The sequence below is a fragment of the Bifidobacterium dentium JCM 1195 = DSM 20436 genome (assembly GCF_001042595.1).
GTDB lineage: Bacteria > Actinomycetota > Actinomycetes > Actinomycetales > Bifidobacteriaceae > Bifidobacterium > Bifidobacterium dentium.
In genome coordinates, this window is record NZ_AP012326.1 from 288,358 (window position 1) to 403,700 (window position 115,343).

General features: G+C 59.5%; 90 protein-coding genes, 2 tRNA genes, 1 other RNA gene and 2 pseudogenes (2 of these 95 only partly in view). 63 read left to right on the forward strand and 32 right to left on the reverse strand.

Annotation, left to right across the window (positions count from 1 at the left end; translation table 11 throughout):
* From dnaX to BBDE_RS01110, 4 genes are all read left to right on the forward strand, one after another.
* On the forward strand, positions 1-692 hold the final stretch of the coding sequence (gene dnaX / locus BBDE_RS01095; protein WP_012901820.1) for a DNA polymerase III subunit gamma/tau. The gene continues 1,864 nt to the left of window position 1, outside the view; only the last 692 of its 2,556 coding nucleotides appear in the window; its start codon lies beyond the left edge, outside the window; its stop codon occupies positions 690-692.
* A gap of 30 nt (positions 693-722) precedes the next feature.
* Positions 723-1,325, forward strand: a complete 603-nt coding sequence (recR, locus tag BBDE_RS01100) for a recombination mediator RecR (protein WP_003837730.1) — start codon at positions 723-725, stop codon at positions 1,323-1,325.
* Between the two features lie 182 nt (positions 1,326-1,507).
* Positions 1,508-2,269, forward strand: coding sequence for an aspartate kinase (locus BBDE_RS01105; RefSeq protein ID WP_003837728.1), 762 nt, complete (start codon positions 1,508-1,510; stop codon positions 2,267-2,269).
* A gap of 44 nt (positions 2,270-2,313) precedes the next feature.
* Complete coding sequence (locus BBDE_RS01110) at positions 2,314-2,877, forward strand: ACT domain-containing protein (protein ID WP_003837726.1); 564 nt, start codon at positions 2,314-2,316, stop codon at positions 2,875-2,877.
* Between the two features lie 417 nt (positions 2,878-3,294).
* Here BBDE_RS01110 and asd read toward each other — a convergent pair whose 3' ends face one another.
* Positions 3,295-4,389: an aspartate-semialdehyde dehydrogenase gene (gene asd, locus BBDE_RS01115; RefSeq protein ID WP_003837724.1), complete on the reverse strand. Its 1,095-nt coding sequence runs from the start codon at positions 4,387-4,389 to the stop codon at positions 3,295-3,297.
* A gap of 303 nt (positions 4,390-4,692) precedes the next feature.
* Here asd and BBDE_RS01120 point away from each other — a divergent pair, with 303 nt between their 5' ends.
* Complete coding sequence (locus BBDE_RS01120; RefSeq protein ID WP_003837717.1) at positions 4,693-5,313, forward strand: DUF5701 family protein; 621 nt, start codon at positions 4,693-4,695, stop codon at positions 5,311-5,313.
* 237 nt (positions 5,314-5,550) lie between these two features.
* On the opposite strand, the gene BBDE_RS01125 is transcribed toward BBDE_RS01120, so the two are convergent.
* Positions 5,551-7,071, reverse strand: a complete 1,521-nt coding sequence (locus tag BBDE_RS01125; protein ID WP_171843641.1) for a metallophosphoesterase family protein — start codon at positions 7,069-7,071, stop codon at positions 5,551-5,553.
* Between the two features lie 184 nt (positions 7,072-7,255).
* Here BBDE_RS01125 and leuA point away from each other — a divergent pair, with 184 nt between their 5' ends.
* On the forward strand, positions 7,256-9,166 hold the full coding sequence (gene leuA / locus BBDE_RS01130; protein WP_003837714.1) for a 2-isopropylmalate synthase: 1,911 nt from the start codon (positions 7,256-7,258) through the stop codon (positions 9,164-9,166).
* Between the two features lie 124 nt (positions 9,167-9,290).
* Here the strand turns inward: leuA and BBDE_RS01135 are convergent, their stop codons facing one another.
* Positions 9,291-10,835: a glycoside hydrolase family 43 protein gene (locus BBDE_RS01135; RefSeq protein ID WP_012901821.1), complete on the reverse strand. Its 1,545-nt coding sequence runs from the start codon at positions 10,833-10,835 to the stop codon at positions 9,291-9,293.
* A 107-nt stretch (positions 10,836-10,942) separates the two neighbouring features.
* On the opposite strand from BBDE_RS01135, the gene BBDE_RS01140 reads away from it, so the two are divergent.
* The 7 genes from BBDE_RS01140 to BBDE_RS01170 all read left to right on the forward strand — a co-directional run bounded on the left by BBDE_RS01140 (position 10,943) and on the right by BBDE_RS01170 (position 20,623).
* Complete coding sequence (locus BBDE_RS01140) at positions 10,943-13,057, forward strand: family 43 glycosylhydrolase (RefSeq protein ID WP_003837710.1); 2,115 nt, start codon at positions 10,943-10,945, stop codon at positions 13,055-13,057.
* Between the two features lie 98 nt (positions 13,058-13,155).
* Complete coding sequence (locus BBDE_RS01145) at positions 13,156-14,229, forward strand: LacI family DNA-binding transcriptional regulator (RefSeq protein WP_003837708.1); 1,074 nt, start codon at positions 13,156-13,158, stop codon at positions 14,227-14,229.
* A 180-nt stretch (positions 14,230-14,409) separates the two neighbouring features.
* Positions 14,410-15,432, forward strand: coding sequence for a glycoside hydrolase family 43 protein (locus BBDE_RS01150; RefSeq protein ID WP_012901822.1), 1,023 nt, complete (start codon positions 14,410-14,412; stop codon positions 15,430-15,432).
* Positions 15,433-15,684: 252 nt separating this feature from the next.
* The gene (locus BBDE_RS01155) at positions 15,685-17,280 is read left to right on the forward strand and encodes an extracellular solute-binding protein (RefSeq protein ID WP_003837704.1); all 1,596 of its coding nucleotides are present in this window, start codon (positions 15,685-15,687) and stop codon (positions 17,278-17,280) included.
* Positions 17,281-17,434: 154 nt separating this feature from the next.
* Entirely contained in the window at positions 17,435-18,418 is a 984-nt protein-coding gene (locus BBDE_RS01160; protein WP_003837702.1) for an ABC transporter permease, read from the forward strand.
* 27 nt (positions 18,419-18,445) lie between these two features.
* Positions 18,446-19,399 (forward strand): carbohydrate ABC transporter permease, encoded by a 954-nt coding sequence (locus tag BBDE_RS01165; RefSeq protein ID WP_003837700.1) that lies wholly within the window; start codon positions 18,446-18,448, stop codon positions 19,397-19,399.
* A gap of 147 nt (positions 19,400-19,546) precedes the next feature.
* The gene (locus tag BBDE_RS01170) at positions 19,547-20,623 is read left to right on the forward strand and encodes a glycoside hydrolase family 43 protein (RefSeq protein WP_003837695.1); all 1,077 of its coding nucleotides are present in this window, start codon (positions 19,547-19,549) and stop codon (positions 20,621-20,623) included.
* A gap of 122 nt (positions 20,624-20,745) precedes the next feature.
* On the opposite strand, the gene BBDE_RS01175 is transcribed toward BBDE_RS01170, so the two are convergent.
* Complete coding sequence (locus tag BBDE_RS01175) at positions 20,746-23,007, reverse strand: transglycosylase domain-containing protein (RefSeq protein ID WP_012901823.1); 2,262 nt, start codon at positions 23,005-23,007, stop codon at positions 20,746-20,748.
* 230 nt (positions 23,008-23,237) lie between these two features.
* Here BBDE_RS01175 and BBDE_RS01180 point away from each other — a divergent pair, with 230 nt between their 5' ends.
* The gene (locus BBDE_RS01180) at positions 23,238-24,380 is read left to right on the forward strand and encodes an inositol-3-phosphate synthase (protein WP_012901824.1); all 1,143 of its coding nucleotides are present in this window, start codon (positions 23,238-23,240) and stop codon (positions 24,378-24,380) included.
* A 380-nt stretch (positions 24,381-24,760) separates the two neighbouring features.
* On the opposite strand, the gene glf is transcribed toward BBDE_RS01180, so the two are convergent.
* Complete coding sequence (gene glf / locus BBDE_RS01185) at positions 24,761-25,939, reverse strand: UDP-galactopyranose mutase (RefSeq protein ID WP_012901825.1); 1,179 nt, start codon at positions 25,937-25,939, stop codon at positions 24,761-24,763.
* Positions 25,940-26,096: 157 nt separating this feature from the next.
* Between glf and ffs the strand changes: the two genes are divergently transcribed.
* The 5 genes from ffs to BBDE_RS01205 all read left to right on the forward strand — a co-directional run bounded on the left by ffs (position 26,097) and on the right by BBDE_RS01205 (position 32,410).
* Positions 26,097-26,187: signal recognition particle sRNA small type (gene ffs / locus BBDE_RS10910), an RNA gene on the forward strand.
* 74 nt (positions 26,188-26,261) lie between these two features.
* The gene (locus BBDE_RS01190) at positions 26,262-27,347 is read left to right on the forward strand and encodes a phosphatase PAP2 family protein (protein WP_228369734.1); all 1,086 of its coding nucleotides are present in this window, start codon (positions 26,262-26,264) and stop codon (positions 27,345-27,347) included.
* A gap of 100 nt (positions 27,348-27,447) precedes the next feature.
* The gene (topA, locus tag BBDE_RS01195; RefSeq protein ID WP_003837688.1) at positions 27,448-30,462 is read left to right on the forward strand and encodes a type I DNA topoisomerase; all 3,015 of its coding nucleotides are present in this window, start codon (positions 27,448-27,450) and stop codon (positions 30,460-30,462) included.
* A 68-nt stretch (positions 30,463-30,530) separates the two neighbouring features.
* Positions 30,531-31,262 (forward strand): dTMP kinase, encoded by a 732-nt coding sequence (gene tmk / locus BBDE_RS01200; RefSeq protein ID WP_033489162.1) that lies wholly within the window; start codon positions 30,531-30,533, stop codon positions 31,260-31,262.
* Entirely contained in the window at positions 31,259-32,410 is a 1,152-nt protein-coding gene (locus BBDE_RS01205; RefSeq protein WP_012901828.1) for a DNA polymerase III subunit delta', read from the forward strand. The genes tmk and BBDE_RS01205 overlap by 4 nt, the downstream gene beginning before the upstream one ends.
* Positions 32,411-32,450: 40 nt before the next feature.
* Here the strand turns inward: BBDE_RS01205 and BBDE_RS01210 are convergent, their stop codons facing one another.
* Both BBDE_RS01210 and BBDE_RS01215 read right to left on the reverse strand, forming a co-directional pair.
* A complete protein-coding gene (locus BBDE_RS01210) occupies positions 32,451-33,464 on the reverse strand; it encodes a LacI family DNA-binding transcriptional regulator (protein WP_012901829.1) in 1,014 nt (337 codons plus the stop codon).
* A gap of 143 nt (positions 33,465-33,607) precedes the next feature.
* Positions 33,608-33,868, reverse strand: coding sequence for an HPr family phosphocarrier protein (locus BBDE_RS01215; RefSeq protein ID WP_003837678.1), 261 nt, complete (start codon positions 33,866-33,868; stop codon positions 33,608-33,610).
* Positions 33,869-34,152: 284 nt separating this feature from the next.
* Between BBDE_RS01215 and ptsP the strand changes: the two genes are divergently transcribed.
* From ptsP to BBDE_RS01235, 4 genes are all read left to right on the forward strand, one after another.
* Positions 34,153-35,805: a phosphoenolpyruvate--protein phosphotransferase gene (gene ptsP, locus BBDE_RS01220; RefSeq protein WP_012901830.1), complete on the forward strand. Its 1,653-nt coding sequence runs from the start codon at positions 34,153-34,155 to the stop codon at positions 35,803-35,805.
* Between the two features lie 268 nt (positions 35,806-36,073).
* The gene (locus BBDE_RS01225; RefSeq protein ID WP_012901831.1) at positions 36,074-36,631 is read left to right on the forward strand and encodes a YbhB/YbcL family Raf kinase inhibitor-like protein; all 558 of its coding nucleotides are present in this window, start codon (positions 36,074-36,076) and stop codon (positions 36,629-36,631) included.
* 122 nt (positions 36,632-36,753) lie between these two features.
* The gene (locus BBDE_RS01230; protein ID WP_003837673.1) at positions 36,754-38,352 is read left to right on the forward strand and encodes a C69 family dipeptidase; all 1,599 of its coding nucleotides are present in this window, start codon (positions 36,754-36,756) and stop codon (positions 38,350-38,352) included.
* A gap of 90 nt (positions 38,353-38,442) precedes the next feature.
* Positions 38,443-39,960, forward strand: a complete 1,518-nt coding sequence (locus BBDE_RS01235; RefSeq protein ID WP_003837671.1) for a formate--tetrahydrofolate ligase — start codon at positions 38,443-38,445, stop codon at positions 39,958-39,960.
* A gap of 160 nt (positions 39,961-40,120) precedes the next feature.
* Here the strand turns inward: BBDE_RS01235 and BBDE_RS01240 are convergent, their stop codons facing one another.
* Entirely contained in the window at positions 40,121-40,468 is a 348-nt protein-coding gene (locus BBDE_RS01240) for a phenylpyruvate tautomerase MIF-related protein (protein ID WP_003837669.1), read from the reverse strand.
* 107 nt (positions 40,469-40,575) lie between these two features.
* On the opposite strand from BBDE_RS01240, the gene BBDE_RS01245 reads away from it, so the two are divergent.
* A complete protein-coding gene (locus BBDE_RS01245; RefSeq protein ID WP_003837666.1) occupies positions 40,576-41,112 on the forward strand; it encodes a GtrA family protein in 537 nt (178 codons plus the stop codon).
* Positions 41,113-41,234: 122 nt separating this feature from the next.
* Here BBDE_RS01245 and BBDE_RS01250 read toward each other — a convergent pair whose 3' ends face one another.
* Complete coding sequence (locus BBDE_RS01250; RefSeq protein WP_012901832.1) at positions 41,235-42,659, reverse strand: MFS transporter; 1,425 nt, start codon at positions 42,657-42,659, stop codon at positions 41,235-41,237.
* A 340-nt stretch (positions 42,660-42,999) separates the two neighbouring features.
* On the opposite strand from BBDE_RS01250, the gene BBDE_RS01255 reads away from it, so the two are divergent.
* The gene (locus tag BBDE_RS01255) at positions 43,000-43,659 is read left to right on the forward strand and encodes a histidine phosphatase family protein (RefSeq protein WP_003837663.1); all 660 of its coding nucleotides are present in this window, start codon (positions 43,000-43,002) and stop codon (positions 43,657-43,659) included.
* Positions 43,660-43,767: 108 nt separating this feature from the next.
* The gene (locus BBDE_RS01260; protein ID WP_003837662.1) at positions 43,768-44,778 is read left to right on the forward strand and encodes a hypothetical protein; all 1,011 of its coding nucleotides are present in this window, start codon (positions 43,768-43,770) and stop codon (positions 44,776-44,778) included.
* 127 nt (positions 44,779-44,905) lie between these two features.
* Here the strand turns inward: BBDE_RS01260 and BBDE_RS01265 are convergent, their stop codons facing one another.
* Positions 44,906-45,907: a DUF805 domain-containing protein gene (locus tag BBDE_RS01265; RefSeq protein ID WP_003837660.1), complete on the reverse strand. Its 1,002-nt coding sequence runs from the start codon at positions 45,905-45,907 to the stop codon at positions 44,906-44,908.
* 197 nt (positions 45,908-46,104) lie between these two features.
* Here BBDE_RS01265 and gltX point away from each other — a divergent pair, with 197 nt between their 5' ends.
* From gltX to BBDE_RS01285, 4 genes are all read left to right on the forward strand, one after another.
* Complete coding sequence (gene gltX / locus BBDE_RS01270; protein WP_003844406.1) at positions 46,105-47,625, forward strand: glutamate--tRNA ligase; 1,521 nt, start codon at positions 46,105-46,107, stop codon at positions 47,623-47,625.
* 162 nt (positions 47,626-47,787) lie between these two features.
* Positions 47,788-47,860: transfer RNA gene (locus tag BBDE_RS01275), tRNA-Glu, on the forward strand.
* Between the two features lie 38 nt (positions 47,861-47,898).
* A tRNA-Gln gene (locus tag BBDE_RS01280) sits at positions 47,899-47,973 on the forward strand.
* A 117-nt stretch (positions 47,974-48,090) separates the two neighbouring features.
* Positions 48,091-49,527 (forward strand): metallophosphoesterase, encoded by a 1,437-nt coding sequence (locus tag BBDE_RS01285; RefSeq protein WP_003837657.1) that lies wholly within the window; start codon positions 48,091-48,093, stop codon positions 49,525-49,527.
* Positions 49,528-49,539: 12 nt separating this feature from the next.
* Here the strand turns inward: BBDE_RS01285 and BBDE_RS01290 are convergent, their stop codons facing one another.
* Complete coding sequence (locus tag BBDE_RS01290; RefSeq protein ID WP_065467421.1) at positions 49,540-50,334, reverse strand: IclR family transcriptional regulator; 795 nt, start codon at positions 50,332-50,334, stop codon at positions 49,540-49,542.
* A gap of 311 nt (positions 50,335-50,645) precedes the next feature.
* Between BBDE_RS01290 and leuC the strand changes: the two genes are divergently transcribed.
* The 4 genes from leuC (at position 50,646) to BBDE_RS01310 (ending at position 54,029) form a co-directional block, all read left to right on the forward strand.
* On the forward strand, positions 50,646-52,049 hold the full coding sequence (gene leuC, locus BBDE_RS01295) for a 3-isopropylmalate dehydratase large subunit (protein WP_003837654.1): 1,404 nt from the start codon (positions 50,646-50,648) through the stop codon (positions 52,047-52,049).
* 37 nt (positions 52,050-52,086) lie between these two features.
* The gene (leuD, locus tag BBDE_RS01300; protein WP_003837653.1) at positions 52,087-52,776 is read left to right on the forward strand and encodes a 3-isopropylmalate dehydratase small subunit; all 690 of its coding nucleotides are present in this window, start codon (positions 52,087-52,089) and stop codon (positions 52,774-52,776) included.
* 220 nt (positions 52,777-52,996) lie between these two features.
* Positions 52,997-53,356 carry a hypothetical protein gene (locus BBDE_RS01305; RefSeq protein WP_003837652.1) on the forward strand — a complete coding sequence of 120 codons (360 nt, stop codon included), beginning with the start codon at positions 52,997-52,999 and terminating at the stop codon, positions 53,354-53,356.
* The gene (locus BBDE_RS01310) at positions 53,346-54,029 is read left to right on the forward strand and encodes an ATP-binding protein (RefSeq protein ID WP_003837650.1); all 684 of its coding nucleotides are present in this window, start codon (positions 53,346-53,348) and stop codon (positions 54,027-54,029) included. Before BBDE_RS01305 ends, BBDE_RS01310 begins: the two co-directional genes overlap by 11 nt.
* Positions 54,030-54,070: 41 nt before the next feature.
* Here the strand turns inward: BBDE_RS01310 and BBDE_RS01315 are convergent, their stop codons facing one another.
* Positions 54,071-55,012: a response regulator gene (locus BBDE_RS01315; protein WP_003837648.1), complete on the reverse strand. Its 942-nt coding sequence runs from the start codon at positions 55,010-55,012 to the stop codon at positions 54,071-54,073.
* A 153-nt stretch (positions 55,013-55,165) separates the two neighbouring features.
* On the opposite strand from BBDE_RS01315, the gene BBDE_RS01320 reads away from it, so the two are divergent.
* From BBDE_RS01320 to BBDE_RS01395, 16 genes are all read left to right on the forward strand, one after another.
* Positions 55,166-56,422, forward strand: coding sequence for a sensor histidine kinase (locus BBDE_RS01320; RefSeq protein ID WP_228369736.1), 1,257 nt, complete (start codon positions 55,166-55,168; stop codon positions 56,420-56,422).
* Positions 56,423-56,550: 128 nt separating this feature from the next.
* A complete protein-coding gene (locus BBDE_RS01325; protein ID WP_003837644.1) occupies positions 56,551-57,678 on the forward strand; it encodes a beta/alpha barrel domain-containing protein in 1,128 nt (375 codons plus the stop codon).
* 127 nt (positions 57,679-57,805) lie between these two features.
* Positions 57,806-59,131 carry a UDP-N-acetylglucosamine 1-carboxyvinyltransferase gene (gene murA / locus BBDE_RS01330; RefSeq protein ID WP_003837642.1) on the forward strand — a complete coding sequence of 442 codons (1,326 nt, stop codon included), beginning with the start codon at positions 57,806-57,808 and terminating at the stop codon, positions 59,129-59,131.
* A gap of 1,144 nt (positions 59,132-60,275) precedes the next feature.
* Positions 60,276-64,055 (forward strand): SpaA isopeptide-forming pilin-related protein, encoded by a 3,780-nt coding sequence (locus tag BBDE_RS01335; RefSeq protein WP_228369737.1) that lies wholly within the window; start codon positions 60,276-60,278, stop codon positions 64,053-64,055.
* Positions 64,056-64,291: 236 nt separating this feature from the next.
* Positions 64,292-65,779, forward strand: a complete 1,488-nt coding sequence (locus BBDE_RS01340) for an isopeptide-forming domain-containing fimbrial protein (RefSeq protein ID WP_003837633.1) — start codon at positions 64,292-64,294, stop codon at positions 65,777-65,779.
* Between the two features lie 79 nt (positions 65,780-65,858).
* A complete protein-coding gene (locus tag BBDE_RS01345; protein ID WP_327020624.1) occupies positions 65,859-66,851 on the forward strand; it encodes a class C sortase in 993 nt (330 codons plus the stop codon).
* Entirely contained in the window at positions 66,848-67,846 is a 999-nt protein-coding gene (locus BBDE_RS01350; protein ID WP_126622051.1) for a Cna B-type domain-containing protein, read from the forward strand. Before BBDE_RS01345 ends, BBDE_RS01350 begins: the two co-directional genes overlap by 4 nt.
* A 497-nt stretch (positions 67,847-68,343) precedes the next feature.
* On the forward strand, positions 68,344-68,910 hold the full coding sequence (locus tag BBDE_RS01355) for an HTH domain-containing protein (protein ID WP_003837628.1): 567 nt from the start codon (positions 68,344-68,346) through the stop codon (positions 68,908-68,910).
* Positions 68,911-69,084: 174 nt separating this feature from the next.
* Positions 69,085-69,966 (forward strand): lysophospholipid acyltransferase family protein, encoded by an 882-nt coding sequence (locus tag BBDE_RS01360; RefSeq protein WP_033489142.1) that lies wholly within the window; start codon positions 69,085-69,087, stop codon positions 69,964-69,966.
* Between the two features lie 113 nt (positions 69,967-70,079).
* A complete protein-coding gene (locus BBDE_RS01365) occupies positions 70,080-71,078 on the forward strand; it encodes an NAD(P)H-dependent glycerol-3-phosphate dehydrogenase (RefSeq protein ID WP_003837625.1) in 999 nt (332 codons plus the stop codon).
* A 67-nt stretch (positions 71,079-71,145) separates the two neighbouring features.
* Complete coding sequence (locus BBDE_RS01370; protein WP_003837624.1) at positions 71,146-72,282, forward strand: D-alanine--D-alanine ligase family protein; 1,137 nt, start codon at positions 71,146-71,148, stop codon at positions 72,280-72,282.
* A gap of 161 nt (positions 72,283-72,443) precedes the next feature.
* Entirely contained in the window at positions 72,444-73,601 is a 1,158-nt protein-coding gene (locus BBDE_RS01375; protein ID WP_012901839.1) for an ABC transporter substrate-binding protein, read from the forward strand.
* A gap of 1 nt (position 73,602) precedes the next feature.
* On the forward strand, positions 73,603-74,517 hold the full coding sequence (locus BBDE_RS01380; RefSeq protein ID WP_003837618.1) for an ABC transporter permease: 915 nt from the start codon (positions 73,603-73,605) through the stop codon (positions 74,515-74,517).
* Positions 74,518-74,573: 56 nt separating this feature from the next.
* A complete protein-coding gene (locus tag BBDE_RS01385; protein WP_126622081.1) occupies positions 74,574-75,410 on the forward strand; it encodes an ABC transporter permease in 837 nt (278 codons plus the stop codon).
* Positions 75,410-76,630, forward strand: coding sequence for an ABC transporter ATP-binding protein (locus BBDE_RS01390; protein WP_003837613.1), 1,221 nt, complete (start codon positions 75,410-75,412; stop codon positions 76,628-76,630). The genes BBDE_RS01385 and BBDE_RS01390 overlap by 1 nt, the downstream gene beginning before the upstream one ends.
* Positions 76,631-76,719: 89 nt before the next feature.
* Positions 76,720-77,853, forward strand: coding sequence for a CPBP family intramembrane glutamic endopeptidase (locus BBDE_RS01395; protein WP_033489139.1), 1,134 nt, complete (start codon positions 76,720-76,722; stop codon positions 77,851-77,853).
* Between the two features lie 39 nt (positions 77,854-77,892).
* Here BBDE_RS01395 and BBDE_RS01400 read toward each other — a convergent pair whose 3' ends face one another.
* A complete protein-coding gene (locus BBDE_RS01400) occupies positions 77,893-78,681 on the reverse strand; it encodes a mechanosensitive ion channel family protein (RefSeq protein ID WP_003842766.1) in 789 nt (262 codons plus the stop codon).
* Between the two features lie 52 nt (positions 78,682-78,733).
* Between BBDE_RS01400 and BBDE_RS01405 the strand changes: the two genes are divergently transcribed.
* A complete protein-coding gene (locus tag BBDE_RS01405) occupies positions 78,734-79,990 on the forward strand; it encodes an Mbeg1-like protein (protein WP_003837607.1) in 1,257 nt (418 codons plus the stop codon).
* On the opposite strand, the gene BBDE_RS01410 is transcribed toward BBDE_RS01405, so the two are convergent.
* On the reverse strand, positions 79,987-80,721 hold the full coding sequence (locus BBDE_RS01410) for a putative ABC transporter permease (protein WP_003837606.1): 735 nt from the start codon (positions 80,719-80,721) through the stop codon (positions 79,987-79,989). The two genes, BBDE_RS01405 and BBDE_RS01410, sit on opposite strands and share 4 nt — an antisense overlap.
* A 272-nt stretch (positions 80,722-80,993) precedes the next feature.
* On the opposite strand from BBDE_RS01410, the gene BBDE_RS01420 reads away from it, so the two are divergent.
* The 3 genes from BBDE_RS01420 to BBDE_RS01430 all read left to right on the forward strand — a co-directional run bounded on the left by BBDE_RS01420 (position 80,994) and on the right by BBDE_RS01430 (position 84,273).
* Entirely contained in the window at positions 80,994-82,199 is a 1,206-nt protein-coding gene (locus tag BBDE_RS01420) for a DUF2974 domain-containing protein (RefSeq protein ID WP_003837604.1), read from the forward strand.
* Between the two features lie 126 nt (positions 82,200-82,325).
* Positions 82,326-82,979, forward strand: a complete 654-nt coding sequence (locus BBDE_RS01425) for a TetR/AcrR family transcriptional regulator (protein WP_012901841.1) — start codon at positions 82,326-82,328, stop codon at positions 82,977-82,979.
* Between the two features lie 103 nt (positions 82,980-83,082).
* Positions 83,083-84,273, forward strand: a complete 1,191-nt coding sequence (locus BBDE_RS01430) for a pyridoxal phosphate-dependent aminotransferase (RefSeq protein ID WP_003837601.1) — start codon at positions 83,083-83,085, stop codon at positions 84,271-84,273.
* Positions 84,274-84,329: 56 nt separating this feature from the next.
* Here BBDE_RS01430 and gnd read toward each other — a convergent pair whose 3' ends face one another.
* The 3 genes from gnd to BBDE_RS01445 form a co-directional block, all read right to left on the reverse strand.
* Positions 84,330-85,223: a phosphogluconate dehydrogenase (NAD(+)-dependent, decarboxylating) gene (gene gnd, locus BBDE_RS01435; protein ID WP_003837598.1), complete on the reverse strand. Its 894-nt coding sequence runs from the start codon at positions 85,221-85,223 to the stop codon at positions 84,330-84,332.
* Between the two features lie 154 nt (positions 85,224-85,377).
* Positions 85,378-86,706 carry a GntP family permease gene (locus BBDE_RS01440; RefSeq protein ID WP_003837597.1) on the reverse strand — a complete coding sequence of 443 codons (1,329 nt, stop codon included), beginning with the start codon at positions 86,704-86,706 and terminating at the stop codon, positions 85,378-85,380.
* A gap of 63 nt (positions 86,707-86,769) precedes the next feature.
* Positions 86,770-87,309, reverse strand: a complete 540-nt coding sequence (locus BBDE_RS01445; protein ID WP_003837595.1) for a gluconokinase — start codon at positions 87,307-87,309, stop codon at positions 86,770-86,772.
* Positions 87,310-87,617: 308 nt separating this feature from the next.
* Between BBDE_RS01445 and BBDE_RS01450 the strand changes: the two genes are divergently transcribed.
* Positions 87,618-88,343 carry a FadR/GntR family transcriptional regulator gene (locus BBDE_RS01450; RefSeq protein ID WP_003837592.1) on the forward strand — a complete coding sequence of 242 codons (726 nt, stop codon included), beginning with the start codon at positions 87,618-87,620 and terminating at the stop codon, positions 88,341-88,343.
* A 33-nt stretch (positions 88,344-88,376) separates the two neighbouring features.
* Here BBDE_RS01450 and BBDE_RS01455 read toward each other — a convergent pair whose 3' ends face one another.
* The 3 genes from BBDE_RS01455 to BBDE_RS01465 form a co-directional block, all read right to left on the reverse strand.
* Positions 88,377-89,819 (reverse strand): esterase/lipase family protein, encoded by a 1,443-nt coding sequence (locus BBDE_RS01455; RefSeq protein ID WP_012901845.1) that lies wholly within the window; start codon positions 89,817-89,819, stop codon positions 88,377-88,379.
* Positions 89,820-89,915: 96 nt separating this feature from the next.
* A complete protein-coding gene (locus BBDE_RS01460; protein WP_228369738.1) occupies positions 89,916-90,677 on the reverse strand; it encodes a DUF4037 domain-containing protein in 762 nt (253 codons plus the stop codon).
* A gap of 170 nt (positions 90,678-90,847) precedes the next feature.
* Positions 90,848-92,140, reverse strand: coding sequence for an MFS transporter (locus BBDE_RS01465; protein WP_003837586.1), 1,293 nt, complete (start codon positions 92,138-92,140; stop codon positions 90,848-90,850).
* Positions 92,141-92,447: 307 nt separating this feature from the next.
* On the opposite strand from BBDE_RS01465, the gene BBDE_RS01470 reads away from it, so the two are divergent.
* From BBDE_RS01470 to rsmD, 4 genes are all read left to right on the forward strand, one after another.
* Positions 92,448-94,394 (forward strand): tetratricopeptide repeat protein, encoded by a 1,947-nt coding sequence (locus tag BBDE_RS01470; protein ID WP_012901846.1) that lies wholly within the window; start codon positions 92,448-92,450, stop codon positions 94,392-94,394.
* 210 nt (positions 94,395-94,604) lie between these two features.
* Entirely contained in the window at positions 94,605-94,799 is a 195-nt protein-coding gene (gene rpmB / locus BBDE_RS01475; RefSeq protein WP_003837580.1) for a 50S ribosomal protein L28, read from the forward strand.
* Positions 94,800-94,923: 124 nt separating this feature from the next.
* The gene (locus BBDE_RS01480) at positions 94,924-97,569 is read left to right on the forward strand and encodes an ATP-dependent DNA helicase RecG (RefSeq protein ID WP_003837579.1); all 2,646 of its coding nucleotides are present in this window, start codon (positions 94,924-94,926) and stop codon (positions 97,567-97,569) included.
* Positions 97,570-97,579: 10 nt separating this feature from the next.
* The gene (gene rsmD / locus BBDE_RS01485; protein WP_003837577.1) at positions 97,580-98,167 is read left to right on the forward strand and encodes a 16S rRNA (guanine(966)-N(2))-methyltransferase RsmD; all 588 of its coding nucleotides are present in this window, start codon (positions 97,580-97,582) and stop codon (positions 98,165-98,167) included.
* Between the two features lie 57 nt (positions 98,168-98,224).
* Here the strand turns inward: rsmD and trmD are convergent, their stop codons facing one another.
* The 5 genes from trmD to rpsP form a co-directional block, all read right to left on the reverse strand.
* Positions 98,225-99,184 (reverse strand): tRNA (guanosine(37)-N1)-methyltransferase TrmD, encoded by a 960-nt coding sequence (trmD, locus tag BBDE_RS01490; RefSeq protein ID WP_012901847.1) that lies wholly within the window; start codon positions 99,182-99,184, stop codon positions 98,225-98,227.
* A 123-nt stretch (positions 99,185-99,307) separates the two neighbouring features.
* Entirely contained in the window at positions 99,308-100,792 is a 1,485-nt protein-coding gene (locus BBDE_RS01495) for an aspartate ammonia-lyase (protein WP_003837575.1), read from the reverse strand.
* Between the two features lie 209 nt (positions 100,793-101,001).
* Complete coding sequence (gene rimM / locus BBDE_RS01500; RefSeq protein WP_003837574.1) at positions 101,002-101,589, reverse strand: ribosome maturation factor RimM; 588 nt, start codon at positions 101,587-101,589, stop codon at positions 101,002-101,004.
* Between the two features lie 21 nt (positions 101,590-101,610).
* Positions 101,611-101,844 carry an RNA-binding protein gene (locus tag BBDE_RS01505; protein ID WP_033489160.1) on the reverse strand — a complete coding sequence of 78 codons (234 nt, stop codon included), beginning with the start codon at positions 101,842-101,844 and terminating at the stop codon, positions 101,611-101,613.
* Positions 101,845-101,846: 2 nt separating this feature from the next.
* Positions 101,847-102,296: a 30S ribosomal protein S16 gene (gene rpsP, locus BBDE_RS01510; protein WP_003842744.1), complete on the reverse strand. Its 450-nt coding sequence runs from the start codon at positions 102,294-102,296 to the stop codon at positions 101,847-101,849.
* Positions 102,297-102,835: 539 nt separating this feature from the next.
* On the opposite strand from rpsP, the gene BBDE_RS01515 reads away from it, so the two are divergent.
* Positions 102,836-103,879: an endonuclease/exonuclease/phosphatase family protein gene (locus BBDE_RS01515; RefSeq protein ID WP_003837569.1), complete on the forward strand. Its 1,044-nt coding sequence runs from the start codon at positions 102,836-102,838 to the stop codon at positions 103,877-103,879.
* Positions 103,880-104,226: 347 nt separating this feature from the next.
* Here BBDE_RS01515 and ffh read toward each other — a convergent pair whose 3' ends face one another.
* Positions 104,227-105,870 carry a signal recognition particle protein gene (gene ffh, locus BBDE_RS01520; protein ID WP_003837567.1) on the reverse strand — a complete coding sequence of 548 codons (1,644 nt, stop codon included), beginning with the start codon at positions 105,868-105,870 and terminating at the stop codon, positions 104,227-104,229.
* Between the two features lie 60 nt (positions 105,871-105,930).
* On the reverse strand, positions 105,931-107,574 hold the full coding sequence (cysS, locus tag BBDE_RS01525) for a cysteine--tRNA ligase (protein WP_003837566.1): 1,644 nt from the start codon (positions 107,572-107,574) through the stop codon (positions 105,931-105,933).
* A gap of 127 nt (positions 107,575-107,701) precedes the next feature.
* Here cysS and BBDE_RS01530 point away from each other — a divergent pair, with 127 nt between their 5' ends.
* The 3 genes and pseudogenes from BBDE_RS01530 to BBDE_RS11670 all read left to right on the forward strand — a co-directional run.
* Positions 107,702-108,430 carry a type 1 glutamine amidotransferase gene (locus BBDE_RS01530; protein WP_003837565.1) on the forward strand — a complete coding sequence of 243 codons (729 nt, stop codon included), beginning with the start codon at positions 107,702-107,704 and terminating at the stop codon, positions 108,428-108,430.
* Between the two features lie 165 nt (positions 108,431-108,595).
* Positions 108,596-109,657: pseudogene (locus BBDE_RS11665) on the forward strand (ABC-F family ATP-binding cassette domain-containing protein); the annotation flags it as partial.
* 126 nt (positions 109,658-109,783) lie between these two features.
* Positions 109,784-110,818: pseudogene (locus BBDE_RS11670) on the forward strand (ATP-binding cassette domain-containing protein); the annotation flags it as partial.
* A 131-nt stretch (positions 110,819-110,949) separates the two neighbouring features.
* On the opposite strand, the gene ilvN reads toward BBDE_RS11670, so the two are convergent.
* The 5 genes from ilvN to BBDE_RS01560 all read right to left on the reverse strand — a co-directional run.
* Positions 110,950-111,504 (reverse strand): acetolactate synthase small subunit, encoded by a 555-nt coding sequence (ilvN, locus tag BBDE_RS01540; protein WP_003837563.1) that lies wholly within the window; start codon positions 111,502-111,504, stop codon positions 110,950-110,952.
* 27 nt (positions 111,505-111,531) lie between these two features.
* Complete coding sequence (locus BBDE_RS01545; protein ID WP_012901850.1) at positions 111,532-113,397, reverse strand: acetolactate synthase large subunit; 1,866 nt, start codon at positions 113,395-113,397, stop codon at positions 111,532-111,534.
* 277 nt (positions 113,398-113,674) lie between these two features.
* Complete coding sequence (gene rnc / locus BBDE_RS01550; RefSeq protein WP_003837561.1) at positions 113,675-114,364, reverse strand: ribonuclease III; 690 nt, start codon at positions 114,362-114,364, stop codon at positions 113,675-113,677.
* Between the two features lie 448 nt (positions 114,365-114,812).
* The gene (rpmF, locus tag BBDE_RS01555; RefSeq protein WP_003837559.1) at positions 114,813-115,007 is read right to left on the reverse strand and encodes a 50S ribosomal protein L32; all 195 of its coding nucleotides are present in this window, start codon (positions 115,005-115,007) and stop codon (positions 114,813-114,815) included.
* A gap of 85 nt (positions 115,008-115,092) precedes the next feature.
* On the reverse strand, positions 115,093-115,343 hold the 3' end of the coding sequence (locus BBDE_RS01560; RefSeq protein ID WP_003837558.1) for a YceD family protein. 370 nt of this gene lie beyond the right edge of the window; 251 of the gene's 621 nt are visible here — the last part of the coding sequence; its start codon lies off the right edge, out of view; its stop codon occupies positions 115,093-115,095.

The window sequence follows — 115,343 nt, forward strand, 5'->3', positions numbered from 1 at the left end:
AAAAAGCCGAGTCTGCCGCGGATCCGACGGACGGGGAGAGCCACCGAGGCGGGTCCGCAACCGCTTCGGCGGAAGCTGATCCGTGGAGTGCTCCGGCGCAGTCCGCCGCACCCGCCGACGATGATCCGTGGGGTGCGCCCATGCAGTCTCCCGTTGCGGTGAACGTCAACGACGTGAAGGCGCCGGAACGGCATCGGAAGCATGTCGCCGTGCCGGATATCAGTGACGACGTGGATCCGTGGGCCGCCTCGGTTCCTACCCCGCAAGGCATGTCCGATTCCATGCGGGCACCCGATCCGATGCAGACGGCCGATTCCGTACAAGCCATGCCGCAGGATGACGATGATCCGTGGAATCAGCCGTTGCCGCAGCCGGTGCAGCAATCGCAATCCCAGCCATCCCAGCAATCTCAAACACCGTCGGCGAGGCAGCATCGCGATCTGCGTCATGAGGCGGCACCGGCTGCCGATGATCCGTGGAGCCAGCGTTTCGCCGCCCCGGAACCGGCAAAGCCGCAAGTTGCCGCGGAAGATGACGAGTACTCGATGAGTGACGAGTCGCTGGGCACTGCGACCGCGCTGGATGTGGACGAATTGAGCCGTATTTTCGAAGTCAATAAAATCGAGGATTTCACGGCGGACGATCTGAAGAATCCGCGTAACATGCAGACGAAGAAGAGCCTCGACGACTAGTCACGCAACCACTGAAAGGTAACAATTTCCATGGCATTGGCCTATGACGGCGCCATCCAGCGCCTCATCGACGCATTCGCGCACCTGCCCGGCATCGGGCCGAAAGGAGCGCAACGTATCGCCTTCTACATGCTTAACGCCTCCGATGAGGAGTCGCAGGGCCTGATTGACGCCATCACCGAAGTCAAGGAGAAGGTGCGATTCTGCGAAATCTGCGGCAATGTGTGCGAGACCAGCCCCTGCCCGGTGTGTGTGGACCCTCGTCGCGATCGTAGCGTGATTTGCGTGGTGGAGGAGCCGAAGGACGTGATGAGCATCGAGCGCACGCGCGAATACCGTGGCCTGTACCATGTGCTCGGCGGGGCGATCAATCCGATGGCGAACGTGCAGCCGAGCGATCTGAACATCGCCAAACTCATCGAGCGGTTGAAGGACAGCGAAGTCAAGGAGGTGATTCTCGCACTCAATCCGAACGTGGAAGGCGAGGCCACCACCAGCTTCCTCGCACAGCTGCTCTCGCAGACCGACATCAAGGTGACGCGTCTGGCCAGCGGCCTGCCGGTGGGCGGCGACCTCGAGTATGCCGACGAAATCACCTTGGGGCGTGCCCTCGCCGGTCGCCGCAATGTCTGACCGTCGCATGCCCTCCAACGAAGGCGCCGACGTTGCGGAATGAAGATGGCAGAGGCCCATTCGTGGAGTCTCGCAATTCCGTATGCTGGGCGTAGAGGGGCTTGACAAATCGGAATTTTTCTATAATCGTGCCGCTTGTCTAGAATCACAAGCAGGCAACACACTGAGAAGATTGGATAGTTGTGGCTCTTATCGTGCAGAAGTATGGCGGCTCCTCCGTGGCCGACCCAGAATCGATCAAGCGCGTGGCCCGACGCATCATCGAAACGAAGAACGCCGGCAATGATGTGGCCGTCGTGGTCTCCGCCATGGGCGACACCACCGATGACCTGATCGATCAGGCGCTCAGCATCGATTCCAACCCGCCGGCACGCGAGATGGACATGCTGATGACCGCAGGTGAGCGTATTTCGATGAGTTTGCTCGCGATGGCGATTCATGCGGCCGGTTCACATGCATACTCCTTCACCGGTTCCCAGGCCGGTTTCATGACCGATGCCCAGTTCGGCACCGCACACATCAAGGCCGTGAAGCCCGATCGTGTGCGCCGCGCACTCGACCTTGGTTCCGTGGCCATCGTGGCCGGTTTCCAAGGCGTGAACGAGGGTGGTGACGCCACCACGCTCGGCCGTGGCGGTTCCGACACCTCCGCGGTGGCGCTGGCGGTGGCGCTGGACGCCGACGTGTGCGAGATCTACACCGATGTCGACGGCGTATTCACCGCCGACCCGCGTATCGTCCCGGCCGCCCGCCGCATTCCGGTCATTGATTACGAGTCGATGCTGGAGATGTCATCCTGTGGATCCAAGGTGCTTGCCTTGCGTTGCGTGGAATACGCGCAGCGCTTCAACATGCCGTTGCATGTGCGCAGCTCCTTCTCACATCGCCGTGGCACGCTGATTGTGCCGGAAGGCGTCGACCCGCGCAACCTGCCGAATATCTGAACACCAGTAAAGCTTCGAAATCACTTGAATCAAAGGTAAGAACAATGAGCGAAAACAACAAGTCCCTGGGCGACCTGTTCCCCGATCTGGGACCGGAAGTGCCGATCATCTCCGGTGTCGCGCATGACAGCACCGAGTCGCTAGCCACTGTGCGTCGTGTACCGAACGAGCCGGGCATGGCCGCCAAGGTGTTCACCATGCTGGCCGAAGCCGGCGTGAACGTCGACATGATCGTGCAGGCCTCCGCCTCCACGGGCACCGCCGACATCTCCTTCACCGTGCCGGGCACCGCCGCGGCCAAGGTGCAGGAAGTGCTGCAGGAGAAGCAGGATGAGCTGGGCTACCAGTCCTTCGACGTCGACGCCAATGTAGGTAAGGTCGCCGTGGTGGGCGTGGGCATGAAAACCCATTCCGGCCTGGCTGCCAAGTTCTTCAACGCGCTGAGCGACGAAGGTGTGAACGTGCTGATGATCTCCACTTCCGAGATCCGCATCGCCGCACTCGTGCCGCTCGGGCAGCTCAACGACGCCGTCAGAGCATTGCATACCGCGTACGGCTTGGATTCCGATCAGGTGGAAGCCGTGGTGTACGGCGGTACCGGCCGCTGAACCGAGTGGCTGTTTTGGCCTCTTTGGTTTCTTTATGAGGTGGGTTTTCGCACACGATTCGCGAAAGCCCACTTTTTTGTAGGTCGTGTTTTCCGAACCCCAATGTGAAAGCCCCCTAACTATTCTGTGGGGTCACTCCAAAGAGATCGATTCGTCCTTAGGGGGTATTGGGCGTGGATGAAGAGCCTCAAATCGTCGTACCGCTTACGCACGATCCCTTCAAACCCCTTGTTCTGCGAATCATGCATTGCACAACGGCTTCACCGATTATGGCGTTCGTTGCGGCTGCACGCCGGATCGCAAGGCCTGTCATGACATCTGAATATGCAACTGGGGTCTCTTTATCGGATGCATCCGATAAAGAGACCCCAGCCAGCATCTCTGACGGTCTTCCGCTAGAGATGCGCAGTCATGGAATCACTTCTTGGTGATGTAGCCCAGCGCTTTGAGCATTTCGGCGCTTTCCAACGCTCCGCCGGCGGCGCCGCGCAAGGTGTTGTGCGCCAGTCCCACGAACTTCCAATCGAAGATGGAATCCTCACGCAGGCGGCCGATGGAGACGCCCATGCCGCCTTCGTAATCCACATCCTTCTTGACCTGCGGGCGATCGTCTTCGGTCAGGTACTGGATGAACTGCTTCGGGGCGTGCGGCAGACCCAGCTCGGCGGCCTTGCTGGTATAGCTCACCAGACGGTCGACGAGCTCCTCCTTGGTCGGATTCTTGCCGAAATTGATGAACACGGTGGCGGTGTGGCCGTTGAGCACGGGCACACGGATGCACTGCGAAGTGATGCGCAGCGGGCCGTCGAACGGTACGATCTCACCCTGCTCGTCATCCACATGGCCGAAGACCTTGAGCGGTTCCTTCTCGGATTTCGCTTCCTCGCCGGAGATGAACGGAATGATGTTGCCCAGCATTTCCGGCCAATCGTTGAATGTCTTGCCTGCGCCGGAGATGGCCTGATAGGTGCTCACGACGACTTCGCGCGGTTCGAATTCCTTCCACGCGGCGAGAGCCGGCGTATAGGCTTGGATCGAACAGTTCGGCTTGACCGCGATGAAGCCGTGCTTGGTGCCGAGGCGCTTGCGCTGGTGGGCGATTACGTCGTAATGCTCGGGGTTGATCTCCGGTACGACCATCGGCACGTCCGGCGTCCAACGGTGGGCGCTGTTGTTGGACACGACCGGGGTCTCGGTCTTCGCGTATTCCTCTTCGATCGCGCGGATCTCGTCCTTCGGCATGTTCACCGCGGAGAATACGAAATCGACGTCCTTGACCACATCCTCGACGTCGGCCACGTTCTTGACGACCATGTTCTTGACGAATTCCGGCATCGGGGTTTCCATCTTCCAGCGACCGCCGATGGCTTCTTCGTAGGTCTTGCCGGCACTGTGCACGGACGCGGCAAGGGTGACCACTTCGAACCACGGATGGTTCTCGAGCAGCGTGACGAAGCGCTGTCCGACCATGCCCGTAGCTCCGAGAATGCCGACCTTAATCTTTTCGGACATAACAACCTCTCGCTTGATGATGGAACGGTTCTGCAATTTCGATTGATGTACGCTTGAGGTCGACCAGCCGGCCCCAAACGACGTCGTGGGCGGCCACACGCGTTGTTTAATCTTACGAAATCGCCGGAACAACACCCTTCCGCCTTCCGTATGCTGGTCCGTCGCCCGGTTTGTCCGATTCTGGAGAATCGGACAACTGCGAAGCGGTTCAAGATGTCTGTGTGTCCGATTCTGGAGAATCGGACAAGTTGAGGCCTGCGTCACGGATATAACCGCTCGTGCGCCTTGCGTACACTGGTAAGCATGTCGAAGGCATCAGAAGAAGCGCAGAAGCAGCTGGATCGTATCGTGGCATTGGGCTACCCAGACGTGGCCGATATGTCGGCAGGGGCGTTCCGTGCACTGGCCCGTCCGCTCATCCGTGCGCTGGAGGATTCCGATCTGGGTTCCGACATTCTGCTGGTTCCTACGCGCGAGCTGGTTTCGCCCGAATCGTTGATCGCTCGTACGTCAATCAACCGTATGGCGGGCTTCACCACCATGCCTCCGCGTGATATCGCCAGCTTCCTGCCGCAGGACGGCTTCGAGCCGCCGGAGGGACCGTTCTACCTAGTGCTTGAACCGCATACCGGCACCTGCTATATCAACCGTGAGCCGGATGTGGCGCGCAAACTTATCGATTCCGATGAACGCCTGCCCCTTACGTTGGAGGAAGGTCTTGCGATCGCCACCCAGCATCCGGAATGGTTGTTGGAAAAGAACGGCTTTAACCTGCTCGGCTCGCGCAGTGCCGACGGCCGCGTGCCCAGCATCTGGATGAGTCAGAACGCTCCGCGACTGGGTGCGGTCTGGCCGAATTCCCGCCACACCTGGTTGGGCAACGCCTACTGTGTGGCCCGTCGAGGCGTGAGCCTGTTCCACTGAGATGATTCCGTTCGCCGCGGGGCACGGAATATGCCGGAGGCGAAATGCTGTACGGGCTGCGGCAGACCGATCGCAAAATCTCCGGCTCTGAACCCGGCCCGGCGGCCAGCCGTCCGGCGGACAAACCGTCGCCCTTTATAAGGCGTCGATGCCAAAGGTGCCAGTCAGGATGAGATTGCAAACATCGCTGCCGGATAGCAATTTAGGGGGTATTTCATATGGGGAAGTAAAGGCTTGCTACCGCCGAAACAGCTTAAGCGTGGCATGAGCCAGCGCGGCAAGTCCCATCGAGCCCACGCCGATCAGGGTGGCAAATACCTGTGGGCGGCGCAACTCGTTGCGGATGCCGATCAGATCGGTCACGCAGTGGTCTTCGAAGAACACGCGGACTTCGTTGCTGGAATAGCGGCCAACCAGATCGCCCCATGTGAGCATGCGGGTCACATAACCTTGCGGATTGCGTTCGTTGAATTCGAACAGGCGAATGCCGCGCAGTCTCGACTTCGGGCCGTAGGATTCGAATCCGCAGGTCGGTGCATATCCCAAGTCGAGGTCATGCACGTGCCCGACGAACGCGTTTTTATGGTCATGCCCGCAGAACAGTGCAAAATAGCCGCCTGCCTCGCGCAGGGCCTGCACTTCGCCGACGTTGTCGTCCGCGCAGCCGATTGCTTCGCCGAGACGTGAACCTGGCCGGCATAGGTCGTGATCCAGCACGTAGCAGTGCCCTGCGAACTTGCGCGCGCCTTCCACGGCGTTAGGCGTGTATGCCGGCACCTCCCTCAGGCAATCGTAGAACTCCTGCGGCGGAATGTGCTGGAACGCGATCGCCGGCACCGCGCGACCGTCGCCGTTGCGCGCCCCGAACTCGCATTGCACGGTGCGCAGCCACTCGATCGCCTCCGGGGAAGGCGTGCCATAACCGTCGGAATCGGCCAGGTCCCAACCTCGCGAGTTCGAGGCGTATTTCGCGTATGAGGCGATTGATTCATGACCGGCATTGTTGGCGTCGTTGGCGGGCTGTTCCGCGTAATCCCCGGAATTGACCATCATCACGCTCATTGCGATGCGCCCCGATCCATCGGAGGCCTCGATCGGCAGCGCGAATGTACCTGGCTCCAACGCCAGCGGGGAAGATCCGGCAACGGGGTTCATGCATCCGGAAAATTCACGGTAGATGTCATCTTGGTCATCGGCGAGCACGCCGCACTGGAAATCGTGGTTGCCGTAGGTCGCCGCGAACGGAATCCGTGCTTCCAGCGCAGGCCCCAGAAAAGCGGCGAAGGTGTCGCGCACTTTCTGCCGGGCCTCTTCGATCAGTGCGTCCATGGTGGCGCTGTTGATGGATTGCGCCCATGATTCCAGCTTTGATTTCGTGCCGTTGCCATTGCGTCTCACGAGTTTCGGCGAGTCGGTGCCTATGCCGTCGATGGTCCAGTTGTCGTCGGTCGGCTGCGTGTTGAGTAGCGCTTTTGACAGCGGGTGACGTTTGATGCCGCGTAGCTTCGCTTCGAATTCGGTCACCGCACGCACATGTGTTCCCGGTTTTTCGTCACGTCGGCGGAGAAACGTGTCGATGTAGGCCGGGTCATATCCGCGGATTTGGTCGCCGGTGAACACGATGAGGTCGGGATGCGCTTCGTGGATGGCGGCTTCGATGAGCCGAATCGTGTCTTTGCGCACGTTCGGGCCATCCTGGATATCGGCCAGTTGCAGCACGCGGAAGCTGCCGTCGCTGTTGAAACGCAGTGTCATGATGCTCACTGTAATGCGGCAAATCTGGATATGGGGTGAAAGTGGATTCAAAAACGCTGTCATATCCCGAAATGACGATGATTTATGGGGCCCGTTGCCGCTAGGATTAGCCGCAGTGCGAAAAAGTTACACGCACGTAACAATTAAGCCGGCAGGGAGCCGGCGACATCAAAGATAAGGAGGAGTGATGGGTCAGGGTCAATCTTCAGTGTTTGATCTCGCGGCGATCGCCGCAGCGTCCAACGGAGGGAACAACGACCCGCTGCTGCCTCCGGCGCGTTTCATTGGAGCTCCGCAAAAGCCCAGCAAGATGCCGTACAACAAGTACGTTGCATACGATAAGCAGGTGCCGTTTGATTTCCCGGAGCGTACGTGGCCGGGCAAGCGACTGCAGCGTGCACCGCGTTGGTGCTCCGTCGATCTTCGTGACGGCAATCAGGCCCTCGTCAACCCGATGGATTCCGAGCGTAAGCTGCGTTTCTGGAATCTGCTCGTGTCGATGGGGTTCAAAGAGATTGAGGTCGGATTCCCGTCGGCTTCCGAAACCGATTATGACTTCATCCGCATGCTCATCGAGCGTGAGCTCATTCCGGACGATGTGACCATCGTCGTGCTCACCCAGGCTCGCGAACACCTGATTCGCAAGACTTATGAATGCCTTAAGGGCGCCAGGCGCGCCGTCGTGCACTTCTACAATTCCGTATCCGTGTTGCAGCGTGAGGTCGTGTTCCGCAAGGACAAGGCCGGCATCAAGAAGCTCGCCACCGATGCGGCCACCCTGTGCAAGGAGCTCGAAGGCGAGGCCGAGGGCATCGACCTGTACTATGAGTACTCGCCGGAATCCTTCACCGGCACCGAGCCGGAATATGCCGTCGAGGTGTGCAATGCGGTGATCGACGTGATCAAGCCGACGCCGGAACATCCGATGATCATCAATCTGCCGGCAACGGTGGAGATGACCACTCCGAACGTATTCGCCGACGAAGTGGAGTACGTGTCCAACAACCTCGTGCCGCGCGATGCCGTGGTGCTCTCCCTGCACCCGCATAACGACGGGGGCATGGGCGTGGCCGCCACCGAACTGGCCGTGCTGGCCGGCGCTGACCGTGTGGAGGGTTGCCTGCTCGGCAACGGTGAGCGCACCGGCAACGTCGATCTGGTCACTTTGGGTCTGAACTTCCTGACCCAGGGCATCGATCCGCAGATCGACTACTCCAACGTGCCGGAAATCCGCAAGACGGTCGAATACTGCAACCAGCTGAAGATTTCCGAGCGTCATCCGTACGCCGGTAATTTCGTGTTCACCGCATTCTCCGGTTCGCATCAGGACGCCATCAAGAAGGGTCTCGAAGCCCGTCAGATGGCGGCCGACCGTGCTGGCGCCGATCTGGACAGCTTCGTGTGGCTCGTGCCGTACCTGCCGATTGATCCGAAGGATATCGGCCGTACCTATGAGGCCATCATTCGTGTGAATTCCCAGTCCGGCAAGGGCGGCATGGCCTACTTGCTCAAGGCCAACCATAACCTTGATCTGCCGAAGCGCCTGCAGGTTGAGTTCGACAAGGTCGTGCAGGCCTATGCCGATGAGACCAAGAAGGAAGTCAAGGACGAGGACATCTGGCGTCTGTTCAAGGACGAGTACCTGCCGGTCGAAGAGTCCGGTGCCACCGCCGCGGGCGTTGTGGTCGGCGACAGCAAGGATGAGTCCCTCGAGCAGTGGGGCCGTCTGAAGCTGCTCAAGGTGTCCGTCTCCTCCGGTGAGGATGGCTCCGATACCGTGCTCAAGGCCAGGATTCTCGACCGTGGCGTGAACGTCGGCGTCGACGAGCCCATTGAGCGCGAGGTGTCCGGCATGGGCAACGGTCCGATCGCCGCGTTCCTCAATGCCGTGAGCAACTTCGGCATCACCGCCTCCATCATGGACTACGTCGAGCACACCATGTCCGTCGGCACCGACGCCATGGCCGCCTCCTACGTGGAGTGCCAGATCGGTGAGGAAGAGGACACGCAGATCGTGTGGGGCGTCGGCATCGACACTTCCATCGTGACCAGCTCGCTGAAGGCCATCATCTCGGCCATCAACCGTTCCGAGCGCTGAGTTCCGACGGTATAGGCCAGGCCGGGCTTAAGGCTCGCAATGCAGGTGGGGGCTTCCGGAAACACTCCGGAAGCCCCCACTGTTCGTTGATCGGCTTTGATTGTGGCCGGTTTGATGCGGGGAATCAGACCTGTGAACCCCATACGCATGTGTTGCCGCCGATTGCGGTGAACGTCATGACCGATTTGAGGTCGGTTTCGCGCGGTAGCTGGGCGAAGTCGCCTTGGTATTCGGTGCCGTCGATGGTGATGGTCATCTGGTTGGAGTCCTTGTTGACGCTCCAGGTGCCGGTTTTGTCGCCGCTCACCTTGCCGCCGCTTTCCAGCTTGATGGTGATGGGTTCGTCGACGCCCTTGTACGGGTACTTGCCGTCTTTCGCGGTGCCGTTGGAGCCTTGGAAGAACGTGGTCGGATCGTGCACCACGAATTCGTATTCACCGGTGAGCTGGCTTTCCTGGTAGCCTTTGGCGTTGGCCTTCACCCCGGTGTATTCGTATGGTGCGGCCACGAGCCAGCCGTCAGCGGTGGTCAGCAGTTCGCGTACGCGTACCTCATGCTCCTCGTTGCGGTTGGAGAAGCGAGTGTGGTATACGACATATGCGGTGCCGTCCTCGTCCACGAACGCAGAGTTGTGCCCCTGCGCCACTTCGATGTTGGCGTTGTCGTTGCCGCTCCATTCCACTGAGCCCATGAGCCTGATTCCGGTCTTGAGGGTCCAGTTGCTGCCGATGGTTTCGGTGGAGACCGCATTGTTGCCGTCTTCGTCCACGTATGGGCCGGTGATGTTCTTCGAGCGGAATTCGCGGATCTGATAGCCGCCCTGTTGTTGCAGCGCGCCGTAGGAGACGAACAGGTACCAGTAGTCGCCCTGCTTCATGATGTAGGAGCCTTCGCCGGAGTTGCCATGGCCTCCTGCGATTTTGATGCCGTAATACTGATCGGTTTCGTCTTTGGCGGTTTCGTAAGTGGTGGTGTAGTCGCGAAGGCCGGTCGATGCGTCGAGTTTCAGTGCCCACAGTCCGCCGAACCAAGAGCCGAACGTCATCCAGAGACTGCCGTCGTCGTCATATTTGACGCTTGGATCGATGGCGTTGATTTCCGTATCTCCGGGGGAGAGGTATCGTGTCGGCACTTCGCTACTGCCGAGTACTTTCGGTACGTCGGTTTTGGCTACGGTGTCGTCTCGGAAACCGGAATAGACGACTGGTCCGACGAGCGTCCAGTCTCCTTCGATCGTGTCGGCGGTGAGCAGCACGATTGCGGATTTGTAGTTGATGCCGTTGACTGACATGTACATGCACCATTTCTTCATGGCCTTGTTGTAGATGACGTCCGGCGCCCACATGTTGCCGGTCAGGTCGGAATTGGCCGGTTGCTTGGGCCATTCCTCCCAGAAATCTCCGAGGATCTTCTTGTAGTCGGTGCTCAGATTGTTGGTGAACGATTCCCAGTTCACCAGATCGTCGCTTTTCAGCCAGGCGCGATGTGAGCCGAAGATATAGTATTTGCCGTCCGCTTCGACGATGGATGGGTCGTGTGACGAGCCTCGTTTGATGTCGGATGTTGTGTTCACGATTGGCTTCTCTCCGGAGCTGGTTCCCGAGCAGCCCGCCGCGGTGCCCAACAGCATCGCTGCGGCAATGATCGCAGCTATGGTTTTGCGGATCATCTGGGATGTTCCCTTCTTGATAGCGGTGACGATGTCAATTTGTACAACGTTGTAATATGCGCTATAGTACATCGTTGTAAATGAATTGTCCACTGAAGGGGTGTCCCATGTCGGCCAACTATGCTCTGCTGTGTTACACGCGTGCAGCCACCAGTCGTGAAGAGGCGAACAACGAGGACATCGCCTATAGCGTGCACCTTGCGCTGCGTTCCCAGATCACTGGCAAATGGGAACCTCTGAACGAAAACTATGGCATCTTCTTCCCCGCCGGCGTACCGATTGCGGCAGCCACTGAGAGCTCGCGCCGCGCGTGCAGAGCCGCCGTACGCTTCGGCACCGAACCATTCGATGGCCCGCGTCCCGCCAGCGACGCCGTAAGATATGACGCGGTGATGCCCGGTGTCGACATCACCCTCAAATCCCTGCGTGACCCGTACCTGTTCCGTCTGCAGGATGGGCGCTTCGCCATCGCAGCCACGCGTACCAATCGCGAAGGAACGCCCGACGGATCGGAAAAGTCGGCGTTTCTGTTGGCCGTCAGCGGCGACCTGACATCCTTCATCCAGCCGGGGCTGGTGCTGTTGCGTACGGAGAACGGCGTCAATCACCCATCCGTCACGTTCGACGAGACCGCCGCACGCTATGTGATCACCTTTACGGGCGATGATGGCCGTTCGTATTCCGCGCAGACGGAGGATATCGTCGCGTCCGCGCGTTCCGGTGAGCCTTTAGACGTTACGGAAAATACGCAGGCGTCGGAACGCCACCATTCCTTCGATTGCGACATTCCGGACGCCGTGCCCGGCAACGTCATCTCGGTTACCGAGGACGAAGCCAAGCACCTGATTGCGCGGTTTGGCCGTGTATACAATGTTGCGGCCACTGTGTCACCGCAACATATCAACGCCCTGAGCGGCGGCGAAGATGCCCGTGGCGCCGTCATGGCATTGACCCGTACTCGTGCCGAACTCGTCTACAGCGACGGTTCCACCGCTACCCGCGCAGTGAACTGGAACCGGGAACAGCTTGAGACCATTGCGAGGGAAGCTTCGGAAGGCAAGCTACGCGCCGGCGAATCCCGTACTGTGGAAGGCAAGATCCGTCAGACCGTCTACCCGGTGCCTTTCGCCGTGGAACGTGCCGACCCGTCAGTATTCGCGTGGAATTTCAATGGCAAGCCAATGTTCATGTTCATCGCTACCGACGACACCGACGGCAATTGCATAGACCCGAATAATGGCGCCACCCACATGCCGCTACGCGTCGCCGACTCCATCGAGGAACTGTCCGACGTGGCGGGCGGACGCGCCAAGGAGATCGATCTGCTCACATGCGGCGACCTGAATTCCGAAGGTCGCGAGATGACCGGTTGCTTCTGGGCGCCGGAATTGCATGTCATCGGCGGCAAGCTGTCCATTCTGTTCATGCCGTGTTTCGACGGACCTTCCGTCAATCCGGACGGTACGCCGAACGACCGTGCAGGTAAGCCGGACATGTGGACGGGAAGTTGCCATATCATGCAGCTCAAACAGCATTCCGATGGCACGGATTTCGACCCACGCGAGCCGGAGAACTGGACTGTTCCGCAGCCGATTCTCGATCCGGATGGCGCAACGCTCAACCCAATCCAGCGCATTTCGCTTGACATGACCGTCATCGTCGATTCCGGGCGTTGGTATTACGCGTGGCAGCAGGTCGGCAGCATCTGGATCGCAAGCTTCGACCCGTCGAATCCGACCAGGCTCACCAGCCGTCCGACGCAGATCATCGTACCGGAATTCGCGTGGGACAACATGATCGCCGAAGGGCCGAACGCCTTCGTGCATGACGGCAAGATCTACCTGATCTACTCGGGATCGCTTGTCGGCATCGACTATACGACCGGTCTGGCGACTGCTCCGGCGGGGCGGTGCATTGACCTGACCGACCCCGCCAATTGGACGAAGCTCGACTATCCGCTGCAGAAGTCCGGTCTGTATAACGGCCAGTGGCAGCTCGGCACCGGTCACGGCATGTGGTCGCATGATGAGGACGGCAATCTCATCTACGTGTTCCATAACGCGGAATATGAGCACGGTCGGTACGGTGGCCGTGACGCCCAAGTGCGTCGGGTGCATTGGTCCGCGGAGGGAATGCCGATCTTGGATATGGATTCTGCGGAAGAGCTTAATCCGGATTATGCTTATGTAACGATGCAAATCAACGTTTCCGACGCTGACTGATTCCATCCGCCACAAGGGGTACATCGTTTGGCGGGCGGAGTGACGAAGCCTGTCGGGGCGGTGGCCGGTTGGCTAGAACATTTGAAAAAGGGGAACGTATGTCGAGGCAGACTGGGTCCAACGGCGAGCATGTCGTAACCATGCGTGAAGTGGCCAAGGCGGCCGGCGTGTCCATCAAGACCGTGTCGAATGTGGTCAACGACTATGAGTTCGTCTCTCAGGCCACTCGCGACAAGGTGAACAAGGCCATCGATGAGCTTGGCTATACCGTCAATGTGTCCGCACGTAATTTGCGTACGGGGCAGACGGGCATCATCGGTCTGGCCATTCCGGATCTGCAGATGCCGTATTTCGCACAGCTTTCGTCATTGGTCATAGAGGAAGCCAAGAAGCTTGGCTTGCGTGTGATCGTGGAGCCTACGCTGTATTCGCGCGAAGGTGAGATCGATGCGTTGCACGGCTCCCAGCAGACCATGATCGACGGTCTGATCTACAGCCCGCTTGAACTCGATCAGGATGACGTCGACCAATTGAAGGTGGATTATCCGCTGGTGCTGATCGGAGAACGCATCTTCACGGATCTGGTCGATCATATCGCCACTGAGAACGTGGAGGGTGCCAAGCGTGCCACTTCCTACCTGTTGCAGACCGGGTGCAGGCGTGTGGCCGTGGTCGGCGTTCATCCGGGGGAGAAGGTCGGCTCCGCCGCACTACGTTACCGAGGTTATCGCGAGGCGTTGGAAGAGGCCGGCGTGGAATTCGATGAGCGGCTCGTGGTCTCGTCCGGTATGTGGCACCGTAGTGACGGCGTGAAGGCCATGAACTCACTGTTCGATTCCGGTGTGATTCCCGACGGCGTTGTTGCGTTGAACGATATGCTTGCCTCCGGCGTGATGCATGCCATTCAGATGCACGATTATCGGATTCCTGAGGATATTTCCGTGATCGGTTTCGATAATTCCGACGATTCCCAGTATCTTTCGCCGGCGTTGACGTCGATTGACCCGGGACTTGAGGCGGTTGCGAGACTTTCCGTCAAGGTGTTGAAGGAACGCATCGACGGACGTGAACCGAACGGCGAACACCCGGGGCGCAAGGTGTTCCGCAAGGTGTCCTCGTCCCTGGTGATGCGCCAGTCCACCAAGCTTCCGCAGGAATCGTTGGTGGTCTGAGCCTTTTTCGGTAAGGGCCGGCCTGTGCATGATCGAATGTCATGTGCGGGCCGGCTTTGTTGTTTGGAAGGAATAGGTGCCGCAACACTCCACGACAACGACGCGATTTTGTACAACGATGTAATAGTGGTATATTCAACGTTGTAAATTACTGGAACAGCGGATTGAAAAGGAATAAACATGGCTGTTTACAACAATCCGATCGTGCTTCAGCGCGCAGATCCCTGGGTGCTTAAGGTTGACGGCGAGTATTACTTCACCGGCTCCGATCCGGAATACAACTGCATCGCCATTCGTCATGCGTCGACCATCAACGACCTGCAGAAGGCGCCGGAGACCGTGGTATGGCGCAAGCATGAATCCGGTCCGGCCAGCATCTACATCTGGGCGCCGGAACTGCATCGCATCAATGGTGCATGGTATATCTATTTCGCTGGTGCGGCAACGGATTTCGAGACCTCGGGACTGCCGACGCATCGTATGTTCGTGCTGGAGAACACCGATGACGACCCCACTTCCGACAACTGGGTCGAGAAGGGGCAGATCGCCACTCCGGTCGACTCCTTCTCCCTTGATGCCACCACCGAAGTGATCGATGGCGTGCAGTATCTGGTATGGGCTCAGAAGGATCCGGCGATCGAGGGCAATTCCAACCTGTATATCGCCAAGATGACCAATCCTTGGACGTTGGAAAGCGAACCGGTGATGCTCACCAAACCGGAATACGACTGGGAGTGCATCGACTTCCTCGTCAACGAAGGTCCGGCCTTCCTGTTCCATGAGAACAAGATCTACATCACCTATTCCGCTTCCGGCACGGGCGTCCCGTACGCCGTGGGCCTGCTGACCGCCGAGCGTGGCTCCGATTTGCTGGACAAGGCCTCCTGGACCAAGAGCCCGGTGCCGGTGTTCAAGACCTGCGCCGAGCACGGCCAGTACGGTCCGGGGCATAACTCCTTCACCAAGTCGGAGGATGGTGCCGATGATCTGATGGTCTACCACTGCCGCAACTACACGGAGATCACCGGGGATCCGCTGTTCGACCCGAACCGTCACGCCCGCGTCGGCGTGGTGAAATGGACCGAGGATGGCCCTGACTTCGGCGTTCCGGAGCCCGACAATCTGTGGACCCCGACCACGACCGACGTGCTGCCCGCCGATGGCGGAGCACTCGCGGGAACTCCTGCGGTGCGCCGATCATAGGACGCCCATAACTGGATGGGGGCATGGGGAAATGGCTTGTCGTCCGGTTGGGGAAATGGCTTGTCGTCCGGTGTGTCATCAATTTGTACAACGATAGAAAAAGCTGTATAATCAAAATTACAACGTTGCAAATGGCATCGCAGCTGAACATGGCGCGCGGACGGGAACGGTGAACAACGAAGTCGGGTCCGCCGCCACATGCAATGTTTGAGGATAAGGAATCTTGGGAGACCAAGAGATAAGGAGAAATCCATGAAGATCAAGAAGAGCACCAAGGCTCTCGCGGCGGCGGCCTCCCTGGCCATGCTGTCCACCGTTGGCCTGTCCGCCTGCGGTGGCTCCGATTCCGGCGAGACCGACTCCAACGGCAAGCCGATCATCCGCGTCGCGCTGATCAAGCGCAGCACCCAGATCGAAGCCAAGGAAATGAAGCTTCAGAAGGATCTCGAGGCCGCCTGCGACTGCACCATCAAGTGGGATGAGATTCTCGACACCCAGTGGTCCCAGCAGGCCTCCACCGTGCTGGCGTCCGGCGACGTCGCCGACATCACCGTGTGGGGCTACAACTCTTCCAACTTCGCCCAGTACGACTACTGGGAGGACCTGAGCGACGATCTCGACCAGATGCCGAACGTTCAGGCGTACTTCAAGGAGGTCCCGAACGCCAAGAAGTTCGGCTCCGACATCGATGGACACGTGTGGCAGGTCCCGTCCGACTACGGCAACGCCTCCGGCGTCAAGTGGTCTTCCGGCCAGAACCTCATGATCAACAAGTCCTGGCTCGAGAAGCTCGGCCTCGAGGTTCCGAAGACCTGGGATGACCTGACCAAGGTCCTCACCGCCTTCAAGAACGACGATCCGAACGGCAACGGCGAAGCCGACGAAATCCCGATGCTGATCAACCAGCTCGGCACCGCCGGATTCAACTGGTGGGATCCGTTCCTGCTGCTCAACGGTACCGGCCTGAACACCCAGATGATCGCCAACGGCAATCAGGGCATCTACATCAAGGACGGCAAGATCGGCAACTTCATGATCACCGACAACTTCCGTCAGGTCATCGAATACTACCACTCCCTGATCGAGCAGGGCCTCATGCCGAAGGACATCCTGACCCGTGACAGCTCCCAGAACAGCGCCGACATCTCCAACGACGGCAAGACCGCAAAGGTCGGCCTGATCTTCGGCTGGAACACCGGCAACTTCGGCGACCTGAAGGACCAGTACGAGTCCATCGAGGTGCCGGCCGCCCCGGGCGTCTCCTATGAGGAGACCACCTGGGAACCGCAGTTCGAAGATATCTACAACGGTGCCTGCGTCAAGGCCGGCCTGGATGACGAACACAAGGCGGCCGCTCTGAAGATCATCAACAAGTGGATTGAGCCGGATACCTCCATGGAGTCCTATTACGGCGATCTCGACAAGTACATCTCCAACGAGGGCGACGGCAAGTACAAGGTCATCGAATTCCAGAAGGATCTGTCCACCTACGGTCTGGCAGACCGTGGCCTGACCTACGTGTCCGATGACATGTCCGTCGAAGGCGACGAGGACAAGGTTCTCGCCGAGAAGGACGGCAAGACCTACGAGACCCAGCAGTCCCATATCGGCGACAAGGACCTCATCCCGGCCTACGTCCGCCTGTCCGCTGAAGACAACACCACTGTGTCCAACAACAACTCCAACATCTTCAACTACGCCATGCCGTTGATCTCCACCTGGATTCAGGATGGCGGCCTGACCGACGCGAAGTGGAACGAGTACGTTGACACCATGAAGCAGCAGGGCGTCGATGAGAACGTCAAGCTCTGGCAGAAGTGGTACGACAAGACCATGGCCGAAGAGTAAGCCAGGTTCCCTACCGACATTCCCACATAACCGAACCAGCCCTCCCTCGCGGTGAGCATCAATCCGCAAACCGGCGGGGGAGGGCCATACATTGTTCACGTTTCGTATCTTCAAACTTCATTTCCGGCGATTGTCCGGACAACCCAAGAGAGGGATGGATATGGCTGTTTCGCAAATCGCAGCATCCGCGTCGAACGCAGACGTCCCGGACAACGACTACATCGCCAAGCACAAGCCCCTGCCGATCCGCATCGGTACTCATCTTCGTCGCTACTGGCAGCTGTGGCTCATGGCCCTGCCGGCAATGGTATTCGTGTTCATCTTCGCCTACATTCCAATGTATGGCATCCAGCTGGCCTTCCGCGAGTTCGTTCCGCGCAAAGGCCTGACCGGCGGCACCTTCGTCGGCCTGAAATATTTCAACAAGTTCTTCCAGTCCCCGCAGTTCGCCAACCTGATGCGCAACACCATCAGCATCAGCCTGTGGACCCTCGTGATGGGTTTCATCTGCCCGATCATCCTGGCCCTGCTCATCAACCAGCTCGGTTCCAAGAAGATCAAGGGCTTCGTGCAGACCATCACCTACATGCCGCACTTCATCTCCACCGTGGTCATCGTCTCGATGATCAGCATCTTCCTGAACCCGACTTCCGGCTTCATCGGCCGCTTCCTCAACGAGGACGGCAAGAGCATCCTGGGTGATCCGAATCTGTTCACTCCGATTTACTGGATCACCGAAGTCTGGCAGCATTGCGGCTGGAATTCCATCATTTACCTGGCCGCACTGGCCGGCGTCGACACCGCTCTGTATGAGGCCGCCAAGATGGATGGCGCGAGTCGTCTGCAGCTCATCCGCTACGTCGACATCCCGGCCATCCTGCCTACCTGCGGCGTGCTGCTCATCCTCAACATGGGCTCCGTACTGAACGTCGGCTTCGAAAAGGTCTTCCTGATGCAGAACTCGCTGAATCTGAGCTCCTCCGAAGTCATCTCGACCTTCGTGTACAAGATGGGCTTCGTCAGTAACCAGTACAGCTATTCGACGGCAATCGGCCTGTTCAACACGTTGATCAACTTCGTGTTCCTCGTCATGGCCAACGCGATTTCCAAGCGCGTGTCCGATACCAGCATCTTCTAACGGTCGGTACAAGGAAAGGACATTCAAATGAGCAATTCCGTTGCACCCGCCATCAAGACGGCGAATAATGAGATTCCGTGGAATCCGAAGGTACGCCAGAAAAAGCAGCCGTCCGATTACGTGGTCGACTTCCTGATCGGCCTGTTGGTGGTGGCGGTCGTCGTGGTGGTCCTGTACCCGCTGTGGTTCATCGTGATCGCCAGCTTCTCCAACTCCGCTCTGGTGTCCCAGGGCGCGGTGACCCTCTACCCCAAGGACATCAACTTCTCCGGCTACACCAAGATTCTCGAGGACTCCCGAATCTGGACCGGCTACAAAAACACCATCATCTACTCCGTGATCGGAACCGCGGTCAACATGCTGGTCACCCTGCCGGTGGCGTTCTCCCTGTCCCGCCGCGAGTTCAAGGCCCGCCGCGTCATCCTGTTCCTGTTCACCTTCACCATGTTCTTCGCCGGTGGTCTGATTCCGAGCTACCTGCTCTTCAAGGACTTGGGCATCCTCAACTCCATGTGGGTGTTCATCCTGCCGGGTGCCGTGAACGTATTCAACGTGATCATTGCACGTTCGTTCTTCGAGACCTCCATCCCGGAGGAACTGCATGACGCGGCCCAGGTGGACGGTCTTGGTTACTTCCGCTACTTCATGAAGATCGTGCTGCCGCTGAGCTCGGCCATCATCGCCGTAATCGCACTGTACTACTTTGTGGGTCACTGGAACGACTTCTTCACCGGCCTTATCTACATCCGCAACCAAGAGAAGCAACCGTTGCAGAACGTGCTGCAGAACATTCTGCTCGCCAACCAGATGACCACTTCCGGTGGCGGTTCGGATGGCCGTTCCATGCTGGAACGCCAGCAGGCCGCGGATCAGATCAAGTACGGCATCATCATCGTGTCCACCCTGCCTCTGCTGGTCGTCTACCCGTTCCTGCAGAAGTATTTCAACAAGGGCGTCATGATCGGAGCCGTCAAGGGCTGATACGCGACACGAGCAGTCCGAAATTGCCGATATGGCACTTCATCTCATTCTCCTCCTTCCGAAAAGGCTGTCGCTCGTAGTGGCGGCGGCCTTTTCGTATGAGGGCAAGACATCGTATGAAACCAATCAAGTAGTAAGGTGACACCTATGACCGAAGCGACCGACGCATACGGCTATCTGCTCGTCCACTTCATCGAGGATCCGGACGGCTACGCCGAGAAGATTTACATGGATGTATCCGATGGCGACAATCCACGTCGATGGTTGCCTATCAACGATGGAAAGCCGGTGTTGACCTCCGCCATCGGTACCACGGGGGTGCGTGACCCGCATATCATCCGCAATCCCGAAACCGGCACATGGTACGTCATCGCCACCGATTTGCGCGTGTTCGGAGGAGACGATGCCGGCTGGTTCGAATGGACGCGCCATGCCAGTACGAATCTGATCATCTGGGAATCCGACGACCTGTTGCATTGGAGCGGACCGCGTATGCTCGACGTATCCCGTAAGCCGGACGGTTCCCACCTCGAGCTTGGCATGGCATGGGCGTGCGAATGCCTGTGGGTGCCGGACTACTATCCGGCGGAACATGAAGGTGGTCGCGGCGCATTCGTGATGTACTGGTCCAGCACCATCTTCAACAATGAAGACACGCGGCATGACGACAAGGACGTCTACTGCACCGTACTGTGGGGAGCTACCACCGACTTCACGCAAGACACCTTCGAATACGGTGGCGTGTTCATCGACAACGACGGGGATGCCATCGACACCACCATGATCCAACGACCGCTGCCTGACGGCGGAATGCGCACGTACCGCATCACCAAGGACAATGCGCACGGCAACGGCATCTGGATGGATTCCACCGATGCGAAACGCTGGTGGGAGCCCGATACTCAGTGGACCTTGGTGCAGGACCGAATCGGCGCCGAATACGTGCCGGATGGCAATCCCGGCGGAGTGGAAGGGCCGGCCGTGTTCGCCAACCACCATAACGACGGCGGTGCCGACGACGAATGGTATCTGTTCGTGGACGTGATTCCGTCAATCGGCTACCAGCCAATGATCAGCCATGATCTTGATAAAGGCTGGGTCAAGCTGGAAAGTCAAGACTATTTCCTGACCGAGCATACGAAGCATGGCGGTGTGGCTTCGCTGACACGTGCCGAATACGAACGTCTGCGCCCATTGGCCGCACTGGCCGACCTGCGGGGCTGAACACAATTTTTACGGATATGGTGAGGGCCGCCCACGTCTTCTTGTGGGCGGCCCTCACCATATCCGGCTGTATGACGGTCACCTCCAATGACGGCGATTACGCGTCATTGGCACTGGTACCGCTATTGTTGCGGCGATTGTGTCGACTGACCTTGGTCGCTCTGCCCCTGGCTGCTCTGGTCAGTGGATGAACCGCTGCCACCGTTGTCGCCGCTGCCGGAGTCCGCATCACCATCACCGCTGCCGCTGCCGGATCCGCTGTCCGGCGTGGTGGTTTCGGTCGGGGACGGCGTGGTCGGCTGCGTGCTTTCCTCAGCCTTCGGCGTGGTCTGCGAGGTGTATGACTTCTGCGCGCCTGTACCCCACGTGCCATCCGATCCGCCGACCTTGCCGCTGTCGGTCGCGGTCGGGAATGTCTCGTTCGGGGTATCGGCCAAGGCCTGCGTCATATATTCGGTGAACAGATGCACTGGGTAGTCGCTGCCGCCGGTCCAGCTACCGAAGGCCGGGATTTCCTGCGGATTGCCGTTCGCATCCGGGTACCACATAGCCACCGTCGTTACCACCGAAGGGGTGTAACCGATGAAACTGGCCGCCCTGGAATCATTCGCCGTGCCGGACTTGCCCGCGATGGTATGACCGGTGGCGCGCGCCTCGGTGGCGGTGCCGCGCTGCACCACGCCGGTGAGCGCCTTGGTTACCAGATTCGCGGAATTGGCTTCGAACACCTGCTCGGCCGTGGTCGGCGCGTTATACAGGTCGGATCCGTCCGGCGTCTTCACGGAGGCCACGATATGCAGCGTCGGCTTGTTGCCCTGATTGGCCAACGTGGCGTATGCGCGCGTCATGTCCTCAACGCTCAGGCCGTTGTTGCCAAGTACGGTGTACGGTTCGGATCCATCCAAAGACGTGTTCTCCACACCCGCCTCACGTGCGGTATCGGCGATTTTCTTGGTGCCCAGTTTGGTCTGCAAATCCATGTACACGGTGTTCGACGACTGTTCGGTAGCCGTATACAGGTTCACGTATCCCAGGTTCGCGTTGCCGTAGTTGCTCACGGTTTCGGTGATGCCGGGGAAGGTGCGGAACGAGTTGCCGTTGAACATCGTGTTCAGGCTTACGCCTTCGTTTATGGCGGCCAATAACGCGAACGGCTTCATGGTGGAACCGACCTCGTAGGTGGCCTGCGTGACGTTGTTGAGCTGCTTGGTCAGGTAATCGTCGCCCGCATACAGCGCGATAATCGACCCGTCCTTCGGGTTGACCGACAGCGCGCCGAACTGCATGCCGTCCGGCACTACGCCCTGCATGCCGTTCTGCGAGGGACTGACCACCGAATACATCAGATCCTGCTTGGATTTGTCGATGGTGGTCACGATCTTATAGCCGCCCGTTTCGAGGTCCTGCTTGCTGAAGGCCTTCGTGCCGATGAGTTCGTTCTGCACCATGGTCAGCAGGTATCCGTTCGCGCCTTCCAACTGATTGCTCTGCTGGTATTCGATGGCTTGCGGGAATTGCGATTCCTTCCGTTGCTTGGCGGTGATGTAGCCGTCTTCCTCCATGATGCTGAGCACGCGCTTGTAGCGCTTCTGGGCCTGTGCCTCGTCCACCGCCGGGTCCCATGCGCTCGGCGCCGGGATGATGCCGGCCAGCGTGGCCGCTTCGGACAGCGTCAGATCCTTGGCGTCCTTGTTGAAGTACGCCTTGGCCGCCGCCTGGATGCCGTATGCGCCACGGCCTAGGTAGATGGTGTTCATGTAGTTGCACAGCACCTGGCTTTTATCTTGCTGTTGCGCGATCTTGATGGCCAGGAACGCTTCTCGGAGCTTGCCGGAATACGATGTGGTCTCGCCCAGATAGTAGCGCTCCGCGTACTGCTGGGTGATGGTTGAGCCGCCCTGCCGGCTACCGGTGGTCAGGTTGTTGTACAGTGCGCGTGCGATGCCCACCAGATCGATGCCCTTGTTGGTGTAGAAGGAACGATCCTCGGAAGATACGATGGCGTTGCCGACGTAGTCCGGCAGCACGGAGCAGTCGATGATCTCACGATTCTGCTCGGCGTAGCTGCCGATTTCGGTGGTGCCGTCGGAATAGTAGACGGTTGTTTTTTCCGCGAGCGCGAACGCCTCCGGCTCCGGAACGCTCGTGGTGACGTACATGTAGGCGAACAGGCCGATGCCTGCCGTGAGGAGCGCCGCGAAAATCCCGAGCACCCATTTGAGTACGAGATGCTTGCGCTTGGTACGATTCTTCTTTGGTCCATTGGCGCGGTGCGAGCCGTGGCTGTTGCGCTGCACGTTGTGCGTGTTGCTGCGAGCGCTACGGGTGCCGTCTGCCTGCGGGGCATGGGAGCGCGAGCTTACGCTTCGAGTCTGTGAAACCATGCCTTCTACCGTAGCCGCCAGTCCTGAAAAACGGGCGAAAAGGGGTGGTGGATTGCATAAGTTAGGTGATTTATCCTCGGTTCTTTTACAAATCGACAGAATTTCGCCGGGTGTCGCAATAGCGCCGATTGTTCAGGGTTTTCTCAGTCGTACAGGTGGATTCTTGCCGATTCGCAGGTATGCTTAAAGGTTGTATACCTGCAACGCATACATATGAGGAGTCGTTTCAGATGAGCATTCGCGTGGCTATCGCCGGTGTGGGCAATTGCGCTTCGTCGCTGGTTCAGGGCGTTGAGTATTACAAGGACACCAAGGACGAGGATAAGATTCCGGGATTGATGCACAACAATTTCGGCGGATACCGTGTGCGCGATATCGAGTTCGTCACCGCATTCGACGTTGACGCGCTGAAGGTCGGCAAGGACCTGTCCGAGGCCATTGAGGCTTCGCAGAACAACACCATCAAGTTCGCCGACGTGCCGAATCTTGACGTCGAGGTGCTTCGTGGCCCGACCGAGGATGGTTTGGGCGAGTATTACCGCCAGATGATTGAGGAGTCGACGGCTGAACCGGTCGATGTGGCTCAGGTGTTGCGTGACAAGAAGGTCGACGTGCTGGTTTCCTATCTGCCGGTCGGCTCAGAGCGGGCTGACAAGGCCTATGCCCAGGCCGCCATGGATGCCGGCTGCGCGTTCGTGAACTGCCTGCCAGTGTTCATCGCCTCCGATCCGGAGTGGGCGCAGAAGTTCCGTGATGCCGGTGTGCCGATTGTCGGCGACGATATCAAGTCTCAGGTCGGCGCCACCATCACCCACCGTGTGCTGGCTCGCCTGTTCGAGGATCGCGGCGTGCGTCTCGATCGCACCTACCAGCTCAATGTCGGCGGCAACATGGACTTCATGAACATGCTGCAGCGTTCCCGTCTGGAGTCCAAGAAGATTTCCAAGACCCGTGCGGTCACTTCCGTGGTGCCTCACGACATGGACCCGCATAATGTGCATATCGGTCCGTCCGACTACGTGGCTTGGCTTGACGACCGCAAGTTCGCCTTCGTGCGTCTCGAGGGCACCACGTTCGGTGATGTTCCGCTGAGCCTTGAATACAAGTTGCAGGTGTGGGATTCCCCGAACTCCGCCGGTATCGTCATCGATGCCGTGCGTGCCGCTAAGATCGCTCTTGACCGTCATCTGGCGGGCCCGATCCTGGCTCCGAGCTCCTATTTCATGAAATCCCCGGCCGTACAGCATGAGGATGGCGAGGCTCGTCGTCTCGTCGAAGAGTTCATCAAGGGCAACGTCGAAGGCACTGAGGAGCAGCTCGATGCCGATGTCGCCGCCGCCAAGGCTGCGGGCAAGGATGTCTGGAAGGCCTGAGCCGCTGCGTGACGCGCATGCGTGATGCGTATGAGTACGTATGGGTAATACGTGTGAGTGGCGCATGTGAGTGATGCGTAAGGGTCGGGCCCGCGGAGTGTACAATCCGTGGGCCCGACCCTTCATTTATCGACGCTCAGCCGCCGTCATCGTCGATAGTTTGGCCAGCTACTCAATCTACCGACACTGACGGCGGCTGAGCGTCGGCGGTTTGGGGAAATATCCAATCTGCCGACGGTGAGGCGTTGTAAGCATCGGTAGATTGGTTCGTTCCTCAGACTACCGACACTGACGGCGACTGAGCGTCGGCGGTTTGGGGAAATACCCAAACTGCCGACGGTGAGCGGGGGCTCAGCGTCGGCAGTCTGAGGAAGGACGGACTACTTCTTGAGGAGGGGTTCGACCTGCTGTTCGTAGGCTGTCAGGGCCGTGTCGATCACATTGTGCATGTCGTAATACTTGTACGTACCCAGACGGCCGCCGAACACGGTCCTCGGCTCGGCCTTCGCGAGCTCCTCATAGCGCGCGTACAGCGCCTTGTCGGATTCCGTGTTGATCGGATAGTACGGCTCGTCGCCACGCTCGGCGAAACGGGAGTACTCCTCCCACACCACGGTCCTGTCCGGATTCTGCCGGTCGGCACGCTCCGGATTGAAGTTCTTGAACTCGATCGCACGCGTGTACGGCACGTCCGCATCCGAGAAGTTCATCACCGGGCAGCCGAAATGGTCGCCCTCGTCGTAGCGGACCTCCTTGAAGTCCACCGTGCGCCACTTGAGCTCGCCGAGCGAATAGTCGAAATAGCGGTCGACCGGACCCGTGTACACCACCGGCACGCCGGCGGCGGCCAGAGCGGCCTTGTTGTACGGCTGGGATTCGTCGAAGAAGTCCGTCTCCAAGGTCACATGGATGCGCGGATCGTCGATCATACGCTCCATCCACGCGGTGTATCCGTCGACCGGCAGACCCTCCCACGTGTCCATGAAATACCGGTTGTCATAGTTGAAACGCACCGGCAGACGGTTGATGATGCCCGCGGGCAGGTCCTTCGGATCGGTCTGCCACTGCTTGCCCGTGTAGTTCTTGATGAACGCCTCGTACAGCGGGCGGCCGATCAGCGAGATGCCCTTGTCGTTGAGGTTCTGCGGGTCGGTACCGGCCAATTCGCCGGCCTGTCCGGCGATCAGGGCCTTGGCCTCGGCCGGCGTGTAGTGCGCGCGGAAGAACTGGTTGACGGTCCCCAGATTGATCGGCAGCGGGTACACCTCGCCGTCGTGGGTCGCGTACACGCGGTGCACGTAGTCAGTGAAGGAGGTGAACCTGTTCACATAATCCCATACGCGCCTGTTGGACGTGTGGAACAGGTGGGCGCCGTACTTGTGGATCTCCGCGCCGGTCTCCTCGTCCATGTAGCTGTACGCGTTGCCGCCGATATGGTCGCGCACGTCGATGATCTCCACCCTCACGCCGAGATGCTCGACGGCCTGCTGGGCCACGGTCAGGCCGAACAGGCCCGCGCCCACGACCACCAGATCCGGATACTGCACCTTCTCAGTCATAAGAACAACCCTCCAAATGGTTTGCAAACACACATCACACGTGTGCGATTCCATGCCCATAGTACCCATGCCTATGCTCTACGCGTATTCCAGCGCACTACGTCAACGGAAAATTCGCATGTATGGCCTCTGGTCCGGGCATGGTGTACACTGATCCTTGCCTCCGCGTGGCGGTATGTCACCCAACTCCCCCAGGGCAGGAATGCAGCAAGGGTAAGTGGCCTCTTCCGGGTACGTGGAGGTTTTTCGTATATGCGGCCCGATATGTCCGGCTACGTACGTTCCGCTTCGAAATGACATGGGTGGCGTATTCTCGATGAGTATGACCGACGAATTCAAGCCCATCATCCGAGATCCGCAGAAGTCCGCGAATATGCTGCAGCAGAACGCCTCTTCCGAAGCGTTGGGATCCACGGGATCGAACACTTCCACTGACCCGGTCGCCGACGTGCTGTCGGCGGACGAAGTGCGTAGGGGGCTCGCCAAAGCCGACCCGTTGACCCGCCATCCCCGTATCTCCAGCATCGTGCAGTGCGTGGCATTCGGACTGATATTGCTGGCCGCTTCCGTCGGTGTGTGGTGGCTGGGCGTATACACGTTGAGCGGCCAGAGCTATGAGGACATGGTCTGGTCGAGATTCCCCCATGTGCTGCCGGCATGGCTTGGCCCGGTGGCACATATCTTCGCGATTTCACTGCTGGTGCAAGGGGTCAGCGTCGCCATGGCGATCATCGCATTGATTGTGCTGATTGTGCGTAAGCGATGGCTGTTGATTATGCAGTTGGCCGTTTTCGGCGGACTGTGCTTTACGGCGGCGAAGGTGCTTAAAAGCGTGCTTCCGCGACCCTATCTGATTAATCTTGATTCGAATCCCGCCAATTCCGCACCTTCCGGCCATACCATCCTTGCCGCCGCAGCCGGTGTGATGCTGGTATGTGCGGTGCCGCGCGTCCTGCGGGCGCTGGCGGCGGCAATCGGCTGGCTCTACGCCGTGCTCGTCGGACTGTCGGTGATCGCCGCCCAATGGCATCGGCCGATCGATGTGATCATGGCATTGCTGATCGTCGGCGGTCTTGCGCTGCTGATGCTCGCCGTGAGTTTCGCCAATGGCATGGATGAGCCCGGCAAACGCACATCCTCGCCGTCGGTACAGATCGTCGGCAGCGTGATGCTGACGTTCGGAACGCTGGGAACCCTGTACGGCGCCTACATCATCTGGCAGATCCAGCCTGGACTTGATCTTAGTGCGGAATGGACGAATGCCGGTGCATGCGCCTCCACTGCGATTCTCACGGCATCGGTCTGCGCATTGGTGTTCGGGCTGGTGCTGGTCATGCGCCAACTGACCGCATCGCCGCTGACGAAGCTCGGTCTGGTCGGCGCTCCGCCGGCCCCACCGAAGCAGTAAGGGCGAGGTGCCTGCCGCTCCTACGGCACACGGGAGTTTGCCAATCCTCTATAGTTCGTGCGTATTATTGCGTTGCAAACGCTAGTAATAAGGAGTGGCAATGGCTACCGGCAGCAAGCTCGTTATTGTGGAGTCTCCCACCAAGGCCAGGAAAATCGGAGGATATCTCGGCTCCGACTATACGGTCATGGCATCGGTGGGCCACATTCGCGACCTTGCGCAGCCCAGCCAGGTGCCGTCCGCCGACAAGGCCAAGTTCGGCAAGTTCGGCGTCGATGTGGAAGACGGCTTCAAGCCGTACTACATCGTGGACGGTGATAAGAAGAAAACCGTCTCCGAACTGAAAAGCGCACTGAAAAAGGCCGATACCCTCTATCTCGCAACCGATGAGGATCGCGAGGGGGAGGCCATCGCATGGCATCTGGTGCAGACGCTCAAGCCGAAGGTGTCGATCAAGCGCATGGTGTTCCACGAGATCACGCCGGAGGCGATCAAGGCATCGCTGAATAACACCCGCGATGTGGACGGCGCCATGGTCGACGCGCAGGAGACTCGCCGTATCCTGGACCGCCTGTACGGCTACGAGCTGTCTCCGGTGCTGTGGCGCAAGGTGGGGCCGGGCCTTTCCGCAGGCCGCGTGCAGTCCGTCGCCACCCGTCTGATCGTCGAGCGTGAGCGTGAGCGCATGGCGTTCGTGCGTGCCCCGTATTGGGACGTGACCGCCACGTTGGAGGCGATGGGCGCCGAAGGTGACAATGTGGCCTTCGATTCGCGCATGGTGTCGCTTGACGGCCGTCGTTTGGCCGGTTCCAAGGATTTCGGTGAGGACGGTCTGCTGACCGCCGCCGGTGCCAAGGATAATGTCGTTCAGCTTGACGAGACGCAGGCCCGTGCGCTTGCGCAGTCGCTGGAATTCGCGACGTTCACCGTCACGTCGATGGAATCGAAGCCGTACCGTCGCCGTCCGCTTCCGCCTTTCACCACGTCGACGTTGCAGCAGACCGCAGGCAATCGCCTGTCGATGAGCTCGCGTCAGACCATGCGTGCGGCGCAGGGATTGTATGAGAACGGCTATATCACGTATATGCGTACCGATTCGGTGACACTGTCGCAGGAGGCCATCGCGGCCGCCCGTTCGGCGGTGAAGTCGCATTTCGGCGACACGTTCCTGTCAGATGCGCCGAAGCAGTATGCCACCAAGACCGCCGGTGCGCAGGAGGCCCACGAATGTATTCGTCCGGCCGGCGCGCAGTTCCGTGATCCGGACGAAGTCGCCAAGAAGGTGCCTGCCGATCAGGCCCGTCTGTATGCGTTGATTTGGCAACGTACGCTTGCCTCGCAGATGGCCGATGCCACCGGTTCCACCGCCACCGTGCGTTTGTCCGCATCGGCTGGAGACCAAGGTGAGGCCGTGTTCCAGGCTTCCGGTACGGTCATCGAGTTCCCGGGCTTTATGAAGGCCACAGGGGAGGGACGTCACGCTTCCTCCGACAGGGCCACCGACAAAACCGCCGAGCAGTCCGTCAAAGCGAACGATGATAACGCTTCCCTGCCGCCGATGAGGCCGGGCGACGAGCTTGCCGCGACGGAAGTCGCCGCCGACGGGCATGAAACCCAGCCTCCGGCGCGATACACCGAAGCCTCGCTCGTCAAGACGCTTGAAGCCAAGGAGATTGGTCGCCCGTCCACATATGCGAGCATCATCTCCACCATCATCGATCGCGGGTACGTGTATGAGCGCGGTCGTGCGCTGATTCCGTCCTGGCTGGCTTTCTCCGTGGTCAAGTTGCTGGAGACGAAGTTTCCGAAGTATGTGGACTACCAGTTCACCGCCGATATGGAGAATGGTCTGGACCAGATTGCCCACGGCATGGAAACCGGCAAGGATTGGCTGACCAGCTTCTACTTCGGTTCCGGAGAAGGCGCGGCGCAGTCTCAGGATGAGGCGCATGCCGGTCTGCAGCAGCAGGTCGCGCAGCTTGGCGAAATCGATGCTCGCGCCATCAATACGATTGAGATCGGCGACGGTCTGCATGTGCGCGTCGGTCGTTACGGCCCGTATTTGGAAGATGTGAACGATTTGGATGGCGAAGGCAATCCGAAGCGCGCGTCGTTGCCGGATACCCTTGCTCCGGATGAGCTGACGGTGGAAGTCGGCCATGATCTGATCGAACATCATTCCGGTGGTCCGCGTGAACTCGGCAAGGATCCGGTTTCCGGCGGGACCGTGGAAGTGCGTAACGGCCGTTTCGGACCGTATGTCGCGCTGATTGTGCCACAGTCGGAAGCTGCCGGAGATGCCGCCGCTGCGCAGGCCAAGCCGCAGCGTGGCTCCAAGAAGGCCGCGGCGGATCGCCCGAAGATGGCATCGCTGTTCAAGACGATGAGCCCTGAATCGTTGACGTTGGAAGATGCGCTGAAACTGCTGAGCCTGCCTCGTGAGGTCGGCACGTACGAGGAGGCGAATGCCGAAACCGGCGAACTGCAGCAGGTCACGGTGATGGCGAACAACGGCCGCTACGGCCCGTACCTGACCAAGACCGGCGCCGACGGCAAATCCGACACGCGTTCGCTCGCCTCGGAGGATGAGATTTTCACGGTTGACCTCGATAAGGCCAAGGAGCTGTTCTCGCAGCCGAAGTACGGTCGTGGTCGCGGCCGTGGAGCCGCCAAGCCGCCACTGCGTGATCTGGGCGTCGATCCGGAGACTCAGAAGCATGTGACCATCAAGGAAGGTTTCTACGGCGCGTATATCACCGATGGCGAAACGAACCGTACGTTGCCGAAGCAGTATGCGGCCGAATCGATAGAGCCGGCCGAAGCGTTCAGGCTGTTGGCCGAGAAGCGTGCGCAGGGGCCATCGAAACGTGGTCGTGGGCGTAAGGCCTCCGCCAAGAAGACGACTGCCAAGAGCACAAAGGCCGGTAAGCCGAACGCAATCGAAAAGGCGCGTGCCGATCGCCGTGCCAAGGTGCGCGAACTGGCCGATCAGGGCTGGGCGAATACGCGTATTGCGAAGGAGATCGGGTCTACGGCCGCCACAGTCAAGGCCGATATCGACTGGCTCACCGCCAATGAGGGATATTTCCGCCCCGAGGTGGTCCCCGCCCGTTGATTCCTGTCGATTTGTGCAGGGTCTAGGACCGGAGCGGACCGGTGGGGAGTCACGGTACAGTGATGGATATGCAGGGCATGTTCATTTCTTTCGAAGGCGTCGACGGCGTAGGCAAGACCACGCAGGTCGAGCGATTGCGTGCGCATATCGAAGCGCAGGGGCGTGAATGCGTGGTTACGCGCGAACCGGGCGGCACCGCGCTCGGTGTGGCCATTCGCGGCATGCTGCTGCATGGAGTCGCCGCTGCCGATGCGGGGGTTCCCGCGAACAAGGCGGATGGGGGACGGCAGCCGGAGCCTGCCGACATCGCCCCCCGTACCGAAGCATTGTTGTTCGCGGCGGACCGGGCGCAGCATGTGGCCGAGGTGATTCGCCCGGCGCTTGAACGCGGCGCGGTGGTGATCACCGACCGTTACCTCGATTCGTCGTTGGCTTATCAGGCGGGCGGGCGTGAACTGACGCTTAAGGAAATCCGGGATCTCAGCCTGTGGGCCACCAATGGGTTACTGCCGGAACGCACATATCTGCTGGACATGGATCCGGCCGCCTCGCATGCACGACTGCGGCACAGCGAGGATCGCATGGAATCCGCCGGCGACGATTTCCAGAATCGTACGCGCAACGCCTTCCTTGAGCTCGCCAGGGCCGAACCGGAACGGTTCCGCGTAATCGATGCCAGCCAATCCATCGAAGAGGTCTGGCAACGGATCGAACACGATTTCGCTGCGATCGACCACCTGCGGCCAACCCTACGGTCGACGGTTTCCACCGGCGAGAATACGGAAGGAATCGCACGATGAGCGTATGGGATTCCATAGTGGGGCAACGTCAGGTGGTGGAGCAGCTCAAGACCGTCTCCTGTGGCGATCCGAAGTCGATCGCGCAATCATGGCTGATCTGCGGGCCTCCCGGATCCGGCCGTTCCAATGTGGCGCGTGCCTTCGCGGCGGCGTTGGAGAGCCCCGACCATGGCCTTGGCGACGAACCGACCAAAGTCACCCAGCAGGTGCTTGCCGGCACGCATCCCGACGTGACCGTACTCGCTACGAATAAGGTGACCATCGGCATCGATCAGGTACGCGACCTGATCACCACCTCCGAGCAGATGCCGAGCACCGCGCCGTGGCGAATCATCATCATCGAAGACGTGGACCGTATGCTCGAACGCACCACGAATGTGTTGCTGAAGGAGATTGAGGAGCCGAGCGAACATGCCATCTGGCTGTTGTGCGCCCCGAGTGCGCAAGATGTGCTGCCGACCATCCGTTCACGCACCCGTATCGTGAATCTTGCCGTGCCGTCGAACCAAGCCGTGGCGAAATTCCTCGAGGAGACTTCGCAGGTCGAGCCGAAAATCGCGGCCCGTGCGGCGCGCCTTGCCGAAGGGCATATCGGCATCGCCCGACTGTACGCCTGCAACGAGCGGATCATGTCGGATCGTGATGAGCTGATCGTCGGCGTGCTCAATCTTGCGAAGGCATCCGATGCGGTGTTGCTGGCCGGCAATCTCATCGACAATGCGAAAGCGCAGGCCGAGGCGGATGTGGAGGTCAAAGCCGCCGCCGCGGAAGCCGATTTCCGTAGAATCAACGGACTTGGTCCGAAGGACCGCATTCCTCCGAAATTGCGCGGCGCCTACAACGCCATCGCCAAAAAAGACGAGCTCAAGCGTCAGGCCACGCGCCTCACGCGTGACGTGCTTGACCGCGCACTCAACTCGGTGGCGAGCATCTACCGTGATGTCGCCGTGTTGCAGAACAACGCCGAGGATGCCGTCGGCCTGATCAATCTTGAGAACCGCTCCTCGATCGCCGAACTGTCGGTGCGTCTGGATCGCGCCGCGGCCGTACGTCGGCTGGAGGATATCGCTACGGCCCGCAGGCGTCTCAACGGCAACGGCAATCCCGCGTTGGTGTTCGAAGCCTTGTTCTGCGCCCTGATTCCGTAAGGTTGATCCGTACGTTCCGGTATGGGAATCGTCGGCGTCCCTAGCGTGCGACCACGGTGGAATCGCGGACGATAAGCTGCGGCGGCAGCGACACATGCGCCGGATGCTCCGGACCGAGCGCGATCAGACGCAACGCCTCCGATACGATCTGCTGGAACGGCGGACGCACCGAAGTGAGCGTCGGCATGGTGGTCGAAGCGATCGGCGAATCGTTATAGCCGACGATCAGCACATCCTGCGGTACACGGAGTCCCAAGGCGTGCAGCGCCACCATCATGCCGAACGCGATGGTGTCATCCGCGCAGACCACGGCCTCCGGCTGCACCAGCGGCTCGGAGAACAGGCGCATTGCGCAGTCGAAACCACGTTGCACGCTGCGCTCGCCGAATCGGTTCCAGTCGGCCTGCGTTTTCAGATGATGCGCGCGCACCTGCGTATGGAACATGGCGAACAATTCCGCCGATTCGAAGGAGATCTCCTTGCCGGCCATGTAGGCCACGGATTCGATGCCCTGATCGGCCAGATGCCCGATGGTCATCTCCATGGCGGCGTCTTCGTCGATGCCGACCATCGATGTATGGAAGGAACGTTGCCGGCCTCCGACCTGTACGATCGGCAGGGTGCCGGCATATTGTTCGAGGATTTCGGTGAGATCGGCCCCGGCCGCGGGCACTACGATGAGTCCGTCCACATGACGTGCGACGAGTGATGCGATGCGTTCGCCCTGTGCCGCTTGATTGGGGCCTATGCCGAGCAACAGCTGTTGCGAGTCCACGTCGATGGTCGGCTCGATTTCGTCAAGCAGCTGCGCGCTGAACGTTTCGGTGGCGCTGGGGATGACCAGGCCGATGGTGTTGGTGATGGTGCTACGCAGTGCGCTTGCCGCATAGTTGACGGAATAGTTGAGCTGTTCGGCGGCTGCGCGCACACGGCGGGCGATGTCGTCGTCCTTGGTGCGTTTGCCCGACAATACGCGGGAAACGGTTGCGATCGACACGTTCGCCAATGCGGCCACGTTCGTAATCGAACGGTTGCTCTCGTTCCTGCCTGCCATGTTTTCCTCCGTCATGCGGTCCTGTTGGCGATTCGCCGCGCGATCCCGGTCGCCATGCGCGAACGACGGGACCTCTCAAGAATAGAACAGCCGCCCGTCGAACATGGCGGGCGGCTGCAAGGAATCGGCGATGATGATCGGGCTCACGCGGCGTTGGCGAGGATGCCGATCAGCTTGTCGGCGCACGCATCGGCGTCGGTGCCTTCGACGTTGATGACCACGGTGTCGCCCTGCTTGATGCCCAGGCCCATGATGGACAGGATGGAGCCTGCCGGGACGGCGTCGCCGCCCTCCTTGGCGATGGTCACGTTGCAGTTGGAGGCGGTGACGGCCTGTGCGAACTGTGCGGCCGGGCGTGCGTGGATGCCGACGGGATCGTTGATGACGAGATTGCGGGTTGCCATAGTGACACTCCTTTGAGTCGTGATAGTGCTTGGTTGCGTTCTTCAATTGTGCAGGAACAACGCGGCAGTATGATGCCGCTCAGCGAAAAGCATACCACTTTTTCACGAAACGCAGAAAACGTTTTCCTTTTTCGTATTAATGAATATTTATGTATACTAACGGCAGGCTGAAAATGATTTACCGGCAATGACGGTGGGGATCATTGCAGTAACCCCCGTACTCCTCGACGGTCGCGCCGTATGCGTTCGTCGGGACAACCAAGGAACCAGGAAAAGGAGTTCTCATGAACATCAAGGGTGTTGGCATCGGTCGTGGCGTTGCGGTCGGACCGGTTATTCGCATGGCCGCTCCGCTGCCTGAACCGTCGGACGCACCGCGTGCCGAAGGCATCGACGCCGAAACTGAAATCATCCGCGTCGAGCGATCATTGGCATTGGTGAACGCCGACCTCAACCGTCGTGCGGAAGAGGCCGCCAATGGTGACGAAGGCGCCCAAAAGGCCGCTCCGATTCTTCAGGCCATCGCCATGTTCGCCTCCGACCCGTCCCTTGCGCAGTCCATCCGGAATCTGATTGGCCAAGGCAAGACTGCCGAGCGGGCCGTGCTTGAAGGTTTCGCGGCCGTGGAAGACATGTTCCGTGCCATCGGCGGCTATCAGGCCGAGCGTGCGGCCGATTTGCATGATGTCGGTCAGCGTGTGATCGCCGACCTGATGGGCGCTCCGGCGCCGGGTCTGCCGGTGAGCGAAACCCCGTTCGTGCTCGTTGCCGAAGACCTGTCCCCGGCTGATACCGCCGCGCTCGACATGAGCAAGACCCTCGCCATCGTGACCTCGCAGGGCGGCCCGACCTCGCATACCGCCATCCTGGCTCGCGCCCGCGGCATTGTGGCCGTGGTCTCCGCCACCGAAGCGACCGAACTGACCGACGGCACCAACGTGATCGTGAATGCAGCCAAAGGCGAAATCACCGTCGAACCGTCCGAGGAGGAAATCACCGCGGCAGAAGCGGCCAAGTCTCGCGCCGCGGCGGCCAAGGAACTGCGTGGCAACCCGGGTGCCACCAAAGACGGCCACCGCATTCCGCTGTTGGCGAATGTGGGCAAACCGTCCGATGCCGCCACCGCATTGGAATATGGTGCCGAGGGCGTGGGCCTATTCCGCACCGAATTCCTGTTCATCGGCAACGCCGAACCGCCAAGCGTCGAAGAGCAGACCAAGGCCTATATCGAGCTGCTCAGCCAGTTCCCGGGCAAGAAAGTCGTGATCCGCATGCTCGACGCCGGCGCCGACAAGCCATTGCCGTTCCTGACTCCGGAAGACGAGCCGAACCCCGCTCTCGGACTGCGAGGCCTGCGCACCTTGAAGGCCCATATGGACGTGCTTGAAGGCCAGCTCAAGGCCCTCGCCGCCGCGGATGCCGCAACCGACGCCGATCTGTGGGTCATGGCCCCGATGGTGGCCGACGAGCATGAGGCCGACTACTTCGTCAGACTCGCCAAGAGCCATGGGCTGAAATTCGTGGGTGCCATGGCCGAAGTGCCATCCATCGCCCTGATGGCCGACAAGGTGGCCAAGGTGGCCGATTTCGTCTCCATCGGCACCAACGACCTGACCCAGTACACGCTGGCCGCCGACCGTACCCTCGGTTCCGTGGCCAACTACCAGACCGCATGGCATCCGGCTGTGCTGCGCGCCATCAAGATGATCTGCGACGCGGGCAATGCCAACGGCATGCCGGTGGGCGTGTGCGGCGAGGCCGCCGCCGATCCGGATCTGGCCGTGGTGCTGGCCGGTTTGGGCGTCAATTCCCTGTCCATGACCCCGGTGGCTCTGGACGATGTGCGCGCCGCGCTCGCCGAGGTCACTCTTGAGGAAGCCAAGGCCAAGGCCGCCGCAGCGCTTAACGGCGACTACTACAATCCGGCCGACCGCTGACGGTAATGGCGGCGGTTATGGGTTTCGGCCGCAAAAGTGCACTTGTTGTTGGGTGACAGGCTGGTCCTCGCAGGTTAGGCCCTCCAACACATGTGTGTAAGGGCCTGACCTGCGATTACCGCGGACTTGCTCGCAGGTCAGGGCTCCAAATCCTCGTCTTTGGGGCCTTTGCCGTTGAGTAACAAACTGGCTCTCGCAGGTCAAGCCCCCGCGCCGCATCAATGATGTGGCGGTATCGTGCGTCACGTGTATGCGCGATACTGGAGACATGAAGATTTCCGCAGATTTTACCGTCATTCCTGACGCGTTTGCCAAGGCGGCGCCGCCTGAGAACTGCATCGACGGCACTCCAATCGTCTCCTTCCCTTTCTACATCGATGAGCTTGACTCGTCGGTGCAGTTCCTGCATTGGGAATTCGTTGATCCGGATTCGATTCCGGTATGCGGCTTCCAATGGAATCACTGGTCACTGGCGAATCTGCCGGTTGATGCGCTGATGTACGACTTCAATGATTCCCATGCGCTGGCGATTCCGGCCGATTTCTCCCGTACCGTTTCCGCGATGATTCCCGAAACCGTGCAAGGCCGCACGTCCGCCGCTTCGCCGCTGCTGACCGGTCGCAGCACCGATCCCGCGGTCACCATGCGTTACAACGGCCCGTACCCACCGGATCGGGATCATGACTACTACCTGCATGTGTGGGGTACGACGGCACCGTTGGCCGGCCTCAATCAGGGCTTCTGGCTGAACGAAATGGAGCGTGCCCTGCGCAATGGCGGCAATCCCATTGATCAAGGCGGCATCTTCCTTACCGGCAAAGCCTGATCGCTGCCCCTCGGCGGCGGAATCCGAACCATGTCGTCTTCCCCGCCGGCGAAACCGGGAGGCGCAGAAGCCTGACATGTTCCCGTAAGGGAGAACAATCATCGAAAGGAATACACAGCAACATGGCGTGCACCACGATTCTGGTCGGCAAGAACGCAAGTTATGACGGTTCGACCATCATCGCCCGCAATGAAGACAGCGCAAACGGCGAATTCTGCCCGAAGCGTTTCATCGTAGTCAAGCCGGAGGAGCAGCCGCGTACATATCGCAGCGTGCTCTCCCATGTGGAAATCGACCTGCCGGAAGAGCCGTTGCAGTACACGGCCGTGCCCAATGCCGATCTGAAGGAAGGCATTTGGGGCGAGGCTGGCGTCAATGAGGCGAACGTGGCCATGAGCGCCACCGAAACCCTCACCACCAATGAGCGTGTGCTTGGCGCGGATCCGTTCGTCGAACTTGCTCCGGCCAAGGGCAGGGAAGGCGAGGACGGCTACGAACCGGAAGTGCCCGGCGGCATCGGCGAAGAGGATTTCCTCACCCTCGTGTTGCCGTACATCAAGACCGCCCGTGAAGGCGTGGAGCGTCTCGGCGCGCTGCTTGAAGAGTTCGGCACCTATGAGATGAACGGTGTTGCCTTTTCCGACGTGGACGAGATCTGGTGGCTGGAGACCGTCGGCGGCCACCATTGGATTGCCAAGCGCGTGCCGGACGAGGCCTACGTGACCATGCCGAACCAGCTTGGCATCGATGAATTCGACCTTGAGGATGCCTTGGGCGATCAGGAGGAGCATATGTGCTCCGCCGATTTAGGCGAGTTCATCGCGCGTAACCATCTGGACCTGTCGGTGGAGAACACCACGCCGTTCAATCCGCGCGACGCTTTCGGTTCCCACTCCGATTCCGACCATGTGTACAACACCCCGCGTGCTTGGTACATGCAGCGCTTCCTCAACCCGTACGACGAGCAGTGGGATGGTCCGGACGCGGACCACAAGCCGACCGCCGACGACATTCCGTGGGCTCGCCAGCCGGAACGCAAGATCACCATCGAAGATGTGAAGTACGTGCTGAGTTCCCATTATCAGGGCACTCCATACGATCCGTACGGCAAGCTCGGCGACCAGCGCACGCGCCACATGTTCCGCCCGATCGGCATCAACCGCCAAAGCCAGCTTGCGGTCATGCAGATTCGTCCGTATCGCCCGCAGGTCAGCCGTGCGATTCAGTGGATGGCCTATGGCTCCAACCCGTTCAACACGTTGGTGCCGTTCTTCCCGAACGTGGATTCCACGCCGAAGTACCTGGAAGACACCACTGTGCGCGTCACCTCTGAGAACTTCTACTGGGAGAACCGCATCATCGCAGCCCTGTGCGACGCGTCCTTCGCCGATACCGCCAACGCGGTGGAGCGCTATCAGGAAAAGACCGGCGCAATGGGCCACCGTATGGTCGCAGCCGCCGATGAGCAGATCGATAGGCTGTGCGAGGATTCCGATTTCGACGCCGAGTTCGATGCAGATGATGAAAGCGCCGACGTGCAGCCGATGGAACCGGATGAGATCATCGAAGCCACCCGCAACGCGGAAGCACGCGAGATTCTTGCCGCAGCCAACCGGACCATGGCCGACCAGCTCAAGGAGGAGACCGACAAGCTGCTCGACTCCGTGCTCTACACGGCGAGCATGAACATGAAGAACGGCTTCCATATGTCCGACTTCTGATTCGCGGTGTTATAGGGAGAGACGCCAACCCCCTCTGTAACGCGCGGCCACTACAATGATCTTCATCTTTAATCCCAGAAAGGAACCCCAGTGACCAACATTGAGGATTTCACCAGCCAGTACGGCCTGGTTCAGAAGATTGATGCGTTCGGGTATCTCGATTATCTGAAGAACAATCCGGATGCCCCGCGCAAGCATGGCAAGGTCGTGCTCGTCACCGCCGACACTCCGCTGAAGGCGTCACGCGGCGAAGGCAAGACCACCACCACGATCGCCCTGATTGACGCCCTGCGTGAGCGTGGCATCGATGCGACCGCCGTGCTGCGTCAGCCAAGTATGGGCATTACCGCGGCCGGTTCCAAGGGCGGCGCATCGGGCGGTGGCAAGGCATCCCTGACCCACCCGGAGTTGATCGACTGGGGTCTGTGCGGCGAGATGGGTGCCATCGAGGCCGCTCAGAACCTGCTGGTCTCCTTTGCGGAGAAAGCGATCGACGAGGGCAAGCTTGATGAGATTCTGGTGCCGCGCGTTTCCGAAGTGCCGTCCCGCTCCCTGCGTCAGATCGCCGTGGATCGTGGTAAGGGCAACGTTGCGGAACGTACGGTGCTCACCCCGACCTGCGAGTTGATGCAGATCGTCGTGCTGTCTCGTTCCATGGACGAAATCGCCGATCGCGTGGCCAGGATGATCGCCGGCACCAAGGACGGCAAGGCCGTCACTTTCGGCGAATTCGTTGACCTGTGGCGCATCACCGGCATTCTGTCCGACGCCGTCAAGCCCGCCAAGACCGAGACCGTAAACGGCGCCCCGGTGTATGTGCATGGCGGCCCGTTCGCGAACGTGTCCATCGGCATTCCGACGCTTGTTTCCGTGGAGATGGCCTGCGCCCTGCACGACGTGGTAATCGTCGAGGCGGGTTATGGTGCTGATGCCGGCGCCCAGAAGTGGCTCGACATTGCATGCCGCGAGTACGGTGCGCAGTGGCCGTCCGCCGCCATCGTCGTGACCCGTGCCTCCACATGGCGTGATGATCCGGCGCTTGCCTGGCGTTATCCGTTCCATGTGCAGCGCTTGGAAGGCCTTGATATTCCGACGTTCCCGCTGATCAACCTGTGGGATGGCGAGGACGATCAGATTCCGGCGTTGAAGGCGACCACCGAAGAGCTGGAATTCCGTGAGCCGATCATCGGCAATCTGTACCGTGACGGCGGCGACGCGCTCGCCCCGCAGCTGGATGCCTTCGTGGATGCCGTGGTGAACGGTTCCATGCCTGCGGAACCGCACAGCCACAAGGGCATGGCTCTCGTGGAGAACGTGCGCTGGGTGGCCGAGAACGCGTATGGAGTTCCGGCTGAGCGCGTGGTTCTGAAGGACAGTTTCGCCGAATCCCTCAACGAGGCCATGAATCTGTGCGCCAGCGCGGGCATGGATCTGGGTGATATGGCACTGGTGGCGGTGAAGTCTCCGGCCACCATGACCGATAACGATTCCGCTCCGGAGGAGGAACGCACCGTGACCTTGAAGAAGGTCGAAGTCCATTCCGGTGCCGGCTTGGTGCATGTGAATCTGACTACGTCCCTGACTACGCCAATGCCGAAGATCGTCTGATTCCACACGATTGCGAGTAATGATCGCACGATGACGGACGCGAGGAGCCGCCGATCCCAAGAGGTCGGCGGCTCCTCGCATGTTATGCTGCGGCGTGTGAGGAAACGGCGGAAAGATTAGCGTTTAGTTGCCGCTCCTTCGGAAGAACGGTGGAATTGCGTCAGAAATTGCCGCCGTTCCAGCCCCAATCGGTGGTGGCGGTGTATCGGATGTAAGTACGGTCGGCCGGAATGCCGAGCTCCTTGCCCAGCGCGGCCATGATCTGTTCGGTCAGCTTTTCCCAAGCGGAACCCGGCACGGAACGGCCGAAAACATTCACCTCCACGTAAGCGGCCGGTTGGGAATCGTCACCGCCGAAATAAATCGGCATATTGTCTTCGAACGGGCACATCAGCCAGCCTTCGGACTTGCCCGGAACGGCGGTGATTGCCTTGCCGTAGGCCGTTTTCAGGGCCTCACGCTGTTCGGGAGTGGTGGAGACGGAAACGTGGGTGTGAATGACTGGCATTGGTCCTCCTTGGTCGGTGAAATGCTCGTGGACAATTCACACCATTCTAAGTCCGGTCTGTGTGCGTGTGTTTAATTGTCTGTGTGAGAAAACTGATTGAACAGCTTATGAAATTCGGTCTTGTAGGTGTGATCGCCTTCGTTATCGACTGGGGCATCCTGAATCTGCTTGTTGGCGTCTTCCATATGCATAACGTGATCGCCGCGACGATTTCGTTCATTATTTCCTTGATTTTCAACTACACCGCCAGCATGAAACTGGTGTTCAAACCGCGCGATGACATGGCCCGATGGATGGAGATTCTGATTTTCGTGGTCGGCGCCGTGATCGGTCTGCTCATGAACGACGCCCTTATTTGGGTTTCCACGTACGGCATGAATCATGATGCGTTCGTTACGCAGCATACCGAATATCTGATTCGCACCAACGTGGGCAAGCTCTTCGCCACCGCAGTGGTGATGGTGTGGAACTTCCTGACCCGTAAGTGGCTGCTTGATGATACGCATACCAACGCCATGAACCGCCTGAAGAAGGCCGAGAACCGCTTGAGCGAAGAGGAGCTGGAGGCCAAGTGGCAGAACAGTTTCTCGCACAAGCTGGGCGTTTGGTCGCTGGAGCACACTCCCAAAGGCTGGCCGAAGTAGGGCGCCGCGCGGTGGCTTCGATATGAAACGGTCCTCCTTCATCAGAGGGAGGACCGTTTGCTTGTCCGGCGGATCATTCGCTTACGAAAGTCTCCGCTTTACACGCCTTTACACGCACACGTTCACACGCTCACGGACGTGAGCATGGGCTGCTCGGTGGAGTCCTTGATCTGCTTGAATCCGAACAGGGCGATCGCCAGCGAAGCCAACGCCAGCACGGTCACGACGAGGAAGCCGCCGTGCGAACCCATACGGTCGATGAACTGACCCGCAATGGCCGAACCCACCGATCCGCCGATCGAATTCATCGCACCCATCCATGCCATGCCTTCGGTAAAGCGGGTGGGCGGCACCAGATGCAACATCAGCTGGTTGCCATTCACCCAGGTCGGGGCCTGACATACGCCGATGAGCAGGTAGATGATCATAATCACCCACAGGTGCTTGGCGAACATGAACGAGCCGATGCCCAGATCCACTACCGCCAGGCAGAAGTAGAAGCGCTTCCACAGTGGGATGGTCCAGTTCTTCGCGCCATATACGAGTGCGCCGATCAGCGAGCTGAACGAGAAGCATGCGAACACGAAGCCCGTGTACTGCTTCATATTCGCTTCCGTGGCGAAAGCCACAATGGAAATGCCCGCAGCCGATTGGAACGCGCCCAGACCGAACCACGTCACGCATACGGCGATCAGGCCCGGACCCCAGATGGACTCCTTGCGGCCCGCCTTCACATCGGCCGCTGCCTGTTCCATGGCAGCTTGCACTTCGGCGGCCGTCTTGCCTTCGGAACGTGCGCGGTCGCGCGCGTACTCCACGGCCGCTTCGGCCTGCAACGCCTTGGAACGTGCGGTCTCGCGCTCTCGGTATTCCTTGCGGGTCATGCCGGCCTCGCGTGCCAGCTGCGTCTGTGACTTCGGTTCGGTGGTCAGCTCCGTCAGGAACATCAGTGCGCCGACCACCACGCACATACCGGTGAACGAGAAGGCGAGCACACCGGAAATCACGGCCAGCGTGGAAGCGAGCGGATTGCCGATCACCCACATGCATTCGTCGAACACACCTGACAGCGACAATGCACGGTTCGTCTTCTCCGAATCGCCTTTGAGCAGCGTGGTCCAACGCTGACGGCTCATCGCACCCCACGGCGGAATCGCGGCCATGAACGGTACGATGCAGAACAGGATCCACGACGGAACGCGGGCGGTGATGCATGACACCAGCGCGGTCGCGGCGACCATCCACACGATGATCGTCGGAATGGAAACCTGACGCTGCCCGAACTTGTCGACCAGCTTGCCGAGCACCGGGCTTGCCACGGCCAATGCGATCGCCTGTACTGCAGTGAGTGCGCCGGCCAGCGAATAGTTACCGTAGTAATGCTGTACGGCAATCGTAATGGTCATGCCGACCATCGGGAACGGCATGCATGCGATTACCGAGCCGACGGAAAAACGGGCGGTATGCGGTATGCGAAGAAGTTCCGCATACCCTCCGAAAAGACGATGGCCAACGCTTGTGACGCCGGCGAAAACCTGATTGGTCATGCTCTGCCGCTCCTTTCTGCTCACGGTTCGCGTTTCCCCGCGGCTTTGCGTCGCTGCGGGCTGATTCGTTCCTCTCATATATCCCACTTCAACTCGGCTTGAACGCAAGTCGGGTCCGGCAGCGTGTCGTCAAGAGGGGTTTCTGGATTATGGTGCCGTGATGATGATGCGGCACAGTCTTTGTTGACCACAGGCAACTCTATGCGTAGGCACCGTCGCAACACGCGGTAGATTAGGGCTAGGAAAACAAACGATCAGGTAAATTTTTTAGTTCCGGCGATATTGTCGTCACAATGATCGACGCAGATGCCGGAGCCGTCCCGGCAGAAAGGTGGCATCCATGCATGCAACAACCATCCACTTCGTGCGTCACGGCAAGGTCGAGAATCCGGAGCATCTGCTCTACGAACGTCTTCCCGGATTCCACCTGTCCGAATTGGGAGTGCGTATGGCGCAGGCTACCGCGCACTACATCGCCATCAGTCCGCAACTGAACACCGTTTCCGCCGTCTACTCGTCGCCACTGGAACGTACGCGTGAGACGGCCGGCGAAATCCTCGAATCCCTGAACGCCGTGCGTGGGCTGCGTGGCGAGAAGCCGCTGGAACTCGTCACCGACGAACGCATCATCGAAGCCGGCAACGAATTCCGCGGCAAGCGCATCGGCCACGGCGAGGGGGCACTGTGGAGGAACGGCAACTACAAACTCGTGCGCAACCTGTGGAAGCCGAGCTGGGGCGAAAGCTACCAGTCCATCGCGCATCGCGTGCAGGATTTCGCATTGGAGAAGGTGTCCGAACATCCTGGTGAGCAGATCGTGGTGGTCAGCCACGAATCGCCGATCTGGAGCTACCGTCACATGCTGGAAACCGGTCATCCGGAACACAATATGCTGCTGCGTCACACCGCGCTCGCCTCGATTACGTCGATCACTTACGATTGCGCCACCCGCAAAGTGATGTCAATCACGTATGTCGACCCCGCCGCCGACGTACAGTGAGTGGCACAATGGAAGAGGGTCTGCAAAGAGGGGCTCGCGGAAGCTTGTTTGAGGCGGGTTTCCATGTGATGATTGGCTTGACGGAAGTCGGTACCGCAAAGGAGCATTATGACTTTTGAGATTGACGATTCATTGGTGGCTCGCGTCTCCGCATTGCCGGTCGTTATGGATGCGGCGAACGTCGGGGTTTCGCTGATTTCACTATGGCCGTTGCAGAATGCCCAGCAACTGGAGAACGACGCCGATTATGCGGAAGGGCTGCAGGTGCGGTTTTCGTTGCTTATGGCCCTTGCCATGCTACGCAACTCCGACAAGGTGAACATAGCCGCCGCCGAAGCCGTATACGACGGCATGGAAGTGATTCCCGGCTGCCCGCTATGGGTGGTCAACGCGCTGCTTGAGGCCAATGACGCCTACGATTGCATGTCCGCGTACTCCGCGACCGGCGACATTCAGCTGGTGTTCAAGGCGGCCGACTACCTGAGCATCGTGTTAGACGACAAAACCAAGACCGCGATGGAGGAGGTGCTGAGCACCGTGGCCGCCGAGGTCGCGAAGAAGGCGCAGGGTTCCGCGTCTGCCGATGGCATGACGGACGGGGGTGATTTCGACGCGGTCGCCGCCGCCGAAGCATGCCTGTCGACGAGCACGAATGCCGATGAGGTCGCCGTCCGGTTCGCTTCGGCGCTGATGATCTGCGACAAGCTGATGAACATCATGTGCGAGGGCTTCGACGATGTGAACGATCAGGCCATTCGTGTGCTGCCGGTACTGCTGTACGTCAACGAGCTGCGCGAGCAGTTTTCCGTTCCGCGCATTTTCATGACGTACCCGCAATTGCTGGAACTGCTTTCCTTGCGCAAGACGGCGCATATGATCGATGATTCCGGCGCGACTGCGTCCATCGGCAACAGCTTGGGTACGCTCGGCGTCACCGCGCAGTTCGTCGGCATGCTGGCCGCTCAGGAATGGGCGTACCACCGCTGCGAGATTCTGTGGGATCCGGAGGAGGCCAAAAGAAAGGCCAAGGAAGAGGACGAGCAGAAAAGCAAGGAAGCGCTCGCTGAAAAGTTCAAGCATGTCAAAGACGATCCGGACAAGCCCCAGATTGATTTGTGAGCCGATAGAGCTGAGTCGGTGCGGCTGAGCAGGCAAAGCGAAGTCCCGGCACTCACATTGCGTGATGTGCCGGGACTTTCGTTGTGTGCTGGCCATGTGCCGGTCATGTGCCGGCTACCGATGGGCCTTACTGCTGGTCGGTGTTGTTGCCGTACGGGTTCTGTCCGGTCTCGGATTGGTCAGACGGTGCGGCCGGCAGCGGAACGTCCGGGATGGACGGGACCGTCGGGGTGAACGGAGTGGCCTGTGCGGTCGGTGCGGCCGAGGACGTCGGTGCGGCAGGAACGTTCATGTCGGGCGTCGGGGCCGCGTAGTTCGCGTACTGGTTCTGCATGGCCGGTGCCGTCGGAGCGTAGCCCGCGGTGGACGGATCATCGAAGCGCACGCCGGCCGGATCGCTGCGTCGTGCCATGAACACGATATAGACGATGCATCCGGCGATCAGCACGAGGCTGCCGATAATCGTCAGGATGGCACCCGTGGCCGCAGTGCTGGTGTCTCCGCTATAAATCGCATTGACCGCGCCGATGCCGGTCATCGTGGTGCCGGCAATCGTCAGGATGTAGCCGACCAGCAAGACGCCGTAGCAGACGGCGACTGACCAGCCCGACTTATTGGTGTCGTGCATTCGACGCACGCTCAGGGCGAGGTTCGGAACGAGCGTCGCCAGAGACCACAGGCCCGTGACGACTCTCGAGATGCGTAGCGTGGCGTAGCTTGCGGAATGTCCGGCAATCGCGCCGAGGAGGCCGAACAGTAGGGAGATGGCGAATACGATGATGATGTTGCACAGCACCCACCACCAGAATTCGCCTCGGGATGCACGGCCCTTGAATACGGCGTACTTCTTCCAGAAGCGAATGAAGGATTCGCCCATGGTGCAGTTATAGGCCGGCTGGTCGAGCGGTGCGGTCAGCGCAAAGAAATTCGAGCCTTGCGGGGCCGGCTGGCCTTGCGGAGCGCCATATTGCGGTGCACCGTATTGTGGGGCTCCTTGCTGGGGTTGCTGGTAGGAGCCGTAGGCATTGCCTTGCTGGCTTTGCCCGGACTGGCCGTACTGATTCTGCTGCGGCATGGACTGTCCATACTGCGGCGGAACCTGTGGGCCATACTGGTTGGGGTCCGTCATTGTTTACCCTTTCTAGATAAATAAACAACTCGGAGCATAGGGTCTAGTTAGCTATGCTACCGGTAGCGTGCTACTGATTTTTCATTGTTCCGCCCATCGTTATGCGGATAAGCGGCCTAAGGGGGCGGATTCCGGTGAAGGGAAAGACGATTTCCGCCCTCATGCACACGTCCGGTTAACGCGGCACAATGGAGCCTATGACTGAAGCTGAAAACACCAAACCGGAACTCCCCGAGAATGTCCGCGTGCGTTTCTGCCCGTCTCCGACCGGCATCCCGCACGTCGGCATGGTCCGTACCGCACTGTTCAACTGGGCCGAAGCCCGCCATACCAAGGGCACGTTCGTGTTCCGTATCGAGGATACGGACGCCCAGCGTGACTCCGAGGAAAGCTATAACCAGATCATCGAAGCCCTGAACTGGCTGGGCATCGACTGGGATGAAGGCATCAACGTGGGTGGTCCAGACGGTCCGTACCGCCAGTCCGAGCGCACCCAGATCTACAAGGATGTGGCGGCCAAGCTGTTCGAAGCCGGCTATGCCTATGAATCCTTCTCCACTCCGGAAGAGATCGAGGCCCGTAACGTGGCCGCCGGTCGTCCGAAGGCCTTTGGCTACGATGGCTACGATCGCAATCTCACCGAAGAGCAGAAGGCGGCCTTCCGCGCAGAAGGCCGTAAGCCGGCTTTGCGCATCCGTATGCCCGATGATGATGTCGCCTTCGACGATCTGATCCGTGGCCGCATCGAATTCAAGGCCGGTTCCGTACCGGATTACGTGATCGTGCGTCCGAACGGTGATCCGCTGTACACGCTGACCAACCCGGTCGACGATGCCATGATGAACATCAACGTAGTGCTGCGCGGTGAGGATCTGCTGAGCTCCACCCCGCGTCAGATCGTGTTGTATCGGTATCTGATCGAGCTGGGCATCGCCAAGGAGATGCCGCTGTTCGGCCACATGCCGTATGTGATGGGTCAGGGCAACAAGAAGCTGTCCAAGCGCGATCCTGAATCCAACCTGTTCCTGCATCGCGACAACGGTTTCATCCGTGAAGGCCTGCTGAACTATCTGGCACTGCTGGGCTGGTCCATCGCTCCGGATCGTGACGTGTTCTCCATGGACGAGATGATCGAGAAGTTCGACGTGCGTGACGTCAAGGCCAATCCGGCCCGTTTCGACATCGACAAGGCCATCTCCATCAACGCCGAGCACATCCGCATGCTCGAACCGCAGGATTTCCTGAACCGTGCCGTACCGTACCTGAACCGTGACGGCGTCGTGTCCGCCGATTCCTGGGATGCGCTGACCGATCGCGAACGTGAGATCCTCTCCGCTTCCGTGGAGCTCGTGCAGCCGCGCGTGCGTCTGCTTGGTGAGGTGGCCGGCATGGTCGGTTCCCTGCTTTCCACCGAAGGCTATATCGAACCGGATGCCGATGCGCGCAAGCAGCTCAAGGATTCCGCGCCGGCTGTGCTTGATGCGGCCATTGCCTCGCTTTCCGCGGTGGCTGATGATGATTGGAAGACCGACATCCTGCATGAGACGCTCAACAAGGCGCTCGTGGAGGATGGCGGCTACAAGCCGCGTCTGGCGTTCGGCCCGGTGCGCGTGGCCATGTCCGGCCGCCGCGTATCCCCGCCGCTGTTCGAGTCCATGGAAATCGTCGGCAAGGAAATCAGCCTCGCCCGTCTTCAGGGTTTGCGCGAGCATCTGTGATGTGATGCCGTTCCCATGCCGCTCCTTCCGATGAAGGGGCGGCATTTTCAAATCGTTGAAAAATGGCGCGACACGCCGTGACTTGCGCTTACCCACTAACTCGCGTATATTAATCACTCGTTGCGGTTCGCGGCCTAGCTGAGAATCACAGCGATAACTCAAGCCCCCGTCGTCTAGCGGTCTAGGACTACGCCCTCTCACGGCGCCAACACCGGTTCAAATCCGGTCGGGGGTACGACGGACAACTTCTTGAAGTTGCCACGCCAGCCAAATTGGGATGTGGTGTAATTGGCAACACAGCTGATTCTGGTTCAGCCATTCTTGGTTCGAGTCCAGGCATCCCAGCCAATGAGCCCTCGCGGAATGCGAGGGTTTTTTGTTTTCTTAACCTATGATGACGTTTGGAATTCGTCGGTGCTGTTTTGTGCGTTCAATTGCGTGCATAATTGCACTACCCTAGGGATTATGACTGAATTGCAGCATGCCGCCAAAGCCGCGTCCACGCGCCCGCGTATCCAACCCGCGGAAGAGGGGGATGGTCGTCCGTTGTCCGTATCGGCACGTCTCGGCCGTCTGCAGTTTCATCAATCCGGCAAGTTTCGCGTGCTGCAGTTCACCGACATTCAGGATGGTCCGAAGGTCAGCAAAGACACCGTCAAACTGATCGAAGCGTCACTTGACGCCACGCGCCCCGATATCGTCATCTTCACCGGCAACCAGATCGCCGGCTATGATGCCGCGTACTCCCAGACCATGCGTAAGCGTCGCTGGAACAAGGCACAGGCCGCCGTGCAGTCCTCTGCCGAACGGTATGAGGAGGCTCTCAGGCAAACGCGTTCGATGGTCCGCTCCACAATCGAACAGCTGGTGCGACCGCTCGCCGATCGTAGCGTTCCCTGGGTGGTGACTTTCGGGAATCATGATTTTCAATGCGGTTTGGATAATGCCGAGGTTGAACGGATCTGCCAGGAATTCCCCGGCTGCCTCAATCCTGCCCCTACTGAGACGAGTGCCGGCGAAAAGGTGGGAATGTTGCCGGAACAGCGCGTGTACGGATGCGAACCGGGCACATTCGCCTTGCCCGTGATGAATGTTGATCGCACATGTAACGTACTGGGATTGGTGCTGGTCGATTCGGGCGATTATGCGCGTTCGGGCGGCTATGGAAGCCCGTCCGTGGCCGCATTGCGTTTTCTTGCCGATGTGCCGCATGCGTTGGTCACGCAATCGCAGGCGATTGCGGCGCCTCGGGAGACGCAGGCTTCGCAGGAGGCGTTGCCGTGCATGGTATTCCAGCATTTTGCGATTCCGCAGTATTATGACCTGCTGAAGCCGGTTGCGGCCAATGCGGCGCGTGCGATCGAAGGCTATCGTAACTTTGCGGGCAACCATTACGTGTTGGACGAGAGCAAGACGCAGCCCGGCAGCTATCTGGGGGAGGGCATCAGCTGCCCCGATGCCGACAGCGGCGAGTATGCGATGCTGTGCGACAACGGTTACTTTGCCATTTCCGCAGGTCATGACCATCGCAATGGTTTCGTCGGCACGGTCGCGATTCCCGGCACTCAGGCCGCTGAACAGACCGCTGGTGAATGCTCGGCCGAAAGCGAGGCGTCTGCAGGAGCTCATGGCCTGATGATGATCGCCTCGCCGACCAGCGGATTCGGCTCATACGGTCCGGTGCCGGAAAAGCGTGCCGCGAGGCTGTTCGAATTCGATATTCGTCATCCGTATGAGCCGCGTACGCAATTGCTTGAATATGGTGAGCTGGTGGGCAAGCCAAGCACGGGCAAGGCCTATGCATACGGTATGACGAGCGAGTCCAGGCCGGATAGCGAAGGTATGGATCTGCTGCATCGCCCGACTTGGTGGAGCAAGCTCCTCTCACGGTTCAGGAAATAATCGCGTTAAGATTCAGCGGCCTGCGGAGGCCTTGATCAGGGCTTCGGTGAGATACTTGCCGGCGGCCATGACCAGCGGCGCATAGCGGCGCCCTGGATTGACGCCCATCCGACCGTTGGGGCCTGAAATGGAGATTGCGGCGATTACCTGTCCGGAAGCGTTGCGAATCGGTGCGGAGATGGAGCATACGCCTTCGTCGCGTTCGTTGACGGACTCGGCCCAGCCGCGCTTACGCACGGCGGACAACTTGGCCGCAGTGAACTTGGCGTGGCGAAGTCCCTGATGCAGGCGCTCGGAATCCTCCCAGGCCAAGAGGATCTGCGCGGCGGAACCGGCTTCCATCGACAGCATGGCGCCGACCGGAATCGAATCGCGCAAACCGGAAGCGCGCTCCACGGCTGCGATGCACACACGCTGATCGCCCTGACGGCGGTAGATTTGGGCGGATTCACCGGTGCGATCCAGTAAGGTCTGCAAAATCGGGCCGGCGGCGGTGAGCAGCCGGTCTTCGCCTGCGGCGGCGGCCAGCTCGGCGAATCGTGATCCCAATACGAAACGGCCATGCTGGTCGCGTAGCACGAAACGATGGCGTTCCAGCGCAATCGCAAGGCGATGGGCGGTCGGACGGGCCAAGCCGGTGGCTGCGACAAGCTGGCCGAGTGTGGCCGGGCCGGACTCGAGTGCGTCGAGAATCTTTACGGTCTTGTCGAGCACGCCCACCCCGGAGTGGATTTCATTGTTTTCCGTAGTGGTCTGATAGGGGTTCTCCGCCGGGGTCGCAGCGTCATCCTGCTGCGATTCGGGCATGGTGATGCGCGTGTTCGAAGAAGTCATAAGACGGATTATGCCATCTCACATATTGAAATGCAAAACGCGCGTGATGTCGTACTGAGGTATTGCGGATCATTTCAATCCGCGGTCGGCAATCGAACAAGTGGAAAATCGTTGCAATGGCAAGGATTACGGGCTAGGCGACAACGGGCCGTCCGGCACGTATCTCATATACCGGCATACTGCGTCTATAACCCAACCCAAAACCCATAGGCTTATAGCACGAACAGCGCGTGAAGGCAATACCCGCGCGGAAAATCATGAGGAAAAATTCGAGGAGGTCCCGTATGGGAACGACATTGGCCGAGAAAGTCTGGGCCGATCATCTGGTGCGCAAAGGTAGCGATGGGGCTCCCGACCTGCTGTACATCGACCTGATGCTCATGCATGAGGTCACCAGTCCGCAGGCGTTCGAGGGCCTGCGTCTGGCTGGTCGCAAGCCGCGTCATATCGATCAGTTGATCGCCACGGAGGACCACAACACCCCCACGGTTGACATCGATCGCCCGAATCCGGACGAAACCTCCGCGCTGCAGCTGAGCACGCTGGAGAAGAACTGCAAGGAGTTCGGTGTTCGCCTGTGTCCGCTCGGCGATGCGGATCAGGGCGTGGTGCATGCGTTCGCTCCGGTACTGGGCCTTACGCAGCCGGGCATGACCATCGTGTGCGGCGATTCGCACACCTCTACGCACGGTGCGTTCGGTGCGATGGCGCTTGGCATCGGCACTTCCGAGGTCGAGCACGTCATGGCCACGCAGACGCTGAGCCTCAAGCCGTTCAAGACCATGGCCATCAATATCGAAGGCGAACTGCCGAAGGGCGTTACGGCCAAAGACATCATTCTTGCGATTATCGCGAAGATCGGCACCGGCGGTGGCCAGGGTCACGTCATCGAGTACCGCGGCGAGGCGATCAGGAAGCTGTCGATGGATGCCCGCATGACGATCTGCAACATGTCGATCGAGGCGGGTGCCCGAGCCGGCATGATTGCGCCGGATGAGGTGACGTTCGAATATCTGAAGGGCCGTCCGCACGCACCGGAAGGTGAGATGTGGGACAAGGCGGTCGAGTATTGGAAGACGCTCAAGACCGATGATGACGCCGTGTTCGATACGGAAGTGACGATCAAGGCCGAGGATCTCGAGCCATATGTGACGTGGGGCACCAACCCGGGTCAGGGCATCAGGATTTCCGGCAACGTGCCGGATCCGGAATCCTTCAACGACGAGACGGAGCGCACCGCCGCCGAACGTGCCATCGAATACATGGGGTTGAAGCCGGGCATGCCGATCAAGGACATTGCCGTCGACACCGTGTTCATCGGTTCCTGCACGAATGGCCGTCTTGAGGATCTGCGTGTGGCCGCCGCCATCATGAAGGGGCATCACAAGGCCGAAAACATTCACCGCGTACTCGTGGTGCCGGCTTCCTCCCGCGTGCGTCTGCAGGCGGAGAAGGAAGGGCTCGACAAGATCTTCAAGGATTTCGGTGCCGAATGGCGTAACGCCGGTTGCTCCATGTGCCTGGGCATGAACCCGGACAAGATGGTGGCCCGCGAGCGTTCCATCTCTACGTCGAACCGTAACTTCGAAGGTCGTCAGGGCAAGGGTTCCCGCACGCATCTGGCGTCGCCAGCCGTGGCCGCCGCCACTGCGATCCGCGGTACCATCTGCTCCCCGGCCGACCTGTAAACCTGCGCGAACCCGCGAATCGTAAGGACTTTCAAATATGGAAAAACTCACCACTCTTACCGGCGTGGCCGTGCCGCTTCGCCGTTCCAATGTCGATACCGACCAGATCATCCCGGCCGTGTTCCTCAAGCGCGTCAAGAAGACCGGTTTCGATGACGCTCTCTTCTATGCATGGCGTCGCGATCCGGAATTCGTGCTCAACCAGCCGGAGTACAAGCAGGGCAAGATTCTGGTCGCAGGCCCCGATTTCGGCATCGGTTCCTCTCGCGAACATGCCGTATGGGCGTTGCATGATTACGGTTTCCGCGTGGTCATCGCCTCTCGTTTCGCTGACATCTTCTATGGCAATACCGCCAAGAACGGTGTGCTTGCCGCGATCATGCCGCAGGAATCCGTTGAGCTGCTGTGGAAGCTGCTCGATGAGGAGCCGGGCCGTGATATGACCGTGAGCCTGGAGGATCGTACCGTGACCTGCGGTGACGTGACGCTGCCGTTCGAAGTGAACGATTACACCCGTTGGCGCCTGATGAACGGCTATGACGATATCGATCTGACGCTGCAGCATGAGGACGACATTCTTGCCTACGAGAAGATGCGTGCCGAAAAGTTCCCGTTCAAGCCGAAGACCCTGCCGGTCAGGCGCGAACCGGAGCAGCCCATCGAATCCGCCCGCGAAGGCGAATACCCTGATTGGCAGGGTCCGTTGGCCGATCGCGGCATTATTTAGCCGCGGTGGCCGGCTGGTAGTGCGGTGCACTGCCGGCAGGGCCCTGCCTGAGCGAGGCGAGAGCCGAGCGAAGGTGATGATGGGTCCGCGCGTAGCGCGGTCCGTGATTGCAGGACGGGTCCGTTGGCCGATCGCGGCATTATTTAGCCGCGGTGGCCGGCTGGTAGTGCGGTGTAGTATATGGGAGACGTACAGTGCATTCGCCAATACGGAAGGCGGCATGATTCTGCTCGGTGTTTCCGAGCGCTCCGATCATTCCCTGCACATCACCGGAGTCGACGATGCCCACAAACTGGTGCAGGATTTCTGGAACACGGTGCATGATTCCTCGACAATCAGTTCGGTGGTGCTGAGCGAGAACGATGTGGTGGTTCGTCATACCGGGCAAGGGGATATCGTGTCCATTGACATTCCCCGTGCATCGAGAGAACGCATTCCTGTGTATGTCGGTCCCAATCCGTTGAAGGGCTCATACCGGCGTAATGGCGATGGTGATTATCTGTGCGACTCGGAAACGGTTCATGCCATGTTGCGAGACAGCGATCTGCGCCCCTTGGACAGGAAGATCGTTGGCGGATGAGGTGATACACGGAGGCATTTCCGATGCCCGCAATCCCATACTGATGAAAATGTTCAACCTTATCGGCATAGGGGAGAAGGCTGGCAGCGGTTTTGATGTTATGCGGGCTGGTTGCGATTTCGCGGGAACCGCATACCCCGAGTTGGAGGTTGGCGAGCATCCGGACAGGGTGACGCTTACGTTGTATCCACGCAAGATTCAGGATTATGGTGCCGTTGAGGGCGGCGGAATCTCAACTCCTTCGGGTTCTGCGGTTTCGGACTTTGCGGTTTCGGGTTCTTCGATTCCTGCGGGTCCAATGGCCATCGCATCCGCAGGCACCGCCACTCCTATCACCGCAACGGGAGCAAATGCGACATATGCCCCGAACGGCCGTCGGATGGCTGAAGTCGGAGAAGATGCCGGGGGCGGTCAGCGATCCTCAATACGGTTCAATCTGGGTGGGGCATCCTTGGTGGCGCAGCCCATGGAGCCACAATCCAACGTGGAGAAAATCACACGGGCATTGACGGCTGGCGGCCCACTGCCTACCTCGCAATTGGCGAAGGTGCTCGGTTTGGGGCTTACCCGTACCCGTGAGATTCTGGGTTCCATGGTGGGTGAAGGCGTCATCGAACCCGTAGGAGTAGGGCGCGGTCGCAAATACCAGATTGTCTCCGACAAGGCCGCATGACCTACGGGTCCGGGCTGAGGCCATGGGTCACAGACCGCGAGTCACAGGTCCGGATCGAGGTCGGCGATGGGAAAACTGGCCCACGGATAGGCGGGCAGGTATTCACCATAGTAGGTGTTGACGGCGTAGGCACTGCCATGCAACATGTCGAATAGATCGCAATGCACGGTCAAGCCATCAATCGGATCCGTCGAAACACTGGTGGTGTTATGAGAGTGGCAAATCAGCTTGCCGGCCTGCGGGTGCACCGTCTGCAATGTGCGCCGCAGCGACTTGACAAGGCCACGAATCCGCAGTGATAACGCGAACGCATGCTTGGGGCGGCCTGCATAACCTGATTGCCGTTCCATGCGAGTGGCGCCTGCATCGCGCGCATCCGTGGAATCGGCATCAACCGGCCATAATGCATCCGCGATCCGTGTGTCGGTAAGCGGCGCGGTTCGCGCATGAATCAGCAAGGCCAACAGATCCTTGGCCTCCTGGGACTCCCACGGAAGCGGTTCATGATGATGAAACGCTTCAAAATCGCCGAATGTGCGAATCATCAGCTGCTCGTGCCTGCCATTCGCGGCGTCGGTCGGAAACTCGCCGCGATACGACGGTTCGCGCCGCAACACATCATCAAGTACAGCTACGCAATCACGAATATCGCCCTCCGTGGCGGGTTTCATGACGAATCCGGTGTTGCTATCGCCCCGCAATCCGAAGGAATAATCGGCATAAGCCGTTGAAAACACGATTTTCGTATGCGGACTGATATCTTTGATCGCCTTCGCCAGCCGTAGTCCGTTCTCGCCCCGCAATCGCAGGTCCAGAAACGCATAGGCGATATTCGCGCAGGAGGCGACCGCCTCGCGCGCAAACGATTCGACTTCCTGGGCGGTGCCGAATCCCCTGACCTGTGCGTCGGGAAACACTGCGTGCAGCAGTCTCGTCATGCTGTTGAGGATCAAAGGTTCGTCGTCCGCCGCAATCACATACATGCTCACACTCTAACCCACAATCGGAAGGTGGTCCGCAAGGCACCCCCGGAAGGCGCTCTCGGAAGATGGAAGGGGAGTCCCCGCATCACATCCGTGCCATCTGACATACTTCATAAACAGGGGGTATCCCCCGAAAGAACTCGGAGCAAAAGCATGAATCATATTCGACGTGCGTTGACGTACTGGTACACATTCGGCTACCCCGAAATCAACAGCCCCCATTACATCCGTAGGCTCGCATGCGACAATCTCGACATGGTGCGTCGATGCTGCATGTTCTGTCAGCTGTTCCTGATGGTCATGTGCATCACCCGCCTGGCACTGGTGGGCTGCGAGTGGATCAATCTATGGCCATTCGTCATTGCCAGCGTCATCGTTACGATCATTCTCGTCATCAATAACCGGCTTGACGACACCAAAAACGTACTGTTCCACTCGTATGCGCAGACGGCGGTGTTTTCGGTGACCCTGGTCGTCCTGGCCGGCTTTTACGACTTCATCGCCGCTCCCGGTTCAATTGCCGTCATGACCTGCATGGCGTTGCTGTGCGTCGGCTCGTTGTTCGACAGCCGCCCAATCGACAATCTCATCGCATATGCCATCGGCCTGGCCGTGCTATACGCGATTGCGCTCGCCGAATCCGGTCCATCGCTTGTCTCGAACCTATTCAACATGGCGGTTTCCGTACTGCTGGGACTGTGCATCTCATGGTACAAATCCCGCAGCCACTTCGGCCAGCTGCTGGCAAACGACAAAGAGCTCAAAGCGTTGCAACATGCCGCACGCGTGCAGATCATGGTCAGTCAAATCAATCCGCATTTCGTCTGCAACGTACTTGCCACCATCCAGGCCATGTGCGACACGGATGTGGACAAAGCCAAAGAGGCGCTCGGCCTGTTCTCCGCATACATGCGCGACAATACGGACGCCGTGGCCCGAACGGAACCGGTCCCGTTCGCAATGGAACTGCAGCATGTCAAACGGTACGTCTCGTTGGAACAGATGCGGTTCGGCGACAAACTCGCCGTGATGTATGACATCGACACCACGGATTTCCGGCTTCCCGCCCTGACCGTGCAGCCGATCATCGAGAACGCGATCAAACATGGCATCGGCAAGAAGGAGAACGGCGGCTTCGTCAGGCTGAGCGCTCGCGAAAGGCAGGGCGTGGTGCGTATTGAAATCGCTGACAATGGCGTCGGCATGGATGAGCGCACGTTGTACGGTCTGACCGGCAGCATCCTGCAGACCGCCGAAAGCGTCGACCGGCCGGAGGGCGATGGCCGCAGCCATGTCGGCCTTACGAACGTGCGTGAACGTTTGCGGCTGATGTCGCATGGCACCCTCGCCGTGTCCAGCCAGCCAGGCAGGGGCACCACGGTCATCATCTCCATTCCCAAAGGAATATGATTTCCGATTTCCTGAATTCCCTGCGACGACGTTTGCGGCGCGAATGAGACCGAGTCTGGCTTGGACCGTCCCGCGCGGTAAGGTGGTTATGTTTTGCCGCGCATTCGAAAGAGCATTCGGGGAGAGATATGAGCCAAGGATTCGCGCCGTTCTATGACGTCAATCGCACGTATGAAGACAATTATCTGCAAGGGCCGTTCGGTGCGTTCGCCAAAGTGCTGCAGGAGGATCGCGGTCCTTCGGCCGCACAGTCTTCCGCACCCGTCCAGACCGCTTCGGGTGAGGATTTCCTCGGCTTCCACGTGAACCTGCCGTTCGGCATCCCCGCCGGGCCGCTGCTCAATGAGAGGTTCACGACCGCCGCCTTCCGCATGGGCTTCGATCTGGCCGTTTACAAGACCGTGCGCTCGCGTGCGTGGGGCTGCAACGCCTTTCCGAACGTGCTCGCCGTGCATCCGAAAAATGCCGACGGATCGCTGATTCCCGGCAGCGCCGAGCTGGATGAGGGTGTGCTGGCCGACACCCGTTACGAGCTGCCGATTTCGATTTCCAACAGTTTCGGCGTTCCTTCACGAGACCCGGATGAATGGCAGCCGGATATGAAGAAGGCGATCGAGGCCGCCGGCAGCGGTCAATTGCTGGTGCCGAGCTTCCAGGGTTCGCGCGTGGACGGCATGGATCAGGATGATTACATTGCCGATCATGTCACCACCGCGCGTCTTGTCTGCGAAACCGGCGCTGGATTGATGGAGATGAACACGAGCTGCCCGAACGAGGGCCACAATCGTTTGCTGTGCCACGATCCGCATTTGGTAGGTCGCATTACGGAGGCCGTGAAAAATGAGATCGGCGACCGTCCGCTCGTCGTCAAACTCGCCTATATTCCGAATGATGCCGACTTGGAGATCATGGTGAAGGAAACCGCTGCACACGGTACCGTGCAGGGTTTCTCCACCATCAACACGATTTCGGCGAAATTGGTCGATGCTCACGGCAATCAGGCATTGCCGGGAGCTGGCCGTGACCGTTCCGGCGTGTGCGGCAATGCCATTCGCGGCGCCGGTCTCGACATGGTGGGCCGTCTGCATGCGATCCGTGAAAAGCTGGGTCTCGATTTCACCATCGTGGGTGTGGGCGGCGTGGTTCGCCCCGAAGACTACCGGGCGTATCGTGAGGCTGGTGCGAATGCCGTGATGAGCGCGACCGGTGCCATGTGGAACGCGAATCTGGCCCGTGACATTGCAAGCAGCATCTGAAAACCGAACAAAACGGGGAGACACTGCGCCGAACGCGTGATTTCACGAGCTTGCTACAGTCCGTATGGCAAACTGAAGGATAGTGTGTTTCAAGTTTGGAGTTCGAGGGAAACGAAAGAGGTAGAACGTGTCTGAAAACAAGGACGACATTCTGCACGTCGTAGGCGGCAAGCCGCTGAACGGCACCATTAAGGTACGCGGCGCGAAGAACTTCGTGAGCAAGGCCATGGTGGCCGCATTGCTCGCTCCTGGCAAATCCGTGTTGAAGAACGTGCCGGAGATTCGTGACGTACATGTGGTGTCCGACCTGCTCCGTCTGCATGGCGTGGATGTGGATGTGGATGGTGCCAAGGGCATTGTGACCATCGACGCCACCAAGGTGCAGCTTGCTGACGTGGCCGATGTGGATACCCTTTCCGGATCCTCCCGCATTCCGATTCTGTTCTCCGGTCCGTTGCTGCACCGCTTGGGTGAAGCGTTCATTCCGGCGCTCGGCGGATGCAACATTGGCGGCCGTCCGATTGATTTCCATCTGGAGACCTTGCGTAAGCTGGGCGCGAACGTGGACAAGGAGCATAAGGACGGTATTCACATCACCGCTCCGGATGGTCTGCATGGTGCGAAGATTCATCTGCCGTACCCGTCTGTGGGCGCGACCGAACAGACGTTGCTCGCCGCCGTGCTTGCCGAAGGCAAGACCGAGCTTTCCGGTGCCGCCACCGAACCGGAAATCATGGATCTGGTGTGCGTGTTGCAGAAGATGGGCGCCATCATTTCAGTGGATGTTGACCGTACCTTCCGCATCGAAGGCGTCAAGGAGCTCAAGGGCTATACGCATACTTCGCTGACTGACCGCATCGAGGCCGCTTCTTGGGCGTCGGCCGCATTGGCCACGCACGGTGATATTTTCGTCAAGGGTGCCACTCAGCCGGAGATGATGACCTTCCTGAACGTGTTCCGTAAGATTGGCGGCGAATTCGATATCACCGACAGGGGCATTCGGTTCTGGCATCCAGGTGGGGATCTGAAGCCGGTCGCCATTGAGACTGACGTGCATCCGGGCTTCATGACCGACTGGCAGCAGCCGCTGGTGGTGGCTCTCACCCAAGCGAAGGGCCTTTCGATCGTGCATGAGACCGTGTATGAGAATCGTTTCGGCTTCACCAAGCCGTTAGTACAGATGGGTGCCACGATTCAGCTGTATCGTGAATGCCTCGGATCTCTGCCGTGCCGTTTCCAGCAGCGCAACTACAAGCATTCCGCGGTGATTTTCGGACCGACTCCGCTGACCGGTCGCGACATCGACGTGCCGGATCTGCGTGGTGGCTTCAGCCATCTGATTGCGGCGCTGACCGCTCAGGGTCCTTCGAATGTGCAGGGTATTTCCCTGATTGACCGTGGCTATGCTGACTTCCGCGGCAAGCTGGAAGCCTTGGGTGCCGATTTCGACTGATTCGCACCTTTTCCGTAGATTCCTCAAAGGCCGGTATTTCTTGGAATACTGGCCTTTTCCATACCTTTTCCGTATATGTTTTCCGCTCCTTTGCTGTTCCGTGCCCATTTTTCTATACCTGCTTTCCTGTTTGGTGGTTCTGTTTGGTGATGCTGATTTGGGCGGATGGTTTTCTTGGTGTGGTTTGTTGGGGTGGGGCTATCGGGAGCTGGCATGTGGATGCGTGCTTGGGGATGATTGCCGTGGATTGCATGAGCATGTTGTTGCGCGCACGATTCTGGTTGTGGTGGTTTCTGGCGGGTTGTGCGCTGTGTGGTCGTTTGATTCGGAGTCTGGCTTGCTTATGATTGTCGGGGAATGGCCGTTTCCGGGGTTTGCGGGTCATGTCGGTCCTGGTGATGGCGAGGCCCGTCGCGCATGATTCGGGAATCGTCCCTTCCTGCCGGGTCGTGCGTGGCGTGGTTCCGCGAATTGCGGTCGAATTGCGGTTAAATAACGGTCGAATCGGTCGAATCGCGGTTAAAATGCGAATAATAACGGTCGAATCGCGGTCGAATTGGTCGAATCGCGGTCGAATTAATCTGGCTGGCGATTCGTGTAATGAGATGGAGCGATTAACCTTGCGGTGGTCTGTCCATTAAGGATCACGTTGGTGTGGACTATTGGCAGAGGTTACCTCTGTGCTTATTAATTTCTAACACGCCGTATTCCCCTTGTGGGCCAATCTGAAAACCTACCCATTCCTGTGTGCGTTTTTCACCCCACATTGGGTGATTCCATGAACCCGCCTACCCCCTCCTGGCTGAGTAGAACCATTGACGACGGGAGAATAATTTCAATTTCATTGAAGATGCCGGTGATTTTCGTTGCGTTCCACGAAAGAGGGTGTTACTCTAGACACTGTCGGATAGTTACATGCGACGGTGATGGCGCCATAAATGAGCATGTAAAAGTTGTTTGTCCATCGAATTCCCGAGTAGGCCATACCCATGTGACGGGGGAATGCGTTTTCATTGCAATTCCAAAGATCCTCCATCTTAGTAGGGGGACTGTGAGGATTACTGAGGGGGCGAATCCGCCTCATGCCTTAACTAGAGTCGAATGGCAGACCAAGATTTAGAAGACTTTAGGTATAGGGGCTTTCATGAGGGGCAATTCAAACATGACCTTACATAGTGCGGCTTGGCGCAGGATGGTAGCCGCCTTCGTCGCCGTCGCCACCCTCCTCGCCATGGTCGTAGTCAGCGGCGTTGCGTCCCACCAGTCCGCTTGGGCCGGTGAACTACAGGGCTTTGATATCGGTAGTAAAGTAACGAGCCTTGAAATCAAGAAGAAGGTCAATGGCTCATGGGTGGACGCGGTAGAAATCACTCCGGATGATGATGTCCGTGTGACGGTGCAGTTTGTCGGTGCTGAAACCCAGTCAATCAAGTCAAATGGGAACAAAGCATATATTAAGGTTGATGGTCCTGCGGATTGTTCCAGCTTCGCCGGTAAGTCGTATGAGCTTACGGATAGTGCGTATTCGGTGAGCCACGGTGGAACTCCTGGAAATTATGAATACGTGAAGCAGGGAGACAACTGGTACATTGTTTTGACCTTCAATGATGCTTACCTGGACTGGGGCGGACAAACGATTCAGGGCAGTGTCTATCTGAATATGAAGGCTGCGCAAGATCAATATCCTTCGGATGGAAAATCTGAGACCATCACAATTGGTGAGAAATCGGGGCAGGTGACGGTCAAGCCGGGCAAAGACCAGCAAGGGGGAGACGGCAAAGGCTCGTACAATCTTCAGAAATCTGCATCCAACCTTCATTATTCGGAAGATAGCAAGACAGCATATTACGACTACACCGTTACGTTGACGGTCAATAAAGATGTGACCGGTCCCATCGAAATGAAGGACACTCTGACCGGCAAAGGCTGGAGCTATGTTGAAGGCAGTTGGAAGGTGTCCGGAGACAACGCTCCCAGCATCAGCCCTACGGTAGGGACTAATGATAGTGGTGCGACCGCTTCCATCATTATCGGTGAGAACGGCAAGACCATCAAAGCCGGAACTTACACCATTACCTACAGTACGTCGACCAGCATTGAATCCAGCAAGTTCAAATCTAAGGACGGCATCTCCAACAAGGTAGAGATCAGCGGATCCGACGCAGGCACGACCATATGGCCTTCCTCTAAAACCCAGACCATTAATAAATCGGGAAATTATGCAGATGGAGAGATCACTTGGACTGTGACCCTGAATAAGGGAGACATCGTTCAATTTTTGGACCAACCAGCTGACTTCACCGATACCATCCCTGACGGTTTGGAACTTGATGGTGATGTGACGGTGACTCAGTACAACGCTGACGGCTCCGTCGTGGGGTCGAGTTCTGCGACCGTGACGGATGGTAAGACCATCTCGTACAGCACGCCGACAGGTCAGTACTACTATGTAATCACCTACAAAACCAAGGTCTCCGATAACGCTTCCATTCCGATCGGCGGAAAGGAATTCACCAATACGGGCAAGACCACCGGCGGGCTCGAAGGCACGTCCGACGGCAAAGTGACCGTACCTAACCATGTAGTGGACAAGCAGAGGGTCTCACAGGATAATCCGACCTCCACTGATGGTAAGACCACCGCCAACGTGCATTGGAAGACGACCATCAATGTCAATGGGTCCTTGGACGGCTACACATATGACGATTATGCCGGAACCTATTGGTCCAACATTTTGAATAAACATGTCAATCCAATGAGTATGTCCGATGCCCAAAGGAACGCCATCGTCGTGAAGGGCGCCGATGGAAAAGCGCTCACTAAGGGAACGGATTACACTGTTTCCGCGAGTGATCATACCGAAAATGGCATTGCCACAGGATTGTTCAAAATCATCTTCAAAGAAGTTACGGGACCGGTGACCATTGAATACGAGACCACGGTCGACGGAAGTATGTTGAATGGGCAAACAGCCAGGAACGTGGCGTATGTTACTGATGGTAAAGGCCATTCGGATACCGATGAAGCGTACACTGAGACGATTCAGGTGATAAACAAGAAGGACCTGATTTGGAAGTTCTCGAATACTCAAAATGACGGCGATGCTTCGGAAAAGAACATCGACCTTGAAGTAGGGCAGGCTCTGCCTTGGACGTTGTGGCTGAACAAGGGCAAGACCCTCACGGGAGACCTGACCGTTGTGGACACGCTGCCCGAGGGAGTCAAATTCGATGAAAGCAGTCTGAAGATCGCGATTGCGTCGGACGGCAACGTCTATGGCAATGTGGGTACATGGGGAACATTGGGCGATTCAAGCAAAGTCACGTACCAGTATGACTCGTCCACTCGCCAATTGACTTTGAGGATTCCCAAAGAAGCATATGTCGTCAACGGACAAAGTCTTATGATTTTCGTTACTTATTCGACGCCGGTCACCGACGCGAGCGGAAAAGGCTTCTCTGATAACGATCGATTGAAGTTCACTAACAAGGCTTCCTTGGAGCAGAATGGTGAAACGGCGGATACTTCATTCACGGAAAATGTAAAGCGCACACCTGTGGCCAAACATGGTTCATATGACCAGATAAACGGTAAATTGAACTACACGATTCCGCTGAATCCAGATGGTGCGACACTGAACGGTGGCTCACCGCTCACGGTGACCGATACCCTTCAGGCCGGCAGCATGCAGTCCAAGGTCAAACTCGATTCGGTCAAGCTTTTCACCGCAGTCACCGTGGATGGCACTATTCAGGCCGGAACTTGGGTGAAGGACCTGCAACTTGCGGATAATGCGTCTGTTGACACATATACGTATGACGAGGCAAACAACAAGTTCGAAACCAAAATCGCCGATTCCACCGCATACGTGTTGGAAACGACCTATTCCGTATCTGGTGCGGATGATGTTGCCGACGATATCCAAGTGACGAACACTGTGAAGTTGTCTGGTAACCAGGAATGGAACAAGAGCGATCAGTCGACAAAAATCGAAGCGGCAACCGGAGGCAGTGTTTCGACCGGCGATCATATTCTGCTGATCAAGCATGATAAGGCTTACTTCGAAAAGAAGCTCTCTGGCGCTAAGTTCACACTTGAGGCTTTACGAGATGGCACTTGGATGAGTCTTGCAATCCTGATCACAAACGATCAAGGACAGGCGCTGTATCCATCTGGCCAAGAGAATGTGGGACTTCGCCAGACTCTGTACCGCTTGACCGAAATCCAGGCCCCCGACGGATACGAGCTCGATTCGACCCCGTATTACTTCTACGTAATCGACGAGGATGCTACATTCGACGTTCCGGAGAGTATTGAAGGAGACCAGTCGTACGAGCCCTCGAATGTTGTGGCGTATAAGTTGCCGAAGAATCAGAACGCCATGTTGACCATCGACCGGTATGACGAAGAAGAGGTCAAGCCGAATCCAGGCCAGATCAAAGTCACTAAGGTCTGGAAAGACAAGGATGGCCAAGAGGTGACGGATCCGGTTGCTTTGAGCAAGATGGTTCCGGTTCAGATTACTCTGACGAAGACCGTGACTGCGGAAGACGGCTCCGTTACGACTGAAACAGTTGGCACCAAGGAACTTTCCTCCGACAACAACTGGGTGTGCGAATGGAACGATTTGTCTGCAGAGGAAAACGTCAAGTATTCCGTGATCGAAACACCGGTGGACGGATATAGGGCAACGTACAAACTGAACGGAGAGGCTTCTGCCGGCACGAACTTCAGTCTTGAACAGGATGGTGACTTGGTCACGGTTACCAACACTCCGGCATCAGCCAGTGTGGAGCTCCCCTCGACCGGCGGAATGGGCGATGCCTGGTTCATTGGCGGTGGCGTGCTGACGGTGTTGGTGGCGAGCTTCGGGCTGGCCGAATCCCTCAAGAACGCCAAGCGTAGCAAGGTTTCCCAGAAGTGAAGCGACTAGTAAGGCTCTGGAAGGGCACTCCATAACCATTCCGGGCCTGAAGGCATGCGGACCTTTGGGCATACTCCAATTCGCACATCACCCAAGGCTTTGCTTGGTCAAGGGCAAAACCCTCCAACCAGGCAAGGCCGAAAACAAACAGATTACAGACTTTTGTGGCTGCTGGGCATCCAGTCCAGTAGCCGTACCGAAGTGAAGAACAATTTCCAATAGATAAGGGATTAATTATGAAGAGGGCAATCAACGCTCTGGTTGCGGTGCTCGCCACCGTTGCCATGGCAGTCGCTGGTTTCATGGGCGCGGGTACTGCGTTCGCAGATGAGGCCAATACCATCACCGGTCCGAAGAATGGCCATACCTATGAGGCCTATCAGATCTTCACTGGTGATCTGGCTGATGGCAAGCTGTCCAACGTCAAGTGGGGCTCCGCTACTGCAAAGAACGGTACCGCTGTCACCGATGCGGAATTGAAGACGGTCACCGATCTGGCTTCCAAGTCCGTGAATGACAATGCGCAGGCGACCGCGAACGCCATCGCCGCGTATCTCAAGTCCGATGCCCAGCCGACCGCGACCATCGATGACACCAACCCCACCGCTCAGGTGCCGTCTGGCTACTACCTGATCAAGGACAAGAACAACACGGTTCCTGACGGACAGGCCGCCACCACCTACATCGTGACCGTGGCCGGTAATGTGACTATCACCCCGAAGTCCGACGTTCCGTCCTTCGAGAAGAAGCTGAAGGATACCAACGACACCACCGGTGAGACCTCCGACTGGCAGGATTCTGCCGACTACGACATCAACGATGCCGTCCCGTTCAAGCTCGAAGGCACCGTGGCTTCCAACTACGCCGACTATGACACTTACTACTTCGCCTTCCATGATGTCGAAGAGAACAGCCTGACCTTCAACAAGGACTCCGTCAAGGTCTATGTCGACGACACTGAGATCACCAGCGGCTATTCGGTTGTGACCGAAGGCCTGACCGACGATTGCACCTTCGAGGTGAAGTTCGCTAACCTGAAGACCATCGATGGCGTTAAGGCCGGTTCCAAGATCCGCGTCGAGTACACCTCCACGTTGAACGAGAACGCCGTCCTTGGTAAGCATGGCAACGTGAACAAGGCCAAGCTCCAGTTCTCCAACAACCCGAACGACTCCCAGAACGGTGAAACCAGCCCGACCGGCGAGACCCCGTGGGACAACGTCATCGTGTTCACCTACAAGACCGTCATCAACAAGGTCGACGACAAGAACCAGCCGCTGAAGGGCGCCGAATTCACCCTGAGCAAGAAGATGAAGGATGGATCCACCAAGACCGTGGCCGTCGTGAAGGACAGCGAAGGCACCACCTTCACCTTCAACGGCCTGGATGACGGCGACTACGTCCTGACCGAAACCAAGACCCCGGCCGGCTACAACTCCATCAAGCCGATCACCTTCACCGTGACCGCCAACCATACGATCACCTGGGAAGGCGAAGATCGTGACACGATCCTGACCAGCCTGAGCGGCAACGCCGCTTCTGGTGAGATCACCTTCACGCCTACGGATGACAAGTCCGAGCTGGACACCAACGTGGTCAACAAGCCGGGTTCCTCCCTGCCGGAGACCGGTGGCATGGGCACCATCGTGCTGTACGCTGCCGGTGCCGTCCTGGTGATCGCGGCCGGCGTGTACTTCGGTCTCAAGAAGAAGAACGCTCGCTGAGCGAACTGGTGTGATGTGATTCATGGAGCGGTCCGAATCGTTCGGGCCGCTCCATGGTCACCGACACGGCGAGGAACGTATGAGTCGGCACAGGGTACGGAAAGCCAAGGCGAGCCTGGGATCGCGGATCATGTCCGCGTTCTTCGCGTTCGTGCTCGTGGCGGGGTTGGTCCTGCTGGCGTATCCGAGTGTCGCGAACTGGTGGAACCAGTTGCACCAGTCACGGGCCGTGGCGACCTACATCGCGCAGAGCAAGGATTATTCCAAACAGCAGCGCAAGGTCATGATCGCCATGGCACGCCAATATAATGCGCAGCTTTCGCAGCGGGCGTTGCTAAGCAAGAGCGAGAACGAGAACGACCGTTGGGTCATGACCGATGCCGAGAAACGGTATTACGAGAGCGTGCTCGACAGCACCGGCACGGGTGTGATGGGCTACGTGACCATCCCCAGCATCAAGGTGCGCCTGCCGATCTACCACGGCACCGACGAGGGCATCCTGCAGATCGCGACCGGCCATATCGCGGGCAGTTCGCTGCCGGTGGGCGGCGAGTCCACGCATGCGGTGGTGTCCGGGCATACCGGACTGCCCAGTGCCAAGCTTTTCACCGGCCTGGACAAGCTGAAGAAGGGCGACACGTTCGCCTTCCATGTGCTCGACCAGACCTACACGTATCAGGTGGACCAGATCAGCGTGGTCCTGCCGAAAGACCTTTCAAAACTGAACATCGAGTCGGGTATGGATTACGCGACCCTGGTGACCTGCACGCCGTACGGCGTGAACACGCACCGTCTGCTGGTGCGCGGGCACCGCATCGCGAACCCGGATGCCGCCGACACGACCGACTATGACGCGCGCATCCGGCTGATGAGCGCGATCATCATCACCACGACGCTGCTCGTGCTCACGGCCATCTTCTCGTGGCTGGCCTGGACGACGAGACGCTACCTCGCGCAGAAGAGGGCGATGCGGCCGATGCCGTTATCGGGGGAGCCATGGGACGACGTGGCCGGCATCGCGGACCCGTTGAACGACAACCAACGCCGACATGCAAAGGAATGGCGAAAATGAACAATCACGATAACGGCCGTGTTCGCGGCCTCTTTCACGCAGTCGCGATGATTGTGGCGTTCGTGTGCGCCGCGGCCTGCGCCCTTGCGGTCGCGCTGGGTGCGGGCGTCGCCGTGGCGCATGCGGACGAGACGGGGCGGGCCGGCGGGACCGGCACCATCGAACTGAAGTACGAATACCAAGGCGAGTCGCTCGAGGGCGACGGGGTGAGCCTGTACCGCGTGGCCGATTGGGACGGCGGCGCGTTCACGCTGCGCGACGAGTACGCCGACGCCGACTTCGGCACCGACGCGCGCGGCTGGGACGGTCTCATGGACGACCTGAAGGATGGCAAGGCCAGTGCCGAACAGTTCCAGGCGGCCGCCAACACGTTAGACGCGTACGTACGCGCCGAGGGCATCGAAGCGACGCAGACCGGCACCATCTACGGGCTGGGCGCCTCCTTCTCCGGCGTGGACAAGGGCCTGTACCTGGTGGTCTACGACCGTTTCGAGGACGCCGTGAAGACGTGCGGCTCCTCCGCGAGCCTGGTGTCCGTGCCGTCCAACGAGAACGGCAAGCTCGTGTCGGACGTGAAGGCGTATTCCAAGAGTTCGTGCGAGGCGACTCCGGAGAGCCCGGAGACCACGCGGGTGGACGTCACCAAGGTATGGAAGGGCGACACGCAGCAGGCGCGTCCCGGGTCCATCCAGGTGCAGCTGATCCGTGACGGCGAGGTGTACGACACCGCGACATTGGCCGCCGGGAACAATTGGAAACATTCGTGGAGCGGCCTGGATGCCTCGCATGACTGGCTCGTCAGGGAGAAGAACGTGCCGGAGGGTTACGTGGTGGCCGTCGAGCGTGACTCGACCGATGTCACGATCACGAACACCGCGACCAAGCAGGCGAGTACCGGCTCGAACGTGATGGTCGTGGCCGGGCTCATGGTCGCTGTGGCGTTGGCGGCGCTGGTGACGCTCGCCATAGTCCGCACACGCCGCAACCGCAACTGATCCGAATGCGCAACTGATCCGAATGCGCAACTGATCCGAATATACGAAAAACTGGTCTGTTTCCAGCGTAATTGGCTGGAAACAGACCAGTTCTTCGTATATATATAAACCAGTATCCGAGGTACATGCGGTTGGTGACCGCAGCACGTGAGGTGACTGCTCGATGTGTGAAGGATGATGCGGACGGGTGTATTACAGGGGGAACATAGTGGGTGTGTTCCTCGTTTGAAAAACGCTTGCATCTCAGGTGAATTTGGGGGTACTTTACAAAATCTTCACAAGCAGATTCCCCGAAATCGGGGGGGGGGGTGCTGTTTTTGGGTATCGCACCCCCGTTTCCCCTATTTCAGGGGTTTCCTTGGATATGAAAGGGTGGAATGGATGATAACGAAGGGTGTTATCGGGGGATAATAGCCGTTCAAAACCACCGGTGAGGTACGGTTTTGATACGCTTCGTGGCGTAGAAATAACCCTAGGCAGTTTTCAAGGGGGTTATTATGGCAGGCAGTCAAGGGCTGTTCACGCTCAAAGAGGCCGCTTACCTGCGGTCTCTTCCGGCTGTGAAAGAGGTGAGTGCCACTCGCATCACCTATTCCGACCGATTCAAGGTCGAATGCGTACGCCGTTACCTCAAGGGGGAATCGGCCCGCAAGATCTTCCGCGATGCTGGGCTCGATCCGTCCCTTATCGGGGCGAAGCGCATCGAACGTTGCATCGCACGCTGGAAGACCACCAAATCCATTGTCGATGAAGCCGCAAGGATCGATGCCAACGCCAGTGGCGAAGACGGCGTCGATACCGCCGCCTCCGGGCAGGTGGGGTGCATCGATGCGAAATCCGTGCTTGATAGCTACGACATCGCCAACGCGGCGTTCGCAGCGATCAGCACCAGCAAATCCGGTCGCGAAATGTTCGACGTGCGCGACTTGATCATCTACCAGCAGGTGCAGCAAATCACCGCCCTGCAAGAGAAGGTGGCCGAGTTGCAGCGTCGCATCGAACATTTGACCGATGTCGCCGCTGCCAGGAATGTCGCGACCGAAACCGCGGCGGCGACCGACTGAGGGGACTGACAAGACCAGGTTGGTAGATGTGCGAACTGCGGACATGAGGCGAGCCTGTAGCCAACCAATCCAAAAGACGACGGGTAGTAGCGGTAAGTGAAGCGGCCGCTACGCCCGTCGTCTTTTGTTTGACCTGTGCGGGGTGGTCGGGCATCTCCACCTACAATGGTGGGTATGGCATCTAAAGGAAAACCCTCACCGAGGTCGGCGGTAAAGCCCTTAAGCGACGCGCAGGTGGCGAAACTGGCGGCGGCACATCATCTGGTCGATCCCACCCGTGACTTTCCGACCGGACCGCGAACGGCCAATACGGCGGAAATCGAAGCGCAGAATCCCAAGGCTACGCACCGGCTGCTGACCGGCTGCGACGTGGTGCTCCGCAACCGCAGCAAGGTGCGCGCGTGGGGGCTTGAGCATGTGCCGGAAACCGGTCCGTTCATCACCGCGGCGACGCATGTGACCATGTACGACGTGTTCGTGCCGATGGTCGGCCTGTTCCATCAGGGACGCCGCCCCCGTTACATGGCGAAAGCCGAAATGGCGACCTGGCCGCTGATCGGCAAATGGTTCCAGCTGGTCGGCATGCAGCCCGTACAGAGACGTTCAGGTAAGGCAAAGGCCATCGAAGAGACGTCGATCGAAATTCTGACCTCCGGACGACCGCTGACCGTGTGGCCGGAAGGCACCGTGACGCGCGACCCCCAGAAGTGGCCGATGAGCATGAAGAACGGCGTGGGCGTGATAGCGCTGGAATCCTCACGCAGACTCGGCTACCAAGTACCGCTGTTCTGCTCCGTGACGTGGGGTGCAGCAAGCATCAACCACTTCTGGCCGTGGCCGCGCAAGAACGTGGTGATGTGCTACGACGCGGCGTTGGATTATGCGGATCTGCTGGAGGGCTCTTCCGAGTGGGGCGAGAGCGTGCCGGAACACCTGGCCGATGAGCTGACCCGCCGCATCCGCGTGCGCATGACCGAAATCATGGCCGAAATCCGCGGCGAGCAAGCACCTGACGGCTATTGGGACTACCGCACCATGAGGCGCGTGAGGGAGTAAGCGGGGCTCACCTTTGCCGGCGCAAACGGCGGATTCCATACCGAGCCGGCTGTAGCATAGGGGAAGCAACGTTGAAGGCGGTAATCCGCGGGAGCGATCCAAGGAGCGAAACAATGACGAACGTGACGGTACTGGGCGCAGGTGCTTGGGGAACGACCTTCGGCCAGGTGCTGGCCGACGCGGGCAACAACGTGACCATGTGGGCCATCGAGCCGGAAATCGTGGAAGGCATCCGCGACCACCATCACAACGGCGTGCGCCTGCCCAGCGTGGCGGTGCTGCCGAACAACATGACCGCGACCGGCGACCGGGCCGAGGCCGTGCGTGACGCCGACATCATCATCGTGGCCATCGCGGCGCAGTTCGCGCGCGTGGCCTTGCAGGAATTCAAGGACCTCATTCCCAAGACGGCGCTCGTGGCATCGCTGATGAAGGGCATCGAACGTTCCACGGGCAAGCGTATGGACGAAGTCGTCACCGAAACCCTGGATTTGCCGGCGGAACGTTTCGCGGCCATCTCCGGGCCGAATCTGAGCAAGCAGATCGCCGACCGCGAACCGGCCGCCACCGTAGTGGGCTGCACCGACCTCGACAACGCCCGCACCATCGCCGCCGCCTGCTCCACCGACTATTTCCGCGCCTTCGTGACGCGCGACGTGATCGGCCTGGAAATGTGCGGATCGCTCAAGAACGTGGTGGCACTCGCCGTGGGCATGGCCCGCGGTGCCGGCTACGGCGAGAACACCGCAGCCATGATCGAGACCCGAGGCCTCGCCGAACTGACCGCACTGGGTGCGGCGGCCGGCGCCGATCCGAAGACCTTCGCCGGACTCGCCGGCGTGGGCGATATGATCGCCACCTGCGGTTCCCCACTGAGCCGCAACTACACGTTCGGCTCCAATCTGGGCAAGGGCCTGAGCGTTGAAGAAGCCACCAAGGTCAGCAACGGTGTGGCCGAAGGCGTGCCGACCACCGATGCGGTCGTGGCCTTGGGCAAGCAATACGGCGTGGCCACCCCGCTCGCCACCGCCATGAGCCACGTGCTCTCCGACGGCATCTCCTGTGCCCAGATGCTCTCCGAACTCTTCGATGAAGGCATCAGCGAAGAGTAAGAAGACGGAGTAAGCGGCGAATAGTATGCTGGTGTGGTAAACGCAAAGGCTAGTCAAAGGGCGGAACATGGCTAAGAAGCGCATTGTGGTGATGTATGGCGGCAAGGCCGATGAGCATTCGATTTCGTGCATCTCCACCGCAGGAGTGCTGCGTGCGCTGGATGTGGAGAAGTTCGAGGCGATTCCGGTCGGCATCACCAAAACCGGCCAGTGGATCGTCGACGGTGAGGATCCGCGCGGCTGGAACATGAGCGAAGGCATGCCAATCGTCAGGAAAACCGATACCGCCAAGGACGTGGTGCTTGACGTGGCTCTCGGCCAAGACGGTTTCTTCGCGCGTGAGGCCGACGGTACGCTGACCTCCCTTGGCCATGTGGACGCGGTGTTGCCGGTGCTGCACGGTCCGTATGGCGAGGACGGCACCATCCAAGGTCTGTTCGAAATGATGAACGTGCCGTACGTGGGTTGCGGTGTGTTCGCCTCCGCCGCTTGCATGGACAAGCACTATACGAAGGTGCTGCTGGCTGCCGCCGGCATTCCGGTCGCCCCCGGCATTACGTTGGATGCACGCGATTGCGATGCAGCTTGCGCATTTGCCGCAAACGGCGAAACGATGTTGGCCGCGGTACAGGCTGCGGGATTGCGGTATCCGCTGTTCGTCAAGCCGTCCCGTGCCGGTTCCAGCTTCGGCGTGACCAAGGTGGAACGCGAGGGTGACGCCGCCGAACTGGCCGCCGCCGTATTCGAAGCATCCCACCATGATTGGCGTGTGCTGGTCGAGCAAGGCATCGACGCTCGTGAGATCGAATGTGCGGTGCTGTGCCCGAAAGCCGGCGACGAACCGCGTGCCAGCTGGCCGGGTGAGATTGTGCTTGACAAGCGTGCCGGCGGCGACGATCAGTTCTACGATTTCGACAGCAAATACATGGACGCCGAGGCGAGCCATGTGGAAGTGCCTGCGGCCCTGCCTCAGGAGACGCTCGAACTGGTGCGTGAAACCGCGAAGAAGGCGTTCAAAGCGGTCGATGGCACAGGCCTAAGCCGTGTGGACACGTTCGTGACGGCCGATGGCAAGGTGATGGTCAACGAAATCAACACCATGCCGGGCTTCACGCCGATTTCCATGTATCCCAAGGCGTGGGACGCCACAGGCGTAAGCTATACCGATCTGATCTCCACCCTCATCGAAGGCGTGCTGGAGTAGTCGACCGGCGAAGTCGGCACGACAGGTTTACCGGAAATTTGCCGAAGTGACATGGAAATATTCCTAAATATTGCTTCGGCTTCACTGTAACGACAGCCCGGCGTTAATCATCATCGTTAAGTTCCTTGTTGTCAGTACGAAGAAAGACAACAAGGAAAGACATGATTTCTCTGCGTAAGTTCGCCGCCGGCTCGATCGCCGCCGTGCTCGCATTCTCCATGGCCGCCTGCGGCTCGAGCAGCAACAGTTCCTCTGAAACCAGCGGCAAGGCCGTGAGCGTGGACGAGAAGTCCGCCTCCGCCACCTCACTTGAAGACTTCGGCACCATGGACGATCTCGTGGCCGCCGCCGAAAAGGAAGGCGCGCTCAACGTCATCGCCCTGCCTCACAACTGGTCCAACTATGGTGAGGTCATCAACGGCTTCAAGAAGAAGTATCCGAAGATCAAGGTCAACGAACAGAACCCGAACGCATCCTCCAAGGAGGAAGTGGACGCCGGCAAGACCAACAAGGGCACCGACGCCGCCCCGGACGTGTATGATCTCGGCTTGGCGGTGGCCTCCACCAGCACCGACAACTTCGCCTCCTACAAGGTGCAGGCCTGGGACAAGATTCCGGACTCCGCCAAGGATAAGGACGGCAAGTACTACGCCGACTACACCGGCATCATGTCGATCGGCTGGAATGCCGACAAGTACGGTGACATCAACTCCATCGACGATCTGACCGATGCGAAATTCGCCGGAACCGTGGCCCTGAATGGCAAGCCCGCCGAAGCCGGCGCCGCATTCAACGGCTACCTGATGATCAACCAGCTTGCCGGCGGCGACATCGACAACCTGCAGCCGGGCCTTGACTTCTTCAAGAAACTCAAGGATTGCGGCAACCTTACCACCGTCGACGTGACCGATGGCACCATCGACTCCGGCCAGACCGGCGTGGTGATGGACTGGACCTACAATCAGGCCTCCTATCAGAAGAGCCTGAAGGAAAAGGGCGTGAACTGGAAGTACAAGACCTTCAAGAACGCGCAGGTGGTCAGCTACTACAACCAGGCCATCAACGTGGACGCCCCGCATCCGGCCGCAGCTCGCCTGTGGGAGGAATATCTGTACAGCGCCGACGCCCAGAACGAATGGTTCAAGGGCGGTGCCAACCCGCTTCTGCTCGACTCCATGAAGGAAGATGGCACCGTCGACCAGGACACCTTGAAGTCCGCCATCACCATCGAAGGCGATCCGGTGAGCTACACCAACGAAGACTCCACCCGCATCACCGAGTGGCTGCAGAACAATTGGGACAAGACCATCGGTAACTGACATGACCGCAGCTCTCACCTCAGGAGCTCGCGCCAACCGCGCGGGCTCCTCCGCCATCTCGCTTTCCGCGCACAAGCGTGAACTCGGCACCTTCGCCGTATCCATCCCGTTCTTCGCCTACACCGCATGCTTCCTGCTCGCACCGACCGCCATCGTGGTGATCGGCGCCTTCCAGGCGGCCGACGGCGGTTTCACCATAGCCAACTTCGCCAAACTGTTCGAAGCGAACACCATCGCGGCGTTCGCTACGTCGATTCTCGTATCGCTGGCATCCGCCGTGATCGGTGCGATCGTGGGTGCGCTTGCCAGCTATGCCTTGGTGATTGGCTCCAAACCCAACGGTCTGCTTCGCCGTATGATCTCCGCCATCTCCTCCGTGCTCGCCCAGTTTGGCGGTGTGATGCTTGCTTTCGCGTTCATCGCCACCATCGGCATCAACGGCATGGGCACTGTGCTGATCAAGCAACTGACCGGACTTACCGTGAACCCGAACTGGCTGAGTTCACTGCCGGGCCTGATCACCATCTACTGCTACTTCCAGATTCCGCTGATGATCATCATCTTCCTGCCTGCGGTCGATTCGATTCGCCCGCAGTGGCGTGAAGCCACCGAAAGCCTCGGCGGCAACACCTTCCAATACTGGACCCGTGTAGCCGGGCCGATTCTCGCGCCCCGTTTCATCTCCGCGTTCCTGCTGCTGTTCGCCAGTGCGTTCTCCGCCTACGCCACCGCGGCCGCGCTGTTCTCACAGCGCTCGATTCTTGTGCCGCTGATGATTCAGGGCGCGATGCGCAACGAAATGGATCCGAATCAGCAGGGGTTCGCGCAAGTGCTCGCCTTCGCCATGATCGTGGTCGTAGCGGTGGTCATGCTGATGAGTCACGCTGTGGAAAAGAGGGCCGGACAATGGCAGTGAACGCGGCACCGGTGACGACGCAATCGCAGAAAACCGCATCACCGCAGGCAAAGCAGATGCCGCCGCAGCTACGTGCGGCCCGTGTGGACAAGCAACGCATCATCAAAACCGTGATTCTTGGCGTGACGCTGCTGTTTCTGTTCGTGCCGCTCGTATCCATGTTTCTGTTCACCATTCGGCATCCGTTGTCGGGCAAGTGGAGTCTTGACCCGTGGATTGCCATCTTCACCGGCGACGGCAGTGCGCTCGGTGCGGATCTGACCACGTTGTGGAGTGGCCTCGGCACTTCGCTCGCACTGTGCGTGGTGACCGTGGCGATCATGCTGGCGTTGCTCGTGCCGACCATGGTGATCGTCCACATTCGTTCTCGACGGCTCGAACGCATCATCGAGTGGGTGGCCACGCTGCCGCTGACCATCCCGGCCATCGTGCTCGTGGTTGGTCTTGGGCCAATCTACCGATGGCTGTCGGCCGACGTATTCAGTACCAATCCGATCTGGCTGTGCTTCGCCTACGTGGTGCTGGTCATGCCGTTCGCCTTCCGCGCGCTTGCGGTGGGACTGAACTCCATCGATGTGAAGACGCTATGCGAGGCTTCGCGTTCGCTCGGCTCATCATGGCCACGCGTATTCTTCCGCGTGCTCATTCCGAACCTGTGGCAGTCGATCCTGTCCGCATCGTTCATTTCCATCGCCGTGGTACTGGGCGAATACACCGTCGCCTCACTGCTCGGCCGTATGAATCTGCAGGTCGCGCTTTATCAGCTTGGCCAATCCAACTCCCAAATCTCCACCGCAATGTCACTGTTGGCACTGTTGTTCGGCGTGATCCTGCTGGTGGCCCTCGATCTGATTTCCGACGCGATACGTCGATCCAAGGAAGGTGACAAGTAATGTCTCTTGCCGAACAGAAAGCGGTGGTGGCACATACCGCAGAAGCGTTCACCGATGTCGAACCAGACGCCAACATGGTGACCGAAGCCGCCAAGGCCGTGCTCAAGGATTCCGAGGCGCACGGTGGCGGCGTGCAGATGCTGGGCGTCGATAAGATCTACCCCGGTTCGAACGTGAAGGCACTTAATGATTTCAACTTGGAAATCAAGCCGGGAGAGATGGTCGTACTGCTCGGCGGCTCCGGTTGCGGCAAGTCCACTGCATTGCGCTCGCTTGCCGGGTTGGAGGACATTCAGGCCGGCCGTATTCTCGTCGGCGGCCAGGATGTGACCGGTGTGCCCGTCAACAAGCGTGACATGGCCATGGTGTTCCAAGCGTATTCGCTGTTTCCGCATATGACAGCCCTGCAGAACGTGGAATTCGGGCTGGAAATTCGAGGCGTGACCCGTGCGGAGCGTCGTCACCTTGCCATGGAGAAACTTGATCTGGTCGGTCTCGCGGACCAGGCCGGAAAGTATACGCAGCAGATGTCGGGAGGTCAGCAGCAACGCGTCGCGTTGGCGCGTGCGTTGGCCGTGAACCCGCGTGTGCTACTGCTTGACGAACCGCTATCCGCGTTGGATGCCAAGGTGCGCGTGCAGTTGCGCGACGAGATCCGTCGCATCCAGCTCGAGGCGGGCACCACCACCGTATTCGTGACGCACGATCAGGAAGAAGCGCTTGCGGTGGCCGACCGGATCGGCGTGATGAACCACGGACGCATCGAGCAGATCGCCGACCCGCAGACGCTGTACCGTCGTCCGGAAACCGAGTATGTGGCGACATTCATCGGCTTGACGAACCGACTGCCGGGCATCTCCAACGGTGCGGAGGCAGTGGTGTTCGGACAGCGTGTGCCGCTGCTGGAAGGTTCCCGCAAGGAAGGCGCCGTGGTATTGGTACGTCCGGAAAATATGACGATCGCGATGCATGAGGCCGGCGTTGCCGGATCAGGTTCCGGCGCCGGTGAAGTGGGACGCGTGGAGATGGTGCACTTCCTGGGGGCGCTGGCCCGTGTGGACGTGCGCATCATGGCAGCGGAATACCGCGGACTCGGTGGCGAGGATGGTGCGGCATTGCGCGTGACCGTGCAGGTGCCGGCCAACGAGCTGCCGTCCGGTCTGACCGTCGGCTCCGAAGTGATGGTCGCTCCGCGGCCCATTGCCGCGCTCGCCGTGTAAAAATGACGGGATTGGCGTCGATGCTCAGACTTTTGTACTAAAGTCCTGAGCATCGACGCATTTTGTTTCTCGTAAAGCCGAGGATGACCATGACTTTTCCGCAACAGCCGCAATACCCACCGCAGTATCCGCAGTACCCACCGCAGCAGCCGCAGTATCCGCAATATCCACAGCCACGGTCGCAATATCCTCAACAGATGCCGCCTCAGCAGCCGTACCCGCAACCGGCATCGCCTTATGATTTCCATGCATGGCTGAAGGACGCCAAACGCAACTTTTCACGGATCGGCTGGGGCATGTGCGCAATGGTCGTCGCATGGGAAGGGCTCGCGGTCATCGTTTCGGCGCTGCTGCGCTCCACCGTACTGCAGCATGCCAGCAGCATGCCGAACTGGGCCATCTATCTGTGTTCCAGCATGCCTCTATACTGCGTTGCCATGCCGCTGGCCTGGCTGCTCATGCGCACTGTGCCGGCGTTGCCGACACGTGAATTCAGACTTGGGCCGAAGCGTTTCTTCATGTTGTTCGTCATGATACTGCCGCTCGTCTATGTGGCCAATATCGTCAGCGTCATACTTGCGATGCTCCTGTCAGGAGGAAGGGCGAACAACAACCTTGCGGACGTCGTCTCGCAGATCGACATCTGGAATGTGGTGTTCCTGGTAATCTGCGCACCGATCTTTGAGGAATGGATGTTCCGCAAACAGCTCATCAGCAGACTGCGCAGATACGGTGAGAAGACCGCGATCCTGTTCTCGGCATTGGCGTTCGCACTGTTCCATATGAACCTGTACCAGGCGCTGTATGCGTTTATGCTTGGCCTGATGTTCGGCTATGTGTACACGCGCACGAGCCGGTTGCGCTACAGCGTGGCCATGCACGTGCTGTTCAATTTCAACGGGGGCGTGATCGCGCCGTGGGTGGCTTCGCGCATGGACGCGAAAACGTTGAGCATGATGTCTTCGAATGGCGCCGGTGCCGGCGCGCAGGTGGCCGGCGTGGTGCTTATCGTGATGCTGTACGGCCTGTGCATGCTGGGACTGATCATTGCGGGCGTCATACTGCTGGTACGCGAAGCCAAGCATCTGGAATTCTATACCGCGCCGGAAGAACTGCCGCGTGGTACCCGGGTCGGCACGGCGCTGGGCAATTCAGGCATGGTGGCGTTCATCATACTGACGGTGGCGTTGACCGCGTTGACGCTCATCGTCTCCATGGTATGAATAGACGATTGGAAGATATGCACCTGAGCTAGAGGAGCGTTACTGCTCGTCTGTGGCGATGGCGCCATGCTCCAAATACTCGGCGTTGGCGATGGCGCGAGCCACGGCGTCGGCCATGGTCGAAAGCAGCAGATCGCTTTTTGCGAAGGCATAGACCATGCCTTCGATGCCATACGGCGAGAATCCGGTGAGCTTTACCTTTGTGGGGTATTGCGTATTCGCGAGGCCCTTCGTCTCCTTCTCGACGGCGGCGATGATGTCTTGTTCCATCTGATCGGGATCGATGCCGGCCTTCGCGGTGAACGGCACCTGCACCAGGCATTCGTTGATCGGATCGAGCTTTTCGAGCGAAGCGGTGTTCAGAATCGAATTCGGGATCACCATTTCATTGCCGTTGCGTTCCCTGACGATGGTCTGACGCCAGTTGATGTCTTTGACGACGCCTTTCGTGCCGGAAACGCTTACGTAGTCGCCGGGCTGGATCACATGGCCGAGCATCAGGCCGAAGCCGCCGATCACGTTGGCGATCGTGTCTTTCAAGCCAAGGGAGACGGCGAGACCGCCGATGCCGAGGGCGGTGAACAGGGTGGTCGGATTCACGCCGAATACCGGCTGCAGCACGGTCGCCACCGCCAGCACCCATACGACTACGCGCAGGATATTCACGAAGATCGAGGCGTTCGGCACCTGCGAACGGTCGAGAATCTTGCGTACCACGCGCGTAAGCGCCTTGTCGATGATGATGGCGATCAGCACGACGATGGCAAGGAATACGAGCTTCCCATAGTTGGACTGTAGCCATTTCCATATGATCTCAAGCGGATCCATGTGGCTTAGTCTAACGCACGCCGCATGGGCGTTGACGGACTAGAGTTGTGGTATGGGCAATGTCGTGGATTATGTGCGTTCGGAATTCCGCACATTCGGTGAGCTGGAATTCAGCAATGTCGATTCGCTGGTGCTTTCCGAACTGTCATACATGTGTCTTTCCGGACTGGTGCCTGCGTTCGAGGCGGCCAAATCAGTGGCGACCGTGCCGATTGCGCGGTTGCTGCGCGCCGAGGACTACCCGGCCATGTTCGCTTCGAACTCCGGCGATATGAACGATTATCGGCTTGCATTGCTGCGTGCCGTATGCGAATCGCCACGATTCCGCGGACTGCGCGTCGGCGAGTATGCCGAGCGTCTTGATACGTGCAGGGAACAGCAGTTCGCCGCGATGACATTCGATCTGGGTGATTGCCCGCATGCCGTGGCTTCGCCGGACTCCGATGATTCGGCCGATTCGTCGGCCGGCGCGGCGGGATTGCTGTATGTCGCCTTTCGTGGCACGGACGGTACGCTCGTCGGATGGAAGGAGGATTTCAACATGGCGGTGCGTTGCCCGGTGCCGTCACAGGAATCCGCATACCGATACGTGGATTCGATCATGGAGCGTTCCGCAGGATTCCTATCCGTCTCTTCGGCACCTGACATCATGATCGGCGGGCATTCCAAGGGTGGCAATATGGCCGCATATGCGGCCATGCTGGTCGCGCAGCATGATATCGAGGAATCCTGCGAACAGGCAAGGAATCTGGGATTGATGCCGGCGTTGGGCGGTACGGTGGCAGGCCGTAACGGCAGAATCCCAAGAATCTATTCGCATGACGGTCCCGGGTTGCCGCAGGCCATGGTGGATGGTCAGGCCTACCGTGCCATCAGCGGGCGAATCGACAAGACGGTACCGGAATCGTCGATTGTGGGCATGCTGCTGCAAACGTCCGCACACTATACCGTGGTCAAGGCCGACGCCATCGGCATCATGCAGCATCTCGGCGCGAGCTGGCAGGTGGCCGACGGTGCGTTCGAACGGGCGAGCGGACTGTCGGGCGGCGCGCAGGTCGTGAAGAAGACCATCGACACGTGGCTGGACACGGTAGGGCGGGAACGGCGCGGGCGGGCAATCGACCAACTATACGAAATCTTCGCGGCGGCGGGGTATGCGAATATCGCCGATCTGACCGCGAACTGGACGGATTCGTTGCCTAAGATTCTCGCCGCGGCCAAAGGCACGGACCGAGAGACCCGCGCGCTCATCCGCGACGTACTCAAAGCCGTTCCCGCCAGTGCGGCCAAAGCCCTCGATCCGCGCTAGCGTGTGCGGGAATCGTGGCGGGACATGGATTCGCGCACACGTTGCATGATGCGGGAGTCCCGTACGGATGTCATGGTCGGGAACGCCTGAATCAGACGCTGCTGCTGCCAGCTCAGCACCTTGCGTGCGCGAGCCTCGGTGGCGGCGAATTTCTCGTCGAAGCGCTCGCGGCCGCGGGCCTCATATTGCGCAAGTTCGCGTTGCAGCTGGGTGATGCGGTTGTCGAAACTCAACAGGCCGGACAGCGTAAGTGAGATGTCGGTGACGAGTATGAGTGTGAAGATGATCGTCAGAATATCCAAGGTAAGCGGCTGCCAGGAATCAAGTACGTCGGAAACCCACGGCTGCACGTATTCCTTGACTACGGCCGCGCCGATGCCGAAAGCCAGGAATCCGTTCAGATAGATGCGTCCGTTGATATTGAACGGTTTGCCGGTGTAATCCCACAGTCTTATGTGGAACAGCTTTTCGATGGCCCACGATGAGAAATATTCCAGCGTGCAGGCCAGCATGCCGGAACTGAGGAACAATGCGATCGGATTGTCGACATCATGCAGCAGAACGATCACCGAGGCCGCCCCGAAGCCGTATATCGGGCAGAGCGGGCCGTTCAGAATGCCACGATCAACCCATTTTTTGCGTAAGACCAGATTCAAGCCGGTTTCCCATACCCAACCGACCACGCTGTAGAACAGCCACCACAGGAAAATCTTTTCAATCGCGAATCGCATATTCGCAGGTTATACCCTTCGCGATGGTTCGGTCGAATGGGGCGATTGTCTCGCCGAAAGATGAAAACCCTGCAGTGAGCGAGTGTCGGTTCGGTTCTACGCGGAAGATTGCTGGGAAAACGCTGAATATCGGGTGGTGGAGGGGAAAATCGACGCATAATGAAAGGAGTGCGATCATCGGGACGGTCATCGCAAAAGACTCCATCGATAAGGGCCTCTATCGCGGACCGGCCTGATTTGGTAACGTCTCAAACGTCGGAAAGGAGCGGGAGATGGGCAACATCATCGACTATGCGCGTACCGAAACGCGTAGTTTCGAAACATTGCCGTTCCGTGCGGCCGACGCGCTCGTGCTGGCGCAGCTCTCGTATGACGACGTACCCGAATGCGTGCCGACGCTTGACGAACTGTATGCGAGGTACAGTACGTTCGCCCGCCGAGTGCAGTCGTTCTCGTTCCGCAGGCCTATCGCATCGCTCAGAACGTTGCGGTTCGCGCCTTTTCACGGAGTGACCATCGCGCATGCCGACGACGAGTTGCATCATGACCGTGCCGTGCCGGACCATGATGTCGAGAGCGTGGGACTGATCGATCCTCAGATCACGCATGACTTCTACCGTGCGGTGGCGGCCAATCCACGTTTCGCGGACGTGGAGATGAGCGCGTTCTGCGAACAGTTCGACGGCGATGAACAGACGCAGTTCGCGGCGGTGACCTACCGGCTGCCGAACAATACGTTGGTCGTGACGTTTCGCGGTACCGATGATTCGCTGGTCGGCTGGAAAGAGGACTTCAACATGGCCTTCCGGTATCCGGTGCCGGCGCAGGTCTCCGCGGCGGACTATCTGGGCAAGGTGGCGCAGCTATGGCGAGGGCCGATCATCCTGACGGGCCATTCCAAGGGCGGCAACCTTGCCGTGTACGCCGCCATGAATGCGGAAGACAAGGTGAAGGACCGCATTGAGCACATCTACTCGCTTGACGGGCCCGGCTTCCCCGAGGCGGTGGTGCGCAGTTTCGAGTATGCGAGCGTGCATGAGCGGATCACCAAGATCGTGCCGGACTCCTCGGTGGTGGGCATGGTGCTTGAAACGCCGGAGCGTTGCATGGTGGTGAAGTCCGATGTGGACGGCATCATGCAGCATTTCGCGTTCTCGTGGCAGATGCATGGCGGCGAATTCGCCAAGGTCGAGGATGTGGCGAACAGTTCCGTGACGTTCAACAAGTCGTTGAACGGCTGGCTTTCGGGGCTTTCCGAAGAGCAACGGGAGCATGCCGTGGACGCGTTGTTCTCGGTATTGGCGGCCTCCGGGGCCGATAACATCTCCGGTATGGTGGCGGCCGGGCCGAAGGTGATTCCCGATATGCTCGGAACATATGTGGGACTCAGTGGCGAGGATCGGCGCAATATCAATCAGGCGCTGATGATTCTGCTGCAGGCCGCGCTGTCGCGCAATCCCAAGGTACAACGCAAGTAGCGGCGCGCTTGTTGCAGGGGAGGAATGCGGGAAATACGACACGCATCGGAGGAGTGTTGTAGACAGTCTGTACAATAAAGTGAAGGTATAGGCAACGTGACTAATTAGCTAGGTTTAGGGGGCATTATGCCGCGTCCACGTCGAGATTCCGAAATACTGCCGGCCAAGGAACGTCTCGAAAACGCGTTTTGGGAACTGTTGGCCGAACGCAACTATCATAAGATCACCGTCACCGACATCGTGCGCGTTGCGGACGTGAATCGCAATTCCTTCTACTATCATTTCTCCGGACTGCCGGAACTGGCCGATTCCGCCATCCTGCATGCAGTGGAAAACACGCCGATCCCAAGCCGCCCGGGTGCGAACTTCAATCCTGACGATGAATGGCGCAAGCACATCACCGCATTGCTGCGCGATCCCGACCAACGTCAGCGTCTGGACCGTCTGGCCCTGCTCGCCGGCCCGCACAGTTCGCCGGAACTCATCGAATCGCTACGTGATTTCGGACGCCTGACCATGATCAGCGTGCTCGGACTCGACGCCGAGCATCTGGACCTCAAAACCGATCTGATGCTCGACTTCACCGTGGGTGGCATGCTTGCGGTGCTGCAGCGCTGGCCGAAACTGCATGAGCAACTGCCGATCGACACCGTATTCAACGAGGATCTCGCCGTACTCGCGGCAGGCATGTTCATGTCGATGTCCCGCTCGAACATGCTCGACTATTGGCGCAGGATCTTCAGCAACGGATTCGTGCCCGGTGCGAATCCCCGGCAGTGATTCTGTCAGATGACACCGTGACGGCCCGTCGTGACTTTTCGGTGGTAGAAACGAAGAAGACGTTTACGTCCGTTTACGCGAAAGCTCGACAGGGAGGTTGCCCATGATCAATGAAGCCTACAAGGCCATGCTTGGCGGAAAATCCGTGATCCGTGAACTCAGCGAGTATGCGACGGCACGCGGGGCCGAAATCGGCTACGAGAACGTGTTCGACTACTCGTTGGGCAACCCGAGCGTACCGTGTCCGCAGAGCTTCACCGATGTGATGGCCGACATGTATGCCACCGCCGAGCCGGTGGCGCTGCACGGCTATTCGCCGTCGTTGGGCATTCCGTCGGTGCGTACGGCGATCGCCGAAAGCCTGAACCGTCGCTTCGGGATGGACTATACGGCCGACCACATCTTCCCGACCACGGGTGCGGCGGGCGCGCTGGCGCATGCGCTGCGTGTGGTGACCAAGCCGGGCGATGAGGTGATCACCTTCGCTCCGTATTTCCCGGAATACCAGCCGTATGTGGATGGTACCGGCGCGCGTCTGACCGTGGTGCCGGCCGATACGCAGAACTTCCAGATCAATTTCGAGGCGTTCGAGGACGCGATGAACCCGGGTGTGGCCGCGGTGCTCATCAATACGCCGAACAATCCGTCCGGTGCCGTGTATTCCGCCGAGACGTTGACGCGACTGGCTGAATTCCTGCGCGCGAAGCAGGTTGAGTACGGTCACGACATCTTCCTGATCTCCGACGAGCCGTATCGCGAAATCGTATTCGACGGCGGCACCCAGCCGTACCCGAGCACGTTCTACGACAATACGCTCTCGTGCTACTCGTACTCCAAGTCGCTGAGCCTGCCGGGCGAGCGCATCGGCTATGTGGCGGTGAATCCACGTGCCACCGATGCCGAGCTGATCGTGCCGATGTGCGGCCAGATCAGCCGCGGAACCGGGCATAACTGCCCGAGTTCCAGCATCCAGCTGGGCGTGGCCAAGGTGGTCGACGAGACCAGCGATCTTTCCGTGTATGAAACGAACATGAACCTGCTGTACGACGCGCTCACCCGCCTCGGATTCGAAGTGGTGCGCCCCGGCGGCACGTTCTACATCTTCCCGAAGGCGTTGGAGGACGACGCCAACGCCTTCTGCATGAAGGCCAAGGATTACGACCTGATTCTCGTGCCGTCCGACAGCTTCGGCGTGCCGGGCTACTTCCGTATGGCCTACTGCATCGATACGGAAAAGGTGGAGCGTTCCATCGCCGCACTGGAAAGGTTCGTGCACGAGGTGTACGGGCGTTGACGGGCGAGTGCTCCCTCTGATGAGGGAGCACTCATGTACCGTTGATCGTACGCCGTTCAGTGAGTGGCGATTTCGTCGATCTTGGTGACATGGCCGCCGAACTGGGCGCGCATGGTGGACACCACGCGCAGAATGTCGTCCGCGCCGCCTCGTGAGGTCTGGCGGGAATACAGTGCGGCCGCGGTCGCCGGCGTAGGCACGCCCAGCTCGAGCGCCGCCTCGATCATCCACTTCGCTTCGCCGGATTCATTGGCGACGGGCGGCATGGAGGCAAGCGTCGGGTCGGTCCTGAAGGCGATCGCCAGCAGATCCAGCAGCCACGACTGCACCACCGATCCATCACGCCAGGAAGACATTACGGCTGCAGGGTCTTCGACCAGCTCGGACTTCACCATGGTGGCGAAACCCTCTCCGAACGCCTGCATCATGCCGTATTCGATGCCATTGTGCACCATTTTGGCGAAATGACCGCCGCCGACCGGTCCGGCCAGCACCAGACCGGAGTCGCCTTTCGGCTTCAATGCCTCGAAAATCGGGCGGGCCGATTCGAAATTCTCCTTGCTGCCGCCCACCATCAGCGCATATCCGCGGTCGATGCCCCACACGCCGCCGGAAACGCCGCAGTCCATGAACCGAATGCCCTTGCCGTCGAGCTGTGCCGCATGACGGGTGTCGTCGGTATAACGTGAGTTGCCGCCGTCGATGATCATGTCGCCGGGCTCAAGCAGCTCGGCCAGTTCGTTGACGGTACCGTCGGTCGCTTCGCCGGCCGGCACCATGATCCATACGATGCGGGGAGCGTCGAGCGCGGCGACCAGCGCTTCCAAGCTGTCGACGGTGCGGTCCGATTCGGGCGAACGGTCGTAGCCGACGACGTCGATGCCTGCCGCGGCGATGCGCTTCGCCATATTGCCACCCATTCGGCCGAGGCCAATCATTCCGAGCTGCATGATGATCTTCTTTCTACTGTTGGGATAGGGGTTGGGGATTGCATATGGATCCGATTGGTGATTGTTGGGAAAGGTTGCCGCCCGTTCCGTCTTCCCCGGCCTTCCGCAACGCAGGAAAGAAGGTTGCGGAAGACGGGACGGACGGCAAGTATTGTCACAGGACCAGCGAGAGCAGCATCACTCCGCCAAGGCCGACGACCGAGAGTACGGTCTCCATCAGCGACCAGGTCTTCAGCGTCTGGCCGACGGTCATGCCGAAGTATTCCTTGACCAGCCAGAAGCCGGCGTCGTTGAGGTGCGAGAAGAATACGGATCCGGCACCGATGGCGAGTACGAGCAGTGCGAGATGCGTCGGGCTCATGCCGGTTGCGAGCGGCACCATGATGCCGGATGCGGTGACGGTGGCGACGGTAGCGGAACCGGTGGCGAGACGAATGAGCACGGCTACCAGCCAGCCTGCGATCAGCGGGTTCATGGCGGATTCGGTGATTGAGCTGGCAATCACATCGCCGATGCCGGAATCGACCAAGGTCTGCTTGAAACCGCCGCCGGCGGCGACGATCAGTATGATGCCGGCCACCGAACCGAACGACTGGCCGACCATGCCGTTGACCGCGTCGCGGGTGAACTTCTGCAGGTAACCGAGCACGACCATCGCGAAGATCGTGGTGAGCAGCAGTGCGACGAGCGGGGTGCCGAGGAATGCCAGCACGCGGCCCCATGCGGTTTCGCTCTGACCGGTCAGATCAACCACGCTGGCGGCGAGCATGAGCACGACCGGTAACATGATCACGGTGATGGCCGAAGCGAATGACGGGCGGTTCTCTGCGGATTTCGGGGCTTCGGCTTCGGCCTTGTTCTCGGGGGCGGAGATCGGCACCCACTTGGCGGCGAGCTTGCCGAACAGCGGGCCGGAGATGATCACGGTCGGAATGGCTACGAGCAGGCCAAGCGCCAACGTGATGCCGAGATTCGCGTTCAGTGCGCCGATGGCGGTGAGCGGTCCGGGGTGCGGCGGCACGAAGGCATGCAGGGTGGATAGGCCGGCAAGGGCCGGAATGCCCAGCAGGATGACCGGGGTCTTGGCGCGGCGGGCGGCGAAGAGCACCACCGGGATGAGAATGACCACGCCGACTTCGAAGAACATCGGGATGCCGACGATGAATGCGATCAGGGCCATGGCCCAAGGCAGGCGTTGCAGCGGCGTCTTATCCATGATGGTGTCGACGATGGTGTCCGCGCCGCCGGACTTGAACAGGATCGTGCCGATGATCGAGCCGAACGCGATGAGCAGGCCCACATTGGAGATCGTCGATCCGACGCCGGATGTGAAGCTGTCGAATGCCTTGTCGTATTCCACTCCCGCGCATACGGCCATGGCGAACGAGCCGGCCAGAAGCGAAAGGAACGGATGCACCTTGCATACCGCGATCAGTATGACGATGATGGCGATGCCGATGATCGCCGCGGCTATAAGATTCATGAATCCTCCTTGATTCACGTGCTACGTTGCTTGGAAAAGACGGGATTGCCGTGGGATTGCGGTCTAGGCGGCCTGCTGCCGGGATTGCGGGGCGACGGATCGCGCATACTCGTTTACAGCGTCAAGCGCACGTTCCACCATGGTGTCCACACTGCCTTCGATGGAAACCTCCACGCCGTTCTCGTCGGGGGAGAGCGGCTCGAGGATGGCGAACTGGCTCGGCAGAAGCGCCGGTGGCATGAAGTGCCCCTTGCGCTCGTTCAGGCGCTGCTGGATGAGTTCCTGCGTGCCGCTGAGGTGAATGAAGAAGGTCGGTACGTTCTCGGACAGTGCTTCGCGGTAGCTGCGCTTCAGCGCGGAGCTGGAGACCACGGTGTTCTCGCCGAGTGCCTCGCGTGCCACCATCCATTTGTTGATGACCTGCAGCCAGGGCCAGCGGTCCTCGTCGGTCAGGGGAATGCCGGCGGACATCTTATCGATATTGGCCTGCGGGTGGAAGTCGTCGCCTTCGGCGTACGCATAGCCGAGTCGTTCGTGAATTGCCTCCGCAACGGTGGATTTGCCGCAGCCAGCAACGCCCATCACCACTACGTGAATGCTCATTGTCGCTCTCCTTCAAGTGTGCGCCTGCCGTTGCCACTTCGCATCGACATTGAGACTACTATAAATCTTAAAAGTACTATCTGTCAAATCAAAAGTACTACGAAACGGAAAAATCGTGTGACTTGGTATGATTCGGGTAGTACAAATGGCGGAAATCAATGGTGGAAACACATGGTGGAAACACATGGTGGACACCATGGGAAAGAGGGCATGCGGACAATCCGCGCAACATGCGGTCTTCGTCATGATGCAGACGTCACGGCGTGCCGCACACATGCGGAACAAGTCGGAAGCGTAAGGAGAGGGACATGGCAGCAATCGCCGAAAACGCAGGCGGCGAACTGATGCAGGATTCGGTAAGCCAAACACTGGCCATCGAAATGCTCGACGGCATATGGCAGGCCGGCGACAGTCTGACGCTGGAAGACATGCAAAGCCGTTTCGGCATCTCCCGAACCGTGGCGCGCGAAGTCGCGAAAACACTCGAATCCCTAAGCGCAGTATGGGTACGCAGACGCGTCGGACTTGTGGCGCGGCCGTTCAGCGAGTGGCAGGCACTCAACCGTCAGGTCATCGAATGGAGACTGCACTCCACGCAACGCGAACAACAGCTCTATTCACTCACCGAACTGCGACTGGCCGTGGAACCGGCCGCCGCCGCCTCGGCGGCCCGACTCGCACCCATCGACGTCAAGGCAAAATTCCCCGTCTATACGGCACAGATGCGTCAAGCCGCCGAAACCAGTGAGGAAGGCGAAGACGGGCTCTCCCGATTCCACGAGCTGGACGTGGAATTCCACAGTCTGATCCTGCGTGAAAGCGGCAACGAACTGTTCGCGGCGCTCGCCGGCACCATCGCCACCGTGCTGCGTGGGCGGGTGGAACTGGGCAAATACCCGATGAAGCCGAAGCCGGCCGCGCTCGATGCGCACGACGCCGTGGCCGATGCCATCGCCAAAGGTGAGCCTGAACGCGCCCGCACGGCCATGCTCGACATCGTCGACGAAGTGGCCCGCGCGCTCAAATTCTTCTAGGGTCGCATAGCCGGGGCGCCCTCCCGCATGCGCTCACAGGCCCCGTCGTTTGAGATCGGCGACAAGTTGCACATAGAACTCACGCACGTCGAAACCAGGAATGTTCTCGCGGTTCAGATCGATCATGTCGGCGTGCGAAATGCCGCGATCGCCTTGCGGCTCAATCCATGTGAAGCTCTCGCCCCAAAGGAACGAAGACCGGGCCACCAGACCGTCATTCGGACCGTCGAACCATTTGACCAGCGGATACGTGAAATTCAACGGGAACTTGCCGGTGGTCGCATGCTTCAAGCGTGAACCGACGCTACGGCACACCATACCCGCGAAACGGCTGTTGTTCAACGGTTCCGGCATAGGGCTCCGAACGGCATCGGCATGCGCTTCGGTCTGCTTGCGCTGCGGCGGGTTCGCGGATTCGGACTGCATCTCGGCGTTGAGCCTCGCACAACCGGCCTGCGTGAGATCGTGTACGGCGGCCATGAAATCCGGCTGGGGGTCGCCAAGCCGTGCGGCGGCGGCATTGTAGGCGGCCTCCACCTGACGCTGCACGGCCTCGGGAATGTTCGACAGCAGATAATCGGCGAAGCCGCAACCGCGATGCGGCGTATTGATGGTGGTCAGCGAGGCGACGAACGGCGCGGCCCCGCATCGGGCGATCGCGTAGCGCATGTCAAGACCGCCTTTGGAATGTGCGATCACATGCACCTTGCCGCAGCCAGTCAGTTCCACGATCTGCCGGATGCGTTCGGTCAGCTCATATGCGCTACTGCGTACGGACGCCGCCGACTGATGGTTGCCATAGTGGATGGTCGCGCCGTTTTTGCGCAACTCGTCGGGAATGCGCCCCCAATAGTTGAGCACGTTCGAGTCACGGAAGAATACGCCATGCACCAGCAGGATCGGGTATGTCGTGGCGCAGATCCGTTCGGCTTCGCGGTCGGCGTCAAGCCGTTCCTTCGCCTCCTCGAACACGACCTCCGCGTCGGTCGTGCGAATGATCCTGACGAGCGCGATCAGATTGGCGATCGGAATCCAGCCACAGATCAGGCCGATGGCGCGAATCTTCAGGCCGAGTTGCACGGAACTGACGTACACGGCGATCATGCCACGCCAAAACAGCAGGCTCTCCACCAGAAAACAGATGATCGCACTGCCGAGCCACAACTTCCAACCCGAAGGAAGCAGGTGGAAGGCAAGTACGGTCTGCACGACAATCGACAACGCGGCCGACCACCAGAACGCCTTCAGCGCCGCCGTTCCCCGGTAGCAGATTTTCAGATTGCGCGCCCGCAACGTTTTCGGATGCGTCGGATTGCCGGGAATCATGATTACCGCCGCAGCCAGGACGACCGCGACCGCAACGTTCATCGCCGTCGCGGCCCCGTCGAGATGGGCGGACTCCAGCGGGAGTACGCAATTCGCGACCGCCGTGATGATGATCGTATCGACGGCCAGCCACGATGCCTCCGTCGTCATGCTGTGGTGCATGCATCCAGATTACCGGCGAAACCGGATTGCCGACAAGACCGGATTGCCGACAGGGCGTCGTTCGTGGACGTCCGTCTACGGTGCCTACAGGTTCGTGTCGACGCTCCGCTGCAGATTGTCGACGATGATCTGCAAGGTGCCGCTGAGCTGATCGACGTCAGTGAACATGGTGCCGAACAGCGTGTCCAGATTGGCTTCGAAATCCTTCGGCAGGATTGCGCAATTGCGGGAGGCGAGCTTTTCCAAGCGCTTCTCGCCGGGGTGTGTAAGCCGGTTCAACGCGAACAGCACATCAAAATAGGATTCCATGAACGCGGCCACGCGGTGGTTCACGGCGACTTCGTCACCACGGATCGCGGCTTTGCGGATCTGCGCATCGTACGACGGCAGATTGCCATGCAACAGTCGCGTATTGCGCTCGATGATATTGCGGCGCAACGGTTCGGGGAACGGTACGGAGAAGCGCCGTTGGGCCGCGGCGAACCGGCCGTTCCGGTCAAAGACGATCGTGCTGGTGATCACGTTATGCCACAGGCAGGTCGTGTAGCCATTGCTGGCGTGGAAATGCTCGACCACATCGGCGACGCCGTTCATGAAGGAATCGAGGTCACGGTACAGGATGTCGATGTCGGTGCCGTCGTTGAGCGTGCAGTTGTCTTCGTTCTCCCAGAAATTATTGTCGATCTCCATGCGGCTGCAGTAGTCGGACAGCAGTTTCTTGCGGCGCTGCGTCGGTACGGGTGCGGTCACATACAGGTAGACGTCGTAGTCCGACTTCTCGTCGGCGTTGCCGGTTGTGCGCGAACCGCCCAACGCAATCGCCTCGACTTCGGGCCATGCGTGCATTGCCTCAAATAGTTCCTCCACGGATGACATCGTTTACCTCTCTCCACCTCTTCGTTGAGTGACGCATCCTTGCGCCATCGCTGCAAACGTTTGACATCCTAGCACATGGAACGGGAAGCGTGGCCGTCCGTTCCATGTGCGGCGGCATGCGGCGGCTCGTGGTGGCTTGGCTATGCGCGGGTCGGATCCTTCTGCAGGAGCAGGAAGGCGAGCGCCACGACCAGCAGTACCGCGATGGAGAGCACGCCGAGCGAGGCGTTGCCGGTAACCGACGTGGTGGTGGCCACCAGGAAGGTGCCGATGATCGAAGCCGTCTTGCCGAAGATATCGTAGAAGCCGTAGTATTCGTTGGCGTGCTGTTTGGGGATGATTTTGCCGTAATACGAGCGGGAGAGCGCCTGGATGCCGCCTTGGAACATGCCGACGAGAATCGCGAGAATCCAGAATTCCACGGCGGAACGCAGAAGGAACGACGCAAAGAACACGATGCACATGTAGGCGACCACGGCCGCGGTGATCATGGTTTTCGCGCCGAATCGATTGGCCAGCTTGCCGTAGATGATGGCGCTCGGGAACGCCACGAACTGCGTGACGAGCAGTGCGACGACCAGCTGGGTGGAGTCGATGCCGAGCTGTGTGCCGTACGAGGTGCTCATGGAGATGACCGTGTTGACGGCGTCGATGTAGAAGAAGAATGCGATCATGAACATCCACAACGGCTTGTTCTTGCGGATCGCGCGGAACGTGGAGGCCAATTCGGAGAAGGTGTGGCGGATCGCCTCGCCGGTCTGGTCGGCGGTGGCGCGGTAGTGCACCTGCCTGTAGCTGGTGAGCAGTGGAATGGTGAACGTCACCCACCAGGCGGCGGTGATCACGAACGAAGCGCGCGTGCAGGCCACAGTGGTCCATCCGAACAGGCCCGGCCCACCGAAAATGAGCGCGATGCATACGATGAACGGCACGGTGGAGCCGATATAGCCCCATGCGTAGCCATGCGAGGAAACGCGGTCCATGCGCTCGTTGGTGGTGGTGTCGACCAGCATGGAGTCATAGAAGGTGAGCGAACCGTTGAGTCCGATGGTAGCCAGCACACACACAATAAGGAACGCAAGCCAGCCGAGCGGCAACGCCATCGCACAGCACATGACCACGCCGGTGAGGAAGAAACCGGTAAAGAACTTGATCTTCATGCCCTGCACGTCGGCGATGGAACCGAGCAACGGCATGAGCACGGCGATGACCAGCGATGCGATGGTCTGCGCATAGCCCCACGTCGACACGATGTTCGTTTCGCCTGCGGCCTTGAGCAGCGAATTCGCATAAATCGGCACCACGGCTGTGGAAAGCAGTACGAATGCGGAATTGCCGACGTCGTAGACGATCCATTTCTTCTCGCGGGTGGTCATCTTCGCATTCGCCTCCGGCGATTTCGAAGTGGTATCGGCAGTGGTGCTGTACGTCATGCGCTGACTCTTTTCGGGTGAATGTCAGTTCCATTGTGGCTTATTCGTCTGTCTTATTCATCTTAGGGCTGACGCACGGGGCTGTCGCTTGCATGAGATGAACAGCGGGTGAACGTACTCATCGACTACGGGGGTATCGGGCGTGAGGATTGTCTTCGAACGGACCGTTTCGTCGGATAGGATGGGTAACAGGACCTGCTCACGCCGATGGCCGATAGGCCCGGTGAATGCAGGCGGAGAATCGATGCAGGTTACGGTTATGCGACGATGATTGCCCTGTGACCGCCGGATTGCAAGGAGCCTGAACATGGGCGCGGATGTTCCGAACGTTTTGGATGCGAATGCGGATATGCTGCAGTTGCTGGTGAACCAGCCGCTGCCGGACGCCGTCGACATGATCATATGGCGCGGCTCCACGAATGCCGAGCAAGCCGGTCCGTTCGAACGGTTCGCGGCCCGTCTGCTCATTGAGGCGGGCGCGGCGCGGATTCGCGATATCGCAGCCGGATCCGATCTTGAGGCCATTCGGCTGAGCACCACGAAACGATTCTGGCTCCGCTTCGACGCCGGAGAGCTGAGCCAGGAGCAATGCGACCTGCTGCATGCGGTTGAATCGGCCCTCAATCGCATCGACTATGCCGATGACGAGGCTCATGCCACAGTGCAGGACGGCATGTCCGCGGACAGTATCGATGAGCGCTTCTATCTGCGCAAATCGCAGGAGTTTATGAGCGATGTATCGCACAAGATCGGCATCATCGATGGGCTGCAAGCTGGTGAAAACCGGTTCCGTACCATGCGTGGCGTCGAAGGCGTGCGTGGCGGTGACTGGGACATCAGCACTCGCTTCGCCAACGTGTGCGAAAGTCTCTCGTTGCCGTTCCGCATGAGCTACCGTTTTGACGAAGACGCCCGTGCCGGCGTGATGGTGGTGCATTTCAGCGTTCCGAAGCCTGCGATCATGCCGGTTGAACGCCAGCATGCGGACGGTTTCGCTTCAGCCTATGCCGTGCGATTGGGTGGTCTGCTGGCGTGGGCCGCATTTTCGTCGGGAGTGCGCATTACGCAGGTCGATCTGACCGGCTGCCTTGGCAATACGGATGGCACGCCCGTGATTTCCATGGGATTCGACCGCGTGCCGTTCATGATGGGCGCGCTTCCCGCCATGAAGAACGGCCAATGCGACGAAATGTCGCTGGACGTCGATCCTCTGGCCCTGCTCAACCTGCTCAAGCCGGTGCGTTACCGTGGCCAGTTCGACGCGAATCGAGGATTTACGCAGATTGAACCGTTGACCATGCCGGCTGTGTTCCTGCAGAAGCGCGTACCGGAATGGCAGGATCAGCGTGAACTTCCGGAATCGTTGCGCGGGTTCCTGCGCGCCGACCGTGCCTGCGAGCTGGACGTCATGCACGACGAGTCGCCGATTTCCACCGACGATGTGATCGCGATCGTCGAGGAGAACGAGGATTCCCCGATGGTCGCGGAGCTGCAGCTTGAAGTCGCACTGACCCAACTGGGCGAGGCCGGCGAAGCGAAGATTGGCGCGAACGGCGAGATTCCGCTATATTGCAGCCGTTCGGCTGGCCGCCTTATGGTGTCGTTGCTGGAAGGCGATGAACACACGCGTTACTGGAAACTGCCGGACGCTGCGGTGGACGTGCACCAGAACCTCGGCATGCTCGCCAAAGACAACGGCGGCAAGGAGCGTGCCGAAAGCGAGGGACTCACATGCATCAAACTCGGCCCGACCTGCATGAGGTTCCGCGAGGAACTCGCGCAGGTGTACGCCAAGAACGACGAATACGGCAAGGCCGCGGATGTGCTCATCGAAGCGCTCAAACTGGCCGTGCTGCCTGTGGACTGCGAAGTGCTCTACTACCGGCTCGGATACGCACTGTGGCAGATCGGCCGTCTGCAGGAGGCGCTTGCCTGCTATACGATGATGGTCAACGGCGGCACCCCGTTCCGTAACGCAGCCCGCGACGAGGCATATGAGCTGAGCCAACAGATGGGACTGGCTTCTGCGGAGATGTCGTACGACGATGCCTGCTCCGCGATGCGCGCCGGCGGCATACCGGTGGCGCCGAGCGAGAAGGTTCTGGACGTGCTGGCCCGTGCGGCCATCGAGCTGACCGATGCGGGATTCCCGCTGTTCGCCCAGGATGCCGTCTGGGTATTGGGGTCGCGTGTCGGAGGCGATGTGATGGGTTCCGTTTCGGCCAGTTTGCGTATGGGCGTGATGGAATCATAGGGCGTGTGGCAGGAGCGTGCCGCCGGGTCGTATCGGGCAGTTGTGCCATCGGTCCATGTTGCCGGCTCATGTTGCCGATCCATGTCGGTAGGGTTTGCGATTGGTCGGGGCTGGTTGTATAGTTGAGAAGTTGTGTGTTCTGCCACGCATTCAGTTGCGGGCGTCGAACGCGCAGACTTGCAAGTCAATAGTAATTATAGGGAGTCCATTATGGCAGCTCGTTGCGCAGTGTGCGGCAAGGGACCGCAGACCGGTTACACCGTTTCGCACTCACATATTCGCAATAAGCGCACCTTCCGCCCGAACCTGCAGCCGGTTCGCACCACCATCGACGGCGAGAACGTTCGCGTTCGCGTTTGCGTCAAGTGCTTGAAGGCTGGCAAGGTTCAGCGTGCTGAAGCGTGAATCGCGAAATAACAGCTTGAAACCCCGGTAGGTCCAAGGCCACCGGGGTTTTGCTTTATCTGTTCGCCCTTGCGGGTCATATTGATGCGGGGCGAATATGGGGTATGTGACACAATGAAGTGTTATGAACGCCACACTGGAAACCCCGATTACCTCGATCGAAACGAATCGCCGCCGCGTCGGCGCGTTGAAGTCATTGGGCGTGGTGTCAATCGGTGATGCGCTGACCTACTATCCGTTCCGTGTGACCGAACCGGTGCCGTTGCGAGCCCTGCGCGAAGCGAAAATCGGGGAGAAGATGGCATTCGCGGCGCATGTGCGGGAAGTACGCGTGTTCCCGATGGCCCGCCGGGGATTCCGCCTGATCGCCACCGTGGACGATGCACGATTCGCGCAATCCCGCCGCGTCGCCGGATCGCTTGCCTCATTGGTGTTCTTCTCGTATCGCAAATCATATGTCGACTGGGTGCAACGCAGGTTGCATGACGGTGCACTGCTGGTAATCGCGGGGGAGCCGAGCGTCTACAACGATCGTCTGCAGTTCACCCATCCCGACATGCTCACCGTCAATCCGACGGATATGCAATCAGATAGGCACCATGATATGCAATCGCCGGCGGAATCCGGGGAATGGAACGATGGGCCCGGCGACGGGCCCGCGTGCGATCCGCTGCAATCCAATCTCCCGCAATCCAATCTCACATTCGACGCGGAAACGGTACAGGAAGCATTGACCCGCGTCTGCCGGCCGAGACCGGTATACCATGCGAATTCGCGCATCTCCAGCGAGCACATCCACGAGTCGATCCTGAAATACATGGATGCGCTGCGCGGTGACGAATACCTGGCCGCGCAACGGGTTGCAACTGTAGAATCCGGACGAGCCGGGGAATTCGACCGGCCGAACATCGACCGCGCCGCGCAGACCGAGGCGCTCGCTGCAGCCGTTCCCGACATCGTTCCGGAACATCTGCGCGCCGCCGAAGGCCTGATGCATCGTGCGGAAGCGTTCATGGCGATTCATGATCCGACGAATACCAAGGATTGTGATGCCGCATTGCATACGTTGCGCTACGAGGAGGCGCTGATTTGCCAGACCGCGCTCGTCAAGTCGCGCGACGCCTCGCGCAAGGCGGCCGCTTCGGCCTGCTCCGAAACCGCATTGCTGGATGATTTCATCGCATCCCTGCCGTTCGACCTGACCGCCGGGCAGCGACAGGTCATCGCCGACATCTCCGCCGACATGGCGTGCGATTATCCGATGCAACGACTGCTCCAAGGCGAAGTGGGCTCCGGCAAGACGGTGGTCGCCGTCGCCGCGATGATGCAGGCCGTCGGATCGGGACTGCAGGCGGTGCTCGTCGCGCCGACGCAGGTGCTGGCCGAACAACATTACGAGAGCATCTCCAAGATGGTTCAGCGTATGGGAGGCGCCGTACGCACTGCGGAATATGGGGAATCCCACGAACAATCTACTCACAATCAGGGTGTGGATGGCGGTGCACAAGTCGGCGGAAGGTCGGCTGGTGGGGAACTGGCTGGTACGGGGCCGACAGGTGGCGGACTGGCTGCCGGGGAATCGGGCATCGGGAATCTGCCGGGCGGGGACATTCCGGTGCTGCTGCTCACCGGTGGCATGAAACTGTCGGCGCGTCGGCGCGTGCTCGCCGTGGCGGCAAGTGGCACGCCGTGCATCGTCGTAGCCACGCACGCCGCATTCTCCAAGACCTTCCAAGCGCCGAACCTTGCACTGGCAGTGATTGACGAACAGCACCGTTTCGGCGTAGAACAGCGCGAATCGCTGAATGCCAAGGCCGACAAGGCACCGCACCTGCTGGTCATGACGGCCACGCCGATTCCCCGCACCGCCGCCATGACCTGGTTCGGTGACCTTGACATCTCGTGGCTCACCGAACTGCCGGGCGGACGCAAACCGATTCGCACCTTCGTGGTGCCCGAAGCGGATGCGCATACCATGGCCAGCATGTTTGCGTTGATTCGAAGCCGCCTCGACGCAGGGGAGCGCGCCTATGTGGTATGCCCGCGCATCGATGCCGATTCCACCGAAGTCGACACCTCACCTGATGAGGATCCGGGGCGCTCGTTCGATGAACTGTATGAGCTGGGCGAGGACGACGAACAGCGTGCACAGCGTCCGCCATTGCATTCCGTGGCCGAGATCAAGGAACGTCTGGCGGGATTGCCGCAGTTCGCCGGCATTCGCTTTGCCACATTGACCGGCAGGGATGATGATGAGACCAAAATGCGGGTCATGGCCGATTTCGCGGCCGGTACCACGCCGATTCTGGTGGCGACCACTGTGATCGAGGTCGGCGTGGATGTGGCGCAGGCCAGTTGCATGGTGATCTTTGATGCGGACCGATACGGATTGTCCCAGTTGCATCAGCTGCGCGGGCGCGTCGGGCGAGGTGGCACCAATTCGTGGGCGTTCCTGATCTCACGTGCCGAGGCTGGCAGTGACGCTGCGCAACGTCTCGAAGTGATTCGCGGATCGCTTGACGGCGCGGAAATCGCCCAGGCTGACTTGGAATTCCGCGGGGCCGGCGATGTGCTGGGCGATGCCCAATCGGGCGGACGGTCGAGTCTGAAGCTGTTGCGCGTGGTCAAGGATGTGAAAATCATCGAACACGCCCGTACCGCCGCAGAAGAGTTGGTGGCCGCCGACCCCGACCTGCTTGGAGAGGTACAGCTCGCCGGTGCCGTGCTCGACTTCACCCGTGGCAACGAAACCTTCCTTACCAGCAATTAGGCTTGTGTCCATGCGCGTTATTTCAGGACGATTCAAGGGTGTGGCGCTGACCACGCCGAAAGCCGGTACCAGGCCGACCACCGACAGGACCAAAGAAGCGATATTCTCGCATCTGGATTCGTGGGGAGTGCTGGACGATGCGCGCGTACTCGACCTGTTCGCCGGAACGGGAGCTTTGGGCATCGAGGCGTTGAGTCGTGGCGCGCGAGAACTCGTAGCGGTGGAATCCTCCGCACCGGCGGCAACGTTGATCGCGCATACGCTGACTGCATTGAAGCGCAACCGTTCATGGGAATCGGGCATGAGCGCGCGCGTGATCAAGGCGCGTGCCGAAAAATATGCGGCAGGGGCCGCCGTCGCATCGTTCGACGTGATTTTCATCGATCCGCCGTATATCTTCGAAACCGAGGCCTGCAATCAGTTGCTGTCTGACCTAGCGGGCGGCGACATGACATCCTCCGATACCATCATCGTGCTGGAACGGCCCACACGATCCGATGACCCGACTCCGCCGGACGGTTGGGTGATCGCCGACCGCCGTGACTATGGTGAAACCGCCGTGTACTACATCGAGCCCGCCAGCGTCGGTAATCTCTGACGTCCTCAATCCACCGACGCTGGCGGGCGTGCCAGCGTCGGTAGTTTGGGTATATCCTCAATCCACCGACGGTGAGGGGTGTGTCAGCGTCGGCAGATTGAGGGATTCGCGCTTGCGTGGGTGAGGACCGGAAACCTCCCACCCCAAGGACATCAGTGTTTTGCGGTCAGCCTTGTCGAGCTGGGTGCAATCGAGAGCCTCGATCAGGTCCGGGCGCAGTTCGTCGGTCTTGGACAACGCCTCATCACGACGGAACCGATCCACCTTGCCATGATCGCCGGAAAGCAGCACATCCGGCACCTTGAGCCCACGCCATTCGGCTGGTTTCGTGTACTGGCGGTGCTCCAACAACGCATTGCCACCGGTGTAGGATTCCTCTACGATCGATGCCGGATTACCCATGAACCCCGGCATCAGGCGCGTAATGGCTTCCAACATGACGGAAACCGCCACCTCACCGCCATTCAGCACATAATCGCCGATTGAATATTCGCGTACGTCAACGCCTTGCGCACGGTAATACTGCGGAATGCGAGCATCATAGCCTTCGTAACGACCGCAACCGAACAGCAGATGATCGGCGTGGCTCAGCTCGGTCGCATCCTGCTGCGTGAACAGGGGAGCGGACGGATTCGGAAAGATCAGCACCGGGCGAGGCGAATCAGCGGCGGTACCATCCGGAACTTCGGCAGTCGTATCATCCGTGGAAATCGATGCCTCACCGTCGCAAGTGCCGCAAGCATGTTCGGCAGCGCAATCGACGGCATCCGCGGCAATCGTGGCCGGTGCGAGTCCCAGCAAATCATCAAGGCACTCGCTCCACACCTCCGGTTTCATGACCATGCCGGCGCCGCCGCCGACCGGGGTGTCATCCACGGAATGATGCACGTCGTGCGTCCAATCGCGCAGATTGTGCGCCTGAACGGTGACCAGGCCCTTCGCCTGCGCCTTGCCGAGAAGACTGAGGTTCAGCACTTCGAAATACTCCGGGAACACGGACACGATATCGATCTTCATACTGCTCCACAATAGTGGGATGCCTGCCAAGAGGATTGCCAAAAGGGTCATCGAAGCGGGAAGATCCCGAAGCGTGAACGTCGCCGCGAGCATCGGAGCATGGATGCCGGGGCAATCCGATGTCTACTTCTTGAGGCAACCATGCATGGCGCCGGTCGGCATGCAATGCATGTGGGTCAGATTATGCGGATCGAGGATGGAATCGAGCAATTCGGGGCTCAACACCTTCTCCTTCTGCGCGATCTCACGCACGGTGGTGTTCCTGACGAGCGCCTCCTGCGCGATGGTCATGGCCCGTTCGTAGCCGATATAGCCGATGAGCGCAGTGGCCAGTGACGAGGAACGCATGACCTCATCCATGCCGGCTTGCTCGTTCACCGTGATGCCGCTCACGCAGTGCTCGCGGAGCGTGTCCATGGCGTTGGCGAGCGTGTGCATGCCGGTCAGCAGCGCATGCAGCATTACCGGTTCGAATGCGTTGAGCTGCAATTGCCCGGCTTCGGCGGCACAGGATATGGTGGCGTCCATGCCCATGATCATGAACACGCACTGGTTCACGCATTCCGGAATGACCGGATTGACCTTGCCCGGCATGATTGACGAGCCTGCCTGACGGGCCGGCAGATGAATCTCCTCAAACCCTGCGCGTGGTCCGCTTGCCAGTAGCCGCAGATCGTTGGCGATCTTACCCAAATGCAGGGCGGTACGTTTGATGGCGCCGGACAAGGTGACGAAATCGCCGACGTCGCTGGTGGCTCCCACCGAATCGTCGGCCGCGCGGATCGGCAGATCGGTCAGCTCCGCAAGATGCCGGATCGCACGCTCGCGGAAACGTGCGTCGGCGCAGATGCCGGTGCCGATTGCGGTGCCGCCAAGATTGACTACGGCAAGCGGCGTTTGTTGCGATGACAGCAGTCGTGCGTCGGCGTCGAGTTGCGAGGCGAAGCCGCCGAACTCCTGGCCGAAGGTCATTGGAACGGCGTCCTGCAGTTGCGTGCGGCCGATTTTGACGATCGGCATGGTGCGCTCCGACAATGTATGGAAGGCGTCGACGAGCTGGCTGGTGCGGTCGACCAGCATGCCGGAAGCGCCGATCAGGGCGAGTCGGCATGCCGCCGGATAGGTGTCGTTGGTGGATTGCGACTTGTTGACGGTGTCGTTGGGATGGATGATGTCATACTCGCCGCGTGCGTGGTGGCCGAGTTCCAACGCACGATTGGCGATTACCTCGTTCACGTTCATGTTGGTGGAGGTGCCGGCACCGCCTTGCAGCACGTCGACGGGGAATTGGTCGTTAAGCTCGCCGGAGGCCACGTCTTCGCAGGCTCTGTCGATGAGTGCCGCCTGATATGCGTTGATATTGCTGAGTTCGCCGTTGGCGCGGGCACAGGCTTGCTTGACCTGCGCATAGGCGCGGATGAGTTCCGGATGATCGCTGACGGTGATGCCGGAGACGGGGAAATTATCGATGGCGCGTAGCGTGTGAATGCCCCAGTAGGCTTCGGCGGGTATTTCGGCCGATCCGATGCAATCGTGTTCGATTCGGGTCTGATGCGCCTTGCGGGTCGGCGCGATGGGCCGCTGCGGGGTATGCAGTGTCAGTGCCATGGTGTTCCTCCTGGTTGCCGGATGTTTTCCGGTCCATGGCTCACCATAATCGTAAGAAATACATCGCACAAGATGAATATATCCCCGATATTCCGTAGGATGAGTCGATTCAATCGATGGAATATCGGGGATATGCTGCTGAATATACTTCGGGGGGCGGCGTCCGGGAATCTGCTTTGGCGGGAATCCGTTTTTTTGAGGGATTGCCGTTACAGTCCTGGAATGAGTCCGCCTGGCGGATTCAAAGTGAGATAGCCTTCCTCCAAATCGATGTCCGGTACGAGCTCGTCGACGAACGGCACCAACGCACTGTTCTCAACGACCACGCCATCGGCATCCTTGACCGGGTTGGCGAGACGGATTTTCAGCAGCCATTGGGCCACCTCAATCACATCCACGACCTTGCCGATCGCCATACCGGGTTCGAGCCCCAGTGTGTTGTCGTCGGCAAGACGTGCCTCCAGACCGATCAGGTCTTTCGGATACCACTCGTCGGCCTGAAGCATCTCCTCCGGATCGTCGGCCTCGCCATAGAGCACAGTGCCGTTGGCGGCTTCTGACGAGTCACGATTGTCGATGCCCTCGAATTTGATGATCCAACGGTTCTTGAAGGTACGGGAGTGTTCCACCACGTACTCTTCTTCGCCGTCTTTCGTGTACAGCACAGCACCGGGAGCGAATCGGTATTCCGGTTCGTCCGTAAAGATCTGCACGGTGACTTCACCTTTGAGTCCCTGCGCACGTCCGATACGACAGACCCTCAGCAGCTCAGGCTGTTGAGGGTCGTCTACATGCATCTCACGCACCACGCTAGGATCTCACCTGCGCACATCCATGATGTCGACGCGCACCTTATGGTCGGACAGCGCCTGTACCACGGTGCGGATCGCATTGGCCGTGCGGCCGCTGCGTCCAATGACGCGACCGATGTCTTCCGGGTTCACGCGCACGCGAATAAGTTCGCCGCGCGCGTTCTCATGGGACTTGACGGAAACGTCGTCGGGAAAATCGACGATGTTCTTGATCAGATGTTCCACAGCCTGGGCGAGCATGATCACTCAGCTTCCGCAGCCGGCTCTTCAGCCGGGGCTTCCTCAGTGGCGGCGGCTTCGGCTTCGGCGGCGGCCTTGGCGGCGGCTTCAGACTTTGCTGCCTTCAGCTTCTGGGCCTGGGCTTCGACGGCCTCAACACGAGCGGCGGCATCCGGACCAGCCTCAACGGTTTTCAGGGTGCCCTCAGCACCGTCGAGACCCTTGAACTTCTGCCAGTCACCGGTGATCTTCAGCAGGTTCAGCACCTGCTCGGTCGGCTGGGCGCCAACGCCGAGCCAGTACTGAGCGCGCTCGGAATTGATGTTGATGGTCGAAGGCTGGGTGTTCGGATTGTAGGTACCGATCTCTTCGATGGCGCGGCCATCACGCTTGGTACGGGAATCCATGATCACCACGCGGTAGAACGCGTAGAACTTCTTACCCATGCGCTTCAGACGAATCTTGGTTGCCAAAATGGCTCTCCTTGTAACTAGGGGTGTGTGTTTCGTGTTCTGTGTGGGGCACGGAATCCGAAACCCACGTGTTCCTCACGTCACGCGATAGTTAGAGGGCTTCGCGCGCGCGAATAACTGGGTAATTATAACTGTGGGGTCTGGACGCGCCGGCATCGCGCGTCGGCAATCCTCCTGCTTTCCCAATCTACCGACGGTGGCGTGCCCTTAGCGTCGGCGGATTATGGCGCCACCCAATCTACCGACGGTGACAGCGTCTCAGTGTCGGCGGATTGTGAAGATCACTCAATCTACCGATTCTGGCAGCGCCTTGCCGTCGGTAGATTGTGAGGTTTCCCAAACTGTCGACGGTGGCGTGCCTTTAGCGTCGGTGGATTGGGAAACGACTTGCCGGGTTGTCTGATTCTGGAGAATCGGACAACCGTGAGGTGTTTGGGCGGGTCTGATTGTCCGGACTTCCGGAATCAGCCAAATTGGATACACTGGGGAATCTACGTATTCGATCTTGCAACGAACGGTTTGCAAAGGGAGTTGCCTCGATGATTATCGCGCTTTGGATTGTGTTGCTGGTCTGCATCGTGTGGATTGCGCTCGGTGAAATGCCTGCCGGATGGGACGGCCATCTACCGTTGCCGTATCTGATTGCGCTGATTCCGTTCATGTGGATTCCGACGCTGACCATTTCGATTGCTGGGTTCGCGCTGCATGAAATCGCTCTCGGCTGCACTGCGCTGGCCGTCTGCCTTGCATCACTATTGCGTAAGGAACAGTATTGGATCAACAATCTGCAGACGCACAACACTGCGCAGATGATTGCCGACAGGCTTGCGGAAAAGCGTGAAACATCGCGTGAAAACAATACTGAGGAGACCGAGACTGGAGCGGAGGACGCCCGGCATGGTCAGTTCCGCGTGATGACGCTGAACTGCCGATTCGGCCGTGCAAATGCTGCCGCGATTGTGGAAGCCGTCAAACGATATGACATCGCCGTACTTGCGTTGCAGGAACTTACGGAGAACCTGATCGCCGAGCTGGATGCGGCGGGCCTTGCCGATCTGTTGCCTTATCGTCAGCTGGGCGAGGTGAAGGAATCGGATAATGGCGGGTTCAACGGCGTCTGGATTCGTGTGGAACCAAGTGATGCTTCACCGGTCACGGTGGTGATTCCGGCCGCCGATGTGCCGGGACTATGCTTTCCGATTGATTCGATGCGGAGCATCACCTTTGCGTCGGCGCATCCGAAATCGCCGATGCGCGGCTGCCGCGACTGGTCTGCTGGCATTATCGGATTGGGCGCCTTCGCTACTACGCAGAATCAAGGTGATATCACCGTGGTGATGGGCGATCTGAACTCCGGTACCGATCATCCGAGTTTCAGAAAGCTAATGCGGCTGGGATTCAAGGATGCCGCGTTGGTCGAGGCGAAAGGTCGCCGTGCTACGTTCCCCTCATGGCTGCCGTGGCCGCGCATCATTCTTGACCATGTATTGTTCACGTCGGGGCTGGATGCCTCCGACGTGCGGTCCTTCACCGTCGAAGGTAGCGATCATCTGGCGCTGGCCGCCACCCTGACTCTCAAATAATCCGGCATCCTCAATCTGCCGACGCTTACAGCACCCTGAGCGTCGGCAGATTGAGACAGCACCGCAATCTACCGACGGTGACGGTCCGTGAGTGTCGGCAGATTGGATATTCTCCCAAACTGCCGACGGTGAGGTGCTGTGAGCGTCAGCAGAGTGAGGAGAATGAGAAGGCATACGCGAAGAGGGCATCGGATTGGCTTCCGATGCCCTCTGTTGGCGAGTGAACCGATCCGTAGGTGGGTGGTTCCGCAGGCGGGTGGTTCCCAGTAGGGGTGGATGGCTCGTGAGCGGACGATCACCCCATAGCGGATAGATCCGCAGGCGGGCGATCCTGCAGTCGGAACGGGTCAGTGCAGCAGACCGGACAGACCGCCGCCGAAGTTCGGCGGCAACTCCGTGCCCGAATCGCCCATCACATCTTGCAAACCAGCCGGAAGCGCCGGATTCTGCGGTTTCTTGGCGAAAGCGGAGCCACTCGACTTGCCGCCGGAGTTCTTGCCGGCGAGCTTGTCCCGCAATGCTTTCTCCTCAGCCTCGCGCTTCATCGGATTGCCGGACTTGGAACCCTTCTTCTTGCCCTTCTTGCTCTTGCCCTTGCCGCCACCCATGGACGGGCCGCCGAAACCGGGCATGCCGGCACCGGCTTTGTTGCTCATGCGGCGCATCATCTTCGAGGCCTGCTCGAAACGTTGCAACAGCGCATTGACCTGCGAGACGGTCACGCCGGAACCGTAGGCGATACGGGCGCGACGGGAACCGTCGATAATCGAAGGATCGCGTCGCTCCGCCGGAGTCATCGAACGGATGATGGCTTCGGTACGGTCGATCTCCTTCTCATCGAACTGTTCAAGTTCCTTACGGTGCGCGGCCATGCCAGGAATCATGCCGAGCAGATTCTTCATCGGGCCGAGCTTGCGCACCTGCTGCAGCTGGTCGAGGAAATCGTCAAGACCGAAGGAGCCGTCGGAAATCTTCACGGCGGCCTTACGGGCCTCCTCCTCATCGAACTGCTTCTGCGCCTGCTCGATCAGGGTGAGGATATCGCCCATGTCGAGGATGCGGGAAGCCATGCGATCCGGGTGGAAGACTTCGAAATCCTTCAATCCTTCGCCCGTCGAAGCGAACAGGATCGGCTTGCCGGTAACGGATGCGACGGAAAGCGCGGCACCGCCACGAGCATCGCCATCAAGCTTGGAAAGCACCACGCCGGTGAAGTCCACGCCTTCGTCGAACGCCTTCGCCGTCTGCACGGCATCCTGACCGATCATCGCGTCGATGACGAACAGGATCTCATTCGGTTGCACGGCATCGCGGATATCGCGGGCCTGCCTCATCAGTTCCTCATCAACACCGAGACGGCCTGCGGTATCGATGATGACCGTGTCATACAGCTTCTGCCTGGCGAACGCCACGGAATCGCGGGCCACCTTCACCGGGTCTCCGGTGGTCAGGCCCGGAGAGGCAACGGCCTCACCGCCGGCGGACTGCACGCCCTTTTCCGGCGCATACACCGGTACGCCGGCGCGCTCGCCGACCACCTGCAACTGCGTCACCGCGTTCGGACGTTGCAAATCGGCCGCGACAAGCAGCGGGGTATGGCCGGAATCCTTCAGCCAATAGCCCAGCTTGCCGGCGAGCGTCGTCTTACCGGCGCCCTGAAGGCCTGCGAGCATGATGATCGTCGGCGGATTCTTTGCGAAGTTCAGCGGACGATCCACGCCGGCGCCGAGCACGTCAGTGAGCTCTTCGTTGACGATCTTCACGACCTGCTGCGCCGGATTCAGCGCCTGCGAAACCTCAGTGCCGAGCGCACGCTCGCGGATACGGCCGGTAAAGGAACGCACCACGTCGAGCGCCACATCGGCGTCGAGCAGCGCGCGGCGAATCTCACGGATCGTACCGTCGATATCGGCCTCGGAAAGCTTGCCTTTGCTCTTCAGATGCTTGAAGGCATTCGAGAGCCTGTCTGTCAAAGAACTAAATGCTGCCATAATGTTCCCCAGTCTAGCCGTTTGCTCGGATAGATGACTATGCGATGGACGATTGGACGACTACTGCAGCGACCAAGTGGAGCCCTGCGGACCGTCTTCGATGGCGATGCCTGCCGCGTTCAGTGCGTTGCGAATCGCGTCGGCTCGGGCGAAATCCTTGGATTTGCGGGCTTCGGCACGTTCGGCCAACTGTTCGGAAACGAGCTTGTCGAGCGCCGCATGCTCGGCGGAATCGGCGGCAGCGCCAGCCGCGCCTCCTGCAACGCCGCCATTCACCCATGGTTCGGCCAGCGGATCCAATCCCAACGTATCGAGCATCGCACGCACATTCACGAGTGCTTCGCGCACTTCGGCTTTGGCGGCATCCGAATCGGCGCGGTCGGCCAGTTTCGACAGCAACGTGTTGCCGGAACGGATCGCCGTGAAAATCGCAGCGGTCGCACCGGAAACGTTGATGTCGTCATTCATTGCGGCAACGAAATCGGCCGGCAGCGCATCCGCGGAAATCGCGGCGATCTCATCATGGGACGGCTGTTCGCCGACGGCGGCGCCGGCGCGTTCGATGAAATTCGCCACGCGATCGTAGGCGGACTGCGCTTCGGCCAGCGTCTGATCGGACCATTCCAGCATGGAACGGTACTGTACGGAACCAAGTGCGTAACGCACCACCCAGGCGGAATTTTCCGCCAGAACCGCCGGAACGGACAGGCCGTTGCCGAGCGACTTGCTCATCTTTTCGCCTTTTGCGGTGACCCAAGCGGAATGCATCCAACGGGCGGCCGAATCGTAACCGGCGGCGCGCGTCTGCGCCATCTCGTTCTCGTGGTGCGGGAATCGCAGATCGAGGCCGCCGCCGTGAATGTCGAACATGTCCTTCAGATAGCGATGGCTCATCGCGGAGCATTCGATATGCCAGCCCGGACGACCCGTACCGAACGGTGTGTTCCAACGGGCGTCGAGCGGATCGGAATCCTTCGGGGCCTTCCACAACGCGAAATCGCGCGGATCATGCTTGTCGGGCGACATGTCGGCCGGGTCGATCGGGTTGTATTTGTCGTCGCCGGCATTGTCGACGGACGGTCCCATCGCGTCGGTGATCTTGGATGCATCATCGGAGACGGCGGTTTGTTTCTGATGCGTCAGTTCGCCATAATGCGGCCAGCTGGCCACGTCGAAGTAGACGTTGCCGGTCGGATTGCCGTTCTCGTCGGTCACCACATAACCGTGGCCGTTGTCGATGATCTTCCGAATAAGGTCGATCATGTCGATCATGTGGCCGGTGGCGCGAGGTTCGTAGGTCGGCGGCTCGACGCCGAGCGTATCGTATGCTTCAGTGAACTCGCGTTCGTAGATGTAGGCACGTTCCCACCATTGCTGACCTGCGGCGGCCGCCTTGTCGAGAATCTTGTCGTCGATGTCGGTGACGTTGCGCACGAATGTGACCTTGTAGCCGAGACGCTGGAACCAGCGACGTACCACGTCGAATGCGACGGCAGCGCGGATATGGCCGATATGCGGTGAGCTCTGCACCGTGGCGCCACACACGTAGATACCGACCTGGCCGGGTCTGAGCGGCACGAAACTCGACACCGTGTGCGAGGCGGTGTCGTACAGCTTCAGTTCGGTTGCGGCGCCAGCCACCGTTTGGACTGTGCCGGCAACGCCGGAAGTGTTGGTATTCTGCGGTTCTTGCGTGTTCGTCATACCCACGAGAGTATTGCCAGAATCGGACATACTAATGCATGGAATCCGCAGGCTAAGTGGAAAACGATTGTAGCTGATTTGTCGAATTTGTGAATGTTGTTTACGTGGGTGATGTAACAATGGTTGCATGACGCAATCACAGGTGTTGATTCTGCAGCACGTCCCGTGGGAGAAACCGGGACGCATTTTGGATGGCTTGGATGACTTGGGGTTGTCATACCAGATCATGAATGTGGCCAAGGAAAAGAAGCCGGAATTCCCTGATTTCGACGAGGTGGCGGGAGTGGTGCTCATGGGCGGACCGATGGGTGCGCTCGACTACGACAAGTATCCGGGGCTGAAGGCTGAAGCCAAACTGACGCGTGCCGCGGTCAGCGTCGGCAAGCCCGTGCTGGGCGTATGCCTAGGGCACCAGATCATCGCGACCGCGCTTGGAGCGAAACTGAAAAGCGGGGATGCTCCGGAAATCGGTTTTGCACCGATCAAGCGTGTGGATAAACACGATTTCTTCTCGATGTGGAACAAGACGGTGGATGTGCTGCATTGGCATAACGACGTGGTGACGCTTCCCGAAGGCGCACAGCCACTGGCACGCAGTGAGAAGACAAAGAACCAGGCGTTCCGATTCGGCTCCGCGCTCGGATTGCAATTTCACTTGGAAGTCACGCCGACCCTGCTGGAGGAGTGGCTCGACGAGCCGGGTATGGTCAAGGATCTGAAAGCCGCCGGCGGATCGAAATCGAAGCTGCGCGAGGCATACGTCGAATGCAATCCGCAGCTGCAGCCTCTTGCCGATCAGGTTTTCTCCGGATTCGCTGCCCGATGCAATTCATACGCGCAGTCATTGCAGGGCTGAACTGCCCCTCCTCAATCTACCGACGCTGAGGACCGTCTGAGCGTCGGTAGTTTGGGATGTTCCCCAATCTACCGACGGTGAGGGGCCGTGAGTGTCGGTAGATTGAGGAGGGGGACTGTTCCGGTAATCCTCCATGTTCCGCCGTTCCCGCTACATTGGTGGATTATGCCGACTTATGATTTGGGACTTGAACACGTATCGCTCGCCTTCGCCACGAAAACGATTTTCACCGATGTGACGCAAGGTGTTTTCGAAGGTGACCGCATCGGCATCGTCGGCAAGAACGGCGATGGCAAATCCACGCTACTGCACCTGTTCAAGGGTACGCAGGAACCGGATTCCGGTCGAGTGACCAAACGTAACGGTCTCACGTTCGGCATGCTTGATCAGCGCGATCCGCTCGATGACGACGCCACCGTGCGCGAAGCCGCGCTGGAGGGTCGTGAGGATTACGAATGGGCCGCTGAAACGAAATCACGTGAGATCGTCGAGGCGTTGCTCGGCGGCATCAGCCTGGACGCGCGGATCGGCTCGTTGTCCGGCGGCCAGCGCCGTCGCGCCGACCTTGCCCGCCTGTTGCTTAAGGATTGGGATATTCTCGCCCTCGACGAGCCCACCAACCATTTGGACGTCGTGACGATTCACTGGCTCGCCGAACATCTGAAGAATCGTTGGTCCGCCGGCGCCGGCGCATTGCTGCTCGTCACCCACGACCGCTGGTTCCTCGACGAAGTGTGCGAATCGATGTGGGAAGTGCATGACGGCGTGATCGAACCGTTCGAGGGCGGCTATTCCGCCTACATGTTGCAGCGAGTGGAACGTGACCGTCAGGCTGACGTGCGTGAGACGAAGCGCCGTAATCTGGCCCGCAAGGAACTCGCTTGGCTGACCCGCGGTGCCCGCGCCCGTTCCACCAAGCAGAAGTTCCACGTGAAGGCCGCACGCGAACTCATCGCCGACGTGCCGCCAGTGCGCAATACGCTCGAACTGAAGCAGATGGCGACTTCCCGCCTAGGCAAGCAGGTGGTTGATCTGATCGATGTGACGCAGATCTTCGAGCATGTCAACGGCGAGTCCGACATCGACCCCGATGTGGCGGAAATGGAAGCCTCGGCTTCCCGTGTGGATGTGGTGCCGGCCATGTACGCCGAACCGCAGGTGCACGGCAGTGTGGAAGTCGCCGTCGACGATTTGACCGACCCGCGACTGGTAGATGCCGGCGTTCCAGCCGCGCAACAGGCCGTTGAAGCAGCCGGAAGGTCGGTTGGAAAATCGGCCGGGACAACAGCTGAGCAGACGGCTGCGGTTCCATCGCAAGACGGTGCGGAGCCTGACGATTCCGCGCCGCAAGTGACGTCCGCCGCGCAGAAGATCACCGTCACCGGTCGTAAGATCCTCGATGACGTGACATGGCTGATCGGCCCCGGCGACCGATTCGGCATCGTCGGCGCGAACGGTGCCGGCAAATCGACGCTGCTGAAGATTCTCGATGGCACGATCACTCCAACCGCCGGTCATGTGAACATCGGCAAGACCGTGAAATTCGCGGTGCTGTCGCAGAGACTCGACGAACTGGAGAAACTCGGCAAATACAAGATCAAGGAAGTGCTGAGCCGCTACAAGCCGAGCTACATCGTGGACGGCAAAGAAACCACGCCGGGGCAGATGATGGAGCGTCTCGGCTTCGAATCCGCGCAGCTCATGACGCCGATCAAAGACCTGTCGGGCGGGCAGAAGCGCCGCATGCAGCTGCTGCTCATCCTGCTCGACGAGCCGAACGTGCTTATCATGGACGAGCCCGGCAACGATCTCGACACCGACATGCTCGCTGTGATGGAGGACCTGCTCGACACTTGGCCGGGTACGTTGATTGTGGTCTCCCACGACCGCTATCTGCTGGAGCGCGTCACCGACCAGCAGTATGCGCTGATCGGCGGTAAGGTGCGTCATCTGCCTGGTGGTGTGCAGGATTATCTTGATATGACCGAAGCCATCAAGAACGGTAAGAATCCGTTCGCCGATGAGAAGTCTGCAGACAAGGGACGCAGGAACGGCAATACCGGCGATTCTCATGCAGACGTCGGCTCGGCTACGGCTTCCGCTGGTATGGCGACCGGCGCAATCGGCGATTCGGCCGGCAGTCCAGCCGCTGATTCGGCAAAACTCACCGGCAAGGCATTCCATGAGGCATCCAAGCGCGTTGCCGCAATCGAACGCAAGCTGGCCAAACTGGAAGAGCGGAAAGCCGAGTTGGAATCGCAGATGGCCGAACATGATCCGAGCGATTACGAAGGCCTAGGCAAGATCAACGGGCAGTTGCAGGCCGTTGCAGACGAATCCGAATCCCTCGAAATGGAGTGGATGGAGCTCTCTGAACAGCTCGAGTAGGCCCAAGAACATAGACCCAGAACATGGATGGCAGCGTTGCCGTCGGATGCTGAGGACGATGAAGGGCGGTACCTGCGAGATGAATCGCAGGCACCGCCCTTCATCGTGTTTCGATGTAACTCAGACGCCGATCAGCGACCGGTGATCTCGGAACCGAGCACCTTCTCGCTCAGCGCTTTCGGACCGCGGGTCACGGCCACCGCGCCGGAACGGACCAGCTCGATGATGCCGTAATGTTCCAGCAGACCAAGCAGTGCGTCGATCTTACCTTCGGCACCGGTAGCCTCGATGGTCAGCGACTCAGGGTTCACGTCGACCACGCGTACGCGGAACAGGCGCACGATTTCCAGCACGTCGGAACGGTTGGACTCGTCGGCGGCCACCTTGATGAGCACCAGCTCGCGCTCCACGGTGGTGTTCGGATCGAGATCCACGATCTTCAGCACATGCAGCAGCTTGTTGAGCTGCTTGATGATCTGCTCGAGCGGCACCTCCTCCACGTCGGCCGTAACGGTTACGCGAGAGATGTCCGGACGTTCGGTAGGGGAGACGGACAGCGAGTTGATGTTGAACGCACGGCGGGCGAACAGGCCGGCGATACGCGCCAGCACGCCCGGACGGTTCTCCACGAGCACGGACAGCGTATGCCGCTTGGAACCCGGCTGGGATGCAGGATAGTTTGCCATGATTGGACCTTCCTTCCGCTTACTCGTTCACTCGTTCTCGGCCGCGGCGCGCTGCAGCGGCTTGATACCCGGCATGTAGGTCACGTCGTCGTTGGAGGCGCCGGCGGCGACCATCGGCCATACCATGGCATCCTTCCACACACGGAAGTCGATGAGTACCGGTCGGTCGTTGATCGCGTTGGCCTTCTTGATGCATTCGATGGCCTCTTCCTCGGTGAATGCGCGCATTCCGACGCAACCATACGCCTCGGCGAGTTTCACGAAGTCCGGCACGTCCATGATGTCAGGCGTGTTTTCGCCATCCAGCAGATTCGTGGCGGAATAGTGATGCTCGTAGAACAGGGTCTGCCATTGGCGCACCATGCCGTATACGGAGTTGTTCAGCAGGGCGATCTTGATCGGAGTGCGGTCGAGGAACGCGGTGGCCAGCTCTTCGGAGGTCATCTGGAAGGAGCCGTCGCCGTCGATCAGCCACACCGGCTTCTTGTCGGCGAACTCGCGTGCGGAGCCGACGCGTGCACCGATGGCCGCGGGTAGGCCGAAGCCCATCGTGCCAAGTCCTCCGGAGGAGATCCAGGAGTGCGGCTTGTCGAATTCGATGATTTGGGTGGCCCACATCTGATGCTGGCCCACGCCGGAAACCCAGATGGTGTCGGGGTCGGCCATAACGGACAGCTGCTTGACGACCCATTGCGGGGCGAGTGAGCCGTCGGTGGGCTGCTCCCACTTGATCGGATAGTCTTCGACCCACTTGTTGATGACTTCCCACCAGTGACTTATGTCCGGCTTGCCGTGCATGGCCTGCTCGCGCTTGATTTCCGGGATGAGATCCTTGAGCACGGTCGCCACATCGCCTACGATTGGCACGTCCGGTTGACGGTTCTTGCCGATTTCCGCCGGATCGATGTCTATATGGATGACGCGCGCGCCCGGTGCGAAAGCATCGAGCTTGCCGGTGACGCGATCGTCGAAACGTGCGCCGATTGCGACCAGCAGATCGCAACGCTGCACTGCGCCGGTTGCGGCGATGGTACCGTGCATGCCGAGCATGCCGAGCACCTTCGGATCGGAATCCGGCACGATGCCGCGTGCCGGCAGCGTGGTGACGATCGGTGCATCGGTGATCTCGGCCAGCTCTTTGACGAGCTCGCCCGCGTCGGAACGCACCGCACCGCCGCCTACATACAGCACCGGGCGGTAGGACTGCTCGAACAGTTTGGCAGCATCGGACAGCACGCGGCCGTGAGCCTTGGTGGTCGGATTGTAGCCGGGCAGAATCATGCGCTGCGGCCAGGAGTAGTACATGTCACCGGTCTGTGCGGTCTTGGTGATGTCCACCACCACAGGGCCGGGGCGACCGGAGCGTGCGATGTAGTGCGCTTCGGCAAGCACGCGCGGAATATCCTGCGCGCGCGTGACGAGGTAGGAATGCTTGACCACCGGATAGGTGGCTCCGACGATATCGGCCTCCTGGAAGGCGTCCGTGCCAATCGCGTTCACGCCCACCTGCCCGGTGATCACGACCAACGGAATGGAGTCCATGTTCGCATCGGCAATCGGGGTGATCATGTTCGTGGCGCCCGGGCCGGAGGTCACGATGCACACGCCCACACGGCCGGTCGCCACGGCATAGCCTTCGGCGGCATGGCCTGCGGCCTGCTCGTGGCGCATCAGTACGAATCGGAATTTCGTATCGTCCTTGATCGCATGGTAGACCGGCAGAATCGCACCGCCCGGAATGCCGAAAACGTCCTGAACTCCCAGATCCTCCAGCGAACGAACCAGCGCTTCGGCGCCGGTCATCTTCTCGCCGTCGACAATGGTCTGCTTTTCAGTGTTGGCGGATGCCTTGGGCATGCCGCTGAATGCCTGCAGAGGCGTAGGTAACACCATGTTCCCTCTCATGCTCGTTCGTGGAATCTTCTCGCTGGGCTTCGTGTGCGGGCGCGTCGGTGAGCGCCGGGTGTCGAAGCCCCTTTTCGGAATGCGGCGTAATCGCTTGTGGCGACTGGGCTGCGCAAATTCCTTCGCTAGTAATCAGTCTATGCTAACGGCTGACAGCGGCGAAAAGCCGCAACGGCCCACATGCTGGCGTGTTGCGAAGGGGCGTGGTATAAGCCATCGGCGTAGTCTACTGAGTTCACTGCCAGCCCTTCGCCGATGAGCATGGTCAGTGGCGATTGTCCAAAGCCTTCCAGCCGGCCTCGGCGGCGGCAAGCTGAGCCTTGCGCTTGCTGGAGCCCTTGCCGATGCCAATCACCTCGTCGGAGCCTTCGAGCATGGCTTTCGCGGTGAAAACCTGCGCGTATTCCGGGCCGGAAACCGACATCCGGTAATACGGCTCGCCCAATCCCATGTCATGGGCCTTGACGGTCAGCGAGGTCTTCCAATCCAATGCCGGGCCTTCGGTGGCGACTTCGGCCAAAGTGTCATCAACCAGATGGTGCACGACTTTTCGCGCCTCATCGATACCGTGCTGAATGAACGTCGCGCCGATCAGCGATTCGACGATGTCGCAGAGAATGGAACTCTTCTCCGCGCCATGCTGTTCCGCCTCGCCGTTGCCGAGCAGGATGTACGGGCCGACATGCAGCTTCTCGCGGGCGATGTGGCTTAACGACTCTTCGGAAACGGCTTTGGCGCGCATCTTGGCGAGCTGGCCTTCCGTCATGTCGGGATGGGCCGCATACAGCGTTTCCGTGGAGACGAGTTCAAGTACGGCATCGCCGAGGAACTCCAGGCGTTCGTAGTTCTTCGCGCCTGGATGCTCGTGTGAGAAGGAGCGGTGGGTGAGCGCCTCGACCAGCAGTTCGGGGGCGAGTGTGGTGCCGAGTGCTTCCAGCAGCACGTTGGCGGTCATCTCGCCTTCCGTCGTGATGGAGGTGGAGATATGGGTCCTCTCCCGTGTATTCCCCGTAGACGCGGCGGTTGGGTCGGCAGGTGCCGTCTTCCCCTTGACCGCTGTTGGCCGTATGGCCTTGGACGTCTTGGACGCTTCAGGCGTCCGGGGGTTCTTGGATGTGGAGTTCTTGGTTCCGGTCTGATGGTGAGCCATGATTGCTTCCTTCGTTAATCAGCCGTTGCGCACGTGGCGAGGCGACCAGTCACCTGGTCTCATTGCTACGCAAACAACGAATTCGTGCATAATCGTCGAGCGGAGGTTGATTCCGCCGATCCGCACTATGGTCAAGTCTAGCGAAATGGGGGACCGGAAGATCGCGGACCGAATCGCACTGCCCCAAATAGCAAAAACCCTGCCACCCGTCGATGGCAGGGTTTCAATGCTATATACCGTTAGTCGGCAACACTCACTTGGTGTGAATGGAGCGGACGGCCTCGCGGTACACACGGCCGCGGAAGGAGCCGCAGCTCGGGCAAGCCATGTGCGGCAGCGCCGGGGCGCCGCAGTTCGGGCAGGTAACGGTCTGGGCGGCCTTGGCCTTCCAGTTTGCGCGGCGGGAATGAGTATTCGCGCGCGAGGTCTTGTACTTAGGCAGTGCCATGGTGTTTCCTCTATTTCGTTCGAACGATATGAGCTTAAGCGTTCAGTATCTTAACGTGAGCTCCGTACAAACGCCAAATCGAGCATCATTCGCCATCGGCGGTACCCTCGAGACGGGCCTTGAGTCCTTCCAGCGCGGCGAAACGGATATCGGTCACATCATGATGATGATCGGGCTGCTCGTTCAGATCGATGCCACACTGCGAGCACAGTCCCTTGCAATCCGGCTTGCAGAGCGGTTGCAGAGGCAGCTCCTCCACCAGGGTATCGCGCAGCAGCGCCTCCAAATCGGCCCATGAACCGCCTTCGAGCAGCGGATAGGTGTCTTCGGACTCGT

Coding starts and splice junctions, on each gene's coding strand:
- recR (WP_003837730.1), top strand. CDS start 723: ATGGCATTGGCCTATGACGGCGCCATCCAGCGCCTCATCGACGCATTC.
- BBDE_RS01110 (WP_003837726.1), top strand. CDS start 2,314: ATGAGCGAAAACAACAAGTCCCTGGGCGACCTGTTCCCCGATCTGGGA.
- asd (WP_003837724.1), bottom strand. CDS start 4,389: ATGTCCGAAAAGATTAAGGTCGGCATTCTCGGAGCTACGGGCATGGTC.
- BBDE_RS01120 (WP_003837717.1), top strand. CDS start 4,693: ATGTCGAAGGCATCAGAAGAAGCGCAGAAGCAGCTGGATCGTATCGTG.
- leuA (WP_003837714.1), top strand. CDS start 7,256: ATGGGTCAGGGTCAATCTTCAGTGTTTGATCTCGCGGCGATCGCCGCA.
- BBDE_RS01135 (WP_012901821.1), bottom strand. CDS start 10,835: ATGATCCGCAAAACCATAGCTGCGATCATTGCCGCAGCGATGCTGTTG.
- BBDE_RS01140 (WP_003837710.1), top strand. CDS start 10,943: ATGTCGGCCAACTATGCTCTGCTGTGTTACACGCGTGCAGCCACCAGT.
- BBDE_RS01145 (WP_003837708.1), top strand. CDS start 13,156: ATGTCGAGGCAGACTGGGTCCAACGGCGAGCATGTCGTAACCATGCGT.
- BBDE_RS01150 (WP_012901822.1), top strand. CDS start 14,410: ATGGCTGTTTACAACAATCCGATCGTGCTTCAGCGCGCAGATCCCTGG.
- BBDE_RS01155 (WP_003837704.1), top strand. CDS start 15,685: ATGAAGATCAAGAAGAGCACCAAGGCTCTCGCGGCGGCGGCCTCCCTG.
- BBDE_RS01160 (WP_003837702.1), top strand. CDS start 17,435: ATGGATATGGCTGTTTCGCAAATCGCAGCATCCGCGTCGAACGCAGAC.
- BBDE_RS01165 (WP_003837700.1), top strand. CDS start 18,446: ATGAGCAATTCCGTTGCACCCGCCATCAAGACGGCGAATAATGAGATT.
- BBDE_RS01170 (WP_003837695.1), top strand. CDS start 19,547: ATGACCGAAGCGACCGACGCATACGGCTATCTGCTCGTCCACTTCATC.
- BBDE_RS01175 (WP_012901823.1), bottom strand. CDS start 23,007: ATGGTTTCACAGACTCGAAGCGTAAGCTCGCGCTCCCATGCCCCGCAG.
- BBDE_RS01180 (WP_012901824.1), top strand. CDS start 23,238: ATGAGCATTCGCGTGGCTATCGCCGGTGTGGGCAATTGCGCTTCGTCG.
- glf (WP_012901825.1), bottom strand. CDS start 25,939: ATGACTGAGAAGGTGCAGTATCCGGATCTGGTGGTCGTGGGCGCGGGC.
- BBDE_RS01190 (WP_228369734.1), top strand. CDS start 26,262: ATGACCGACGAATTCAAGCCCATCATCCGAGATCCGCAGAAGTCCGCG.
- topA (WP_003837688.1), top strand. CDS start 27,448: ATGGCTACCGGCAGCAAGCTCGTTATTGTGGAGTCTCCCACCAAGGCC.
- tmk (WP_033489162.1), top strand. CDS start 30,531: ATGCAGGGCATGTTCATTTCTTTCGAAGGCGTCGACGGCGTAGGCAAG.
- BBDE_RS01205 (WP_012901828.1), top strand. CDS start 31,259: ATGAGCGTATGGGATTCCATAGTGGGGCAACGTCAGGTGGTGGAGCAG.
- BBDE_RS01210 (WP_012901829.1), bottom strand. CDS start 33,464: ATGGCAGGCAGGAACGAGAGCAACCGTTCGATTACGAACGTGGCCGCA.
- BBDE_RS01215 (WP_003837678.1), bottom strand. CDS start 33,868: ATGGCAACCCGCAATCTCGTCATCAACGATCCCGTCGGCATCCACGCA.
- ptsP (WP_012901830.1), top strand. CDS start 34,153: ATGAACATCAAGGGTGTTGGCATCGGTCGTGGCGTTGCGGTCGGACCG.
- BBDE_RS01225 (WP_012901831.1), top strand. CDS start 36,074: ATGAAGATTTCCGCAGATTTTACCGTCATTCCTGACGCGTTTGCCAAG.
- BBDE_RS01230 (WP_003837673.1), top strand. CDS start 36,754: ATGGCGTGCACCACGATTCTGGTCGGCAAGAACGCAAGTTATGACGGT.
- BBDE_RS01240 (WP_003837669.1), bottom strand. CDS start 40,468: ATGCCAGTCATTCACACCCACGTTTCCGTCTCCACCACTCCCGAACAG.
- BBDE_RS01245 (WP_003837666.1), top strand. CDS start 40,576: ATGAAATTCGGTCTTGTAGGTGTGATCGCCTTCGTTATCGACTGGGGC.
- BBDE_RS01250 (WP_012901832.1), bottom strand. CDS start 42,659: ATGACCAATCAGGTTTTCGCCGGCGTCACAAGCGTTGGCCATCGTCTT.
- BBDE_RS01255 (WP_003837663.1), top strand. CDS start 43,000: ATGCATGCAACAACCATCCACTTCGTGCGTCACGGCAAGGTCGAGAAT.
- BBDE_RS01260 (WP_003837662.1), top strand. CDS start 43,768: ATGACTTTTGAGATTGACGATTCATTGGTGGCTCGCGTCTCCGCATTG.
- BBDE_RS01265 (WP_003837660.1), bottom strand. CDS start 45,907: ATGACGGACCCCAACCAGTATGGCCCACAGGTTCCGCCGCAGTATGGA.
- gltX (WP_003844406.1), top strand. CDS start 46,105: ATGACTGAAGCTGAAAACACCAAACCGGAACTCCCCGAGAATGTCCGC.
- BBDE_RS01285 (WP_003837657.1), top strand. CDS start 48,091: ATGACTGAATTGCAGCATGCCGCCAAAGCCGCGTCCACGCGCCCGCGT.
- BBDE_RS01290 (WP_065467421.1), bottom strand. CDS start 50,334: ATGCCCGAATCGCAGCAGGATGACGCTGCGACCCCGGCGGAGAACCCC.
- leuC (WP_003837654.1), top strand. CDS start 50,646: ATGGGAACGACATTGGCCGAGAAAGTCTGGGCCGATCATCTGGTGCGC.
- leuD (WP_003837653.1), top strand. CDS start 52,087: ATGGAAAAACTCACCACTCTTACCGGCGTGGCCGTGCCGCTTCGCCGT.
- BBDE_RS01305 (WP_003837652.1), top strand. CDS start 52,997: ATGATTCTGCTCGGTGTTTCCGAGCGCTCCGATCATTCCCTGCACATC.
- BBDE_RS01315 (WP_003837648.1), bottom strand. CDS start 55,012: ATGTATGTGATTGCGGCGGACGACGAACCTTTGATCCTCAACAGCATG.
- BBDE_RS01320 (WP_228369736.1), top strand. CDS start 55,166: ATGAATCATATTCGACGTGCGTTGACGTACTGGTACACATTCGGCTAC.
- BBDE_RS01325 (WP_003837644.1), top strand. CDS start 56,551: ATGAGCCAAGGATTCGCGCCGTTCTATGACGTCAATCGCACGTATGAA.
- BBDE_RS01335 (WP_228369737.1), top strand. CDS start 60,276: ATGAGGGGCAATTCAAACATGACCTTACATAGTGCGGCTTGGCGCAGG.
- BBDE_RS01340 (WP_003837633.1), top strand. CDS start 64,292: ATGAAGAGGGCAATCAACGCTCTGGTTGCGGTGCTCGCCACCGTTGCC.
- BBDE_RS01345 (WP_327020624.1), top strand. CDS start 65,859: ATGAGTCGGCACAGGGTACGGAAAGCCAAGGCGAGCCTGGGATCGCGG.
- BBDE_RS01350 (WP_126622051.1), top strand. CDS start 66,848: ATGAACAATCACGATAACGGCCGTGTTCGCGGCCTCTTTCACGCAGTC.
- BBDE_RS01355 (WP_003837628.1), top strand. CDS start 68,344: ATGGCAGGCAGTCAAGGGCTGTTCACGCTCAAAGAGGCCGCTTACCTG.
- BBDE_RS01360 (WP_033489142.1), top strand. CDS start 69,085: ATGGCATCTAAAGGAAAACCCTCACCGAGGTCGGCGGTAAAGCCCTTA.
- BBDE_RS01365 (WP_003837625.1), top strand. CDS start 70,080: ATGACGAACGTGACGGTACTGGGCGCAGGTGCTTGGGGAACGACCTTC.
- BBDE_RS01370 (WP_003837624.1), top strand. CDS start 71,146: ATGGCTAAGAAGCGCATTGTGGTGATGTATGGCGGCAAGGCCGATGAG.
- BBDE_RS01375 (WP_012901839.1), top strand. CDS start 72,444: ATGATTTCTCTGCGTAAGTTCGCCGCCGGCTCGATCGCCGCCGTGCTC.
- BBDE_RS01380 (WP_003837618.1), top strand. CDS start 73,603: ATGACCGCAGCTCTCACCTCAGGAGCTCGCGCCAACCGCGCGGGCTCC.
- BBDE_RS01385 (WP_126622081.1), top strand. CDS start 74,574: ATGCCGCCGCAGCTACGTGCGGCCCGTGTGGACAAGCAACGCATCATC.
- BBDE_RS01390 (WP_003837613.1), top strand. CDS start 75,410: ATGTCTCTTGCCGAACAGAAAGCGGTGGTGGCACATACCGCAGAAGCG.
- BBDE_RS01395 (WP_033489139.1), top strand. CDS start 76,720: ATGACTTTTCCGCAACAGCCGCAATACCCACCGCAGTATCCGCAGTAC.
- BBDE_RS01400 (WP_003842766.1), bottom strand. CDS start 78,681: ATGGATCCGCTTGAGATCATATGGAAATGGCTACAGTCCAACTATGGG.
- BBDE_RS01405 (WP_003837607.1), top strand. CDS start 78,734: ATGGGCAATGTCGTGGATTATGTGCGTTCGGAATTCCGCACATTCGGT.
- BBDE_RS01410 (WP_003837606.1), bottom strand. CDS start 80,721: ATGCGATTCGCGATTGAAAAGATTTTCCTGTGGTGGCTGTTCTACAGC.
- BBDE_RS01420 (WP_003837604.1), top strand. CDS start 80,994: ATGGGCAACATCATCGACTATGCGCGTACCGAAACGCGTAGTTTCGAA.
- BBDE_RS01425 (WP_012901841.1), top strand. CDS start 82,326: ATGCCGCGTCCACGTCGAGATTCCGAAATACTGCCGGCCAAGGAACGT.
- BBDE_RS01430 (WP_003837601.1), top strand. CDS start 83,083: ATGATCAATGAAGCCTACAAGGCCATGCTTGGCGGAAAATCCGTGATC.
- gnd (WP_003837598.1), bottom strand. CDS start 85,223: ATGCAGCTCGGAATGATTGGCCTCGGCCGAATGGGTGGCAATATGGCG.
- BBDE_RS01440 (WP_003837597.1), bottom strand. CDS start 86,706: ATGAATCTTATAGCCGCGGCGATCATCGGCATCGCCATCATCGTCATA.
- BBDE_RS01445 (WP_003837595.1), bottom strand. CDS start 87,309: ATGAGCATTCACGTAGTGGTGATGGGCGTTGCTGGCTGCGGCAAATCC.
- BBDE_RS01450 (WP_003837592.1), top strand. CDS start 87,618: ATGGCAGCAATCGCCGAAAACGCAGGCGGCGAACTGATGCAGGATTCG.
- BBDE_RS01455 (WP_012901845.1), bottom strand. CDS start 89,819: ATGACGACGGAGGCATCGTGGCTGGCCGTCGATACGATCATCATCACG.
- BBDE_RS01460 (WP_228369738.1), bottom strand. CDS start 90,677: ATGCACGCATGGCCCGAAGTCGAGGCGATTGCGTTGGGCGGTTCGCGC.
- BBDE_RS01465 (WP_003837586.1), bottom strand. CDS start 92,140: ATGACGTACAGCACCACTGCCGATACCACTTCGAAATCGCCGGAGGCG.
- BBDE_RS01470 (WP_012901846.1), top strand. CDS start 92,448: ATGGGCGCGGATGTTCCGAACGTTTTGGATGCGAATGCGGATATGCTG.
- rpmB (WP_003837580.1), top strand. CDS start 94,605: ATGGCAGCTCGTTGCGCAGTGTGCGGCAAGGGACCGCAGACCGGTTAC.
- BBDE_RS01480 (WP_003837579.1), top strand. CDS start 94,924: ATGAACGCCACACTGGAAACCCCGATTACCTCGATCGAAACGAATCGC.
- rsmD (WP_003837577.1), top strand. CDS start 97,580: ATGCGCGTTATTTCAGGACGATTCAAGGGTGTGGCGCTGACCACGCCG.
- trmD (WP_012901847.1), bottom strand. CDS start 99,184: ATGAAGATCGATATCGTGTCCGTGTTCCCGGAGTATTTCGAAGTGCTG.
- BBDE_RS01495 (WP_003837575.1), bottom strand. CDS start 100,792: ATGGCACTGACACTGCATACCCCGCAGCGGCCCATCGCGCCGACCCGC.
- rimM (WP_003837574.1), bottom strand. CDS start 101,589: ATGCATGTAGACGACCCTCAACAGCCTGAGCTGCTGAGGGTCTGTCGT.
- BBDE_RS01505 (WP_033489160.1), bottom strand. CDS start 101,844: ATGCTCGCCCAGGCTGTGGAACATCTGATCAAGAACATCGTCGATTTT.
- BBDE_RS01515 (WP_003837569.1), top strand. CDS start 102,836: ATGATTATCGCGCTTTGGATTGTGTTGCTGGTCTGCATCGTGTGGATT.
- ffh (WP_003837567.1), bottom strand. CDS start 105,870: ATGGCAGCATTTAGTTCTTTGACAGACAGGCTCTCGAATGCCTTCAAG.
- cysS (WP_003837566.1), bottom strand. CDS start 107,574: ATGACGAACACGCAAGAACCGCAGAATACCAACACTTCCGGCGTTGCC.
- BBDE_RS01530 (WP_003837565.1), top strand. CDS start 107,702: ATGACGCAATCACAGGTGTTGATTCTGCAGCACGTCCCGTGGGAGAAA.
- ilvN (WP_003837563.1), bottom strand. CDS start 111,504: ATGGCAAACTATCCTGCATCCCAGCCGGGTTCCAAGCGGCATACGCTG.
- BBDE_RS01545 (WP_012901850.1), bottom strand. CDS start 113,397: ATGGTGTTACCTACGCCTCTGCAGGCATTCAGCGGCATGCCCAAGGCA.
- rnc (WP_003837561.1), bottom strand. CDS start 114,364: ATGACCGCCAACGTGCTGCTGGAAGCACTCGGCACCACACTCGCCCCC.
- rpmF (WP_003837559.1), bottom strand. CDS start 115,007: ATGGCACTGCCTAAGTACAAGACCTCGCGCGCGAATACTCATTCCCGC.